The organism is Cellvibrio sp. PSBB006, assembly GCF_002162135.1.
Lineage (GTDB): Bacteria > Pseudomonadota > Gammaproteobacteria > Pseudomonadales > Cellvibrionaceae > Cellvibrio.
In genome coordinates this window covers 1038086-1153428 of sequence record NZ_CP021382.1, presented here as the reverse complement: position 1 = coordinate 1153428, position 115343 = coordinate 1038086, and the positions used below count along the sequence as shown (strand labels likewise).

94 protein-coding genes, 4 tRNA genes and 1 pseudogene (2 of these 99 running past the window's edge) are annotated in these 115343 nt (G+C 50.4%); 75 read left to right on the top strand and 24 right to left on the bottom strand.

Annotated features, from left to right (window positions below):
• Positions 1 to 178: the 3' portion of a cold-shock protein gene (locus CBR65_RS04755; RefSeq protein WP_087465791.1), read on the top strand. It extends 38 nt beyond the left edge of the window; the window shows 178 of its 216 coding nt (coding positions 39–216); its start codon lies beyond the left edge, outside the window; it ends in the stop codon at positions 176 to 178.
• 96 nt (positions 179 to 274) lie between these two features.
• Here the strand turns inward: CBR65_RS04755 and CBR65_RS04750 are convergent, their stop codons facing one another.
• Together CBR65_RS04750 and mfd are read right to left on the bottom strand one after the other, a co-directional pair.
• Positions 275 to 1177, bottom strand: a complete 903-nt coding sequence (locus CBR65_RS04750) for a CsiV family protein (protein WP_087465790.1) — start codon at positions 1175 to 1177, stop codon at positions 275 to 277.
• Positions 1174 to 4698 (bottom strand): transcription-repair coupling factor, encoded by a 3525-nt coding sequence (gene mfd, locus CBR65_RS04745; protein WP_087468925.1) that lies wholly within the window; start codon positions 4696 to 4698, stop codon positions 1174 to 1176. The genes CBR65_RS04750 and mfd overlap by 4 nt, the downstream gene beginning before the upstream one ends.
• A 499-nt stretch (positions 4699 to 5197) precedes the next feature.
• On the opposite strand from mfd, the gene CBR65_RS04740 reads away from it, so the two are divergent.
• From CBR65_RS04740 to sthA, 9 genes are read left to right on the top strand one after another with little or no spacing between them, the layout of a single operon-like run.
• Positions 5198 to 6541: a Na(+)-translocating NADH-quinone reductase subunit A gene (locus CBR65_RS04740; protein WP_087465789.1), complete on the top strand. Its 1344-nt coding sequence runs from the start codon at positions 5198 to 5200 to the stop codon at positions 6539 to 6541.
• A gap of 3 nt (positions 6542 to 6544) precedes the next feature.
• Positions 6545 to 7750: an NADH:ubiquinone reductase (Na(+)-transporting) subunit B gene (locus tag CBR65_RS04735; RefSeq protein ID WP_087465788.1), complete on the top strand. Its 1206-nt coding sequence runs from the start codon at positions 6545 to 6547 to the stop codon at positions 7748 to 7750.
• Entirely contained in the window at positions 7743 to 8519 is a 777-nt protein-coding gene (locus CBR65_RS04730) for a Na(+)-translocating NADH-quinone reductase subunit C (protein WP_087465787.1), read from the top strand. Before CBR65_RS04735 ends, CBR65_RS04730 begins: the two co-directional genes overlap by 8 nt.
• A gap of 3 nt (positions 8520 to 8522) precedes the next feature.
• Positions 8523 to 9179, top strand: a complete 657-nt coding sequence (locus CBR65_RS04725; protein WP_087465786.1) for an NADH:ubiquinone reductase (Na(+)-transporting) subunit D — start codon at positions 8523 to 8525, stop codon at positions 9177 to 9179.
• A 2-nt stretch (positions 9180 to 9181) separates the two neighbouring features.
• Positions 9182 to 9790, top strand: coding sequence for an NADH:ubiquinone reductase (Na(+)-transporting) subunit E (gene nqrE / locus CBR65_RS04720; RefSeq protein WP_087465785.1), 609 nt, complete (start codon positions 9182 to 9184; stop codon positions 9788 to 9790).
• A 20-nt stretch (positions 9791 to 9810) separates the two neighbouring features.
• Positions 9811 to 11034: an NADH:ubiquinone reductase (Na(+)-transporting) subunit F gene (gene nqrF, locus CBR65_RS04715; protein ID WP_087465784.1), complete on the top strand. Its 1224-nt coding sequence runs from the start codon at positions 9811 to 9813 to the stop codon at positions 11032 to 11034.
• Positions 11035 to 11083: 49 nt separating this feature from the next.
• Entirely contained in the window at positions 11084 to 12088 is a 1005-nt protein-coding gene (locus CBR65_RS04710) for an FAD:protein FMN transferase (RefSeq protein WP_232461354.1), read from the top strand.
• Positions 12089 to 12106: 18 nt separating this feature from the next.
• A complete protein-coding gene (gene nqrM, locus CBR65_RS04705) occupies positions 12107 to 12349 on the top strand; it encodes a (Na+)-NQR maturation NqrM (protein WP_087465782.1) in 243 nt (80 codons plus the stop codon).
• A 56-nt stretch (positions 12350 to 12405) separates the two neighbouring features.
• Complete coding sequence (sthA, locus tag CBR65_RS04700) at positions 12406 to 13803, top strand: Si-specific NAD(P)(+) transhydrogenase (protein WP_087465781.1); 1398 nt, start codon at positions 12406 to 12408, stop codon at positions 13801 to 13803.
• A 63-nt stretch (positions 13804 to 13866) separates the two neighbouring features.
• Here the strand turns inward: sthA and CBR65_RS04695 are convergent, their stop codons facing one another.
• Positions 13867 to 14154, bottom strand: coding sequence for a hypothetical protein (locus CBR65_RS04695; protein ID WP_087465780.1), 288 nt, complete (start codon positions 14152 to 14154; stop codon positions 13867 to 13869).
• Between the two features lie 17 nt (positions 14155 to 14171).
• Positions 14172 to 14738: a PilZ domain-containing protein gene (locus tag CBR65_RS04690; protein WP_087465779.1), complete on the bottom strand. Its 567-nt coding sequence runs from the start codon at positions 14736 to 14738 to the stop codon at positions 14172 to 14174.
• 114 nt (positions 14739 to 14852) lie between these two features.
• Between CBR65_RS04690 and CBR65_RS04685 the strand changes: the two genes are divergently transcribed.
• From CBR65_RS04685 to CBR65_RS04675, 3 genes are read left to right on the top strand one after another with little or no spacing between them, the layout of a single operon-like run.
• The gene (locus CBR65_RS04685) at positions 14853 to 16091 is read left to right on the top strand and encodes a lipoprotein-releasing ABC transporter permease subunit (RefSeq protein ID WP_087465778.1); all 1239 of its coding nucleotides are present in this window, start codon (positions 14853 to 14855) and stop codon (positions 16089 to 16091) included.
• Entirely contained in the window at positions 16084 to 16764 is a 681-nt protein-coding gene (gene lolD, locus CBR65_RS04680) for a lipoprotein-releasing ABC transporter ATP-binding protein LolD (RefSeq protein ID WP_087465777.1), read from the top strand. Before CBR65_RS04685 ends, lolD begins: the two co-directional genes overlap by 8 nt.
• Before the next feature lie 2 nt (positions 16765 to 16766).
• Positions 16767 to 18002: a lipoprotein-releasing ABC transporter permease subunit gene (locus CBR65_RS04675; RefSeq protein WP_087465776.1), complete on the top strand. Its 1236-nt coding sequence runs from the start codon at positions 16767 to 16769 to the stop codon at positions 18000 to 18002.
• Positions 18003 to 18006: 4 nt separating this feature from the next.
• Here the strand turns inward: CBR65_RS04675 and CBR65_RS04670 are convergent, their stop codons facing one another.
• Positions 18007 to 18552: a DUF2062 domain-containing protein gene (locus CBR65_RS04670; protein ID WP_087468924.1), complete on the bottom strand. Its 546-nt coding sequence runs from the start codon at positions 18550 to 18552 to the stop codon at positions 18007 to 18009.
• 233 nt (positions 18553 to 18785) lie between these two features.
• On the opposite strand from CBR65_RS04670, the gene CBR65_RS04665 reads away from it, so the two are divergent.
• From CBR65_RS04665 to CBR65_RS04605, 13 genes are all read left to right on the top strand, one after another.
• Positions 18786 to 21122, top strand: a complete 2337-nt coding sequence (locus CBR65_RS04665) for a DNA internalization-related competence protein ComEC/Rec2 (protein WP_087465775.1) — start codon at positions 18786 to 18788, stop codon at positions 21120 to 21122.
• A 139-nt stretch (positions 21123 to 21261) separates the two neighbouring features.
• Complete coding sequence (locus CBR65_RS04660; protein ID WP_087468923.1) at positions 21262 to 21888, top strand: MotA/TolQ/ExbB proton channel family protein; 627 nt, start codon at positions 21262 to 21264, stop codon at positions 21886 to 21888.
• Positions 21889 to 21920: 32 nt separating this feature from the next.
• Entirely contained in the window at positions 21921 to 22346 is a 426-nt protein-coding gene (locus CBR65_RS04655; protein WP_087465774.1) for a biopolymer transporter ExbD, read from the top strand.
• A 24-nt stretch (positions 22347 to 22370) separates the two neighbouring features.
• Complete coding sequence (lpxK, locus tag CBR65_RS04650; protein WP_087465773.1) at positions 22371 to 23387, top strand: tetraacyldisaccharide 4'-kinase; 1017 nt, start codon at positions 22371 to 22373, stop codon at positions 23385 to 23387.
• A 13-nt stretch (positions 23388 to 23400) separates the two neighbouring features.
• Positions 23401 to 24162 carry a 3-deoxy-manno-octulosonate cytidylyltransferase gene (gene kdsB / locus CBR65_RS04645; RefSeq protein ID WP_087465772.1) on the top strand — a complete coding sequence of 254 codons (762 nt, stop codon included), beginning with the start codon at positions 23401 to 23403 and terminating at the stop codon, positions 24160 to 24162.
• Between the two features lie 4 nt (positions 24163 to 24166).
• On the top strand, positions 24167 to 24646 hold the full coding sequence (locus CBR65_RS04640; protein WP_087465771.1) for a low molecular weight protein-tyrosine-phosphatase: 480 nt from the start codon (positions 24167 to 24169) through the stop codon (positions 24644 to 24646).
• On the top strand, positions 24597 to 25679 hold the full coding sequence (murB, locus tag CBR65_RS04635) for a UDP-N-acetylmuramate dehydrogenase (RefSeq protein WP_087465770.1): 1083 nt from the start codon (positions 24597 to 24599) through the stop codon (positions 25677 to 25679). Before CBR65_RS04640 ends, murB begins: the two co-directional genes overlap by 50 nt.
• A 93-nt stretch (positions 25680 to 25772) precedes the next feature.
• Positions 25773 to 26399: an alpha-ketoglutarate-dependent dioxygenase AlkB gene (locus tag CBR65_RS04630; protein ID WP_087465769.1), complete on the top strand. Its 627-nt coding sequence runs from the start codon at positions 25773 to 25775 to the stop codon at positions 26397 to 26399.
• Between the two features lie 189 nt (positions 26400 to 26588).
• Positions 26589 to 27242: a response regulator gene (locus tag CBR65_RS04625; protein ID WP_087468922.1), complete on the top strand. Its 654-nt coding sequence runs from the start codon at positions 26589 to 26591 to the stop codon at positions 27240 to 27242.
• Positions 27243 to 27312: 70 nt separating this feature from the next.
• Complete coding sequence (uvrC, locus tag CBR65_RS04620) at positions 27313 to 29166, top strand: excinuclease ABC subunit UvrC (RefSeq protein ID WP_087465768.1); 1854 nt, start codon at positions 27313 to 27315, stop codon at positions 29164 to 29166.
• Positions 29167 to 29271: 105 nt separating this feature from the next.
• Positions 29272 to 29826 (top strand): CDP-diacylglycerol--glycerol-3-phosphate 3-phosphatidyltransferase, encoded by a 555-nt coding sequence (gene pgsA / locus CBR65_RS04615; protein ID WP_087465767.1) that lies wholly within the window; start codon positions 29272 to 29274, stop codon positions 29824 to 29826.
• A 118-nt stretch (positions 29827 to 29944) separates the two neighbouring features.
• Positions 29945 to 30018, top strand: a tRNA-Cys gene (locus CBR65_RS04610).
• A gap of 33 nt (positions 30019 to 30051) precedes the next feature.
• Positions 30052 to 30138, top strand: a tRNA-Leu gene (locus CBR65_RS04605).
• Positions 30139 to 30248: 110 nt separating this feature from the next.
• Here CBR65_RS04605 and CBR65_RS04600 read toward each other — a convergent pair.
• Positions 30249 to 30887 (bottom strand): hypothetical protein, encoded by a 639-nt coding sequence (locus CBR65_RS04600; RefSeq protein WP_087465766.1) that lies wholly within the window; start codon positions 30885 to 30887, stop codon positions 30249 to 30251.
• Between the two features lie 218 nt (positions 30888 to 31105).
• On the bottom strand, positions 31106 to 31579 hold the full coding sequence (locus tag CBR65_RS04595; protein WP_087465765.1) for a hypothetical protein: 474 nt from the start codon (positions 31577 to 31579) through the stop codon (positions 31106 to 31108).
• Between the two features lie 224 nt (positions 31580 to 31803).
• Between CBR65_RS04595 and CBR65_RS04590 the strand changes: the two are divergent.
• Positions 31804 to 31991: pseudogene (locus CBR65_RS04590) on the top strand (IS4 family transposase); the annotation flags it as partial.
• Between the two features lie 1146 nt (positions 31992 to 33137).
• On the opposite strand, the gene CBR65_RS22010 reads toward CBR65_RS04590, so the two are convergent.
• Genes CBR65_RS22010 through CBR65_RS04565 form a run of 4 tightly spaced genes read right to left on the bottom strand, consistent with a single transcriptional unit; the run spans position 33138 to position 36480 of the window.
• Complete coding sequence (locus tag CBR65_RS22010; RefSeq protein WP_157671977.1) at positions 33138 to 33287, bottom strand: hypothetical protein; 150 nt, start codon at positions 33285 to 33287, stop codon at positions 33138 to 33140.
• Positions 33288 to 33311: 24 nt separating this feature from the next.
• The gene (locus CBR65_RS04575; protein WP_087465763.1) at positions 33312 to 33866 is read right to left on the bottom strand and encodes a gluconate 2-dehydrogenase subunit 3 family protein; all 555 of its coding nucleotides are present in this window, start codon (positions 33864 to 33866) and stop codon (positions 33312 to 33314) included.
• The gene (locus tag CBR65_RS04570; RefSeq protein WP_087465762.1) at positions 33863 to 35551 is read right to left on the bottom strand and encodes a GMC oxidoreductase; all 1689 of its coding nucleotides are present in this window, start codon (positions 35549 to 35551) and stop codon (positions 33863 to 33865) included. Before CBR65_RS04570 ends, CBR65_RS04575 begins: the two co-directional genes overlap by 4 nt.
• Positions 35552 to 35571: 20 nt before the next feature.
• The gene (locus CBR65_RS04565) at positions 35572 to 36480 is read right to left on the bottom strand and encodes a hydroxypyruvate isomerase family protein (RefSeq protein WP_087465761.1); all 909 of its coding nucleotides are present in this window, start codon (positions 36478 to 36480) and stop codon (positions 35572 to 35574) included.
• Between the two features lie 372 nt (positions 36481 to 36852).
• On the opposite strand from CBR65_RS04565, the gene hemN reads away from it, so the two are divergent.
• From hemN to CBR65_RS04530, 7 genes are all read left to right on the top strand, one after another.
• Entirely contained in the window at positions 36853 to 38256 is a 1404-nt protein-coding gene (hemN, locus tag CBR65_RS04560) for an oxygen-independent coproporphyrinogen III oxidase (protein WP_087465760.1), read from the top strand.
• 130 nt (positions 38257 to 38386) lie between these two features.
• Entirely contained in the window at positions 38387 to 38839 is a 453-nt protein-coding gene (gene azu / locus CBR65_RS04555; protein WP_087465759.1) for an azurin, read from the top strand.
• Positions 38840 to 39090: 251 nt separating this feature from the next.
• The gene (locus CBR65_RS04550) at positions 39091 to 40647 is read left to right on the top strand and encodes a PAS domain-containing methyl-accepting chemotaxis protein (protein ID WP_087465758.1); all 1557 of its coding nucleotides are present in this window, start codon (positions 39091 to 39093) and stop codon (positions 40645 to 40647) included.
• Positions 40648 to 40963: 316 nt separating this feature from the next.
• Positions 40964 to 44260 (top strand): TonB-dependent receptor, encoded by a 3297-nt coding sequence (locus CBR65_RS04545; protein ID WP_087465757.1) that lies wholly within the window; start codon positions 40964 to 40966, stop codon positions 44258 to 44260.
• Between the two features lie 146 nt (positions 44261 to 44406).
• On the top strand, positions 44407 to 48585 hold the full coding sequence (locus CBR65_RS04540; protein ID WP_087465756.1) for a hypothetical protein: 4179 nt from the start codon (positions 44407 to 44409) through the stop codon (positions 48583 to 48585).
• A gap of 567 nt (positions 48586 to 49152) precedes the next feature.
• Positions 49153 to 50442: a hypothetical protein gene (locus tag CBR65_RS04535; protein WP_087465755.1), complete on the top strand. Its 1290-nt coding sequence runs from the start codon at positions 49153 to 49155 to the stop codon at positions 50440 to 50442.
• A 164-nt stretch (positions 50443 to 50606) separates the two neighbouring features.
• Complete coding sequence (locus CBR65_RS04530) at positions 50607 to 53471, top strand: TonB-dependent receptor domain-containing protein (protein WP_087465754.1); 2865 nt, start codon at positions 50607 to 50609, stop codon at positions 53469 to 53471.
• A gap of 28 nt (positions 53472 to 53499) precedes the next feature.
• On the opposite strand, the gene CBR65_RS04525 is transcribed toward CBR65_RS04530, so the two are convergent.
• The gene (locus CBR65_RS04525; protein WP_087465753.1) at positions 53500 to 54477 is read right to left on the bottom strand and encodes a FecR family protein; all 978 of its coding nucleotides are present in this window, start codon (positions 54475 to 54477) and stop codon (positions 53500 to 53502) included.
• A complete protein-coding gene (locus tag CBR65_RS04520) occupies positions 54470 to 55021 on the bottom strand; it encodes an RNA polymerase sigma factor (RefSeq protein WP_157671976.1) in 552 nt (183 codons plus the stop codon). The genes CBR65_RS04525 and CBR65_RS04520 overlap by 8 nt, the downstream gene beginning before the upstream one ends.
• A gap of 345 nt (positions 55022 to 55366) precedes the next feature.
• Here CBR65_RS04520 and CBR65_RS04510 point away from each other — a divergent pair, with 345 nt between their 5' ends.
• Positions 55367 to 58171, top strand: coding sequence for a TonB-dependent receptor (locus tag CBR65_RS04510; RefSeq protein ID WP_232461353.1), 2805 nt, complete (start codon positions 55367 to 55369; stop codon positions 58169 to 58171).
• Positions 58172 to 58240: 69 nt separating this feature from the next.
• Here the strand turns inward: CBR65_RS04510 and CBR65_RS04505 are convergent, their stop codons facing one another.
• The 3 genes from CBR65_RS04505 to CBR65_RS04495 are packed head-to-tail and all read right to left on the bottom strand — an operon-like array spanning position 58241 to position 62457.
• Positions 58241 to 60640 carry a phosphoketolase gene (locus tag CBR65_RS04505; RefSeq protein ID WP_087465749.1) on the bottom strand — a complete coding sequence of 800 codons (2400 nt, stop codon included), beginning with the start codon at positions 60638 to 60640 and terminating at the stop codon, positions 58241 to 58243.
• Between the two features lie 42 nt (positions 60641 to 60682).
• Positions 60683 to 61999 (bottom strand): acetate/propionate family kinase, encoded by a 1317-nt coding sequence (locus tag CBR65_RS04500; RefSeq protein WP_087465748.1) that lies wholly within the window; start codon positions 61997 to 61999, stop codon positions 60683 to 60685.
• An 8-nt stretch (positions 62000 to 62007) separates the two neighbouring features.
• Entirely contained in the window at positions 62008 to 62457 is a 450-nt protein-coding gene (locus CBR65_RS04495) for a universal stress protein (protein ID WP_087465747.1), read from the bottom strand.
• Positions 62458 to 62832: 375 nt separating this feature from the next.
• Here CBR65_RS04495 and CBR65_RS04490 point away from each other — a divergent pair, with 375 nt between their 5' ends.
• The 10 genes from CBR65_RS04490 (at position 62833) to CBR65_RS04445 (ending at position 75916) form a co-directional block, all read left to right on the top strand.
• Positions 62833 to 65037, top strand: coding sequence for a hypothetical protein (locus CBR65_RS04490; protein WP_087465746.1), 2205 nt, complete (start codon positions 62833 to 62835; stop codon positions 65035 to 65037).
• A 235-nt stretch (positions 65038 to 65272) separates the two neighbouring features.
• On the top strand, positions 65273 to 66382 hold the full coding sequence (locus CBR65_RS04485) for an efflux RND transporter periplasmic adaptor subunit (protein WP_087465745.1): 1110 nt from the start codon (positions 65273 to 65275) through the stop codon (positions 66380 to 66382).
• 1 nt (position 66383) lies between these two features.
• On the top strand, positions 66384 to 69434 hold the full coding sequence (locus CBR65_RS04480) for an efflux RND transporter permease subunit (RefSeq protein WP_087465744.1): 3051 nt from the start codon (positions 66384 to 66386) through the stop codon (positions 69432 to 69434).
• 46 nt (positions 69435 to 69480) lie between these two features.
• On the top strand, positions 69481 to 69885 hold the full coding sequence (locus tag CBR65_RS04475) for a thioesterase family protein (protein WP_087465743.1): 405 nt from the start codon (positions 69481 to 69483) through the stop codon (positions 69883 to 69885).
• A gap of 254 nt (positions 69886 to 70139) precedes the next feature.
• Positions 70140 to 70484, top strand: coding sequence for a metalloregulator ArsR/SmtB family transcription factor (locus CBR65_RS04470; RefSeq protein ID WP_087465742.1), 345 nt, complete (start codon positions 70140 to 70142; stop codon positions 70482 to 70484).
• A 53-nt stretch (positions 70485 to 70537) separates the two neighbouring features.
• The gene (gene arsH, locus CBR65_RS04465) at positions 70538 to 71251 is read left to right on the top strand and encodes an arsenical resistance protein ArsH (protein WP_087465741.1); all 714 of its coding nucleotides are present in this window, start codon (positions 70538 to 70540) and stop codon (positions 71249 to 71251) included.
• 16 nt (positions 71252 to 71267) lie between these two features.
• Complete coding sequence (gene arsB / locus CBR65_RS04460; RefSeq protein ID WP_087465740.1) at positions 71268 to 72323, top strand: ACR3 family arsenite efflux transporter; 1056 nt, start codon at positions 71268 to 71270, stop codon at positions 72321 to 72323.
• Positions 72320 to 73327, top strand: a complete 1008-nt coding sequence (locus tag CBR65_RS04455) for an ArsJ-associated glyceraldehyde-3-phosphate dehydrogenase (protein ID WP_198300875.1) — start codon at positions 72320 to 72322, stop codon at positions 73325 to 73327. The genes arsB and CBR65_RS04455 overlap by 4 nt, the downstream gene beginning before the upstream one ends.
• A 10-nt stretch (positions 73328 to 73337) precedes the next feature.
• Positions 73338 to 74561, top strand: a complete 1224-nt coding sequence (gene arsJ / locus CBR65_RS04450; RefSeq protein WP_087465739.1) for an organoarsenical effux MFS transporter ArsJ — start codon at positions 73338 to 73340, stop codon at positions 74559 to 74561.
• 110 nt (positions 74562 to 74671) lie between these two features.
• Positions 74672 to 75916 (top strand): serine protease, encoded by a 1245-nt coding sequence (locus CBR65_RS04445; protein ID WP_087465738.1) that lies wholly within the window; start codon positions 74672 to 74674, stop codon positions 75914 to 75916.
• Between the two features lie 75 nt (positions 75917 to 75991).
• On the opposite strand, the gene CBR65_RS04440 is transcribed toward CBR65_RS04445, so the two are convergent.
• The 3 genes from CBR65_RS04440 to CBR65_RS04430 form a co-directional block, all read right to left on the bottom strand.
• Positions 75992 to 76783, bottom strand: a complete 792-nt coding sequence (locus tag CBR65_RS04440; RefSeq protein WP_157671975.1) for a hypothetical protein — start codon at positions 76781 to 76783, stop codon at positions 75992 to 75994.
• 249 nt (positions 76784 to 77032) lie between these two features.
• Positions 77033 to 79780: a TonB-dependent receptor domain-containing protein gene (locus tag CBR65_RS04435; RefSeq protein ID WP_087465736.1), complete on the bottom strand. Its 2748-nt coding sequence runs from the start codon at positions 79778 to 79780 to the stop codon at positions 77033 to 77035.
• Between the two features lie 106 nt (positions 79781 to 79886).
• Positions 79887 to 81569, bottom strand: coding sequence for a serine/threonine protein kinase (locus CBR65_RS04430; RefSeq protein WP_087465735.1), 1683 nt, complete (start codon positions 81567 to 81569; stop codon positions 79887 to 79889).
• Between the two features lie 475 nt (positions 81570 to 82044).
• Between CBR65_RS04430 and CBR65_RS04425 the strand changes: the two genes are divergently transcribed.
• From CBR65_RS04425 to CBR65_RS04370, 12 genes are all read left to right on the top strand, one after another.
• Positions 82045 to 82950: a 5'-nucleotidase gene (locus CBR65_RS04425; protein ID WP_087465734.1), complete on the top strand. Its 906-nt coding sequence runs from the start codon at positions 82045 to 82047 to the stop codon at positions 82948 to 82950.
• Positions 82951 to 83192: 242 nt separating this feature from the next.
• Positions 83193 to 84167, top strand: a complete 975-nt coding sequence (gene cysB, locus CBR65_RS04420) for an HTH-type transcriptional regulator CysB (protein WP_087465733.1) — start codon at positions 83193 to 83195, stop codon at positions 84165 to 84167.
• A gap of 203 nt (positions 84168 to 84370) precedes the next feature.
• A complete protein-coding gene (locus CBR65_RS04415) occupies positions 84371 to 85330 on the top strand; it encodes a DUF523 and DUF1722 domain-containing protein (protein ID WP_232461352.1) in 960 nt (319 codons plus the stop codon).
• Between the two features lie 12 nt (positions 85331 to 85342).
• A complete protein-coding gene (locus CBR65_RS04410) occupies positions 85343 to 86263 on the top strand; it encodes a MerR family transcriptional regulator (RefSeq protein ID WP_087465731.1) in 921 nt (306 codons plus the stop codon).
• Position 86264: 1 nt separating this feature from the next.
• Complete coding sequence (locus CBR65_RS04405; RefSeq protein ID WP_087465730.1) at positions 86265 to 86711, top strand: nuclear transport factor 2 family protein; 447 nt, start codon at positions 86265 to 86267, stop codon at positions 86709 to 86711.
• 1 nt (position 86712) lies between these two features.
• The gene (gene phrB / locus CBR65_RS04400; RefSeq protein ID WP_087465729.1) at positions 86713 to 88119 is read left to right on the top strand and encodes a deoxyribodipyrimidine photo-lyase; all 1407 of its coding nucleotides are present in this window, start codon (positions 86713 to 86715) and stop codon (positions 88117 to 88119) included.
• 12 nt (positions 88120 to 88131) lie between these two features.
• A complete protein-coding gene (locus CBR65_RS04395; protein ID WP_157671974.1) occupies positions 88132 to 88902 on the top strand; it encodes an SDR family oxidoreductase in 771 nt (256 codons plus the stop codon).
• Positions 88903 to 88910: 8 nt separating this feature from the next.
• Positions 88911 to 90194, top strand: a complete 1284-nt coding sequence (locus tag CBR65_RS04390) for an NAD(P)/FAD-dependent oxidoreductase (RefSeq protein ID WP_087465727.1) — start codon at positions 88911 to 88913, stop codon at positions 90192 to 90194.
• A complete protein-coding gene (locus tag CBR65_RS04385) occupies positions 90195 to 90986 on the top strand; it encodes a DUF1365 domain-containing protein (protein WP_087465726.1) in 792 nt (263 codons plus the stop codon). It abuts the gene before it with no gap.
• Between the two features lie 25 nt (positions 90987 to 91011).
• The gene (locus CBR65_RS04380) at positions 91012 to 92283 is read left to right on the top strand and encodes a cyclopropane-fatty-acyl-phospholipid synthase family protein (RefSeq protein ID WP_232461351.1); all 1272 of its coding nucleotides are present in this window, start codon (positions 91012 to 91014) and stop codon (positions 92281 to 92283) included.
• A complete protein-coding gene (locus CBR65_RS04375; protein ID WP_087465724.1) occupies positions 92280 to 92798 on the top strand; it encodes a DUF2878 domain-containing protein in 519 nt (172 codons plus the stop codon). Before CBR65_RS04380 ends, CBR65_RS04375 begins: the two co-directional genes overlap by 4 nt.
• A gap of 15 nt (positions 92799 to 92813) precedes the next feature.
• Entirely contained in the window at positions 92814 to 93542 is a 729-nt protein-coding gene (locus CBR65_RS04370; RefSeq protein WP_232461350.1) for a hypothetical protein, read from the top strand.
• Between the two features lie 73 nt (positions 93543 to 93615).
• Here CBR65_RS04370 and CBR65_RS04365 read toward each other — a convergent pair whose 3' ends face one another.
• The 3 genes from CBR65_RS04365 to CBR65_RS04355 form a co-directional block, all read right to left on the bottom strand.
• Positions 93616 to 94422 (bottom strand): sulfurtransferase, encoded by an 807-nt coding sequence (locus CBR65_RS04365; protein ID WP_087465723.1) that lies wholly within the window; start codon positions 94420 to 94422, stop codon positions 93616 to 93618.
• A gap of 119 nt (positions 94423 to 94541) precedes the next feature.
• Positions 94542 to 94862: an EscU/YscU/HrcU family type III secretion system export apparatus switch protein gene (locus CBR65_RS04360; protein WP_087465722.1), complete on the bottom strand. Its 321-nt coding sequence runs from the start codon at positions 94860 to 94862 to the stop codon at positions 94542 to 94544.
• 10 nt (positions 94863 to 94872) lie between these two features.
• Positions 94873 to 96498 carry a flagellar hook-length control protein FliK gene (locus CBR65_RS04355; protein WP_157671973.1) on the bottom strand — a complete coding sequence of 542 codons (1626 nt, stop codon included), beginning with the start codon at positions 96496 to 96498 and terminating at the stop codon, positions 94873 to 94875.
• A gap of 174 nt (positions 96499 to 96672) precedes the next feature.
• On the opposite strand from CBR65_RS04355, the gene ccmA reads away from it, so the two are divergent.
• The 8 genes from ccmA to CBR65_RS04315 all read left to right on the top strand — a co-directional run bounded on the left by ccmA (position 96673) and on the right by CBR65_RS04315 (position 102306).
• On the top strand, positions 96673 to 97371 hold the full coding sequence (ccmA, locus tag CBR65_RS04350) for a cytochrome c biogenesis heme-transporting ATPase CcmA (RefSeq protein ID WP_232461349.1): 699 nt from the start codon (positions 96673 to 96675) through the stop codon (positions 97369 to 97371).
• Positions 97364 to 98062 carry a heme exporter protein CcmB gene (ccmB, locus tag CBR65_RS04345; RefSeq protein ID WP_087465720.1) on the top strand — a complete coding sequence of 233 codons (699 nt, stop codon included), beginning with the start codon at positions 97364 to 97366 and terminating at the stop codon, positions 98060 to 98062. The genes ccmA and ccmB overlap by 8 nt, the downstream gene beginning before the upstream one ends.
• Positions 98063 to 98092: 30 nt before the next feature.
• Positions 98093 to 98881, top strand: coding sequence for a heme ABC transporter permease (locus CBR65_RS04340; RefSeq protein ID WP_087468918.1), 789 nt, complete (start codon positions 98093 to 98095; stop codon positions 98879 to 98881).
• Positions 98878 to 99063, top strand: a complete 186-nt coding sequence (gene ccmD, locus CBR65_RS04335) for a heme exporter protein CcmD (protein WP_087465719.1) — start codon at positions 98878 to 98880, stop codon at positions 99061 to 99063. Before CBR65_RS04340 ends, ccmD begins: the two co-directional genes overlap by 4 nt.
• Before the next feature lie 23 nt (positions 99064 to 99086).
• Positions 99087 to 99551, top strand: a complete 465-nt coding sequence (gene ccmE, locus CBR65_RS04330; protein WP_087465718.1) for a cytochrome c maturation protein CcmE — start codon at positions 99087 to 99089, stop codon at positions 99549 to 99551.
• Positions 99541 to 101535 (top strand): heme lyase CcmF/NrfE family subunit, encoded by a 1995-nt coding sequence (locus CBR65_RS04325; RefSeq protein WP_087465717.1) that lies wholly within the window; start codon positions 99541 to 99543, stop codon positions 101533 to 101535. The genes ccmE and CBR65_RS04325 overlap by 11 nt, the downstream gene beginning before the upstream one ends.
• On the top strand, positions 101536 to 102066 hold the full coding sequence (locus CBR65_RS04320) for a DsbE family thiol:disulfide interchange protein (protein WP_087465716.1): 531 nt from the start codon (positions 101536 to 101538) through the stop codon (positions 102064 to 102066). It begins immediately after the preceding gene.
• Positions 102067 to 102156: 90 nt separating this feature from the next.
• On the top strand, positions 102157 to 102306 hold the full coding sequence (locus CBR65_RS04315) for a DUF3149 domain-containing protein (RefSeq protein ID WP_087465715.1): 150 nt from the start codon (positions 102157 to 102159) through the stop codon (positions 102304 to 102306).
• An 84-nt stretch (positions 102307 to 102390) separates the two neighbouring features.
• Here CBR65_RS04315 and CBR65_RS04310 read toward each other — a convergent pair.
• Positions 102391 to 102467: transfer RNA gene (locus tag CBR65_RS04310), tRNA-Asp, on the bottom strand.
• 35 nt (positions 102468 to 102502) lie between these two features.
• Positions 102503 to 102578, bottom strand: a tRNA-Val gene (locus tag CBR65_RS04305).
• A gap of 202 nt (positions 102579 to 102780) precedes the next feature.
• Between CBR65_RS04305 and CBR65_RS04300 the strand changes: the two genes are divergently transcribed.
• The 10 genes from CBR65_RS04300 to CBR65_RS04255 all read left to right on the top strand — a co-directional run.
• A complete protein-coding gene (locus tag CBR65_RS04300) occupies positions 102781 to 103323 on the top strand; it encodes a cytochrome c-type biogenesis protein (RefSeq protein ID WP_087465714.1) in 543 nt (180 codons plus the stop codon).
• A complete protein-coding gene (gene ccmI, locus CBR65_RS04295) occupies positions 103320 to 104594 on the top strand; it encodes a c-type cytochrome biogenesis protein CcmI (protein ID WP_087465713.1) in 1275 nt (424 codons plus the stop codon). Before CBR65_RS04300 ends, ccmI begins: the two co-directional genes overlap by 4 nt.
• A 323-nt stretch (positions 104595 to 104917) precedes the next feature.
• The gene (gene smc, locus CBR65_RS04290) at positions 104918 to 108427 is read left to right on the top strand and encodes a chromosome segregation protein SMC (protein WP_087465712.1); all 3510 of its coding nucleotides are present in this window, start codon (positions 104918 to 104920) and stop codon (positions 108425 to 108427) included.
• Between the two features lie 67 nt (positions 108428 to 108494).
• A complete protein-coding gene (gene zipA / locus CBR65_RS04285; protein ID WP_087465711.1) occupies positions 108495 to 109700 on the top strand; it encodes a cell division protein ZipA in 1206 nt (401 codons plus the stop codon).
• Between the two features lie 69 nt (positions 109701 to 109769).
• A complete protein-coding gene (gene ligA / locus CBR65_RS04280) occupies positions 109770 to 111821 on the top strand; it encodes an NAD-dependent DNA ligase LigA (protein WP_087465710.1) in 2052 nt (683 codons plus the stop codon).
• On the top strand, positions 111821 to 112435 hold the full coding sequence (locus CBR65_RS04275) for a transglycosylase SLT domain-containing protein (RefSeq protein WP_087465709.1): 615 nt from the start codon (positions 111821 to 111823) through the stop codon (positions 112433 to 112435). The genes ligA and CBR65_RS04275 overlap by 1 nt, the downstream gene beginning before the upstream one ends.
• A 48-nt stretch (positions 112436 to 112483) precedes the next feature.
• A complete protein-coding gene (locus CBR65_RS04270; protein ID WP_087465708.1) occupies positions 112484 to 112909 on the top strand; it encodes a hypothetical protein in 426 nt (141 codons plus the stop codon).
• An 18-nt stretch (positions 112910 to 112927) separates the two neighbouring features.
• Positions 112928 to 113923: a porphobilinogen synthase gene (gene hemB / locus CBR65_RS04265; RefSeq protein WP_087465707.1), complete on the top strand. Its 996-nt coding sequence runs from the start codon at positions 112928 to 112930 to the stop codon at positions 113921 to 113923.
• Position 113924: 1 nt separating this feature from the next.
• Complete coding sequence (locus CBR65_RS04260) at positions 113925 to 114281, top strand: DUF3012 domain-containing protein (protein ID WP_087465706.1); 357 nt, start codon at positions 113925 to 113927, stop codon at positions 114279 to 114281.
• 9 nt (positions 114282 to 114290) lie between these two features.
• Positions 114291 to 115343 carry the 5' portion of a Wadjet anti-phage system protein JetA family protein gene (locus CBR65_RS04255; RefSeq protein WP_087465705.1) on the top strand. Its footprint extends 444 nt past the window's final position, so the window shows 1053 of its 1497 coding nt (coding positions 1–1053); its start codon is at positions 114291 to 114293; its stop codon lies beyond the right edge, outside the window.

The following is a 115343-nucleotide window of genomic DNA, read 5'->3' as shown; positions in this document are numbered from 1 at the left end:
CAACGCACGCGGTTATGGGTTTATCACCCGTGGCGAAGGTAGCGACGATATTTTTGTTCACTACCGTAATATTCGTGCAGATGGCTATCGTTCGCTCACTGAGGGTCAAGCTGTTGAATTTGAGCTGATGCAAGGTGAAAAAGGTTTACAAGCGGAAGATGTTGTTCCGCTTGTTTGATGGTAGTGATTGGTTGATCTGACAATCGAACCACCAGAAAAAACACCGGCAAATGCCGGTGTTTTTTCTGGTGGTTATGTTTTAATTCTACTTTGCTTATGGCGCCGTAACGTCTCCGCTTTGCGCGGGAGGGCTGTACGGCGTGATCTGGATAATCAGGCCGAATAACGGATGATCCAGATAATGCATCTCACTGCTGCGCATGCGGCGTTCCTGCTCCATCAATACAACTCTTTTCGTCAGATACGGCTCACTGAGATTCGATAGTGTTGTCTCGGTAGTCGGTGTATTCAGGTTTGTCCATTGGTCAAAGTCCGACATGTCATTGGTGGGCTCTGTGCGATCAGCGGCCAGTATTTCTGCGCGTAGTTGGCTCGGTGATGGTGGGAGTTGCGGCCATTCGCCGGGTGCCTGTCCATAATTGATTTCAAATTCGCTGAACCACAAATTGGTGCGCAGTTGCAGGTACTGCGCAACACTTAAGGTGATGCTGCCTTCCAGTTCATGGTGATTGCCAAATGCATTGCCGCCTTTGATCAAAATAGCCGGTGCACGTTTTTCACCGCCGATAAATTGCCGCCAGGCTTGATGGGCCAGGATGCGATAGCGCGGATCTCGCTGCAAAGCAGCGGCATGATTGCGTAATTTTTTATCGCTGCCGGGAAGCAAATAAAAAGGATCGCGCAGCAGGTCCACGGCGGCTTGCTGGGCAGAGTCGGCTGGCGTAAGTGAATCGGTTGCGTTGGCAGGGCTGTCCGGATCTTTCAATTCCACCCAGTTCAAGGGATAACCCAATTTGATATTGGTGGGCCAATGCTCCTGGGAATCCGGATTCTGCCGGGCGAACGCAACAATCTCTACCTGATACCAGCGCTGGTTATTGGATTGGGCTTGGCTTAAGGGGCTCAGGCTACTGATAACGGCTATGCCCAATAAGACAAATTGACGCAGTGAGTTGAATGCGATGGGAAACAGATTGTTGGCGCTATCGTTGATCATTTCTTTGCGGTTTCCTTGAGAGGTTTTGTCTTGGGCGTCGTGTCTTGTGCAGTATCCTTTGGCGTTAATCGATCCAATAATTCGTCCACCGTTTGCAGGCGCTTTTCAGTGCTTTCCATATCCAGTGTGAATTTCAGGAAGTTGGCGCCTTCCAGTTTATAAATATGCGGTTGCCTTTGTACCAGTTGGACAATCGTGTAAGGGTCGACATGGGTTTCGCTGGAGAATTCAATGCGTCCGCCACGCGCGCTGGCCTCCAGTTTGGTAATGCCGATATGTTGTGCCTTGATCTTGATCTGCGTTACGCGGAATAGATTCTTCGTTTGTTCTGGCAGAAGGCCGAATCGATCGATCATCTCTACTTGCAGCTCGCGCAAGTTTTCTTCTGTTTCAGCACCAGCCAAACGTTTATACATCACTAACCGCGTGTGTACATCGGGCAGGTAATCGCCCGGGATCAGCGCGGGGATACGCAGGTTTACGTCAATCACATCGTCCGACATATTGAGGCTCGGCTCTTTGCCTTGGCGAATGGCTTTTACAGCGCGATCCAGCATATCCATATAAAGCGAAAAACCAACGGTCTGGATCTGGCCGGACTGTTCTTCGCCCAGTAATTCCCCGGTACCGCGAATTTCCATATCGTAAGTGGCCAGCGTAAATCCTGCGCCGAGATCTTCCGCACTGGCAATGGCTTCCAGGCGTTTAATCGCATCGGCGGTCATGGAGCGTTTATCGGGCGTGAGTAAATATGCATAAGCCTGGTGGTGCGACCGGCCGACGCGACCTCGCAATTGGTGTAACTGCGCAAGGCCGAATTTGTCCGCACGATCAATAACAATGGTGTTGGCGCTGGGTACGTCGATACCGGTTTCGATAATGGTCGTACACAACAGGATGTTAAAGCGTTTGTGGTAGAAGTCCGACATCACCCGTTCCAGGTCGCGTTCACGCATCTGGCCGTGACCGATGCCGATGCGCGCTTCCGGAATGAGCGCTTGTAAATCCCGCGCGACCTTTTCAATGGTTTTTACTTCATTGTGCAGGTAATACACCTGACCGCCGCGCAGAATTTCCCGCAAAATCGCTTCTTTAATGGTGACTTCATCGTATTGCCGCACAAAGGTTTTCACCGACAGCCGGCGCGCTGGCGGTGTGGCAATAATGGATAAATCACGGATGCCGGCCATGGACATATTTAATGTTCGCGGGATCGGTGTGGCGGTCAAGGTGAGAATATCAACTTCAGCACGCAATGCTTTCAGTTGTTCTTTCTGGCGTACCCCGAAACGGTGTTCTTCGTCGATGATCAAGAGCCCGAGGTTTTTGTATTTGATATCTGGCTGTAGCAGTTTATGTGTGCCCACCACAATATCAATCTTGCCTTCAGCCAGACGCTCCTGAACCTCTTCCACTTCTTTGTTGGTGCGAAAGCGCGACAGTACTTCAATGGTAATCGGCCAATCGGCGAAGCGGTCTTTCAATGATTCGTAATGTTGTTGTGCCAGCAGCGTGGTGGGCGCAAGGATAACGACTTGCTTGCCACTGTGAGCGGCAATGAATGCTGCGCGCATAGCGACTTCGGTTTTACCAAACCCGACATCGCCGCATACCAAACGGTCCATAGGCTTGGGCGATAGCATATCGGCAATGACGGCCTCAATGGCACGCTGTTGATCCGGTGTTTCTTCAAAGGGAAAAGCACTGGCAAAGTTATCGTAAGCTATCTTCGGGTCTTCAAACGCGTGGCCCTTGCGTGCGGCGCGGCGCGCGTAAATATCCAGTAATTCAGCAGCGGTATCGCGAATTTGTTCGGCGGCTTTGCGTTTCGCTTTTTGCCAGGTTTCGCTGCCGAGTTTGTGTAGCGGCGCGAGTTCTTCATCGGAGCCACTGTAGCGGCTGATCAAATGAAGGTTGGTGACCGGCACATAGAGTTTTGCTTCGTCGGCATATTCCAGCGTTAAGAATTCATGGGTTTGATCATCGACGGTAATGGTTTCCAAACCGCGATAACGGCCTACGCCATGATCGATATGCACAACCGGCGCACCGGGTTTTAATTCGGTCAGGTTCTTGACGATGAGATCAGCGTTGTCCTGTACCTGCTTACGGCGTCGTTGTTGTTGTACTCGCTCGCCAAATAATTGCGACTCAGAGATCAACGCCAGCGCGGCCTGTGATCCCTGTGCGGTTTGCAATAAGCCCTGTTCGAGCGGTGCAACGGTGATCGCAAGCGTATCGGTTGCGGTGACAAATTCATGCCAGTTGTCGACCACCTTGGGGAGTTTGCGTATCCGCCCCAGTAGTTCCAATAAGGTTTCGCGTCGGCCGGCGGAATCGGCACAGAATAAAACGCGGCCATCAAACTCCATCAGGAAGGCTTGCACGGCGGCCAGCGGATTATCGGATTGCGCGCGAATGGGCAGGCTGGGCGGCAGATTGGTCGAAAAATTGTAGCGGCCTGCCTTCGCTTCTACCGGGGCGGCATCAACAAAAATACGGGAGAAGGGTTTCAATTGCGCAAACAGTTCTTCCATCGGAAGGTAGATATCGCGCGGTGGTAGTATCGGGCGCTGCGGGTCAACGCGGCGGCTTTCGTAACGGCGATACAGCTCAAGCCAAAAGTTTTCTGCGGCTTTCTCAATATCGCCCAAGGCGTAAATACAAGTGGATTCGGGCAGATACTCAAACAGTGTGCTGCATGTATTGAAGAACAGCGGCAAATAATATTCGATACCGGGCGGAGAAATACCCGCATTCACATCCTGATAAACCGGGCAGTCCTTGGAGTTAACGTCGAAGCGTTCATGCCATTGTTGGCGGAAAAACTGGATGCCGTTTTTATCGAGCGGGTATTCCTTGGCAGGCAATAGCTGGATGGTATCGACTTGCTGGATGGTCAGCTGTGTTTCCGGGTCGAAGGTGCGCAAGGTTTCGATTTCATCATCGAACAAGTCAATGCGATAGGGCAGGTCGCTGCCCATGGGATAGATATCAATCAGCGAGCCACGCACGGCAAACTCACCGTGTTCGAAAACTGTGTCAACGCAGTGATAGCCGGCTTTTTCGAGATTGCGGCGCAAGCTGCTGATATCAATTTTCTCGCCGCAGCTGACCATCAGGCTGTTGCCCATCAGGTAATCCTGGGGCATCAACCGTTGGAGCAGGGTGGTGATGGGTGTGACCAGAATCCCTTGTGTTACGCCGGGCAATTTGTACAGCGTGCTTAAACGTTCGGAGATGATGTCCTGGTGCGGTGAGATGGTGTCGTAGGGCAGGGTTTCCCAATCAGCCAGGTGCAGTACCGGTAAGGCGTGCTCGGCACTGGTAAAAAAACGTAATTCATTTTCAATGCGAATGGCGCTGCTGGTGTCAGCCGTCACGACCAGACTCAATCCGGCAAATTGACGTGCGGCGTTGGCAATTGCCAGGGTTTGAGCGCTGCCGTGAAGCTGTCCCCAGAAGTGTCGGTCACCGGGTTTGGCCTGGGGTGGGAGGGCATCGGGCTGGTATAAAGTCATAGTCAACAACGCAAAAATCTGAAAGGCGGCATTGTACCCGTCTTTGTTCGGAGCCTGTACCCGTCCGTGGGGCTGGATGCTGGAATTGAGGAATCTTGCCCGTTCAACAACAGTGAAGGTTCCTGTTGATGAACCTTTTGTGCATAAAAAGGGAGCATCGCTCTGGTCTTTGCCGGTTACGGTCTTTATAATTGCCGCGTTTTTATGGGCCACTAGCTTGTCAGTATGCGGTGTATGCTGGGGGTCACCTTGTGCAGCTCCGGGTCGGTTTAACCGACATTGACATCCTTGGCCTTGTGCCGGCGTATAAGACAGCAGGGTTTTATACCGCCAACCAGGGGACTAACGCGCAGCTTCCGATATCTTCCTAACTCAATCGGGTTCCAGCATTGTTGATGATGTTGGTTGAGCACATGCCGCGCGTTCAATATTCCTCACTATTAAGAGGCTCAGGCTTCGCTGAGCTAACGTTATCCAACGAGTGATTAGGCAGAGTCGTATGATAAAGATCCGTCGGGGATTGGATTTACCTATATCCGGTACGCCCGAGCAGACCATCGTTGATGGTCCCAAGGTCCGCTCTGTTGCTGTTATCGGCTTCGATTACCACGGTATGAAGCCCACTATGGCAGTACAGGCAGGGGACAAGGTCAAGCTCGGACAGCTACTATTTACTGACAAGAAAACAGAAGGTATCAGATACACCGCCCCGGCTGCGGGCACCGTATCGGCCATCAATCGTGGCGAAGGACGTGTGCTGCAATCAGTCGTTATCGATGTTGAAGGTGACGATGCTGAAGCTTTCCCAAGCTACAGTGCTGCTGAGCTGATGAGCTTGTCCGCCGAAACCGTGCGCGACAACCTGAATAACGCAGGATTGTGGGCAGCGCTTCGCACACGCCCGTTCAGCAAAGTTCCCGCGCTCGACAGCAAACCCCATTCCCTCTTTATTACCGCTACTGATACTAATCCCCTTGCAGCGCAGCCGGATCTCATTATCCGGGAGCACGCGGAAGATTTTGTTCACGGTATTACGGTGCTTGCTCACCTCACTGAAGGTAAGGTGTTCCTGTGCAAGGCACCGGGCGCTGATATTCCTGCGCCGAACAACGAGCGGGTGGTAGTGAAAGAGTTTGGTGGTATTCATCCGGCGGGTAATGCCGGCACGCATATTCATTACCTCGATCCGGTCAGCGCCACCAAGACGGTGTGGACTATTGGTTATCAGGACGTTATTGCCGTTGGTAAGTTATTTACGACGGGCAAACTGTTTACTGACCGCGTGGTGTCTTTGGCTGGTCCGCAAGTTGAACAGCCACGTTTGGTGCGTACCCGTTTAGGAGCCAGTCTGGAAGAATTGACCGCCGGACAATTGAAAGCCGGTGTCAGCCGCATCATCTCCGGTTCAGTTTTCGGTGGTCGCACCGCGCGCGGTGCCTTTGCCTTTTTAGGCCGTTACCACAATCAGGTCTCGGTATTGCTGGAAGGTAATGATCGTCCGATGCTGCACTACCTGCGTCCCGGTTTTGGTTTCTTCTCTACCTTGCGCATCTACACCTCAGGTCTGATCAAAGGTAAGAAATTCGGCTTCACCACCACGACCAACGGCAGTGAACGCGCGATGGTGCCGGTGGGCACTTACGAAAAGATCATGCCTCTCGACATCCTGCCGACTCAACTGTTGCGCTCTCTGATCGTCGGTGACACCGAAACGGCTCAGAAACTCGGTGCGCTGGAGTTGGATGAGGAAGATCTGGCGTTGTGTACCTTTGTGTGCCCCGGTAAATATGAATACGGCCCGATCTTGCGTGACAACCTCACCCTTATCGAGAAGGAGGGTTAATAGATGAATTTCCTGCGTAATTTTCTTGATAAGATCGAGCCAAACTTTCACAAAGGCGGCAAACACGAAAAATGGTATGCGCTCTACGAAGCGGTAGATACCATTTTTTATCGCCCTGCGGATGTAACCAAGACCACCTCTCATGTGCGTGATGGTATCGACCTGAAGCGCATCATGATCACCGTTTGGTTGTGTACTTTTCCTGCCATGCTCTACGGCATGTACAACGTTGGCTTCCAGGCCAACACCATTATGGCTGACATGGGCCTGACTGCCGTCGAAGGTTGGCGCGGTGCGTTTATCGGCTTGTTTGCTGGCTATGATGCGCAAAGCATCTGGGATTGCTTCTGGCATGGTGCTGCTTACTTCGTTCCTATTTACTTTGTGGTGTTCGTGGTAGGTGGTTTCTGGGAAGTGCTTTTCGCGATGATCCGTGGCCACGAAGTTAACGAAGGTTTCTTTGTGACCTCTGTGCTTTTCGCCCTGATTTGTCCGCCGGATGTTCCCTTGTGGCAGGCTGCCCTGGGTATCAGCTTCGGCGTGGTGATCGGCAAAGAAGTGTTTGGCGGGACCGGTAAAAACTTCCTTAACCCGGCATTGGCAGGACGTGCATTTCTCTTCTTTGCCTATCCGGCCGAAATGTCCGGTGATGCCGTATGGACTGCCGTAGATGGCTATACCGGTGCAACTGCGCTCTCAATTGCGGCGCAAGACGGTATGGAGGCGCTGAAAGGCGGCCTGACGTGGATGGATGCATTCTTCGGCAACATGCACGGCTCCATCGGTGAAACCTCGACCCTGGCTATCTTTATCGGTGGCGCTGTGTTGTTGTTCATGGGAATTGCTTCCTGGCGCATCGTGTTGGGTGTGATGGTCGGTATGGCGGGCACCGCTCTGTTGTTCAATCTTGTCGGCAACCCGGACACCAATTCAATGATGGCCATGCCCTGGTACTGGCACATGGTGGTTGGTGGTTTCGCGTTCGGCATGATCTTTATGGCGACTGACCCGGTATCGGCTTCAATGACCAACGTGGGCAAACTCTGGTTTGGTGCGCTGATTGGTTTTATGGTGGTCATTATTCGTGTGGTAAACCCGGCCTTCCCGGAAGGTATGATGTTGGCCATTCTGTTTGCCAACCTCTTTGCCCCGCTGATTGACCATTTTGTTGTACAGGCGAACGTTAAGCGGAGATTGGCACGTGTCTAATAATGATTCCATTAAAAAGACGATCATAGTTACCGTACTGCTGTGTATCGTTTGTTCTGTGATTGTGTCTGCTGCTGCCGTTCTGTTACGTCCGGCGCAGGTGGCCAATAAGTCTCTGGATTTCAAACGCAATATTTTATCTGCGGCCGGTTTGCTGGAAGCTGGCAAGAACGTTGACGCTATCTTCAGTGAGCGTGTCGTCACACGTGTTGTCGATTTGAAAACCGGTAAATTTACTGATGCGGTTGATCCTGCGTCTTACGACCAGCGTCGCGCGAGCAAGGACCCAAGTCTTTCGACCAATCTCAGTGCTGATGAGGACATCGCCAAGATTTCCCGTCGCGAAGATTATTCTGTGGTTTATCTGATTCAGGATGAGAATGAGCAACTGCAAAAGATCATCCTGCCGGTAAAAGGTTACGGTTTGTGGTCGACACTTTACGGTTTCCTGGCGCTGGAAGCTGATGCCAATACCGTCGTCGGTCTGGTGTTTTACGAGCACGCTGAAACACCGGGACTGGGTGGTGAAGTAGACAACCCGGTATGGAAAGCGAAATGGGTCGGCAAGGAAGTTTACGATGAAGGTGATGTTGCCATCTCCATTATCAAAGGCTCTGTTGATCCTTCGTCCAGCAATGCTGTACATCAGGTGGATGGTTTGTCAGGTGCAACCCTGACCAGCCGCGGTGTCCATAACTTGTTACATTTCTGGTTGGGTGACAATGGCTACAAGCCTTTCCTGACCAATCTTAAAAACGGGGAGGCTTAAGAGATGAAACTGAAAGAGCTTCTGTTTGATCCGGTATTTAAAAACAATCCGATCGCTTTACAAATTCTGGGTATCTGCTCCGCATTAGCAGTGACCAGTAGTATGAAAGTGACCCTGGTAATGTGTATTGCATTAACCACGGTAACGGCTTTTTCAAACTTCTTTGTATCGTTGGTACGTAACCATGCGCCCAGCAGCATCCGTATCATCGTTCAAATGGTCATCATTGCCTCTCTGGTTATCGTGGTTGACCAGATCCTCAAGGCGGTTGCTTATGATGTTAGTAAGCAGTTGTCAGTGTTCGTGGGTTTGATCATCACCAACTGTATCGTGATGGGCCGTGCAGAAGCATTTGCCATGAAGAACCCGCCGATTCCGAGCTTCTTTGACGGTATCGGTAACGGTTTGGGTTATAGCGCCATGCTGATCGCGCTCGCTGTGGTTCGTGAACTCTTTGGTTCAGGCAAGTTACTGGGCTACGAAATCCTGTCTGTCACCACAGACGGCGGTTGGTACGTCCCCAACGGCTTGCTGTTGCTGCCACCGAGTGCGTTCTTCCTGATTGGTTTATTCATCTGGGCTTTGCGTTCCTGGAAGAAAAATCAGGTTGAAGCCAGCGAGTTCAAAATCGCTCCCAATACCAAACCTCAGGAGGCTTGATCGTGGAATATTATTTAAGCCTTTTTATTCGGGCAGTTTTTATCGAAAACATGGCGTTGGCCTTCTTCCTGGGGATGTGTACTTTTATCGCTATCTCCAAAAAAATCGGCGCTGCTATCGGTTTGGGTATTGCGGTTATCGTTGTACAGACGCTGACCGTACCGCTTAACAATTTGATCTACACCTATGTGCTGGCTAACGGTGCCCTGAGCTGGGCCGGTCTGCCTAACGTGGATTTGAGCTTCCTCGGCCTGATCACCTACATTGGTGTGATTGCGGCGGTAGTACAAATCATGGAGATGGTGTTGGATAAATACGTTCCCGCACTCTACAACGCACTGGGTGTATTTCTGCCGTTGATTACGGTGAACTGCGCCATCATGGGCGGCTCTCTGTTTATGGTGGAACGCGACTACAATTTCGGCGAGAGCATTGTTTATGGTGCAGGCTCTGGCGCCGGTTGGGCTTTGGCCATCGTGGTATTGGCCGGCGTGCGTGAGAAATTGAAATATAGCGATGTGCCGGAAGGTTTGCGTGGCCTGGGTATCACCTTCATTACTGTGGGTTTGATGTCTCTGGGCTTTATGTCATTCGGCGGCATCGATCTGTAATCAGCGGGGTATAACCACACATGAACATAGAAATTACATTGGGTGTTGTCATGTTCACGGTCATCGTGCTCGCGCTGGTGGCCGTTATCCTGATTGCACGATCCAAATTGGTCAGCAGTGGCGATGTCACTATTGATATCAATGGCGAGAAAACCTTGACCGTACCGGCGGGTGGCAAATTATTGCAAACTTTGTCCGGTGCCGGTTTGTTCCTGCCGTCTGCCTGTGGTGGTGGCGGTACTTGTGCGCAGTGTAAATGTATTGTGGTGTCTGGCGGTGGCTCTATGCTGCCGACCGAAGAAAGCCACTTTACCAAACGCGATGCGCGCGAAGGTTGGCGCTTGTCCTGCCAAACGCCTGTTAAACAGGATATGGTTATTGAAGTACCGGAAGACGTCTTTGGTGTAAAACAATGGGAGTGTACCGTTGAGTCCAATCCCAATGTGGCAACCTTCATTAAAGAACTGACTTTGCGTCTGCCGGAAGGTGAGAACGTTGACTTCCGCGCGGGTGGTTATGTGCAGTTGGAGTGTCCACCGCACCATGTGAAATATTCTGATTTCTCTATCGAATCGCAATTCCGTGGTGACTGGGAGCGTTTTGGTTTCTTTAACCTGGAATCAAAAGTGACTGAGCCGGTGATCCGCGCCTACTCGATGGCGAACTATCCGGATGAGAAGGGTATTGTAAAATTCAATATCCGTATTGCAACGCCGCCGCCCAAGTCACAAGGCATTCCGCCAGGCATCATGTCTTCTTATGTGTTCAGCTTGAAGCCAGGCGACAAGATCAGAGTATACGGTCCCTTCGGTGAGTTCTTCGCCAAGGACACAGACAATGAAATGGTCTTTATTGGTGGTGGTGCCGGTATGGCGCCTATGCGCTCGCACATTTTTGATCAGCTGCGTCGTATCAAGACCAAGCGTAAGATGACCTTCTGGTACGGTGCTCGTTCTCTGCGCGAACTCTTCTACAAAGAAGAGTACGATCAGTTGCAAGAAGAGAATGAAAACTTCAACTGGTATGTGGCCTTGTCTGACCCACAACCGGAAGATAACTGGAGTGGATTAACAGGTTTTATTCACAACGTACTTTATGAAAATTACCTGAAGGACCATCCGGCACCGGAAGATTGTGAGTTCTACATGTGTGGCCCACCAATGATGAACGCCGCGGTGATCAAGCTCTTGAAGAGCCTGGGTGTAGAAGACGAAAACATTATGTTGGATGACTTTGGTGGTTAAGATCAGTTTGTTTAAGTTCTTTTTGCCAAACTGCGAAACGAGGTCAGCATTGCTGACCTCGTTTTTGTTTTTTGGTGTGGTGTTATTAAGCGGTTGTGGTCAGGCAGAAAGGGATTCGCTACGTTTTGCCGGCGAAACCATGGGGACCACCTATCACATTACGCTGGTTGCTGATGAAGATGGAGTACTTCCGATAGACGCGGCAAGCATACAAAAAGCGGTTGACCTTGAACTGCAAAAAATTAATCAGCACATGTCCACTTACATCCCTGATTCCGAGTTAATGTTATTTAATTCGGCCAGCGCGGGTGAGTGGTACACATTATCGAAGCCGCTGGAAGATGTGCTGCGGTTGAGCCAGCAAATCAGTGAGCGCAGTGACGGTGCGTTTGATATTACGGTCGGGCCCTTGGTGAACCTGTGGGGGTTCGGTCCGGGCAAGCATGAAGATGATGTCCCGGATGCGGCAGCCATAACTGAGGCCAAGGCTGTAATGGGGTATCACCAGCTTGAATTAACTGATGGACAAGCGCGTAAGTTGACCGATATCAAGCTGGACCTGTCAGCCATCGCAAAAGGCTATGGTGTCGACTGGATTGCCGATTACATCGCACGCCAGGGCATCAAGCATTACATGGTTGAGATTGGTGGTGAAATTCGGGTCAAGGGTACAAATCCCAAAGGGTTGCCATGGCGTATTGCGATAGAGCAGCCGTCCATGATGCAGCAGAGCGTGCACAAAGCGATTTCATTGACCGATGCTGGTATGGCAACCTCGGGTGACTATCGCAATTATTTTGAGCAGGATGGCAAACGCTACTCGCATACCATCGATCCGCAAACCGGCTACCCCATTACGCATCGCTTGGCGTCTGTAACGGTTATCGCCGATACTTCAGCAGAAGCGGACGGCTGGGCTACAGCGATTAACGTGCTCGGTCCGGAGCGCGGCATGGAGGTGGCCAATCGCGAGAAATTAGCGGTTTATATGATTGTCAAAGAGGATGAGGGTTTTAGTGACCGTTATTCGACGGCTTTTGAACCTTATCGATGAATTACCGAGGTAAAGATTATGGGTACATTATTAGTAACGCTGGTATTCATGTTGGTTGTCGTTGCCCTGATGTCCGTGGGCGTTATCTTCGGTCGTAAGCCGATCACCGGCTCCTGTGGCGGCGTGGGCAAGGCCTTGGGCGAAAAAGAATATGTATGTGATATTTGCGGTGGCGATGAAAGCAAATGTGAAGAAAAACAACAGACCGCTGGTAATACAGAAAAGTCCTTGGCTTACGAAGTGACAACTGGCAAAAAATAATCATAAGTCGGTGCTTGGGGTGATTAGTCGGTTATTCGGTTCAAGAGGAAATTAAAGTGGCTGACCATGTTTACGATGTCTTGGTAATCGGTTCGGGGCCCTCGGGCGAAAGTGCAGCAATCACCGCGGCCAAAGCCGGTAAGCGTGTGGGTGTGGTAGAAAATCGGCCGGTGGTGGGTGGAAATTGCGCTCATAAAGGCACGATTCCTTCAAAATCCCTGCGTCACGTTGTCAAACAAATTATTCATTACAAATCCAGTAATCTCTTTCGCGAAATTGGTGATAGCCGTCGTCTGACCTATCCGCGTATTCTGCAATCCGCCCGGCAAGTGATTCCCAAGCAAGTCGAATTACACACGAATTTTTATGTGCGTAATCGGGTGACTTTACACATGGGTCGCGCCGCTTTTGTCGATAACCATACCGTCACGGTTGATCTGCTGGACGGTGCACGCGAAACCATCACTGCCGGCAGTGTGGTGATTGCGACTGGCTCGCGTCCCTATCGTCCGGCGGATATCAACTTTGATCATCCGCGTGTTTATGACAGCGATACGATTCTCGAAATGCAACACACGCCACGGCATCTGATTATTTATGGTGCTGGTGTCATCGGGTGCGAATACGCCTCGATATTTTCCGGTATGGGTGTGCGGGTTGACCTGATTAATAACCGTGATCGTTTGTTGTCATTTCTTGACGATGAAATCTCCGATGCCTTGAGTTATCACTTGCGCGACAGCGGTGTGACCGTGCGTCACAGCGAAGAATATGAAGCGATTGATGCGCGCGATAGCAGCGTCACATTGCATTTGAAATCCGGCAAACGTTTAAAAGCGGATGCGATTCTCTGGTGTAACGGCCGCAGCGGTAATACCGATAACCTGAATCTCGCGGCTGTCGGTTTGCAGGCGGATCATCGCGGCAATCTGAAGGTTGACGACTGCTATCGCACCGCAGTTGACAATATTTATGCGGTGGGAGATGTCATTGGCTGGCCCAGCCTGGCCAGTGCATCTTTCGGGCAAGGCCGATCAGTATCCGGCGGCATTATCGGTGGAGATTGTCCTCTGGTTGAAGATGTACCCACGGGTATTTATACCTTGCCTGAGATTAGCTCGGTAGGTAAAACCGAAACGGAATTAACTGCCGCAAGAGTGCCTTATGAAGTCGGGCGAGCGTTATTCAAAAATACCGCACGCGGCCAGATCAGTGGTGAAGATGTGGGCATGCTCAAGTTGCTATTCCACGTCGATACCATGGAAATTTTAGGTGTGCATTGTTTTGGGGCCGAGGCTGCCGAGATTGTTCATATCGGTCAGGCGATCATGCGGCAGAAAGGCGAGGGCAACAGCATCCGTTATTTCCTCAATACCACCTTTAATTACCCGACCATGGCGGAGGCTTATCGTATTGCGGCATTGGATGGTATCAACCGAATCAATCGTCGCTAATCGATAATCCGGAATAGAAAAAGCCGCGCAGGCATTCAACCGCGCGGCTTTTTTATTTGGGGATCAATTTCCTTGCGGGCGGTGTTTGGCCACGCTGTGGATCACATGGTCATACTCGAAGTACACCACAAAATCCGCATACTCCCAGGACGTAATCGGTGGATCGCCGACCGGACCTTGCTTGCTGATCGGCTCACCGAATTGTGCTTCAACGCTGGCTTTGTTGATCCCGGTACGCGGTTTGCTGATGTCGGCCTGCTGGCCTATGGGCACGCGCACAGTCTCGGCAAAGGTTGGCAGGGTGATCAGGGCCGAGCAAGAGAGGAGGATGATCAGTAATGTTTTTTTCATGGGCTTATCCTGCTAGATCAGTATTGTTGTTTAAGTCGGCGCTCGGCCATTTGGGCGCGCATGATCTGTTGGCCGATCAATTGTTGTTGTGAATCGTTGATCCGGTGAAATTTTGCCGCAATTTGGTAGTCGCCAGCGCTACTCAGTTCACAGCGTATCACTTTGGCAAATAAAATCAGCCCGGCATAAGAGGGTAAAAACGTAAGCCGCATCGCGATAAAACCCTGTTGCGGAATCGGTTGTTCGCACCCGAAAGCAATGCCGCCTTCACTCAGGTTGACCTGCCGTGTAATGCGGGTCAGGGCGGCGGGTTTGTGTTCCGCCATCAGGCGTTGGGTGAGCAGTTCGATCTTGCGGTTGATGTTATGCAGGTATTCGCCGAGCGCGCGATTACTGTCCTTGATCTGGTACAAGAGTTGCGCTGCGTCACTGTCGATCTTTTTCAGTTCTGCGTACAACTTGATGTCGGCGGCATCCTGATAAAGACTTTCCGGCTCACTGGTATTAGCGGTTTTTTCATCCACTTCTTTATATTCCAGTGCAATGCTTTCATCGATGCGAAAAAAACTGCGGCGTTCAGACATATTCATGATCCCGGTAACCAGCTTTCAATAAGATAGCACATCAACCCGCCGCTGCCGTGGTGATTGTGTGTCGGCCGCTTGTGCTCCCTCGGGCATTAGGTTTAAATGCGCTCCATGCTGAAAAACATCCCTTTCTATATTGGTTTACGTTATACCCGCGCAAAACGTCGCAACCAATTCATTTCCTTTGTCAGCGCCTTTTCGCTCCTGGGTATGGCCCTGGGTGTGATGGCATTGATTATTGTACTGTCGGTCATGAACGGTTTTGATCGCGAGATGAAGCAGCGTATCCTCAGTGTCATCCCCCACGGTTTTATTGATCAGCAACCGCAGATGCAGGATTGGCAAGCAGTGGCCCGGCAGGTTGAGCAGCATCCCGAGGTGGTGGCGACCGCGCCTTATATCGGCGGCTTTGCCCTGATCAGTTATGACCGGGGCGTTGAGAGCATTCAACTACAGGGTATATTGCCGGAAGCGGAAAACCGCGTCTCTGTTCTTGAACAACATATGATTGTCGGTTCGAGTACGGACTTGCGACCCGGTGAGTTCGGTATTGTCATGGGCCGTTTGCTGGCGCGCTCTTTGGGCATTGCGCCCGGTGACAAGGTGAACCTCACGTTATCGGATATCAACATTACACCAGCCGGTGTATTTCCACGCACGCGACCCTTTACCCTGGTGGGCGTGTTTGAAGTGGGAGCCCAGGTAGACCAGACCCTGGCGATGATCCATATCGACGATGCCAAGCGGTTGTTTCGCTATCAGGGCGTGCAAGGCTTGCATGTGAAGGTGACTGATATCTATCGCGCTGGTCCGGTGATGGGTGAACTGGCCGGTGACTTTGGGGACAGCTATACCGTCAAAGATTGGAGCCAGACCCAGGGCAGCCTGTTCCAGGCGGTGAAGATGGAAAAGATCGTCATCGCCGCTTTGCTGTGCATCATCATTGCTGTGGCGGCGTTTAATATTGTGTCCAGTCTGGTGTTGATGGTAGCCGACAAGCGTTCAGATATTGCGGTCTTGCGCACGCTCGGACTGAATGCCCGTCAGGTGATGGCCATCTTCGTGGTGCAGGGCAGTGCGGTGGGTGTGGCGGGTACGCTCATTGGTGCGCTCATTGGCTGCGTGGTGGCCCAAACGCTCAACCGCATCATGAACTTCTTCGAAGCCCTGTTTGGCTGGCAAATCTTTAATCCTGAGGTATTTTTTATCACCCAGCTTCCCTCGGTATTGATGTGGCAGGACGTAGCCTTTATCTGCGGTCTGGCATTGACCCTGAGTGTGGTTGCGACCTTGTATCCCGCGTATCGCGCCGCGAAGATCGAACCGGCAGAGGCCTTGCGTTATGAGTAATGAACAGGCGGTCTTGACCTGCTATCAGGTCCACAAGAATTATTCCCAGGGACCACAACAGGTGAGTGTGCTCAATGGGGTAAACCTGCAAATTCATGCTGGTGAACGGGTGGCGATTGTCGGCGCATCCGGCTCGGGCAAATCCACGCTGTTGAATATCCTCGGCGGACTCGATGTACCGGACGAGGGTGAGGTCACGGTTGCCGGTGAGCAGCTGTCGCGGATGAGTGCCGATCAACGGGGGCGCCTGCGTAATCGCGCCCTCGGCTTTGTGTACCAGTTTCATCACCTGCTGCCGGAGTTTACCGCGCTGGAAAATGTGGCTATGCCCTTGTTTATCGGCAGGCAAGCCACAGTGGTAGCCAAAGAGCGCGCAGCGGCCATGTTGGCGCGAGTCGGATTGGCCCAGCGGGTTCAGCACAAACCCTCGGAATTATCCGGCGGTGAACGTCAGCGGGTGGCTATCGCGCGCGCGCTGGTAACCAATCCGGCCTGTGTACTGATGGATGAGCCCACCGGCAATCTGGATTCCCATGCGGCCGACAGCATCCAGCAATTGATGTTGGAGCTGAACCAGACGATCGGCACCAGCTTTGTGGTGGTGACTCACGACCAGCGTCTGGCGGCACGTATGGATCGTACCCTGACGCTTTCCGACGGCATGCTGGTGTAACCGTGCTGAATAAACTCACTTTCCTTGTCGGTGCGCGCTACGGTATTTCTCGCCGTCACAGCCAGTTGGTTTCGTTTATCTCTTCGTTGTCCATCGCCAGCCTGGTGATTGGGGTGGCCTTGCTGGTGCTGGTCATGTCGATCATGAACGGTTTTGATCGCGAGTTGCGCGAGCGCATTCTGGGCATCATGCCCCAGGCGACCATCTACCAACATTACGGGATTCAAGACCCCCAGCCACTGATTGAGGAATTGGTAGCGCATCCGCAGGTAAGAGCGGCGGCGCCTTTTGTACAATTGCAGGGGCTTCTTGCCCATCAAAAACGTGTATCGCCGGTCAACCTGTTTGGTATTGATCCGCAGCAAGAGGCGCAGTTGTCGTCGTTGAAGGATTACCTGCCTGAACAGGGTTTTGACCAACTCACTGAGTCCGACCAAGGCATACTGATTGGTCGCGGCATCGCCGATAAATTGCAGGTACAACCGGGCGACTCCGTGAGCTTGATCATTCCGCGTACCGGGAGCGGCAATCCCACGCCCAATATTCGTATGCTGAAAGTATTGGCGGTGTTCGACAGCGGTACTGAGATTGACCATGGACTGGCATTGATGGGGCTGGAGCAGGCGTCGGCCTTGTCCGAATTTCCCGGTGCAGTGACCGGCATCCGCCTGCAAGTGGATGATTTATTCGATGCGCCGCGCGTGGTGCGCCAATTGGTTAACGACTTGCCGCCCGGTTTTTATGGTTCCGACTGGACCCGCACCCAGGGCAATCTCTACGAAGCGATTCATATGTCGAAGAATCTGGTGGAGATGTTGCTGTTTCTGATCATCGCCATTGCGGCCTTTAATCTGGTTTCGACGCTGATCATGGTGGTGGTGGATAAACAGGGTGATATCGCCATCCTGAGAACGCTGGGCGCGTCTACGGGCGAGATCATCGGCATTTTTATGGTGCAGGGCGGTTTGATCGGTTTGATCGGTACATCGCTGGGGGTTGCGCTGGGTGTGTTGCTGTCACTGTGTGTGACGGACGTGGTGCAATGGCTTGAGCGGGTCTTTAATGTTCGCTTCCTGGAGTCTGATGTCTATCCCATCAGTTATTTGCCGTCGGACCTGCAATGGCCGGATGTGGCCCGGATTGCGTTTACGGCCTTGGTAATCAGTTTCTTTGCCGCGCTTTACCCCGCCTGGCGTGCCAGCCGCATACAGCCCGCCGAAGCCCTGCGTTACGAATAAACGTTTATTCCTTCTCCAGCGCCTCAGGTGATACAGCTTTGGGGCGCTTCTTCCGCTTGTTCCAGCCTTTCACCACATGCCAGCGCCAGAAAATCTGGATAGCGATATAGCCCAGGGCGCCGAAGATCAAACCGCACAGCAGCGATCCCACGATCAAGGGTTTCCAGATAAAGACAAATTCATTGGCGAGCCACTCCCAGGATAACTCCAGCGAAACAGAGATCGGCGGCACACCCAGCAGCCAGCGCCCCAGTTGGTAGGTGGCGAAGAAAATCGCCGGCATGGTGAGCGGATTGGTCAGCCACACCAGAGCCACCGAGATCGGCAGGTTGCACCGCATCAACAGTGCCGCCAGGGCTGCCACCGGCATCTGGCCGGGGATGGGAATAAAGGCAATGAAGATACCGACAAAAAAAGCCACGGATACAGAATGGCGATTCAAGTGAAACAGGTTAGGGTCGTGTAACAGGTCACCCAGAAAATGCAGCGACGGGTTATCTTTAACCTTGGCGGCAGAGGGAAGGTAACGTCTGAATAACTTACGTGCCATTGGCGCCTGTTGTGTTAGTTGCGGGGCAAGGCTGCGTGACAGCCGATTGAGGCGCGCATTATGCATTGAAACTCTGACAGACACTATGCACACACGTCGCTCTGAAAGCTGAATCGATCCAAGGTTCCGCCTGTGGCGTCCCGTTCATTATTGTCGTGGATACCTGCTTGCCATCAGTAGTGTGTAGTGCATAATCACGCCGTCGCACGGATTTTGTTTTTCAAGGATGTTTCATGCCCGTTTATCTCCTCGCCCTTGTCGGCGGTGTTCTCAGTGTTGGTTTTCTGCCCCGGTTACCGCCGCTTCCTTGGCTGTTCCTTATCCTGCCGTTAGTGCTCGTCGCACTTCGTTTTTCCACATTCAGGGTTATCCTGGCTGTCGCGCTCGGTGGTGCATGGGGTGTTATCTACGGTCACGGCATACTCGCCAATCAATTGTCCGAAGATCTGGTGAGCAGAGATGTGGTGGTGTCCGGACGGGTGGTGGATTTACCGGTGAGCGATGATCGTCGCCAACGGTTCATCCTGAACGTTGATACCGCACATTTTGCCGATGACATACACAGTGACATCGAGAACTTTCCGCGCAATATCCAACTGAGCTGGTATGCAAAAGAGCCCGTTGCGGTGCGCAGTGGTGAGCGCTGGCAATGGCAGGTCCGCCTGAAACGGCCGCGCGGCTTTGTTAACCCCGGTGGGTTTGATTATCAGGTCTGGCTGATGCGCCGGGGCATAGGTGGCGTAGGTTACGTTCGCGAAAGTGATTTCACACAGCGGTTAGCACCTCCGGATAGTTGGGATATTGGTGCCCGCCGACAGGATTTGCGCGACTGGTTATTGATGAGTTCCGATAGTCCCCAGCGGGCGGTCCTTCTGGCACTTCTGATTGGCGACCGATCAATGATGGACGCCGAACAATGGCGCCAGATGCAATTGACCGGTGTAAACCACCTGGTCGCCATTTCCGGCTTGCATGTGGGCTTCCTGGCGGTGGTCGGCTTTTTTCTCGGCAGCCTGGTAGGGCGGTGCATTAATCTGGTTTACCACCCTTGTCCGGCCTTTGTGCCAGGTTATCTCGGCGCAATGGCGTTGGCGCTAATCTACAGCGCACTGGCCGGTTTTACCCTGCCGACACAACGCGCATTGATCATGATTCTGTTGGTGCAGCTGGTTTTTCTGTGGCGGCGTTCTTACCGAATCAGCCATGTCTTCAGTCTTGCCTTGCTGGGCGTAGTGATCAGTGATCCTTTAGCTGCCTATGACATGGGGTTCTGGTTATCTTTTGGCGCGGTGGCCGTACTGTTGTTTTGTTTCGCTGGTCGTACTGGCAGGCAAGACGCCGCATCCTTCATCGCCTGGGCAAAAGGGCTTATTCGCAGTCAATGGGTGATCTTTATCGGCCTGTTTTTGCCCTTGGGGATTTTGCTTAACAGCGTTTCTCTCCTGGCACCGGTAGCGAATCTGATTGCCATCCCCTTGGTAACCACAGCGGTAGTGCCGACCTTGCTGCTGGCTGCGGTTGTCCATAACGTGTCTCCCGCGTTAAGCCAGTTGTTGCTGTATGTGGCGGATTATGGATTGCGCGGTTTGGACAAATGGCTGCAAACCCTGCTTGATATCGCCGGCACGCGCTTGAATCCCGTGATCAGTCTCGACGGATGGGCATTGGTAATTGCGATTATCGGTGTCGTCTTGCTCTTGTTGCCGCGCGGGATTGCCGGCCGTTGGCTGGGTTTTCCCGCATTATTAACGGCACTGATATTGCCGATAAAAACACCGCCGCCACTGACAGTTACCGTTCTGGATGTCGGCCAAGGCTTGGCGGTGGTCGTGGAGACACCGGATCGCCGCCTGATCTACGACGCAGGCCCGGCTTACAGTGACAAGTTCGAAGCGGGCGGGGCGATTGTGGTGCCTTACCTTCGCCAGCGCGGTATTTCCCAAGTCGACAAATTGATCGTCAGCCATCACGACATGGATCACTCCGGCGGCGTGCAAGGCATTATGAAAAATTTGGCGATACAAGAAGTCGTGGCGGGAGAGCCGATAAAAGCAAAGGCCTTGCTGAACAACCATGTGCCGATCCATAACTGTCACGGGTATGAGAACTGGCAATGGAATCAGGTGCGCTTCAGCTTTTTGCCGACCGCAGAGATCTTTCGTGGGGCGTCAGGTAACGCGAATAATCACTCCTGTGTATTGTTGATTGAGTACGCTGGACAAAGGATTTTATTCCCCGGTGATATTGAAGGTCGGGTTGAAAATCAATTGGTTAATCACGGCCATTTGCCGGAGGCACTTACACTGGTGGTTGCATCCCACCACGGCAGCCGCAGTTCATCCACCTCGCTGTTCGTCCGTCATGCTCGGCCCAAGTTTGTGGTCTACAGCGCGGGCTATCGCAGTCAGCATGGGCATCCCCACAAGGAGGTCGTTGCGCGCTATGCGGCTCAAGGCAGTCGCGCCTTCAATACTGCCGAGGGGGGCGCTCTGGTATTTTCCTGGCATGAGGGGATGCTTCAACCCGTACGGCAACAGCGTCGTTATCAGCCGCGTTATTGGTTTGATTAAGCTTTGTTCAACCGCCTGATCGGCCGCACGCGAAAGTCGTGAAAAAAGAACCCCGGCATGGTTTTCTTCGTTGCTTATGGTAATGTACCGCCCCGAAAAACCTGCATTGGGTGTAGCCCTGCTCGAAGAGGAAGATGACGTGTTAGAAATCATTATGTCTGGCGGTTGGTTGATGATCCCCATCATTATTTGCTCAGTTGCTGTCATTGCCATTTGCATTGAACGCTACTGGACATTGAATCCGGCCAAGATTGCACCGCGTCATTTACTCGCCCAGGTGTGGAGTTGGATCAAGAACAACCAGGTCGATGCAACGAAATTGCGCGAACTGAAACAATCGTCCATGTTGGGTCAGATTTTGGCGGCAGGTCTGAGTAACTCGCGCCACGGCCGTGAAGTGATGAAAGACAGTATTCAGGAAGCCGCCACCCAGGTTGTACACGAACTGGAGCGTTATATCAGCGTGCTTGGTACCATCGCCAATATCGCGCCCTTATTAGGATTGCTCGGTACCGTTATCGGCATGATCCAGGTGTTCAATGCCATCATGATCCAGGGCACCGGTAACACCGAAGTGCTGGCCGGTGGTATTTCCGTTGCGTTGGTTACTACTGCCGCCGGTTTGATCGTGGCGATTCCGGCCATGATTTTTCATCGTTTCTTTTTGCGTCGCATCGATTCCATCGTGGTCACCATGGAAGAGGAAGCCATCAAACTGGTGGATGCCTTGCACAGCGACCGTCGTGTTGACGTTAAAGTGGTTTAATCCTTGAATCCATTGAGCCCGAGGATGACGCCATGAAATTCCGTCGCCAGCCGAGAGAAGAAGAGGGTGTTAATCTCACGCCCTTGATTGATGTGGTCTTTATTTTGTTGTTGTTTTTTATGGTATCGACCACCTTTACCAAAGAAACCCATTTGAGTGTGGATTTGCCGGAAGCCGTGGGTGAGGCCAGCACCGAAACCCAGGAGCAGCTTGATGTTGTCATCAGTGCGCAAGGGCATTTTTCCGTGAACGGCCACAGTCTGGTTAATAATAAAGTTGAAACCCTGAAGTCCGCGCTGGAAAAATTATCCCAGGGCAACACCAAGCTGCCATTGAGTATTACAGCCGACGCTAACACGCCGCATCAGTTTGTGGTAACCGCGATGGACGCCGCCGGACAAATGGGGTTTGTTCATCTCAGTATTACGTCGCGTCAACCCGACCCGGAGACGGAATAGTTTTTTTGCCGCACAGGTAATCACGTGTCTCAACGATCACACAACCTTTGGCTTGATGCCTGGTACGGCAAGCGCACATGGATCTTTGTGCTCTTGCCCTTGATGTGGTTGTTTCGTCTTGTCGCCAGCCTTCGCCGTTTTTATCTCCGCCGCTTTGCTCAACAAACTCTATCCGTTCCGGTCATTGTCGTCGGCAATATTTCGGTGGGTGGTACCGGCAAAACGCCTTTGCTAATCGCTTTGGTAAAACACCTGCAACGTCAGGGATTTACTCCCGGCGTTGTCAGCCGTGGCTATGGCGGGCAAGCCACACGTTATCCATTGCTGTTAAATGCAGATACACGGGTTGAAGAAAGTGGCGATGAGCCGCTGAGTATTTTTCAACAAACCGGTTGCGCCGTTTGTGTAGATGCGGATCGCGTCAGCGGCGCGCGTGAACTTGAACGCATCGGTTGTGACATTGTGTTGAGTGACGATGGTCTGCAACATTACCGTTTGGGTCGTGCGATGGAAATTGTTGTCGTTGATGGTCAACGCGGCCTCGGCAATGGTTTTTGTCTGCCGGTCGGCCCCTTGCGCGAACCAGCCTCTCGGTTACGCTCGGCGGACTTTGTGGTGGTCAACAGTGCAGTGCAATCGCTGTCATTGCCGGTCGCGAAAACCTACGCTATGCAGATTATTCCGCAAGCGTGGCACGCGTTAGCAGATAATCAAACTTATCCGGCAGATCATTTTCCTGCGTACACTTCCCATGAAAAACGCGTAAATGCCGTGGCGGGAATTGGTAATCCCCGGCGCTTTTATCGAACATTAATGGAGTTGGGTTTACAACCCGTTGAGCACGACTTTCCCGATCATCATGCGTACCAAAAAAGCAACTTCGCTTTTGCAGAACCGTTGCCAGTTGTGATGACTGCCAAAGATGCCGTGAAGTGTCAGCACTTTGCCGAAAGCGATTGGTTTTACCTCGCCGTTGGTGCGGAATTAACGGACTGTTTCTGGCATGATTTTGACGTTAAGATGGCGGCATTAAAGCCCTAACCAGGATTTTTCCATGAGTTTTTATGTTGTGATTCCCGCACGCTATGCGTCGACGCGCTTGCCAGCTAAGCCGCTCAAAGAAATAGCCGGTAAACCGATGATTCAACACGTTTATGAACGCGCCTGTGAAAGCGCCGCGCGTGAAGTGATTATCGCCACCGATGACGTGCGTATAGAAGCAGCGGTTAAAGCATTTGGCGCACGCGTATGCATGACATCTCCAGCACATAATTCCGGTACTGATCGTTTGCAGGAAGTGACACAACAACTCGCATTGCGCGATGACGATATCGTGGTGAATGTACAGGGTGATGAGCCATTGATTCCGCCAGCAGTGATCAATCAGGTTGCCGCCAACCTGGCGAACTCACCCAATGCCAGCGTTGCCACGTTAAGTGAGCCGATTCATTCGCTGGAGGATTTCCGTAATTCCAATATTGTAAAAGTGGTGGCGGATAAAACCGGCCGGGCATTGTATTTCAGTCGCGCTTCTATCCCTTGGCCGCGCGATCATTTTGCTACCCCTGATGTTAAAGGGTTACCCGATAATTTTCCTTGCCAGCGTCATATCGGTATTTACGCGTATCGCGTGGCGCTGCTCAACCGTTTTGTCGGTTGGCCGCAAGCACCGTTGGAACACATAGAATCACTGGAGCAATTGCGTGTATTGTGGCAAGGCGAAACAATTCACGTCGCTGAAGCCTGCGCGGCAGTGCCGGGTGGCGTGGATACCGAAGCGGACTTGCAACGGGTCAAACAATTGCTGGAGTCCTGAAGTCATGAATACCAAAGTGCTTTTCGTTTGCCTGGGTAACATCTGCCGCTCGCCGACAGCAGAAGGCATATTCAGAAAGGTGATTACCGATGCCGGTATGCACGATCACATTGTGATTGATTCAGCTGGCACCGGCGGTTGGCATATCGGTAAAGCACCGGATGCTCGCGCCATCAGTGCCGCAAAAAATCGCGGTTACAATTTGTCGAGCCTGCGTGCGCGTCAGGTTTGTATTGCTGATTTTGACGAGTTCGATTTTATTCTCGCCATGGATCACGCCAACCTCAGCGATCTGAAAGTCATGGTGCCGCATCACTATCAAGGTCACCTGGGGTTGTTTCTGGATTTTGCGCAAAATTTCCAGCACCGCGAAGTGCCCGATCCTTATTACGGAGAAGCCGCCGGTTTTGATCTGGTGCTGGATTTAATCGAAGATGCCTCCGCCGGTTTATTACACCAACTGCAACAGCGCCGCCGCGCCTGACGGGATACCTGTGCCGCTTTTTCTACCGAATTTTGATTTGCAGCATCTCAACACACTGGGCGTCCCGGTGAAGGCGCAATTTTATGTCAGCGTTACGAGTGAAGAAGAATTACTCGAAGCTCTGCGCTATGCCAGAAACGAAAAGCTGCCGCTGTTTATACTCGGCGGTGGCAGTAATATTGTGTTATGCGATGACCTTCCCGGGTTGGTTGTTCATATTCGCTTGCAAGGCAAAACCCTGGTGGCGGAAGACAATGAATTTGTTTGGTTGCGCGTAGCCGCCGGCGAAAATTGGCATGAATTGGTGGAATACTGCCTGGATTTTCATTATTGGGGTTTGGAGAATTTATCGCTGATTCCCGGCAGTGTGGGCGCAGCGCCGATTCAGAATATCGGTGCGTATGGTGTTGAGCTGAAAGATGTCTTTGAAGAATTAACAGCAATTGATATCCGTTCCGGCCTGCCGGTAACCTTTACCAGGGATTCCTGCGAATTCGGTTATCGCGACAGTATTTTCAAAGGTCGATTGCGTGATCAATATCTTATAACGGCTGTGACCTTCAAGTTGCACAAGCAACCGCACCTGGTGTTGTCCTATCCCGCTTTACGCGAAGCTTTGGCTGCACATGCTGATGACGCAATTACGCCTCGGCAAGTTAGCCAGGTAATCTGTGAGATCCGTCGTAATAAATTGCCTGACCCGGCGCAGATACCCAATGTAGGAAGTTTTTTTAAGAACCCTGTTATTCCCGCAACACAATATGAATCGCTGCGTGCGAACCACCCACAACTGGTGGCGTATCCAGTGGATGACCAACAGGTGAAACTGGCGGCAGCCTGGCTTATTGATAACGCCGGTTGGCGCGGTCAGGTATGCGGGCCGGTAGCGGTACATGGGCAGCAGGCATTGGTGTTAACCAACCCCGGCCATGCAAAAGGGCATGAAGTAGTGGCCCTGGCGGAAAAAATTCAACTATCGGTGTTTGAAAAATACGGTGTGGCCCTGGAGCCGGAACCGCGTTTTTATCCCTGATGTTAAAGTTCACATGCAGTGATAACCATCGCCGCCAACACCCAATAATAAAAATTCATTGCGTGCGCTATATCGACAAGCGCCTAATAGCTTATGACTTCAGCTCGGCAAACATCATTATTTGACTCCGCGCCTCGGGAACAACTGCTATCGCTCGATGGAGATGTCTACCTGTTTACGCAATGGTTACCCGCGACACTGGCTGACGCTTACTTCCATGAGCTGCTGGAAACTCTTGCATGGCAGCAGTCACGCATTCACATCCACGGTCAAGAGCATGCCATTCCACGGCTTAACGCCTGGTATGGCGATCCCGGATGTCGTTATGGTTATTCCGGTACCCGGTTTGAGCCATTGCCCTGGACGGAAACGCTGACCCATATCAAGGAGAGATTGACCGCCACTTTGGGGGTCGCTTTCAACAGTATGCTCGCCAATCGCTATCGCGGTGGACGGGACAGCGTGGCCTGGCACAGTGATGATGAGCCGGAACTGGGGCGCAACCCGGTGATAGCCTCAGTCAGCTTGGGGGCGACGCGACGCTTTACCCTCAAGCACAAGTCGCGCAGAGATATCCGCCCCCTGGCGGTGGACTTGACCCATGGTTCTCTATTAGTGATGAGCGGGCCGACCCAACATCATTGGCTACACCAGGTTGCGAAAACAACCCGGATTGTTGGTGAACGAATTAACTTAACTTTTCGATATATTTATCAATAAGTTGCCATTGGTTTTTCATCTGAAATATTCAATATGCACCCCGGTAATTTCGGCAGGGCGCATGGGATAGTGCTACTTTATTGACAGGTAGTGGCGCTTTGCGATGGCAGACTCTACAATCTGCCGCAAGCTGTCTTTACGTTTAATAACAAAGGTGTAACTCCGGTTCGACCGGATTGGGGGTTTGGTTTGACAAAGATACTTGTTGTCGATGATCACGATTTAGTGCGGATGGGAATTGTGCGCATGCTGGCAGACGTGAATGGATATCAAGTAGTCGGAGAGGCCAAAAGTGGGGAAGAGGCAGTTGCCAAAGCGCGGACATTAGTGCCGGACGTGGTATTGATGGACGTTAAGATGCCCGGCATGGGCGGTCTGGAAGCAACGAAAAAGTTATTGGCGATTAACCCCGGTATGAAGATCATTGCCGTCACTGCCTGTGATGACAATCTTTATCCGACACGTCTGATGCAGGCGGGAGCTGTGGGTTATGTCACCAAGGGTGCTGAATTTACCGAGATAACCGACGCCATCAACAAGGTGATTCGCGGCGATCTTTACATGAGCAACAGCATAGCCCAGCAGCTGGCGCTCAAAAATTTCAGCGGCAACAACAGCCAGGAATCGCCCTTCGAAAAACTGTCCCAACGCGAACTGCAAACGGCGATGCTCATTGCCAATGGTCAGAAAGTAAATGATATCGCGACCACGTTTTGTGTCAGTCCCAAAACCGTTAACAGCTATCGTTATCGGATCTTTGAGAAACTGAATATCAACAGCGATGTCGAATTGACGCTCCTGGCGGTCAAGCACAACTTTCTCGACCCTGAAGCCGTGGTGTAATCGGCCGATTCTATTGTCTGGTGGGCAATCGCAACATTGCCCACGTTAATTATTTGTCTCCAAAAACTGCATGGTTACTGACAGCAATAACGCAGCGCCCGCTGAAACCTTTGATTCCGCTCGCTTCCTCGCCAACGTCACCCAACAGCCCGGTATTTACCAGATGTTTGGTGAAGATGGGGCTATCCTGTATGTCGGTAAAGCCAAGAATCTCAAAGCACGCCTCGCCAGCTACTTCCGCAAATCCGGCTTGAGTGTGAAAACCCTCGCGCTGGTGGCGAAGATTCGCCATATCGAAGTTACCGTGACCGCCAGTGAAACCGAAGCCCTGATTCTCGAACAAAACCTCATCAAGTCTAATCGGCCGCCCTATAACATCCTGCTGCGAGACGATAAATCCTATCCGTATATTTTTATCTCCAGCGGCGAAGATTTTCCACGAATCAGTTTCCATCGCGGTGCCAAGAAAAAGCGCGGTGAGTACTTTGGGCCTTATCCCAATGTTGGCGCCGTGCGCGACAGCCTGAATTTTTTGCAAAAAACCTTTCGCGTGCGCCAGTGCGAAGACAGTGTCTTTAGAAATCGCTCACGACCGTGCCTTCAATATCAGATCAAACGTTGTACGGCTCCCTGTGTAGACTTCATCAACCCCGACGAATACGCCAACGATTTACGTCACACGCGCATGTTCCTGACGGGCAACAGCGATAAGCTGATGCGCGAATTGGCGGATCAAATGGACGCGGCGTCGCAAGGGTTGGAATTTGAAAAAGCCGCGAATTTCCGCGACCAGATCATGGCGTTGCGCAACATCCAGACCCAGCAAGTCATGGAAGAAGGCAAGGGCGATGTCGATGTGATTGCGGCGGAGATGCAAGGGCTGGTGATCTGCGTACACGTATTATTCATTCGCCAGGGGCGGATTCTGGGCAGCCGCAGTTTTTATCCGCAAGCCGGGTTGACCGAATCGCCGGCGGAAGTCCTCACGCAATTTTTACCGCAGTTTTATCTCGCCAGTGAAGGGCGTGAGATTCCGCGTGAAATTATCACGAGTCACGCGATTGAGGAGGCTGACTTGCTGTGCTCCGCCTTGCAGCAAGCCACGGGTCGGCAGGTATTGTTGACCAGCAGCGTGCGCAGCCACCGCGCCCAATGGCTACAAATGGCAGCCACCGCCGCGCAGCAAAACCTGACCAGTCATCTCAACAGCAAAAAGAATTCCCAGGACCGTTTTCTGGCATTACAGGACGCCTTGGAGCTGGACGAAATGCCCCAGCGCCTGGAGTGTTTCGACATCAGCCACAGCAGCGGCGAATTGACCGTTGCCTCCTGCGTTGTGTTTGATACCAACGGACCGCTGAAGTCGGACTATCGTCGTTTTAACATCGACGGTATTACACCCGGCGATGACTATGCGGCAATGGAGCAGGCGCTACAGCGGCGTTATACACGCCTACAGAAAGGCGAGGGCAAGCTGCCCGACATTCTGCTGATTGACGGCGGTAAAGGACAGCTCGCCAAAGCCGTGGCCGTGCTCGCGGAGCTTGGCGTGAATGACGTATTGATGATCGGCGTTGCCAAAGGCACAACCCGTAAGGCCGGTTTTGAAACCTTATTCAATGCTCGGACCGGCGCCGAGATTGTCATGCCCGGCGATTCGCCGGCGCTGCATCTGATCCAGCATATCCGCGATGAAGCGCACCGGTTTGCCATCACTGGCCACAAGCAACGGCGCGACAAAAAGCGCAAAACCTCCACCCTGGAGGATGTGCCGGGTATTGGGGCGGGGCGGCGGCGCGAGCTGCTGCGGCATTTTGGTGGCCTACCTGAAATTCGCAAGGCCAGTGTCAGCGATCTGGCCAAGGTGCAAGGCATCAGCCAGCGCCTGGCGGAAGAGATTTACTCCTTTTTCCATAATGACTAGCCATGTAGTATGATCGCCACCTTGTATTGATCGGCGCCGCCAGCGCGCCGGCCAGTTGCGGTAAGGCAAATCGGCATTGCCTATTTTGAGAGAAGTGTTCATTACATGACCCTGGCTAACCAACTCACACTCCTGCGTATTGTCCTGATTCCCCTGTTTGTTGTGGTTTTTTATCTGCCCTTCAAATGGGCGCATTTTGCTTCTGCCATGATCTTCAGCGTCGCTGCGATCACGGATTGGCTGGATGGTTACGTGGCCCGCAAGTACAACCAAAGCACCCCGTTCGGCGCCTTTCTCGACCCGGTTGCCGATAAGCTGATGGTGGCCATTGCGTTGCTGTTATTGGTAGGGCTGCATCACGAATCCGCCTGGTTTGCAGCGGCAGCAGCGGTGATTGTGGGGCGTGAGATCGTTATCTCGGCCTTGCGCGAATGGATGGCAGAACTGGGCCAGCGTGCCAGTGTAGCCGTCTCTTATATCGGCAAGATCAAGACCACCTTGCAGATGACGGCGATTATCGTCCTGTTGATGGACCTGCCGTTCCTGATGCTGATTGGGTATGTTGCACTGGCAGGTGCCGCCGTCCTGACGCTCTGGTCGATGGTGCTCTACCTGCGTGCAGCCTGGCCGTTTTTGTTGCCGGGTGTGAATAACAAGTAAAACCAGAGATGCTGTAAGAGGGGCGTTTAATTACTAGCCAGCCGCAAGAATCTCGCGTTAAGCCCCAGAAAACACTAGGATTTTTAAAACGATTCCGCTAGAATTCCGGCCCTCAATCGGCGCGATAGCAAAGCGGTTATGCTCTGGATTGCAAATCCAGCTAGTCCGGTTCGACTCCGGATCGCGCCTCCACTTTTCTTTTACCCGCCGAGGTAAAAGCACTCTGCCCGAGTGGTGAAATCGGTAGACACAACAGATTTAAAATCTGTCGATCGCAAGGTCGTGCCGGTTCAAGTCCGGCCTCGGGCACCATGTTCAAATTCCACACCATCCCAAAACGTCCAGAACTCGCTAAAATGCGGGTTTTTTATGCTTTTTGGTCTATGGGGTCCATGGGCCACTGTTATCCTTAACTAACGTATTCATTTGCCGAGTGAATTTTCACGAATATCAGCTAGTCCCTCTACTTCCAATTCTTTTTCAAAAATTAATTCCAATAAAAGCGAGTTTGGATGCCGCCGTAGGGTTAGGTCTTCTGGCTGTTCACCCTGGCTTCTGGCGGCATTTTCGTACGCCGTAACAGCTGATTCGCGCTGGCCTGCATAACGATTTGATTGTCGTTCTTCGGGCGAAAGTGAATCTAGATATTCAACGTACTTTAAATAGTACATTTTTAAGTCGGGAGGGGATTGTTTTGCATATTTAGTAAATGCAGCGAACTCACGTTCGGTGATGGCATTTTGAATGGTGCCACTTTCTTCTGGAGAGAGTGAATCATCTTCCAGTTTGGAAGCTAAATTCTCCGGAAACTCAACAGTGTTTTTAAATACTTGTTCAAATAGCTGCTGTCCCTTCGATCTTACGAAATCGGCTGTCGCGGTCATAGCTTGCTCTGCTTTCAGCGCGTCTCTTGCCTCCTGAGACAGATAGACATAATCCGCTTTGGCGCTGTTGATGGTTGCTGAGGTTTCATCGGATTCGGCCGTCTTTGATGTTACAGGTAGGCCTGCCTTCTGTGTGTAAAGGTGAACGGGTAGGGCTGTTTGAAGGTTTTTAATCATAACGGTGTCCTGCTATGCGTAGAGCGATGATTTGGTTGATACAAATTGTGTCTTGAATAAGCATCGTGTAGCTGCTGTCCTGGTATGTACATATATAGACTACCGCCAGTGTTGACATCATCAGGTAACAGTACCGATGACTGGCCGCGTCATGTATCTTGAAAAACTTGGCTCTTGAGCGATCAGTTTAACTGCGAGGTTGCGGCCATTTTTATAAGCTACGCATAAGTATCTAACTTTATCAAACCAGATTTGATCTGGTAATCCATGGGTAACGAGTGGTTAAATTCCATTATGGCTTTAAATATTTCTGCGTCTGTAGAGCCCTGAAATTTCATATCCTTATATATACCCACTCTCTGCTCTGTTACTTTCGCGGCGTCGCTATCAAACTGAGTTGATTGGCTGGTCCAGGCGCGCCAAGCTTCTGCATCGTTGAGTGGCGGAGCATCATTCAGATTTACCAGGAGCTTATCTGGAATAAATGCGGCATCTTTTGCCATGGTTGTTGCGAATGCCGGATCAGTCTCAACATCTGGAATGAAATGATCCCAACCATGACGCTGAGTGATGCTAGTAGCGCTGCTGTTGGCGGTTGCTTGGTTTGTAGAGCTGAGGGTGCTCGCATTTGTGGTGGGCTTAAACTGCAACGCGGTAACAATCATATTGGTTGCGCTGGTAATGTCGGACATATACACCTCCGTTATGTGTCTTTATGGAAATGCAGGGAATATGCCATCGTTAATTCGATTAGATTTAGATGGAATGTGTGTCAGAGGAAGGCGAGATCTAGCCGCTGAGGCGGCAAATTCCTGCCGTCTCGGCGGTCGCTAGCCGTTGGTGCGAACATAAAGAAAATTGCCTACACAGTTTTCAACACTACAAAGGCGGCCAATTGGCCATTGCTGTCCCATAGTTTATCGTGATGGTTACGTATTTATTATTGGTGTTTGCCCATCACAGCGCTAAAGCTGGATGGGCAGTTCAACGGATCATGAGGGTAATTCAGTTAAATTTATTTGAGCGTAGGAGTGTAAAAAGCATCCTGTTGCCGGACCCTTCGAATTATAAAAAAGCGAGCCTCAAATGAGGCTCGCCTTATGATTAAAACTATGGGACAGCATGGCCTCCAGATTCATTTTCCGGCGTTTGCTTGAGTGTGGCGGCGGTGAGCCACTGAATAATTGCATCTATCTTTAGGCGGAATTGTCTGATTGGAAAGCTAAGGTAATTCGGGCGATCCGAGATGCTGTATCCTGTAACGTCCTCAACAAGCGGCGTGACTGCCGAAGGAAACAAAGATGCAAACTATCGATCTGCAATACCAATTGGTAAATCAATCTGACACCGAATATGATTTGTTTGTGTCGTATATCTTCGGGGGATGGATTTACCGATTGGTTTTTAAGAATCACCCCAGTAAATGTATTAGATATTCCCAAACGCCAACCGCAAACAAAGATGGTGCAATAGCGAAGGGAAACCGGGTTGCTGCCAGTATTATGGAGACGGGTGTGCATGGAAGTCGAAGGGTGTTCTGTTAACATCACGCCACCATTTGTTGCTGATTAATGCTGTAGTTTTCCCGCACGATGGCCTCTGCCAACGGTGGGCAAACGCTATTGCCGCAAAGCGCGACTTGTTTGTATTTGGGTATTGGGTTGCCTTAAGCGTCGCGATCAATTATGTAGTCGCGCGGGAAGCCTTGGGCGGCGAACAATTCGTGTGGCTCAGACATGCCATTCTGTTATCGACGATTTGATATTGCTGCCCATACACTGTTATCAAACCGATCTTGCGCAGTAAAGGTGTGCAAAGGTTCGTGCAAAAAGTCGTCGAGTGCTTCGTTTGGAGTTTGGGGTCGTAATACTTCGTTAGGTGTGGCATCACCACGCAAAACTCTATTTTTGTCGTGATGAGTGGTCGGCCCCGTCACCACCATAGTCTTGCTGGCCAATCCGGACGATAAAAGGCTTAGGGTTATCAATGATGAATCGCTGAATGGCTCGCACAATTCTGCGCTACAACAGGGGTAGATTTCTTAAGTATCTTTTTAAACTTTGTTTTAATGAATTCAATTTCTCTTTGAGCTTGCGTTTCCTTTTTAAACTGATTTGATAAATCATTGCACACAACCGAAACGAACGACAGTAGCGCGTCCTCAGTAAAATCATTTTTCCATGCATCGAAGTAGACGGTAGGGTAGTTATATTTAAGCTGCTCACAAAATCTTTTCAAGAACCACGTTTTTCAATGTCCCCATTCGGAATTGATATTCAATACAAAAGAGGTATCTTTAGCGACGGATCGATATACATTTTCAATATACCGTTGAAGGAAAATAGCTTCTTCTTTTCTGCTAAGAAGGTCGCCCTCCCAGACGTCATCGATTTCTTTCATTGTTTATTCCTTTAACCATTCTTTCTACCGTGTCGCCCAGGCACGATCACCCGGTTTGTAAGCGAGCGCACCGTCATACCGGCCGGGAATAGGGACGTGACGCAAAACCTGGGTGCCGCCGACTTCGGAGGTGAAGAAGCCGAACAGGGTGAGTTGTTTGATCATGGTGAAGTAGTGAATGCCGCCGTTAAGAACGGTCGCGCGCGCGTCCTGGTCAAGTTGGTTGATATAGGCGGTGCGCTCTGCCGGTGTTAACGCCATAAAGCTGCGACCATAGGTTTTGCGGCAGTCCGCTTCCAGCGTGAGCAAACCTTTGTGAAAGATGGCGCGCTCGTCGAGCGTGTAACAGTCGGTCACGTATACATTCATGAATTCGCCAACTTTTGCATCTTTGGCGCCCGGGGTGTCGGTGCGCGGCAAGATGGTTTCCGCAATTTCGTCCAGCAACGCAATATTTTCCCTGGAAAAATTGGCCGGTGCTGGCGCGGTGGTGGCGCAGCCGCTGAGGAGTGCGGTGCTGCCGATCATGGCGGTGCCCGTGGCGGCGGTAATCAGGGCAAGGAGTTCGCGGCGGTTCATTTCAGATTCCCCTTTTTCAATTCTTTCACGGCGTGATCTGCTGCGCGTGCGGTGAGTGCCATGTAGGTCAGTGATGGGTTCACACAGGATGCGGAGGTCATGGCCGCGCCGTCGGTAACAAACACGTTGGGTGCGTCCCACACCTGGTTAAAGCCATTGAGTACGGAGGTTTTGGGATCGCGTCCCATGCGTGCGGTGCCCATTTCGTGAATGCCCATACCTGGGGCGTAGCCCCAGTCGCTGCCGCCTACGTTTTTGACGCCCGCTGCTTCAAGCATGTCTACCGCGTCTTGCAGCATGTCTTTGCGCATGGCCAGTTCGTTTTCACGGATTTCCACATCCATCGCCAATACGGGTAGCCCCCATTTATCTTTAACGCTTCGATCCAGGTAGATGCGGTTGTCGTGGTGCGGCAGCATTTCACCGAAGGCCGTCATGCCGATGGTCCAGGCGCCCGGTTCAGCGAGGGCATTTTTCAGGTTGGCGCCTATGCCCAACTCGGCGATATTGCGATCCCAGCCTTCGCGGCTTGCGGCACCCTGGTAACCAAAGCCGCGCAGGTAGTTGCGCTTTTCATCACCCAGATTACGGAAGCGGGGGATGTAGAAACCAGCCGGGCGACGGCCGTAGTAGTACTTGTCGTCAAAGCCTTCCACTACACCGCCTGCGCCGACGCGGAAGTGGTGATCCATGACGTTGTGGCCCAGTTCACCGCTGCTGCTGCCCAAACCATTGGGCCAGATATCGGTGGCGGAATTCATCAGAATCCAGGTGGAGTTAAAGCTGGAGGCGTTGAGGAAAATTACATTGGCGGTAAATTCATAAGTTTGGTTCGTTTCCGCATCGATCACCTCTACGCCGCGTGCACGCTTTTTGTCTTTGTCGTAAAGCACCTGACTGACAATAGAAAAGGGACGCAAGGTGAGGTTGCCGGTTTTCATGGCGGCGGGCAGGGTGGATGACTGGGTACTGAAGTAGGCGCCAAAGGGGCAGCCGAGCCAGCACTTGTTGCGATATTGGCAGTTCACCCGCCCTTGCTCCGGCTTGGGTTCGGTGATGTTGGCCGTGCGGCTGTTGATCATTAATCGCTTGCCGCCATAGACCTTTTTAATTCTGGCAGCGACATCTTTTTCCACGATGTTGAGTTCAATGGGCGGTAAAAACTGGCCGTCAGGCAAGTGGTCCAGGCCTTCGCGCGTGCCCGCAATACCGGCATAGCGCTCTACATAGTCGTACCAGGGCGCCATGTCGTCGTAGCGAATTGGCCAGTCAACAGCGATGCCTTCGCGCAGGTTGGCTTCAAAATCCCGCTGGCTTAAACGGTAGCTTTGGCGGCCCCATAACAATGAACGGCCACCCACATGGTAGCCGCGGTACCAGTCAAAGCGTTTTTTCTCGACGTAGGGGTTTTCCTGCTCGTTGGCCCACATGCCCTGGGTTTCTTCATTGAGCACGAAGTCGCGTTGCAGTACGGGGTGCTTTTCTTTCATTTCCTGGGTGGGGCGACCGCGGTGCTCATAATCCCAGGGTTCTTTGGTGGCGTTTACATAGTCCTTGATGTGCTCAATATTGCGGCCTCGTTCGAGCAGCAGGACTTTCAGCCCTTTTTCGGTGAGTTCTTTAGCGGCCCAGCCGCCACTGATGCCGGAGCCAACGACGATGGCGTCAAAATGTTGTGTAGACATGGCAATACTCTTCAAGTGGATCAAACATCGCAAATGCGAATAGCGGCCTGCAAGGATTCAATTTTCTCTGCCGTGGTAGCGCGGTTGGGCATGAATTCCTGCGCGACATAACCGGTAAAACCTGTTGCCTGAATGGCGCGTGCTATGGCCGGGTAGTACAGCTCCTGGGTGTCATCTATCTCGTTGCGTCCTGGCACACCGGCGGTGTGGTAGTGACCAAAATATTGATGATGATTCTGAATAGTGCGAATGATGTCGCCTTCGCTGATCTGCATGTGGTAGATGTCGTACAGCAGCTTGAAATTGGGCGAGTCCAGGCGTTTGCACAGTTCAATACCCCAAGCGGAGTTATCGGCAAAATAATCGGGATGATCGACCTTACTGTTGAACAGTTCCATCTGTAACACCACACCGCGCTTTTCAGCTTGCGCGAGGATTTTTTTCAGCCCTTTGGTGGCCTGTTTCAGGCCCGCTTCCGGATCTGTACCGCGCTTGTTGCCACTAAAACAAATCAGGTTTTTGTAACCCGCATCGGCGACCAGATCGATGTGTTCGCGATAGCGCTCAACGAGGGGTTGATGAAAGCGGCTATCGCCCCAGCCATCCTCCAGATTCAGCTCGGCGCCATTACACATAGAGGAATCCACACCGTGCTGTTTGAGGATATGCCACTCTTTGGGGCCGACCAGGTCAATGGCGGAAAAGCCCAGGCGCTGGACGACCAGAGAAAGCTCTTCCAATGTCAGGAAATTGAAGGTCCAGCGCGCGACCGAGTGGCGAATATTGCCTTTCAGAGCTGCGTCACTCGCATTCCCGGTGGTTGGGTTGGTTGATGGCACTTCTGCACCCAGTGCCGCAAGGCTGGACAGCCCCAATGCACCGGCAACAGCGCCGCGCAACAGGGCACGGCGGTCTACTGAATCACTCATGGTTGTTGGCCTTACGTTGTTGTTATTGGATGTTGTTACAGACGCTCTCCGCCGTTGAGGCTAAAGATTAGCGTGCTACCTATTACTTGGCCACGAGATCTACGGATCTTTACAAGTTTTTAACAACGTCTACAGTTCTTATTAGATGCCTGAAAAATTTGATTCATTCGCGGGATTCATAGTTAGCATTTCTTTTTCCGATTTGAACCGGCACGCCTGAATCTTCGATTGGGCGGATTAATTAAATCAGGATTCTCATGGTGATGATGAATTGATCCAGATCAATTCACATCGCCTGCAATTTGTTAGCCTGTGAGAAGCAATCGGTTTGATATCGATGGACAAACCCATTAATTCCCGCGTGAAGCTACTATGCCACCCTCCATATCGCACGTTAATCTGCCCCTGATCTGGAATCCTGATGTGATCAGCCACTATGATTTGGCGGGTCCACGTTACACTTCATATCCGACAGCGCCTCAATTCAACGATACATTTTCCACGACGGATCTTGCTGCTGCAGTGGACCGCAGTAATGCCAGCCAACGGCCGCTGTCGCTTTATGTTCACATTCCCTTTTGTGACACCCTCTGTTTCTACTGCGGATGTAATAAGGTGGTGACTCACAACAAAAGTCGTGCTGAACCTTATTTGCAGCGTGTCGAAAAAGAAATGGCCATGCAGGCGCAGTGGTTCGATACGGAGCGTCGGGTAAAACAATTGCATTGGGGTGGTGGTACGCCGACATTTATCAGCGATGAAGAGATGACCTGGTTGATGGCCGCCACGCGCCGCTATTTTAAACTTGCTGATGATGACTCTGGTGAATACGCCATTGAAATCCATCCCGGTCGTGTTAGTGCGAATACCATGGATCATCTGCGTAAACTGGGCTTCAATCGCGTCAGTATGGGCGTGCAGGATTTTGATGTTCGGGTGCAAAAAGCAGTGAATCGGTATAACACTGTGGAAGATGTAAGCGCGCTGGTCGACGCGTTACGCGCGCAGCAATATCACTCCATCAGTATGGATTTGATCTACGGTTTGCCTTTGCAAACAGAACAAAGTTTTTCAACAACCTTGAACAAGGTCATTGATTTATCCCCGGACCGTTTATCCTTATTTAATTATGCCCATCTGCCGCATTTATTCAAAAGCCAGGCGTTAATTCGAGAGGCAGAGCTGCCTTCGCCACAACAAAAACTCGATATTTTGCAGATGTCCATTGAACGATTACAGAACGCTGGTTATGTGTATGTGGGAATGGATCATTTTGCCAAGCCGGATGATAGTCTGGTTCGGGCTCAGCGGGCAGGGGCGTTGCAGCGTAATTTCCAGGGCTATTCCACGCACGGTGAGTGTGATCTTTTGGCTTTTGGCGTGTCGTCGATCAGTGCGTTCGGTGGTGTGTATGTGCAAAATGCCAAGCTGGTTGAGTTGTACCAGCAATTAATTGATGCGGGAAAACCTGCTTCTGTGCGTGGCTTTGTCCTGAGTGATGAGGATCATTTGCGGCAGTTCGTGATTAACCAACTGATCTGTCATTTCCATCTTGAGTTTGCCGATGTTCAACAACGTTTTCATATTAATCCGGTAAACCATTTTGCCGACGAACTGGCAGAACTTTCACCGATGGTGGAAGATGGTTTGTTGAGCATAAGCAGTGAAGGTATTCAGGTGCACAACTCGGGGCGGTTGCTGATTCGTCGAGTCTGTATGGTATTTGACGAATATCTGAAGAAAAATACCGAGATACGTTACTCCAGGGTTATCTGATGTGGCCAGCAAAAATTTACAGTTGTTTACCCTTTTGTGGAACTCTACTGATTGCCAACTGATCGTATTTAGGGAATCCTCACGGGCGAAATTCCCCTCTCGTTTGTGTAACCTCAGCGGAGATTAATCCATGAAGATGAAATACCTGATGACCCCTGTTTTACTCACTGTCCTGGCCATGCAGGCTGCAGCTGATGATTGCAGTGTAACTATCGATAGCACTGACACCATGAAATTCGATCAAAGCGAGATCGTGATTGATAAATCCTGTAAGGAGTTCACCGTCAACCTTACGCATTCCGGCAAACTGGCAAAAAATATCATGGGGCACAATGTCGTGATCACCAAAACGGCTGATGCGCGCGCGGTGGCCAGCGATGCTATCGGAGCGGGTTTGGAGAACAACTACGTAAAACCCGGCGATGAGCGCGTTATTGCGTTTACCGACATCATCGGCGGCGGTGAAAAGACCTCAATGACCTTCAGCGTGAATAAATTGCAGGCAGGTGAAGACTACACTTTCTTCTGCTCCTTTCCAGGTCATATCAGTTTGATGCAAGGCTCGGTGTCATTGGGTTCCTGATTGTTTTCAGACGCTAACGGGCCGGCGGTTCTTGCTGCTGGCTTTGTTATAAGTATGAGGTATGAGATATCGCGCAAGGAATTTTGGCGCGATACTCCGCTTGAATAGGGTTTGGCGGCTATTTGAATAAATAGTTAGTTGAAAATTGAAGCATTCCAAAAGTCCTGAACTATCCTGTAACTGAGGTACCAAGCTGTCATTGACAGTTCGGTATCGGTGCATGGATTTTTACCACCACAGGGCTTTATCGGATGAGAAAGAACCTCCCCATAACGGCTAATGAGCGCCGTTTCCCTTCTCACGTCAAATTGATCTCCGTCACGGATACCCAAGGCACGATCCTGGACTGCAACCGGGAGTTTGTTGAGGTGAGCGGTTTCAGTCGCGAAGAACTTATAGGACAGCCCCATAACATTGTCCGGCACCCTGAAATGCCGCCGGATGCATTCAAGATCATGTGGGAGCATTTAAAAGCCGGCAAACCCTGGATGGGTTTGGTAAAAAACCGCTGCAAGAACGGGGATTATTATTGGGTGGATGCCTATGTGACTCCCGTTACCCAGAATGGAAAAGTTGTAGGCTACGAATCAGTTCGTTCCTGCCCGAAAGCAGAGGACGTCGCGCGGGCGTCAAAACTTTACCCTTCGCTGCTGGAGGGTAAAGGCTATTCTGTGGGCCCTAAAATATCTGCTGAAAATATCCTGCTGGTTGCGGGCTTTCTCGTTTCACTGATTGCCTTTATTGTCGGATACCGAAGCTTGGCTGGTATTGTGTTGGTGGCTACTACCATTGCGTATGCCGTATGGAGTTCGATCAGCAGGAAACAGATGTTTGCTTCGCTGAACGAGATGCTGTCCAAAGCCTTTTCTCACGATTTGGCTACCGTGACCTATACCGACTCCACTGGTGTTCTGGGTAAGGTCAAGGTTGCTATCCTCAGTCAGGAAGCGCATTTGGGTGCAGTCATTACCCGCATCGAGCACGCGGCATCGGCCGTATCAGTTGAGTCTGACAAGGGCGAAGCGCTGACGACCCTGATGGTGGAAAAAGTAGAGCGCCAGCAAGCGGAAACTATTCAGGTTTCGGCAGCGATGAACCAGATGACTACTACCATCAGTGAGGTATCCCGGCACGTTTCGGATACTGCCCAGCATGCTGATGAGGCCAGCCAACTTGCCAATCACGGTAATCAATTGGCGTTAAGTGCGAGTATGTCTATTGATGAGCTGCGCAAAACCGTTCATCGCATCAGTGAGTCGGTGACTGGTGTTGCGCAGCAAACGCAAAATATTTCCCAGGCTGCACAAATCATTGAACAGATTGCAGACCAGACGAATTTACTAGCGCTTAATGCGGCAATCGAAGCAGCACGAGCTGGTGATCAAGGGCGCGGGTTTGCCGTAGTCGCCGACGAAGTCAGACATTTAGCCCGTCGCACCCAGGACTCTACCAAAGAAATTTACAACATCGTTTCAGCACTCAAGACTGAGGCTTCATCAGCAGTCCAGGTAGCGGAAAAAGGGCTGGAAGATGCAGAGCAGGGCGCCGTTAAGGTAAGTGAGAGTACTAAAGCTCTGAACGGTATTAATGAAGCTGTTAATCAAATTGCCCAGATGTCGACCCAAATGGCGACTGCTGTCGATCAACAGGCTCATGTTGTGGAAGACGTAAACCGGCAAATCAGTAATATCTCTGATCTTGTGAATGAAAGCGAAGATGCAGTCAACAACACCGCAATGTCCATCAGTCAATTAAAGTCTGTGTCCAATGAACTGCATGAGTTAGTGGTTCGATTTAAGCGTAAATAATGGGGTGCCTGAGTTCATGACAAGGAAGTTGATGTGCTCAGCGTTCAAGCCAATCTCTAGCACTTTAACTACTCCATATTAAAGTAATATTTCAATTCCCCTGTCCGCCAGATAATTTTTAAAAAAATCCAATACTTCCTGAAAATAATTCAATTCCTCAAAAATTAATGTCGCCAAGGCATTCGTTTCACGTCATTGCATAGGTTGTCGTTTTATTTATCCATCGGTACATCACCTGCGTGGACTTACTCTTTGTTAGCTGAAGAGGCAGCGACGGCTTCACTCCATTTTAAATTAAAGCGTTCTGGGGATTACGATGCTAAACGTAAAACGAAAGTTATTGGGGAGCCTGATAGGTGCTCTCATGGTGACGCAGGCCAATGCTGCGGCGATAAAGCTGGATATTCTTGTGGATGGTAAACCTGCAGAAAATGTCCGTGTTCTGCTTGACGGGCGTGAGGTAGGACATCTTGCTGTAAAAGAGGGTATTTGGCTTGAGAATATTGGGAGTGGTGTTCATCAACTGGAAATCGGTCTTGGGAGTGAGACGATTCCAGTAAATTTTTCTGTGGATGAGACTGAAGCGGCTTTTATTGCGGTTGTGAGCGATTCCAATCAAGCAAAACCCTTTACCTCCGTACAACATGTAGCGCTTGAAGATGTTCAGGTTGAGCAGCAAGTTAATGGAAAAAAAGTTGCCACCATAAAAACAGGAGCCTCCCCCGATCTGGCGACAGGCCTTATCAAAGGTATGCTCACCAGTAATAACAAACGGATGCCTGTCCGCAATGCGAATATAACGATTGTGGAGACTGGCGATACTGTTCGCTCGGATCGCTATGGCACCTTTGAGTTGGATTTAATGCCCGGTGTCTATCAATTGCGGATTGAACATCCGGACTTTCAAAGCCGATTGCTCGGTGGCGTGCGGGTGCTACCTAAATTAGAACTTGCTGTGGATGTAGATCTCTCCGCGAACAAAATTGATGGGGTTGAAAATACCACGATCAACACCGGCCCTGTGCTCGAAGAAATGCTTATCGTTGCAACCTATCGGCCCAATAATCCGATTGATTTTGAACGAATGTCTTCGTCGGTGTTAGACAGTATCGACTTCGCCCAGAGCGCTCGCTTTGATGACAGCATGATCAGCGGTGCAATCAAGCGCGTCGTGGGTGTGAGTCTGGAAGACGACCGCTACGCCATTGTGCGCGGTATGAAAAGCCGCTACCAGTCAACCTATTTTGATGGTGTGATCCTGCCAAGCACTGATCCAGGGCGTCGTGATCTGCCGTTGGATATTTTTCCTGCAACTATCATGAAAGGCTTGTCCTTGCAAAAAACCGCATCGGCTGATGTTCCCGGCAATGCAACAGCAGGCCATATTGATATGAGCACCAAGGAAGTTCCGGATGAGCCGTTCTTCAAAATATCTTATTCATTTGGCTATGGTGATGCACATACCGATGACGCCATTATGGTGGATGGTGGTAACAGGGATTTTCTGGGTTATGACGATGGCTTTCGCGATCTGCCCGATGAAGCAAAGGCGATGAAAGATTTTTATCTAATAAGTACCGGTGATCAGGTATCACCTGAGCAAAAAGAATCACTTGGTGAATCTTTTAACCATTATGGGATTTATAAAGGCGAGCCATTGGGTGATGTATCTTTCAGTCTAAGCGGAGGGCAGTCTTGGGATGTAGGATCTCAGAAAGTCGGTGTAATTGGTGCCTTTCGCTATGGTAATAAGTGGAGTAACAATGAAAAAACACAATACCATTTTAATCTGGTTACCCCTCCCAGTGGTGATGGAGTAATAAGTGATGAGAAAGAGGTGTACCTGGACTCAGGAAACGTTACTCATGATACCGACAATGTCGTTGATGTAAGTGGCATGTTAAATATGGTTTGGGAGCTGAATGAGGATCATTCATTCGGGTTGAATAATATCCTCATGCGGCACACCACAAATTCTGCTGAATCGAGGTATTCGTATCTTGTAAGAAGGAATGTAGATGAAGATGGTATGCCTGCTGGTACACCAGACACCTGGGATTATATCGAGCGATCCAAATCTGATTTTATTGATTGGATCGAAGAGGAGTTAATCAGTAATCAGGTATGGGGTAAGGATCGTTTTGATTTATTCGATAATCAGGGAAGTTCTGCCTTTTTTGGTGATCTGGACGTTGATTGGCGAATTATGCAGGCACAATCAGAGTATGACCGGCCGGACGCTAAAATGTATTCCTGGGTGGGCAACAGGGACTATGACAGTTTGGAGTTTCAAGCGTCGACAAGCGGTACAAACTATTCTCTTTGGGAAAACATGGAAGAAGAAAACTCCGGGTATCGTCTGGATTTAAGTTTGCCGATTAGCGAAAGCAATCCAATATCTGCCGTGTTGAAATCCGGTTTATATATATTAGAACGTGAGCGTAATGGTTATAGGTATAACTGGCGTTACACTGGGGGCGAAAATTTACCGCAGGAAGTGTTGGAGAGTCCAGACCCAGCAATCGTTCTTTCTCCAGAATATATCGTCGGTGGATTGTCGCAAAATGGTTTTACCATCTCGTCGGGAGGAATTGCGCCAGAAGATGATTTTGGCATTGACCGTGGTTCTCACTACCTTGTTGAGCAAAACTCGGACGCGTATTATTTTCTGGCAGATATAAACATCAAGGAAAAAATGAGGATCAATATCGGTGCTCGTTATGAAGCACTTGATATTAGCGCAGACCAATACACTTATAGTCCAGAGCCTTTATTCGATTTACTGGATGAAGACAAAGTTCTCCCTTCGATAACACTGACGTATCTATTTAATGATGCCTGGCAGCTTCGAGCGGCTTATTCACAGACGGTTAGTTGGCCGGAAGTTTTTGAAGTCTTGCCTCGCCGATTTCGTGATATTGAGAACTTAACCACTTATCTCGGAAATCCTGATCTTAGACCGGCTGATATTGATAATTATGATTTCAGGTTGGAGTGGTACCCCTCCGATACAGAGTCGGTGACGTTTGCTCTTTTCCATAAAGAGCTTAAGGATGCGATCGAAAATGTATTTGATAGCTTAGGTGACGATTATGATTACTACACATTCAGTAATGTTGAGTCTGCTGAAGTAAGTGGTTGGGAAGTTGATATGCGTAGGGAGTTTACTTTTGGGCAAGATGACGACCATGGATTATTTGTTCAGTTTAACTATACCGACATTGTGTCTGAAGTTAATCTGCCAGAAGACAATAAAGAATATGATCGCAATCGTCCGCTGCAAGGGCAGCCGGATTATATCGTTAACCTCCAGATAGGTTACGACCATATTGATACCAATCAAGAATTAACCTTAGTGTTCAATCGTAAAGGTGAAGAGTTGACAGTGGTGACACCCGCTGTGGGTCAAAATGTCAGTAACGTATACGCCGAACCATTTGATGATCTCAAACTAATTTATACCAAAAGATTTCTTAATGATCTGTCTTTTTCCTTATCCGCTGAAAATATTCTGGATGATAAAAAATCGCAAGTATTTGAATTTGAAGACGTTCCTTTTTTGAGCTACGAACCAGGTATGCGGTTCAAGCTAACGGCAGATTACCGATTTTAAATAGCACGGCATTAAACCTTTGGCGCATACAAGTGCCGCTGACATTTATCAATTGTAAAGGTGTGACTATGAACATCCCAAAATCTTGTATGGCTTCGGAGTTATACATGGGCAAGTCTTTCAAACGGAACCTACTGGGGCTAAGTATGACGCTGCTGTTGGCAGCATGTGGCGGGGGTGATGTTTCCAATGAGCTGGCGCAAGACCCGCCTTTCGATGTTTCGTTAGAGCAGTGCGAATTGCCTACCGTTGGAGTTGTTGGAACGCCGACGGAAGCTGTGATAATCAACGGTGTTGAAACCCAGGCTTGCCTTCTTGACACAGAACTTCCCGAGAACGTTTTGGATATCCGTTTGAAGACATCCCATCAATACCAACCTCTGGCCTGGGTGCTGGATGGCACATACGAAATAGGCGAAAGCAAACGCTACGCGACATTGGCTGAACTTGAAGAGGAGCCAGTTACTCGCCTCGGCGGCGACAACGTAAACTTATATGCCCGAGAAAATACCTTGGTCATCGTTCACCGCAACGGTGTCGTCAATTCCAATACCACTATCCGCTCAATTGATGATGATCAAGTCGGTGGTGGAGAGTGGGGTGGCGTTGTTGTGAATGCCTGGGGCTACCACCCGGACTGCCCGGCCGATACAAGCGCCGATAAGTTATGCAATATTGAAGGTCCTTGGGGTTATTACGGTGGTTTATCGAAAGAGGAAAGCGAAAACTACCTGCTGGAATCAACGCGTAGCCCAATGGGCTTCCAAGGCGCTGTCGCCGAAGCGGGTGGGACTGTCTCAGGCAAGCCTCAACCAGAGGCTGCCGTTGTGATCAATGCGCCTCTACAATCGCAAATCAATTTCCCCAGTGGGGTCTTCTATAGCGGAACCCATGGTCTTGAGTTGAATGGTGGTAATGGCCGTGTGTCCAGTGTGGCGATGGAGAATGCTGGTCACGCTATGGTCTGGAAAAATGGGTTTAGTGGTTCTATTGCCGACAGCATTATTTTTCATTCCAGTGCAGATTACGCGGCGCTTAAAGGTGAACTTGGCGATGCGGATTCGAACGTAATTGAGCTTACAAATATCACACTGGTTGATAAAGGCTTAACGGCGGGTACGGCCATTGAATTGTCAGGTGGCCATCAGCTTTCTAATGTCGTGATTCAGGGATTTAACTCGTGCTTGCAAGCTGACGCTTCGGCTACTGATACACAAATCAGCAACAGTGTCTTTTTCTGTGGGCAATCGGGAGCGCCGGCTGCAGATGGTATTAATTACGCGGCCCAGATTATTGCAAGCGCCACCAATTATTATGAAGATGATCCTGATTTAACGCCCATGCTAGCGCTCGGAGATCCATCCATTGTATTGACCGACGGTTTTCCTGGTGGTGCGTCAGGTAATGTGAGAGTCGTGGCGGGATACGAATTCGGGCTTTATTACGATGCCTGTTTTGGTGTGGGCACACTGCTGGATGAAACCGTCCAATTCGGTTCGGCAACCTACCAGATTTGTGAATTGGGCGGTGTGATCACTAACAATTTTACCTTTGATGATGATATTAACGATGTGCTTATCGCATGGGCGCTTAAAGGTAACGTCACCTTTGGAGAAAGTTTTTCTGGCTTAAGCCAGGAGCAGCAACTGGAACAGTTAAGTTCACCACAAAAACTGGTCATAAATGGCCAATCAAAAATTGTTGCGCGGGAAGGTGCATCACTAGTGGTAAATCCCGGTGTGACGTTGCGCGTACGCGGCTCGCGTAATTCCCCAGCCACTATTTCCTCGATAGATACAGGATTGGATGGTGCTGGCGAATGGGGCGGAATTACCATTAACGGCATCGCGGACACCTGTAACACATCAGCATTGTGCGAGTTAGCGCAACAGTCGTTGGTAGACGTCAGTTATCTACGCATAATGGAAGCTGGAGCAAACTCACCAGCGTTGACACTCAATCAGGTGAATGCAGCCAGTCAAATAAATCATCTGGATATTACCGGCTCTGCGGCGGGCGGTTTAGCGATTACCGGCGGTGCCATTAATATAAAAAATCTGGTTATGGCCGATGTTGTCGGGGACCAGATCAATTGGAGTCAAGGCTACACCGGCACGCTTCAGTATGCGGTCTTGCAAGCAAGTGATAACAGCAAAGGGCACGCCCTGCGCGGCCAGAACAATACTGCAGATCATGATGCCAGCCCACGCTCGCGTCCGGTATTTGCAAATATCACCATGGTGGGCGGTGATGAAAGTCAAAGCGCTATCTTACTGGAGCAAGGTTCGGGACTGTTGCTTTATAACTCAGTAGTGACTGGCTTTCCCTCTTGTCTTGACATTGACGACCCCGCAACTGCCGCATTGCAATCCAGTGCGCCGCAAGGTATTCATTTCGGCAATGTTGTGCTTGATTGCGCGGCGACACTCGCCAGTGATGCAGAAGATGCCGGTGAGGATTATGGCTTTTACACCCAACAATCCAGCGGGGTTTATGAAGTACCAGCGGTACTGGATAGCCAATTCATTGCAGCGGGAGGAGATGTACCCGCAGGCATTATTATTGATGCCGCGTTGTTAGGCCAGGCTGCATCATATTTGGAATTAACCAGTGATTATATGGGTGCGGTTAGAGATTCCAACGATACCTGGTTCGCCGGGTGGAGTGATTCTGTCTTTGTAGAATTGGCAGCAGAATGTGATTACAAAGGTGTGTTGGAAGATACCGCAGATTTTTCTTTTACCTATACTCAATTTTCCAATGAGTTGGGTGGCAACATTACGTTGCATCACAAGGTGTGCAGTTTGCGCGGCACGGTGACGGAAGATTTTCATTTAACGAATTACACCGGAACAGATCGCGAGGCTATTGAAGCTGGACGTCGCAAGGCGGGGGCTTATAACAATACACTTACCACGGAAGAAAATCTGCTCACGCCACTCCCGACAGTTTGGTTGCTTAACGGCATGGTACACATCGGTGAAGGCCACCTGGAATTGACCGATCTGGCGCAAGTGCAAGCCATGAAAGATGATCCGGTGGTGTTGACAATTGACCCCGCCACCATTGTGATGTCTACCGCCAACGGCGGTTTACATATCACGCGAGGTGGAGCGCTCGATTTGCAAGGTGGACCGCATTATGCCGCCTTGCGTGATCTCAACGAGACTGGCCCGGTCAACTTTATCGGCCGGCAGGGCGGCTCCCTTTTTTCTCAGCATTCTTTAGATGTCATCGGCTCTACGGCGGTCGCACCGATTACCTCCGCAGGTCAAGATTGGGTGGGGCTGATTGTTGATGGCTTTGGGCGTAACAACCAATGCCCTGAGGCGGACACCGCTGAAGCTGGCAGCCAGATCTGTAATATCAAAGGTGAGTACGGCTATCACGGTGGTTACGACAACAGTCACGCCAACCTTTTAATAAAGCACTTAAATATGGGCGGTGGCAGACTCGAACTCAACAGTGTGGGGCAGGGCGGCTCGATAGAGTTTATGAAGTTCTTCACGAGCAATGGTACTGTGCAGTATGAGAAAGTTCGATTCGATGGTGGCGCAGTGAATATTGGTCACATGCAGTTGTTAAACACAGAACCAACAGCTGAAGGCGCTGTAATTTCCTGGAACCACGGTTATCAAGGTACGCTTCACCACTTGTTCATACAAGGTTTTATGTCCATTGAGCCTGACTCGGCCCCGTTGATTGCTGGCTATAACGGGGCATCAGGAGAAGAAGACCGCTTGCCTCGCTCCAAGCCCACTTTGTCGAACATTTCGATAGACTACACAGATTTTGTTACATGGGGCATGGGGCAAGTGGAACGAGCAGCGATACAGCTCGTCGATGGCTCAGGCCTATATTTATACAACTCTGTCATTGGAGCCAGTACGAGTTATACCCAATGGGGTGCGTACTCTCCTTTCTATTGTTTCACCACGGATGAGACCAGTGCAGCTTTGGTGGGGACCGATATCGTCTTTGGACAGGTGGCTAGCTCTTGTACTCACCTTGCAGATGACCTGGAATTTGATGCTGCCGTCGCGTTGGACGAAAAATCTTCCATACTCACCTTTGCTGATTATGTTTTTTCGTCAACTAGTTATCAAGTATTCCCCAGTTTATATCAGGACATAGAAGCACTGAAAATTATTACTGGTTGGGGAGCTGCGTTTATGCCTCGCGAAGCTATTGCGTCTGTAGGTGGAAAACCTTTAGATTATTCGTCCTCCACTACTGTCGATGCTGATTTTATTCAGCAAACTGATTATTTGGGTAGTCAGGATTACTTGTTGCTGCAGGAGCATGGAGGTGTCATTAGCGATTAACTCGCTATATATAAAGATTACTTTTTGATAGCGCGCTGATTAAAATCCAGCTAGTGAAAGCTAGCTGGATTTTTTTATAAGTATAGAAATTACAATGAAAAATAAACCGAAATAAGTTCGTATAGTAATATCCTACACAATATCATTTTTATCCCAGTAACCATTGGATCATTCCAAAAATGATTAAATACTTATTCTATTGTTCATAAATCGTAAAACACGATGAATTTTTTGAAACGATTTTTTTAGTATGACCGTTAGATTAATTATTAATCGTTTCTGTTTTGGTTGTAAGTCTTTCGCTCGCCATAAGAGTCTAAGCCCAGCGGGCCTTTGAAGCGAATTTGTCATACACCAAGGTCAGTATAAATTTGTCTGGTCAAGGCCGGATGCAGCAGCTTGGTTTTTGTGTTGATTTACTAATTAATATTCGAACTCGCTGCTGATAAATGTTGTTAACTTATCGCCCGGAATAATCAGGTTACGATCGTCAAAAAAAAATAAATTGGCTGAACGTAATCTGGTTGTTAATACACCGGGATTCCTGTTTAACGAATGGAGTTTGTTATGAAAAAGTTAATGTTATCTGCTGGTTTTTTAGCTATGGCTCTGGGTGCTTCATTTTCTAATGCAGCTGTGGTTACTCTGGGGTTGCATCCTGCTTGTAATGGAAACGGAACGTTGATTAATCCTGCGTATCCTTGGAATGGTAGTACCTACCGTTATTGCCAATTGCCTAGCAATATTGCGGTGGGTAATAATACCATTGAGCTGCCTGTAACTGTGCCCTTCGCTGGTTCAACCACGCCCATCTTGTGGGTACTTCCTCAGGTTGTTACAGTTGGTAATGGACAATCAGCTACAGCTACTCCTGCCGGCGTAGACAAAACAGAAATCGTGATCGGAGCTGGCGCAAAGGTTGCTGGTGCAATCGAAAACTCTGCTTTGGTAATGACGCGCGGAACTAAATTGACTGCAAACGGTTGGGATGAGGTAGAGCAAGTTATCAAGCCAATTATTTTCTCATCTTTAGATAACGGCTTTTCCGGTCAAGGTGAATGGGGTGGTGTAATTCTGTCTGGCTTCGGTGTCAGCAACCAGTGTAACAGTGGTTATGTAAGTGCTAATTGCACCATGGAAGGCATCAGTGCTGGTACCTACTACTTTGGCGGTGGTGCTGATACCAACATGAGTAGTGGTACTTTGAATTATGTGGTTATCACCGAAGGTGGCAGTGTGGTTGATGTGGACACCGATGGTGATCCGGACCCAAACAGCAACAGCGGCGACGAAATTAACGGTTTGACTCTCTATGCCGTTAACGATACTACCTCCATCAACAATGTTCACATCCATGACAATCTGGATGATGGTATTGAATTCTTTGGTGGCGATGTCGATGTCAGTAACTTGTGGCTAACCTGCCATAAAGATGACAGCGTTGACTGGGATCATGGCTATACCGGTAATCTCCAAAATGTTCAAATTATCCAGAAGAGTGGTGCAGACCATGCCTTTGAGCTGGCTAGCAACCCGAATGATCCGGATGCACCACCGCGTGCACATGGTACCGTTACCAATGCATCGGTAACCTTGCTTTCCGGTACAGCCGACTCTCCCTTTAGCTTTAAAGAAGGTACAGATGCAAGTCTGAGCAATGTGGTTATCTCCGGTTACAGTGGTATTGCCTGTAACGTTGCCGGTACTTACCATCAAGTAACGACATCTGATTTTTCTCTGATTGAGTATGGCTGCTCCAACTCTACCGGTTTGCTTCCTGCGTCTAATACCTCAGCTACCGGTTTCACATCAGCGTCATTCTGGACCACAGCTCAAGGCAACCCAGGTTGTAATTAATTTATAGCCCTGGAATATAAGATAACGGAATTCACACGGTGGTAGTTTTGCGCAGGCCGAGCCTGCGCTTTTTATTTCTAGCGACACATATCTGTAACCTTGTGTTGAGAAGATGTTAGCTTCGTAATTTTCGAATGTTTTAGCGCGATCGGATTGATGTGATCATGTATCGAAATATCCGTTTTCGCTGGCTGCTATTACTCGTGCTAATCATCGGTGGTGAAGCTGTCAGCGCCGAACCCTGTGTCCCTCCCGCAAAATCCATGTCTTTTCCTGCAAGTGATCTTGTGAAAGCACTTGAGCAGCTTTCCGATACATTTTCTTATCATCTTGTCATTGATCCCACGCAGGTGGAGCCGTCTCGAATCGCCGCTTTGGCAGGTTGTGAAACACTTGATTTATGGATCAAGGCTTTGCTTGCAAATACGGGGTTATCGTACCGGCTTATCGGGGATACGCTGGTGGTCTTCAAGCCTCGCTCTATCGTTGCGCCCATGCCGCTAATTCCACACTCGGATTCTGTAAACACAATGTCGCAAAGTGATTCAGAAGTTCTCGTGTATGGCCATATGCGTCAATCAGAGCAAGCGGCTTCTCCGCAAAACCATTATCGCGGCGAGCCTGACGTGGTGATCAAATACGATGATGTTGTCATGATGGGGATTACTGATCTTGCGTCTGCATTGGAGATGGCCTCTGGCGTAAAGTTGGAGCAGGAACGTTACATGATTATTCGCGGCATGAAAGGGCGCTATCAGGCGGTCAGGATTAATGGTGGTGTTATTCCCGGGCTGGGGCCATCGCATACCAGTGTGCCGATGGATATATTTCCCGTCAGTATTTTAAATCATGTTGACCTGCGTAAATCGGTTTATGCGGATGCGCCAGGAAACTCAACGGCGGGCATGGTTAATATTGAGACTCTGCGAATACCGGATCGGAGTTTTGCAAACGCGATGATCGGGGTTGGCTATCACGAAGGCGTCACACGGCAGGACAGCATCAGGAGCTACCAAGGTGATTCAGATTGGCTGGGGCGTGACGATGGTGCGAGAGCGTTGCCGGATATTCTGCGGGAAAGCGCCACGCAAGGTGGAGTGTCATCCCTTGCGGCTCATAGGCGTAAAGCGGCGGGTGAGTCAGTCCCCGGTCTCTTTGGCATTTACAAGGGGGAAACGGGAGACAATCTTTTTTTAAATCTGAATGGCGCGCACTCATGGCAGGCTGATGATATTAAGTGGGGAGTTACGGGATCAATAGGGTATAAGAACATGTGGCAAAACCTTGATCTGGATTCCCAACTCTATGGGCGCAGTCTGGATGAAGAGCAGCCGATTCTTTATCCCTCTCGGACATCGAAACATGAACGGGTAGAAAATACGATTGATGTGAATGCTCTGGTTGCTGGCGGTTTGAGTGTTTTGGATACCCATCATCTGGGAACGAATATTTTATGGCTGCGCCAGTCGACAAGCTACACCGAACGGATTGAGTCAGCGCTACTGAATACACTTGGGAGTGAATCCGGGCAGTATCAACAACGAAGCTTATTCCATTGGACCGAACTCGAATTATTATTTCAACAGGTTTATGGAAAGCATGAAATATCCTACTTCGATGAGCTTTCTTTTCTATGGCAATTATCATCCGCACAATCTGAATTTTATCAACCCTATAACATGTCTTATCGCTACAATCGATTGGAGTCTCGGTCCTATCAAGCCGGACTGGGTTTTGATCAGTTACAGATAAAATGGCTCGATATGAGAGAAGATAGCCTGAATAGCAGTGGCCAATTTATAAAACATTTTGACAATCAATATGGAGCGGGTGAGGTAAAGCTGGGTTTTGAGCAGCTGCGCAGTTTGCGGGATGGTAGTAATTTGCTGTTTTCTTTTGAAGAAGTTGGAAATATCACCGATAACCGAGCGCTGCTGGAGCAGCCCGATCCTTCGGTCATATTTTCTCCTTCGTATATCGTGGGAGATGTGTTATCAGATGGTTTCCTATTGGTTGATCAAGTTTTGCCGCAGGAGAGTGATCAGGGGTTAAGTGGTCGTTTCTATGCAGCACGCAATAAAAATAAAGCGCTTTATTTTTTGAGTGACATCACATTGTGGGGCAGATTACAACTTGTTCAAGGTATAAGGCAGGAATACAACAAGGTAGAAGCGGATTTGTGGGATTATGCACCGGAATCCAAGGTTAGCCTGCATGACGAACACCGTCTTCTGCCGTCCTTTTCTGCGGAGTACAGTATAGGGAAACGACAAGCTATTCGCATCGGATATAGCAAAACGGTGGCGTGGCCAGGCATGAGCGAGCTGCTTCCCTTGCACTATGAAGAGATAGACACGCGTATATTGATCCGGGGCAATGAAACGCTAGAACCCTCCGATATTAGTAACATCGATATGCATTGGTCATACAGTGAGGAAGGTTTGCTTAACCTGCATGTATTGCTGTTTCATAAAGACATTGAGAATGCGATTGAAGGTGTTTTTCTGGACCCTGGTGTGCCGGGGGCAACATTTAACAGTTACACATTTAAAAATGCTCCTCAGGCCAGAGTGTTTGGTTATGAGATTGAAATGGATATCAATGTTCTGGAAATGAGCGCTCATGAACTAAACGTTAGCGGTAGCTATGCCCGTTTGTACTCTCGTGTTTCTGTGGATAGTTTTGCTGATAATGAAAAGCGGGCTCTACAGGGACAGCCAAGCTACATCACGGGGCTGGGGCTGCGTTACCAAAACGGAGAGAAGGATGTTGGTGCATCGCTTTTTTATAAACGTTCAGGTGAAGAACTTTACATTGTGAGTGGCACACTGGATGTGCCATCTGTGTATCAGACGCCGATAGATAGCCTGCATCTTTCTGTTCATAGGAAAATTTTTGAGAATGCTTCCGTTACCTTTTCGGTGGATAATCTTCTTGGCAAAGATTATCGCTACCGTCAAGGAAGCAGCACCTATTTGAATTATCATAAGGAGCCGGAATTTGCTCTTCGTTTATCAGCGACTTTCTAGGCTATTCATATTCGCAGTAGCAGTGTTATTAATAAGCGCTTTTTAAGACGATGTGATTATTGTTATGCGTAATCGTCAGACCGTGAAGAGCCTCCAGAATCTGGATATTTTTTTCCATTTCCTTCAGCTCAAAGCTTCCTGTAACCAACAATTTTCCGGTAGTGAGATCACCACTTTTTAATTCTGTTTGTGAGAACCGATTGAGTTTAACAAGCAGTTCAGATAACGGCATTTTCTCCACCGAAATCCAGCCATCCTTCCAGCCTTTGTAACTGTCAGGGTCAAATGTAGTGACGTCGCTGCTGAGTCCTGCCGCCACTGTTACGCGCTCTCCAGCGGATATAATCCTTTGTTGCTGTAGATCTTTCAGTGGGCTTATGGCTACTTTCCCTTCAAAGACGGAAAGCTCTGTAATATCTCCGCGTTGGTCAACATTAAAGATGGTTCCGAGGGCTTCCATCCTGGCTTGGCTGGTTTCTACCACAAAGGGACGATGGATATCTTTTTTCACAGAAAACTGGGCTTCACCCTGCCGTAGTTGGAGGCGCCGCTCTTTCTCGGAAAAATGAACATCAAGCCTGGTTCTAGCGCTCAAGTCAGCAATGCTGCCGTCAAAAAGCTGCTTATGTTGTACTTCGTGCACAGCAGTTTCAAATACTTGTGTATCAATACTGGCTTCCTGGGTAGATGAAAATCGTATGACGCCGATTACAAGAAAGCAAACAAGAATACATGCGGCCGAAAGTGAATAAGATAAACGCAATGTTAATGATGGGCCAGATGCTTTATCTTCTTTATGATCAGACTCGTTTTCAACCATTGTTAATGCTTTTGTGAATTGTGGGTCATTCCAGATGCCTCTAACGAACGCATCTTTCTCTCGACGATTAGCATTTTCCGAAAGCCAGCGATCATAATTGCCGTTCGGCAAATGACTGTCTATGCGAAGCACATCTTCATAGATACGTTTTTCTTCGCTGGGAGTAAGATTGTTGTGGTTAGGCATGGCTTTTTTTCTCGGAGCGTATATAGGCTGTATGCTTGTGTTTTTCCATCATGTCTTCGAGTGTGCGAAGTATGCGATTCAATTGCTTTTCGACAGCTTTGGGAGTCATATTCAGTTCATTGGCTATTTCTGAGTAAGATTTTGCATGTAATTTACGCATGATGACAATCTTACGCGTAACTGCGGGTAAGCTATTCAGGCATTCGATAAATAATGCCAGGCGTTGTTGGGCCTCGACATGTTCATCGGGGAGCGGACGGTGGCACAGTAGGTCTTCTGAAAGAGGCTCAGATACATCACCTTTTCGTTGGCCTCGGTATATGTCATTAATAATATTTGATGTCGTGCGATACAGATATCCAACAGGGTCGGTTAATGTATTCCCTGAACGCAACTGTTTGGTTGTTCTTGTGATAGCTTCTTGATAGATATCTTCAATGTCACCGTTGTCGTTTATTCTTTTTTTGATGTAGCCCAACAACTTTGGTTTCTCATCGCAAAGTCGTTGAAATGTGTACTCTAATGCGGGTTCATGAGAGTTCATTCTATGCACCGACCTCTGATAGGTATATAGCGAGCGAGGCACGGAAGCTACTACATTTTTAATGACATTTTCTACCTTCCTGGCCATTATTTCTGATGTTTTCTGCGGGTTAAAAATTAATCACGTCATGGGAAAAGTTCCATTGTCATAAAAATTTCATCAAAATGACAAATCAAGCGCAACAAAAATGAAACGAACGCCGTTTACCTTGCCGTTGCGTTTCTATTTCCAGTCAGGAACCTGGATATTAACAGGCACTGGGAAGGAGTCTTCTCTTGTTTAACAAGAAGTAGAAATAGCTGAGCATTCATTTTTACTAACTGCGATGAATAAGAGGTAGGCAAGTTGAAAATCAACACCACAAATACCATCAAGTTAAACAAGAATAACTTGAGTCTGGCAATCGGCAGAACAATCATGGGCGCCGCATTGGCGACTGGTTCCTTCCAGGTCATGGCACAGGCACCGAGCGAGTCTCAACCATTCCTTGAGGAAATCGTTGTTACCGGTGGCTACGCAAAAAGTCTTGAGCAAGCTATCGACATTAAGCGTTCTTCCGTTGGGTTTTCTGATTCAATCGTTGCTACCGACATCGCTGACTTCCCCGAACAAAACCTGGCAGAAGCTCTGCAACGTATGCCGGGCGTTACCATTGAGCGTAATAAAGGTTTGGGCAGCCGCGTTAATGTGCGCAGTTTGCCAAGCGAATTCACCCATGTGTCTATCAACGATCTGGCGACGGCGTCAGGCAGTGGCGGTCGCGATGTTGAGTTCGATATTTTCGCCTCTGAAATTATTCAAAGTGTAACCGTACAAAAATCCCCTACCGCCGCCGATGAAGAAGGTGGGATCGCGGGTTCGGTTCTGATTTCTACGGCACGCCCGTTTGATTACAACGAGCCAAAGTTTGTGGTGTCTGCCGAGGCTGCACATAATTCAATCTCCGAAGAGGTTGATCCGAAAGTGTCTTTCCTGGCCAGCAATACCTTTGGTAACTGGGGTGCGCTGGTGTCTTTCTCGGCGTCTGAGCGTACTAACAGAACCGATTCGAATTCCGGTATTAACTTCCGTCCGCTGTCACGTTGGACTGAAAAAACCGGTTCATCACAATGGCAATCTGATCAAACCATTGAAGTACTCGAACGCGATACCGGTGTGGTGATTACCGATCCGTTTGATACAGAACAAACTAACCGGGTGGTATTCCACGATAAAGTGGGTGACCGTGCTTATTTGAATGAGCAGGAAAAATGGGGAGCGACGACCTCATTACAATTTCAACCCAGCGGCAGTTTCAGCCTGACCTTCGATGCCATGCTCGGTGGCTACGACAATACCGAAGACGAATACGATGCGGCGGCTTACACAGCATCCAGTATTAGCGCGTTGGAAACCGTGCATGAATTCGACAGCACAACGTTGGCTGAGCACGGTATTGTTGTACTGCGCGATGTGTCTTATGCGGCCACTCAACACGAATTTCTGAGCAAAGAAAACGTCCATAAAACCGACTACACCCAGTACAGCTTGAGCATGGATTGGGAAATTGCCGGCTGGATTATTGAAGGCTTGGTCGGCTACTCAGGCGCAGAAAAAACTTCCGATACCAGCAACCTGAAGCATGTTGCATTTGCACCTTCGCGCTCACGTTTTACGTCAACCGGTGGTGTAACCGTCGTTAGCGACAATCCGGACAGTATCGACATGTATAACTCGCCCGAGAGTTATCTGTTCGATTCGTATGAAGTAAACCTGGAGGAGATCCAGGACGATAAATCGGCAGCACAGCTGGATTTCATCAAGCCGCTGCAACTGGATTTCCTGCCGGTATTAGACCAGGTGCAATTCGGTGTGCGCTACACGGATAAATCCAAAGAGCGTAATCGTGGAACAACCAATGTAAGGGGCCCGGAGGAAGGTGATACTTCCTGGCGCAATGAGCGCACCTTGCAGGACAGCGAATTAACACCGATTTCCGATCTGGTTCCCGGTGGTGAATATTTGTCTGAGTCATCAAACAGCCCGAGCTGGTCGCAAGTTTCCAACAACTACGCGCGCAACGAATTCCGTTACGATGGTTTCGGTGTGGATTTTGCGGATAGCGAATACTATCGTGTCGACGAAGAAGTGGTGAGCCTTTACGCCATGGCCGATTTCAAATTTGATATCGCCGACATGCCAGTGTTGATCAATGCAGGTGTGCGTTCAGTAGATACATCGGTACTGTCTTTCGGTTATCACCAGGTGCAGAATTCAGACGGTTCTACCGGTTATACACCGACACCAATCTCCAAAGAAGGTAGTTATACCGACGTGTTGCCCAGCCTCAATATGACCATGGAGCTGACCGATACGCTGTTGCTCCGTGCTGCGGCATCCGAGACATTAATGCGCCCGGCCTTGGGTGATATCGCCTATAAGCGCACCGTCAGCGTCAACGATTTCAAATACTACGATGGCAACCCGGATCTGAAACCCACCTACGCTGATCAGTGGGAAATCGGCCTGGAATGGTACATGGATGAAGGCGTGCTCTTTGCCGCATCGTATTTTGAAAAAGAAATTGAAGGTGTTGTGCGTGAGTCACTGACTGGTATCGTCGAAGACGTGATCAAATACAATGCCAACGGCACCGTTGATGGTACCTATGATTTCGAGATCTATCAGAAGGTTAATGCGGAAGGTGCCTACGATGTGTCCGGTGTTGAATTGATCGCGCAATTCCCCTTGAACATCATTCACGAGTCTCTGGAAGGTTTTGGTATCAATGCTAACCTCACCATGCTGGACAATTCACTGACCGGTGAATCTGATCTGGATATTCCGGCACCACCGGAAGGTTTGGCTGATGAAACCTATAACCTGACAGCCTACTACGAGAACGAGAAGTTCGACGCACGTGTTTCCTATAACTACAAAGACAAGTATGTGGAATATATCGCGAGCGATATGTATCCGGTCTACCGTGATGCTTATGGTCAGTTTGATATGGCTTTGGGGTATCAGGTTACTGACAACGTGAAGGTAACCTTGGAAGGTATCAATATCACGGATGAAGAAACTTCTGCTTACACGATTGATCCGTCTTTCCCGAGTATGTACGAGTTCTCCGGTCGTCGTATCAGCCTCGGTGTAAGAGCTGATTTCTAATATCTTCCGTAGTTTCCAGGCAATAGACAGGATGCCCGCAATGGGCATCCTTGTTTAGCTCAGCGACCACTATTTGTGTAATTCACGCCACTTCCACTCGCGAATATCCGGCATATCTTCTCCGTGTTCTTCAATATAACGCTTATGTTCCCTAAGCTTGTCGTTGATCATTTTCCTGACGCTGTCTATATCGTAACCATAATGTGATATGCGCTCTATGACTGCGCGTAGCAGGTGAAAACGATCCAGTTTATTCATCACCACCATATCAAAGGGCGTGGTAGTGGTACCTTCTTCCTGAAAGCCATGAACATGAAAATTCTGGTGATTGTTCCGGCGATAAGTCAGCCGATGAATAAGGGCAGGGTAGCCATGGTAAGCGAAGATGACCGGTTTATTGCGCGTAAAAAAGTAATCGAAATCTTCGTTGCTCAAGCCGTGGGGATGCTCACTTGGTGACTGAAGTTTCATCAGATCCACGACATTAATCAGGCGCACCTTTATATGGGGCAAATGGGTGTGAAGTAGCTGCACCGTAGCCAATGCTTCTATTGTGGGCACATCGCCGGCGCAAGCAATAACCACGTCCGGCTCCTGATCACCATCGGTGCTGGCCCATTTCCAGACGCCGATACCGGCCGCGCAGTGATCAATAGCCGCATCAATGTCAAGCCATTGCGGCTGTAAATTTTTGCCGGCGACAATAACGTTGATGTAATTGCGGCTGCGTAAGCAATGGTCGGTAACAGAGAGCAATGTGTTGGCATCCGGCGGCAAATAGATGCGAATAACTTCGGCTTTTTTGTTAACAACATGGTCAATAAACCCCGGGTCTTGGTGGCTGGTACCATTGTGATCTTGTCGCCAGACATGGGAAGACAATAAGTAATTTAATGAGGCCACCGAGCGGCGCCAGGAAAGATGATTGGCGACTTTTAACCACTTGGCATGTTGATTGACCATAGAGTCGACAATATGAATAAAGGCTTCATAGCAGGATAAAAACCCGTGGCGGCCGGTGAGGAGGTATCCTTCAAGCCAGCCCTGGCATTGATGCTCACTTAACACCTCCATCACGCGCCCATCGGTAGCGAGTTTATCATCGCCGCTAATGGTTTCTGCCATCCAGGTGCGCGCCGTAACGTCCAACACATCCTGCCAGCGATTTGAATTATTTTCGTCGGGGCTGAAAAGTCTAAAATTTTTAGTCGGCAGGTTCCGGGTCATCACATCAGCTAAAAATTTTCCCATAACGCGCGTTGCTTCGGCATCGACTGCGCCAGGTGCAGTGATGCTCAACGCATGCTGTCGATAATCCGGCATGACTAAATCCTGTAACAGAATGCCGCCGTTAGCATGAGGGTTTGCTCCCATGCGTCGGTTACCGGAAGGCGCCAGCTCGGCTAATTCCGGAACCAGTTTTCCATCCGCATCAAACAATTCGTCCGGACGGTAACTTTGCAACCAGCGATCAAGAATTGCCAAATGTTCCGGGTTATCCATATGGCTCACAGGCACTTGATGAGAACGAAAGGTGTCTTCAACCGGCTTTCCATCCACCTGATCAGGTCCGGTCCAGCCTTTGGGCGAGCGCAGGATAATCATGGGCCAACACGGTCTTTTGGTGACGCCTTGTATACGCGCGTTGTGCTGAATCTGGTGTATTTCTTTCACCACACGATCCAGTGTCGCCGCCATTTTTTGATGCATGGTCTCTGGTTCGTCACCCTCGACAAAGTAGGGTTTGTAACCGTAACCGACAAAGAGTGCTGTCAATTCATCGTGGGGAATTCGCGCGAGAAATGTGGGATTGGCAATTTTATAGCCATTCAAATGCAGGATAGGTAAAACAGCTCCATCTTTTGCCGGATTAAGAAATTTATTGGAGTGCCAGCTGGTTGCCAATGGTCCTGTCTCCGCTTCGCCATCGCCCACGACACAGGTCACAATTAAATCCGGATTATCAAAGGCGGCCCCGAACGCATGGGATAACGAATAACCTAATTCACCGCCTTCGTGAATGGAGCCGGGAATATCCGGCGCAACATGGCTGGGAATACCGCCGGGAAATGAAAACTGTTTGAATAGGCGCTGCAGTCCAGCTTCGTCCTGGGTAACGTGTGGATACATTTCACTGTAGGTGCCCTCAAGGTAGGTGTTAGCGGCTAACGCTGGCCCACCATGACCGGGCCCGGTGATAAAAATCATGTTGAGGTCGTGTTGTATGATGATGCGATTTACATGGACATAAATAAAATTCAATCCGGGCGTTGTGCCCCAGTGACCCAGCAGCCTGGGTTTAACATCTGCTGATGAAAGTGGTTTTTTTAACAAGGGATTTTCATAAAGATAAATTTGCCCGACAGATAAATAATTCGCTGCCCGCCAGTAGGCGTTCATCTTGTCCAGCAAATCAGCGTTTAATGGATGTCTATTTTCAATGGTGACTTCAGCTGCATTGGAATGCATCGCGATGATTCCTTTTTCAGTGATGGTTGTCGGTAATGGGTGTCAGTGATGCGCCCGTCGAACGTGAGGCATTGATATACCGTGTGGTGTTCCTGGGGCGGCCAACTCAATTTTTTCAAGCACTTGATAAACGTATTGAGCTATAACCTGTTCTTCATTCGTCGGTATCACCATAATAAGCACCCGGCTTTCGGCTTCCGAAATTACCGCTGCATTGTTGTTGTTTTTACGTGGGTCCAGTCTTATGCCCATAAATTCAAGCCCGACACAGACCCGCGCACGTATCGTCGGCAAATTCTCACCGATACCGCCGGTAAAAATCAGGGTATCCACGCCCCCCAATGCACCAGCCATGGCACAAATCCATTTTTTTGTTTGATAGCAAAATAGCTCTACGGCTTCAGCTGCACGGTGATCGTCATGCTCGGATTTCAACAGTTCACTGATATCTGCACTGGTTTCGGAAATGCCCAGCAAACCGGATTCCCGGTTGACCATGTGCTGAAATTCCCGGGCGCTCATCTGTTCTGTCTGCGCGAGGTAAGCGTATAGTCCCGGATCAAGATCGCCTGAACGACTGCTCATGGGAATGCCAGCGGTGGGTGTGAGCCCCATACTGGTATCCACACTTTTACCCTGATATGTTGCCGCCAGGCTGGCACCATTGCCCAGGTGCGCCATAACAACTCGACCCCTCGCACGCCCTGATCCCTCAAGATGGCGCAACTCTTCCAACACAAAGGTGTAAGACAGGCCATGAAAGCCATAACGACGAATGCCTTTCGTGAAGTAACGGCGTGGAATGGCTAACAGGCGTGCAACAGGCGGCAGGTGACGATGAAAATCCGTATCAAAACAGGCAATGTGTTGCACGCTCGGCAAGGCTTTTATAAAGGCCTTAATGAGCGCAATTTCTTGCGGTAAATGTTCTGGATCAATCGCAGTCCATTGCTCCAGTGTTGCCAGCATGGCCGGAGTAATTATCTGTGGCGTACCATAGGTCGGCCCGCCGTGCACCACGCGGTGCCCCACCGCAAGCAGCAGGTCGGTATCAATATGCGTGGTGATCCAATTCAGCAGCAGGGTAACAGCGGATGCGTTAGATCGTTCAGCCACTGAATAATCCTGATCGTCCAGGGAAGCGCGTTTGAAGATGCCACTCGTTTCCAGCTTTTCGAGGTCGCTGCGTTGAAGCCGGGCATTAATATGCAGTCTGGACGAACCGATGCCAGTCATTTTTCCTTTAATCAAACAATTAACCGGCGGCTCATGTGCCGACTGTGGGGCACTAAAGAGCGCGAACTTGATGCTCGATGAACCACCGTTGATCGTCAGGACAAAAGATGGGTTGGTTGGCATAAACGTTGTCACCGTAAAACAAGTACTGGCACTTTGGTATTGGCAAGCACTTTTTGGGTTTCGCTACCGACGAATAATTTGTTGAGACCTTTTCTGCCGTGAGACGCCATGAAGATCACATCACAATCAAACTTTTCAGCGGCGGCCAGGATTTCTTCGTAAGGGTTGAAATTGATGGCCGTCGTTTTCTTGCAGGTAACACCGGCGGCATGAGCGGCATCGTAAACGCGTTGCACGTAGTCATGAGCCAGCTTGAACATCTGTTCATCGTGCAGGTGCTGCCACTCTTCCATATAAAGTGGGTCTGGCATCATACCGTCATGTAAAGGCAAATAAGGTTCTGCAACGGATAGGGCTACCAGTTTGGCATCCGCGTCTTTGGCAAAATCCACGGCATATTTAATGACTTTGTCCGATAACGGAGAACCGTCGGTGGGCACGAGAATATTTTTGAACATGATGGAAGCCTCCCGGTGAGTGGGTTAAAACGGCGAATTTCCTGCTCATTATCAACCTATTACTCAGCGGCGTTATGATCTACATCAACAGTTTTGACCTTACAAACCTGCGCATAAAGCTTTCGACGCCATAATGCAAACAAAGCGAAATAAACATAAAAAAATTCGACTATCAAGTTTTTGAATATATCCCTATAGATGCAAGCGAGGCGGTTGGAATTATTAATATTCCTATATCGTCTTAACCGGATGTTACGCACAGACTGAAGGGAAAATGCCATGGCGTAAATTTGTAATTTTGTGAGCCAGTGTCTACTTTAAAAAGGTTATCCATTTGCAAATGCGGGAAAACTTTCTTAGGGCAGGACACATCACATGGCTACAAAAACTCCGCGCACGACTGATCAGGACGAGGTTATTAGTAACGAAAAATCCCCGGCGGTCATCAAGAAGACTGTTAAACGTAATGCCTCGGCGGGGGGTAACGCCTTTACGGGTGATAGCTACATGTATTTTACCGAGAGCGATATCAATAAAATTCTGGTTAATCTCGACCAGCTCCGCAGCAGTGTCTTTCCCAATATTAACCCCGACATTGAAGACAGCCTTAAAAAACAACAAGACTTCCCGTCGGTTTGCCTGATCGGGTTAGGGCGGTGTGGGTCCAATATTGCGTTGGACGTTGCCTCCCTGGTGTACAGCGCGCGCAGTTTTTATTTAAATGAATTCAATAATGAAGAACGCCAGCATCGTGAACAGGAACGGCCGATCAGTTGGATCAAACGCAGTTTGAGCTTATCGAATACCGCGGCCACCAAACCGGTATTCCTGATTGAGCCTTTGGTGATGCTGGGAGATCTGGATAAAGATATAGAAGGGCGTATTCGCTTTTCCAGTAAGGGTGAAAAGAGCGGGTTTTTATACGATTACACCAAGATGAAGATCATGGACCTTTCTGAGGTGCATGCCGGTGGCGCGGGTAATGCGCCGATCCTGGGTCAGTATCTGGCCAAGATCATCCTGAATAAAGACACACAACGTTTTTCCAATGCAGACTGGAAATTTATTCATTCCTACCTGATTGATTCCTGCGGCATTAAAGCCAATCAATCGCGCCTGTATTTTTATATCTTCAGTGCGGGTGGTGGTACCGGCTCGGGTATGGCATCCGAGTTTGGCCTGGCTCAACAATACGCCTACATGAGCAAAACCTTCGACACCCGCTCCCCCAATGAAGACGAAGAGAATCGTGGCCATTCGTTTGTGTTCGAGCCAATCTTCACCAGTGGTATCTGCATCCTGCCGAATATTTCCGACCACGGCGGCGAAATGTCGGAAGCGCTGCACATCAATGCCGGCCGTTTGTTGTGTAAATACCTGGCGGAGGAGTGGGATTTTTCCTACAACTTCGACAATGAAGACAGCAACGATGCCAGCGTGATGCACCGCATCCGCCCGTGGAACGCGATGATGCTGATCTCCAATGACATTATGCGTTACGCCGAAGAAACCGATGATGGTGACATCCAGTACATTGATGTCAACGCCATGGAAAAATACGCAAACCAGTATATTTCCCAGCAAATCTTCAACATCCTGACCGCCCAGGCGGTAACCACGGATTACGACGAGAATTATTTTCGCCGTGCGGGGATTGATATTGGCGAAACCATTCGCCTCGACGCCAACGACCTGTTTATGAGCCTCGCCGGCCCGGTTGCCGTCGCTTACGCCGAGTCGGTGATCCCCGATGCCGCGCTGAATACCGAAAAATTGAAAGTCATCGATAAAACCAATGATGATCTGGATATTGATGATCTGTTCTTCCGTTCTATTGACCTGCCGCACTTCAATAAAGTGACCCAGGCCATTGAAGGTATCAGCCTGCTGCCGATTGAATCAGGCCGCTATCGCGAAGCGCTGCAAAACTACATTGACAATGATTACAACCCTGAGGAATTGAAAGACCTGCATTTCTTTAAAAACTGTTCCTCTGTAGTTTCGATTGTGTCCTTACCCAAAGATTACAAACTGTCCTACATGGATTTGAATAAACTCAAATCGCATTTGAACAACTTGTTTCCCAACACAACACTGAAACGCTATGCCTTGGTGATCGGTGCATCGGCCAATATTTCATTGACAACACTCATCGCGAAAAGCCCTTGTTTGAGCGATGACTTCCTGACCTTGATCGTTGCCTACATCAAACGTTGCTTCGCGCGCGACGACTACCGCTTTGATGACAAGATCGACATGTCCATGCTCGACTTCATCCGCTCCGACAAGTTCGATGAAACCCTGATCGATGACATGCTGAACGAACACGAAAACCCGGCCAAGATCCTCGATACCAACTGGTACGCGATCAAACCCATGTACGAGAAAAAATACCGCGAATTGATCAACAACAACGATAAATTCGTGTCCATCAATGACATTCGTCTATCGCGTGACAGTGTGAAGAAAGCGATTAAATATCTGCGCGAAATTTATCGTCACAAGATCAGTAAGACGCGGGTGATTTCGTTGAATGATCAGGGGGCTGAGGTTAAGGCCACGCGCAAGAAAAATAGTTAAGTGAGGTTTATGTTACCCGCTGTTAACAGCGGGTGATGTCTTTGCAATTCAATCAATGTGATGGTTCGCACAGACTTAACTGCGAACTATCACTGACCATGCGGCATGATCTGCCGCCCATTTCTTATTGACGCAATTCAGCCAAGGTGATGGCAGGAGCGTGTCAATTTTTTGTATTCCTCGCACATGACCCCGGCGGCAATTTCAAAAACACTATCAGGACCAGGTGAGTTTGATGTCGTTTTCCCCAGCATTTCGTGAACGCTTACAGCGCCTTCAGCGCAATCATCTCCTTATCGCTTTAGTGCTGGCTGGCTTGTTGATTATCTGGCTGGCCAGTGGCGATTTCTTGCGTGCTAAAGACGAACCGCCTGAGGAACAGCCCACGCCAGAAGAGGCAGAGGCGTTTCGGGTGGAGACATCGGTGTTGCAAGCTGAGCCGCATTCCCCGGTGCAGGTTGTGCAGGGTGAATTGCTGCCAATGCGTGAGGTGGAGATTCTCAGTCAAATCAATGCGCATCTCACCGGGCGGGTGGTGGATTGGGGCGATGTTGTTGCTGAGGATGAGATCCTGTTTCGTCTTGACCCGGAAACACGCGCGGCGGAGCTGGCGCGAGCGGAGGCAGCGCTGGCATTAAGCCGTGCGGAGTTGGAGGGTGGCGAGGTTCTGTATCGCAAAAAATTGTTATCTGAAACGGAATTTTTGCGTTTGAAATCGGCGGCCGCGTCTGCGTATGCCGAGCGTCAATTGAGTGCACAACAGTTGCGTTATGCAGAAATCAAGGCGCCTTTCGATGGTGTTGTGGATCGCTTGCCGGTGGAGGAGGGTGATTATGTGCAGGTTGGCGACGCGCTGGCCACGTTGGTGGATATTGCGGTGCTGCGTCTGATTGCTTATGTACCACAACAACAAGTCTATGCGTTGCGTCCTGGGCTTTCGGTGGAGGCGACATTACTCGATGGATCGACCTTGCCCGGTACCCTGACGTTTGTCGCCAGCCGCGCGGAAAGCAGTACGCGCAGTTTTCGCATTGAAGCGCAACTTGATAACCCGGAGCGTCGTCGTATAGCCGGGTCGAGCGCCACACTCAGCGTGCGTCTCTCGGACCAGAAAGCACATCGGCTTTCACCCGCGTTGTTGTCATTGGGAGAGGATGGTCAATTAGGCGTTAAATCCATTGATGCCGAGCGTAAAGTGACGTTTCTGCCGGTAGAGATTCTCAGCTTTGATCCGGAGGGGGTTTGGGTTGGTGGCCTGCCCGAGGAGGTTGAAATTATTACGCTCGGCGCCGGGTTTGTGACTGCTGGCGATCCGGTTAATCCGGTAAAAACGGAGCAGCGCTGAGATGGAAACCTTGATCCGTGCTGCCCTGGATCGCAGCCGTGCCACCTTGCTGATGTTTTTATGTTTGGTAGTTGCGGGGCTTGGGGCTTATGTGGCGATTCCCAAAGAAGCCAACCCCGATGTTGCCATTCCCATGATGTATGTCTCCGTGACGCTGGATGGTATCAGCCCGGAAGACGCCGATCGGTTGCTGGTCAGGCCCCTGGAGCAGGAGCTGCGTTCGCTGGAAGGCGTGAAGGAAATGGTATCCATCTCCAGCGAAGGTCATGCGTCAGTCATGCTGGAATTCGATGCCGGTTTTGATGCGCGCCGCGCGCTCCAGGATGTGCGTGAACGCGTCGACGCAGCGCGTTCGTTTTTTCCCACCGAAGCCGATGAGCCACGCGTTCACGAAGTGAATGTTGCATTATTTCCCGTCTTGTCTGTGGCCTTGTCCGGCCCGATTCCTGAAGCTGAATTAATTTATATCGCGCGACGCATCAAACAGGAATTGGAAGCAATTCCCGAAGTGCTTGAAGTTGATGTCGGCGGTGACCGCGAAGATCTGCTGGAGATTGTGGTTCAGCCGCAAGTGCTCGACAGTTATCAGATTGATTACAACCAATTATTTGATCTGGTTTCGCGCAATAATCGTTTGATTGCGGCAGGCAGCCTCGACACCGGCGCCGGTGCCATGCCGTTAAAAGTCCCTGGCGTTATTGAAACCATTGAAGATGTGTATTCCATTCCGGTGAAAGTGGATGGCGACAGCGTGGTGACCTTCGGTGATATCGCGCTCCTGCGGCGCACCTTTAAAGACCCGACCGGCTTTGCGCGAATCAATGGCCAGCCCGGCATTGTGTTAGAGGTGAGCAAACGGTCCGGTGCCAATATCATCGAAACCATCGAAAAAGTGAAAGCCACCATGGAGCAAGCGGGCAATGTGTTGCCCGAGGGCATCGAAGTCAATTACATCATGGACCAATCCAAAGAAGTGGAAATGATGTTATCGGACTTGCTCAATAATGTGCTCACGGCGGTAGTGCTTGTGTTGATTTTAATTATTGCCACCATGGGCCTGCGTTCAGCGGTGTTGGTTGGCCTGGCAATTCCCGGTGCGTTTTTAACGGGCATTTTATTGATCTGGGCGGTGGGCTACACCATGAATATCATCGTGCTGTTTGCGCTGATTCTGGTGGCTGGCATGTTGGTGGATGGTGCGATTGTCGTCAGTGAGTTGGCGGACCGCCATCTTCACGAAGGGCAGAATCCGAAAGAGGCGTGGATCAATGCCGCATCGCGCATGAGCTGGCCGGTGATCGCCTCCACCGCAACCACCTTGTCCGTGTTTTTCCCGTTATTATTCTGGCCCGGCGTTGTGGGCGAATTTATGAAATACCTGCCGGCTACGGTTATTTTGTGTTTGCTGGCGTCGCTGTTGATGGCCTTGATTTTTTTACCGACCATGGGAGCCGTGAGTACCAAAAAGCCCGCGCAGGAAGAGCCGGTCAGCGGCAAGTTTATGGATAACTATCGCCACGCGCTGGCGACGTTGCTGCGTTACCCCGGTTACACCTTTTTGGGTACCCTGGGTTTGATCGTTGTTATTTACGTGGCGTATATGCAGTTTAATCACGGCGTGGAGTTCTTCCCGGACATTGAACCCGAGACGGTGCAGCTTCATGTGCGAGCCCGCGGTGACCTTTCAATTTACGAAAAAGACCGTGTACTCAAACGCATTGAAGAACGCCTTGAAAATTATTCCGAAGTTGAAGCCGTCTACGCGCGCAGTTTTGCCATGCCGGATCAGCAAATGGGTACAGATGTTATTGGGGTTTTGCAATTCCAATTAATTGATTGGCATGAGCGCCGCCGCGCGCAGGAAATTACAGACTCGATGTATGAATCCGTTGATGATATTCCCGGCATCGTATTGGAGTTTCGCGAGCAGGAACAGGGGCCGGGGCAGGGGAAACCGGTTCAATTACGCGTGAGTGCGACTGATCCTGCTTTAATGGATGAAGGCGTGACGCAGGTGCGCAATCTGATGGAGGAAATTGGTGGCTTTGTTGATATTGAAGATGACCGCACCTTGCCCGGTATTGAATGGCGGGTTGAAGTGGACCGCGAAGCGGCGGCGCGGCTCGGTGCTGATGTGCTTACCGTCGGTAATGCGGTGCAACTGGTTACCAACGGCTTGTTGCTGGCGACCTATCGCCCGGAAGATGCAACGGATGAAGTGGATATTCGTGTACGCCTGCCAGGCGACTGGCGCTCCATTGACCAGCTCTCGCGCATGACGGTGAATACCACGCGAGGACAAGTAGCTTTACCCTATTTTGTCGACGTATTGCCCGCACAAAAAACTGGCACCGTGCGGCGCGTTGACAGTATGCGCACGACCACCATCCAGGCAGATATTGCACCGGGAGAACGGCTGGATGCTTTGTTAGATCAGTTGCGAGAAAAATACGACCAATTGCCGGATGGTGTGGAGATAAGAATTGACGGTGAAGACGCTGATCAACGTGAAGCCGCACAATTTTTAATGTCGGCATTTCTCATTGCCATTTTTCTGATGGCGTTGATCCTGATTATCCAATTCAACAGTGTTTATCAAACCATGCTGGTGCTGTCCGCGATTGTATTTTCAACCGCAGGTGTGTTGCTTGGCCTGCTGGTAAATGGCCAGTCCTTCGGTATTGTTATGGTCGGTATGGGTGTTATTGCGCTGGCGGGTATTGTGGTCAATAACAATATTATCTTGATCGACACCTACAATATTTTGCGTCGTGATGGCATGGAGCCTTTTGAGGCCGCACTGGAAACCGGTTGTCTTCGGCTTCGCCCGGTATTGCTTACGGCGGTCACCACCATTCTTGGGCTAATGCCCATGGTGCTGGGTGTCAATGTGAACTTGATAGAGCCCAGTCTTGGCATGGGAGCACCTTCGACGCAATGGTGGACACAACTCTCCAGCGCGATTGCCGGTGGTCTGACCTTTGCGACCCTGCTCACGCTTCTGCTGACGCCGTGTATGTTAATTCTGGGTGCGCGGTTCTTTAAGCGTTGATATCATGCCGGTTCTTTTTTAACGATATTCAATGGATAGAGCAAACATGGCAAGCTTCACACTCGATTTTAAAGTCCGTGATTATGAATGTGATATTCAGGGGATTGTAAACAACGGTGTTTACCAAAATTACCTTGAGCATGCACGTCACGAATTCCTGTTAGGGCGCGGCGTTAATTTCGCCGAGTTGGCAGCGCAGGGCATTAACCTGGTGGTCCTGCGTGCGGAGTTGGATTACAAATGGCCATTAAAAAGTGGCGATGAATTTTATGTGGATGTAGTGGTGGAGCAATCCTCGCGCGTCAAGTTTGATTTTGTGCAGAATATCTATCGCAAGGCGGATAACAAACTGTGCCTGAGTGCACGAATTACCGGCACCTCGCTTAATGAACGCGGGCGGCCTTTTGTGCCTGACGCGGTTGCCGCCTTGTTTGACGCGGCAAGTACCTGAATGTTGCCGGGGTGATTGTCCTCCCTGCTTTCATTTTTTATCCCCATCGGTTTTCATTCAGCCCTGATCCACTGGAAGGTAGCCTGTTTCTGGTGGATTTCGAGTATTTTTCTCGTATCCTCATCTTAATTCATTGAAGATCAGCAACAGGAACTGTTGAAATTGATCTTTTTGCCCGTTATGCTTCATTAATATATATGGATATTCGAATATGTATATATTTAGATGTAACTGAAAACCACAGTGAAGGGCCTATGAATATTCTATCCCCCGACCAATTTGGAAAGTGCCTTGCTGACGAAACGCGCGCCCGTATCGCGCTGTTAGTCTCAGGTGAGAAAGAATTATGCGTATGCGAACTCACCTGCGCGCTGGATGTAACCCAGCCAAAAATTTCCCGTCACTTGGCGCAGTTACGTAACTGCGGTCTTCTGGCAGATCGGCGACAAGGGCAGTGGGTTTATTATCGTTTGCATCCGGATTTGCCTGTTTGGGCAAAAAAAACCTTGAAATTGATGCGCGAAGCCCATGCTGAATGGCTGAACGATAACGTCCAACGTTTAAATGCCATGCATGACCGCCCACAGCGCTGCTGTTGATATGGTTCATTCCAGTTTTGTTATCCAGGCTCACTGATATAAAGGCAATTACAATGGATATTTCACTTCCCAATACTGACCTCGATTTATTGGATGTGCCCTCGGCGGATCAATTAACTCCGAAGGCTCCTTCATCCCACAAACCAAGAATACTACTGCTCTATGGATCAACCCGCCCTCGCTCATTCAGCCGTTTACTGGTGGAAGAGGCCGAGCGCTTGCTACAGCACTTTGGTGCAGAAACTCGCGTATTTAATCCCTCAGGCTTGCCTTTGCCTGATGATGCACCTGACACCCATCCCAAAGTGCAGGAACTGCGCGAGTTAGTGTTGTGGTCCGAAGGGCAGGTGTGGTGTTCGCCAGAGCGACACGGCTCAATGAGTGCCGTATTCAAAGCCCAAATTGATTGGGTTCCGTTGGCAATGGGCGCAATTCGTCCGACCCAGGGCAAGACACTGGCCGTGATGCAAGTCTGTGGCGGTTCGCAATCGTTTAATGTCGTCAATCAGTTGCGTGTATTGGGGCGTTGGATGCGTATGTTCACCATTCCCAATCAATCCTCTGTTCCAAAAGCGTTTCAGGAGTTTGACGAAGAGAGCCGCATGAAGCCATCGTCTTATTACGACCGTGTGGTGGATGTGATGGAGGAGTTGGTGAAGTTTACCTTGCTTTTGCGTGATCGCAGTGACTATCTGGTAGATCGTTATTCAGAACGCGTTGAAACTGCTGAGGCAGTGAGCCGGCGAGTTAACCAATCTTCTATTTGATTTCGAGCGAATCGATATGGGTTTATTTGAGCGGTACTTGTCACTCTGGGTGGCGTTAGCCATTGTTATTGGTGTGAGCCTGGGTAATGTTATTCCAGCGGTGTTTACTCACATTGCCGCCCTGGAATTTGCGCACGTTAATCTCGTCGTTGCGGTGCTTATTTGGGTGATGATCTATCCGATGATGGTACAGATTGATTTTGCTGCGATTAAAAATATCGGCCAGCGTCCGCAGGGATTAGTGTTGACATTGGTGGTGAATTGGCTGATCAAACCCTTCACCATGGCAGCATTAGGTTGGTTGTTTTTCAAGGTTCTGTTTGCCGATTGGGTTGACCCGCAAACCGCACAGGAATATATCGCGGGCATGATTTTACTCGGTGTTGCGCCGTGTACCGCGATGGTGTTTGTCTGGAGTCAACTGACCAAAGGCGATCCGAATTACACCTTGGTTCAAGTGTCAGTCAACGATGTCATCATGGTCTTTGCCTTCGCGCCGATTTGTGCTTTTTTGCTTGGTGTCAGTGATATTCAGGTGCCCTGGATGACACTGCTGATTTCTGTGGTGCTGTATGTTGTCCTGCCATTAGTTGCCGGTGTGGCAACGCGGCATTGGCTGGAGCAGCGCGCCGCTAACAATAGAACACAGCATGTCAGTAGCTTTTTGGCAGTTTGTAAACCTTGGTCGGTATTAGGTTTGTTGCTGACGGTGGTGTTGCTGTTTGGATTTCAGGCGCAGACCATCCTGGTGAAACCCCAGGCGATTTTACTCATTGCCATCCCGTTATTGATTCAAACCTACGGCATCTTTGCCATCAGTTTTATTGCCGCGCGCGCCATTAAATTACCCTATAACATTGCTGCACCGGCTTGTATGATCGGCACCTCAAACTTTTTTGAATTAGCGGTTGCAGTAGCGATTTCCCTGTTCGGCTTACATTCTGGTGCTGCACTGGCAACGGTGGTTGGTGTGTTGGTTGAAGTGCCGGTGATGTTGTCGCTGGTGGCGTTTTGTAATCGAACCCAACATTGGTTCCGAATTATTCCCCTAGACGAAGGAGTAAGTAAGTGAAAAAAATTAAAATTGGTATTAATGGATTCGGCCGTATTGGCCGTTTGGCGTTGCGCGCCTCCTGGCATTGGCCGGAGTTTGAATTTGTGCAGATTAATGATCCGGCGGCTGATGCGGCTACTTATGCACACTTGCTGAAATTCGATTCGGTGCAGGGAATCTGGCCGGAAGATGTGCAGGCAAATGACGGCCATATTGTTGTCAATGGTCAGTCGATAAAAGTGACAACTCAAAAAGCCATTGCAGATACTGACTGGTCCGGCTGCGATGTGGTGATTGAATCCAGCGGTAAGATGAAGTCAGTGGCGGTCTTGCAAGCCTATCTGGATCAAGGTGTGAAACGTGTTGTGGTAAGCGCGCCGGTGAAAGAGCAGGGCGCTTTGAATATTGTGATGGGTGTTAATCATCACTGGTTTAAACCTGCCGAGCATCGTATTGTTACAGCGGCATCCTGCACAACCAATTGCCTGGCTCCTGTCGTTAAAGTGATTCATGAAAAGCTGGGGATACGTCATGGCTCGATTACGACCATTCACGATTTAACGAATACACAATCCATTCTTGATCAGCCACATAAAGATTTGCGTCGCGCACGTGCGTCTGGCTCAAATTTAATTCCTACCACTACCGGGTCTGCAACGGCCATCGCGGAAATTTTTCCGGAACTGCGTGGGCGTTTGAATGGCCATGCCGTTCGGGTACCACTGGCTAATGCATCCTTAACCGATTGTGTCTTTGAAGTTGAGCGTGCAACCAATGTAGAAGAGGTTAATGGTTTTCTGAAAGCAGCAAGTCAGGCCGAACTTAAAGATATTCTGGGTTATGAAGAGCGCCCGCTGGTTTCTACCGATTATTGTGGTGATCCGCGTTCATCTATTGTTGATGCCTTGTCGACATTGGTCATTAATAATACCCAGGTAAAAATCTATGCCTGGTATGACAACGAATGGGGTTATGCCAATCGCACAGTGGAGCTTGCACGCATGGTCGGCCTAGCCAGTTGAGGATTATTCTATGACAACCACAGCAGGTAAGCCGCTGAGTGCCGAGATAAAGCAATATCTGGTGGTCACCGGTAATTACTGGGCGTTTACCCTGACCGATGGCGCCTTGCGCATGTTGGTAGTGTTGCATTTTCACCAGTTGGGCTATAGCCCTTTGCAAATTGCAGCTTTATTTTTGTTTTATGAAATCTTTGGTGTAATTACCAGTTTAATCGGGGGCTACCTCGGCGCACGCATCGGTTTGAACCGCACCATGAATATCGGTTTAGCGTTGCAAGTTGTCGCCTTGTTGATGCTCGCTGTACCTACTACGATGTTGACTGTGGTGTGGGTGATGGCAGCCCAGGCATTATCCGGTATCGCTAAAGACCTCAACAAGATGAGCGCAAAAAGCTCGATTAAATTGTTGGTGCCCGGTGATCAGCAAGGCCAGCTGTTCAAGTGGGTGGCCTTATTAACGGGTTCTAAAAACGCGTTAAAGGGTGTGGGCTTTTTCCTTGGTGGCGCTCTGCTGGCGTTAATCGGTTTTACCGGTGCTGTTGTGGCAATGGCTGCGGTGTTGCTGATTATCTGGCTGGCCAGTTTGATTTTATTGAAAAAAGACTTGGGTAAAGCAAAAGCGAAACCCAAGTTCAGTGCGTTATTTTCCAAAAGCCGCGCTATTAATGTCTTGTCGGCAGCTCGGTTATTCTTATTTGGCGCGCGGGATGTCTGGTTTGTTATTGCCTTGCCTGTATTTCTGAGCAGCCAGCTGGGGTGGGATTTTTGGTGGGTAGGTGGCTTCCTGGCGGCGTGGGTGATTGGCTACGGTATAGTGCAATCGGTTGCGCCATTGCTAATCAAACGATCGCTATCTGCATCACCTGGCGGATCTGAAGCCTTGTTATGGGCAATCGCGCTCACCATTATTCCAGCGGCAATTGCATTAGGGCTGCAAGCGGACCTGCCCACGACAAGTGTATTAATTGGTGGGTTGTTGGCATTTGGTGTGGTCTTTGCGATTAACTCATCGCTGCACAGTTATCTGATTGTCAGTTATGCAAAAGAGGACGGTGTATCGCTGGACGTGGGGTTTTACTACATGGCTAATGCGGCAGGGCGCTTGTTGGGGACGTTGTTATCGGGATGGGTTTATCAGGCGGCCGGTCTTGCAGCGTGTTTATGGGTTTCGTCGTTATTGATTGGCCTGGCTGCGGCGATATCTATCTTGTTGCCCAAGCATCATATCGAATGAAAATATATCAAGCTGCTGATTTATGCTTGGTGCCTTTGAGTGATCCGTAACAAATGTGCAATTAAAATTGCGTATTTTGGTTTCTCCGTAATTACTTAAAGGACAATGGAATGAAAAAGTTAGTAATTTTAATTGGTTTTATGGCGACATTTTGTCATCTGGTCTCAGCTTCTGAAAATCCACTCTTTATTTCAAAGTTAAGTAACCCTTCTGTATATTCTGCCCCGGTCACGCTGAATCAACCTGAGTCAATATGCGGCAATAATGATCTACAGCAGATTGAAGCTTACAACGGCAGCGATGCAGGCCTTGGCTTCGATGTTAACTTTGTTAGCAATGCCGGGCGTTCGGTGGGAGCAATTAAAACCTCTGCTTCCGCCAGTTTAACCGGGTACTGTAGCGGAACACTGGTTGGGAATAATTTATTTCTCACGGCAAGTCATTGTGTCGGTAATGGTACCGTCGGTGATTTTGTGGCTTTTGATTATCAACGTATAGGTGGTACCGGCAGTTATCGTCCGCAACAATTCTTTCAAATTACAGGCGTTGTGGAAGATGGTGTGAGCGCGGGGTTGGATTACGCAGTGTTGTCGCTAAGTGGTAACCCTGGCACTGCGCTTAACTGGCAAGGTTCAGCGTTTGGATGGAAATCGGTTACCCATATCGCGGCAAATAATCTGTTGATTGTGCAGCACCCCAGTGGCGAAGCAAAGCAGGTGGATGCGGGTAGTAACCCGCAATATACCTATAATCGCGTATCTTATTCGAATATCGATACCCGACCGGGATCATCTGGCTCCGGTATTGTGGATAACCATGGACGATTGGTTGGTGTTCATACCCATGGTGGATGCACCGCCTCCAGCGGATCTAATTCCGGCGTAAATATGCAGGCCATTCTCGACGTATCCAACGTTCTGACGGCGGGCTTGCCTCCTGTAGCGTCTTTAACAATTGACTACAACAATGTTCCATTGTATGCGTCTGAGCAGACAGTTTATTTCCGTAACTATAACCTCGACAACGGACCTCATGAGTATTTAGGTTGGAGTATGCTTTCCGGGGCATCCACCCGTATTGAGTACAAGATTGATTTTGGGACTGCGGTAAATGAGCCCGACGTCAATTGGACGTTGTATCAGCATTATGGTGTCAACGTTACAACAGGAAGCCTTGATTTTGCGGTAGGCCCGATCTCTACATCCAACGTTCCCTACCATAACTGCGGGTCTACGTCGCGCTTTTACAGAGTTGATAGAGAGGTGAAGTTGTACCTGCGGGCCAGACATGAAGCAGGTGGTCAAGTGAGTGACTGGCGTTATAGTAGAGCAATTTGTATTCACTATATGCCGTAATATTGCTTCAATGTAAAAATAAGGGGCAGTGATCTGATCACTGCCCCTTATTTTTTAATAGTAGTTAAATAATCATCATTCTGCGCGATAGTGCAAAACAGCGACGTACTGCATGCGCTCTGCTTTTCCTCTTGAGAAGCCCGGGATAAAGCTGGATTTCTTTACCACTTTTTCAACTTCCACAACATCGCGCTTGTTAGTCTTTTGCGCTTCAAGACGTCTGGCGCTGATGACTTTGCCGTTTTCGTCAATCATGGCTAGCACGCGTGTCATGTTTTCTTCGCGGCTGAAAAACGGTAAACCCTCGGCCCAATCATTGCGTTTATAAAGTTCATACCATTGTGGTTGATCCAGGCGTTCTTGCGGGTCAGTGTAGTCATGGCCGTATTTACTCTGCATATAACCCAGGTTGGGCAGCAGCATAATAGGCGGTTGACCGTCCAGCTTGGCGTAGATCACCCGGAATTGCATACGAACGGGGACTTTCTTGTTATCAACCTGTGCCGGAGTAAATTGTCTACCGTTGACGGCTTCGGTGGTTTGATCTCTTAATGAGTCAAAACCTTCTTTCTCAAAACAGACCGCGTTGCTGGTGATGCCGTTTGCATCGACATCCGCCTGGCAATAAACCGCAACGACGGGTTGGTCCGCGGTCAGTTCCGGCATGGTTATCGTTTGTTCGATATAGTTGAGTGTATTGCCAAACTGTGCCGGGACATAAGTTTGCGCGGAGGCGAAATGGGTAAATACCAAAGGCAAGCCTATAATTAAGCTTGTCAGTCCACGGGTAATTTTACGGGCAGTTAATGACTTCATTGCTTTTTCCTCTGATGCATTAGGCATTTTTATATGTTTTGAAAGCGCCAAATCGGGATTAAAGCCGGTAATTTGTGCGTTCTTGTTATAAAGATTAGCATCCGGCCTAGCATGAAAATGTTAATTTATTATGACAAAAAGCCTATTAATGCATTTTTCTATCAATTTTAAGCAAGATTTACAGGCTTTTGCTAAGTGAAATGATGCTTGAGATGTAGATAAGTGCAGGGGGGCTGCGACAACGAGGCAAAAAAAAGCCGCTCGGGGAGCGGCTAACAAGCGGAATTACTTAATCAGCTGTTAAAACTTGTATTGAACGCTAAGGCTCAGATCCTGGCCGCGTTTGGCGTTGTAGATTTCGACCGTTTGCGCATTGCCACTTTCCTCATTGCGCGCTTCGATACTTAAGTCTTGGTCCAGAAGGTTTTTGGCTTTAAATTTCACAGTCAAACTATCGAGTGGATAGAATGAGTAGGTGAAATCCAGCGAGTGGAATGGTTGCTCATAACTGTCCGGTGCGCCATTACGGCCCGCGAAAAACAACCGCTCACTGAACACATTGTATGAGAGGGTTGCCGCATGCATACCGTCCGGTGAGTCGAAACCGAAGATCAAGTTGGTAACTTGGTCAGACGCGCCTTGTAAGGGACGTATTTCATTGGTTGGTGCATCAGCGTTATCCCCGGCAACAAGTTCCTGATCCAGGAATGTGAAGTTACCCTGGATAAAGAAAGGGTCCAGCACTTCAGCGACATCACCCAGGTTCTTCAGGAACTCCAGCTCAACACCGGCAACCTCGGCACTTTCGGCATTGTGGATTTCAGCGGTAATGTTGTCGTCCGTAGCGGCACCTTCGAACAATTCAATCGGATTCACAATATCTTTGTAGAAAAGTGAGACGGTGAAGTTGTCGCCATTGGAAAAAAACCACTCGGCACGCAAGTCGTAGTTATCCATTTGGGAAGGCAGTACATCGCTGTTGCCGTCTACAGCGATGTCAGTAATGGGATCGAAGTAACTGGAGTCAGATATTTCCCGCAAGTCAGGGCGTACTGTGGTTTCGCCAAAGCTCGCGCGCAATTGGAAGTCTTCTGCCCAAAAATCCTGGACCATCCATGTTACGGCGATAGAGTTGTAAAAGTCATCGTCGGTATAGGTGGCGTTCAGGAAATAATCCGCGACCTCATCGGGATCATTGCTGTCGGCACCAGGGAATTGGCTACCGTCATATTTAATGGGGTCCCAAGGCAGGTTTAGTTGCTGATAATCCTCCCAGCGTGAACCGACCACAACACGAAGTGTTTCCTTCCAAGTGACATCAAGGTTACCGAAGGCAGCATTGACTTTGTTGGCCGCAATGTAACTGTTTGCGTTGCCTCCGTTGGTGGCAATCAAGAAACCATTGTCCGCGTTGGCTATATTTTCGTCAGAAAATACATCGCCCAATGGGCCATCGTATATAGATGGGTTGGCACCTGTTGTACTGCCGAGGAAAAATTCCAGCTGCTCGTAAGTACGTGCTTTTTGCCAATAATCGGTACCACCTTGCACTTTGATGCTGAAGTCCGCGAGTTCAAACGGCATGGTCACAGAAATGCCACGGCTTTCTACATTATCGCGCAAGTGAGTGAAACGGAAAGAGCCTGCCGAATTATTACTGGTTTCAACACGACTACTTAATGCTTCACCTGTAGCCGGGTCGGCAACGATACGACTCTTGATGCGAACTTCATTTGGGACTTCAGTGGTGGCTTCACTGTCAGAAATATACCAGTTGACTGACAAACCTTCGAGGAAAGACAGCTTCTCCAGTCCTAAACTGTCAATGGTGTCCCAGCCGAACTCGTGTTCGCCGTGCAATTGGTGAATTTCCATTTCGCGTTGCTCATAGCGGATATCGCTATTACGGTTACCGTCACCGTCAGAAAGAAGGTTATTCGCACTGAAGTAATCCGCAACAGAAACCTCATCGTCCGTGTTGCGTAAAAAGATACTAGTGGTCTCGATTTTGTTTTCAGAGTTCAGTACCAGCCCTAAGCTGAAGTTTCCAGTTAGGTCCACTGAATAAACACTTTCGTCCTCAAACAGTACTTGCTCTTCCGGGTTACCCAATTTGCGCTGGGTAATTTCACTGCTACGCCACTTGCTGTCATAGGCAACGCCTGCAAGAAAACCAATTTCCATTTCGTTGGGCAGATAGTATTTGTTGCCGATATTGATCTCACCTTCAATGTCCGGCTCGCCATTGGTTTCGCGCAGAGAGATTTCACGGTTTAAATCCAACGCTAGATTGCGGTTGATTTCGCTTGCATCCGCTATCGAGCCCAAGCCTCCGATCGTATTGATGTTTGCGGGCGTAAAATCACCCCGATAGGTATCCAGCGCATTTTCAATAGTGGGTGAAAGTTCACGGGAGCCATCATCTTTACCCCAGCGATCATCTGAACCGCCCTTATAAGTCAAAAACTCCGAGGACTCGGTATTCATCCCTGTACCGACTTCAACGGTAAATACAAATTCGTTAGGAATACCCTTAGTTCGAATATCAACGCTACCGCCACCAAAGGCTGCAGGCTTGTTGGCAGAAGGCGCCTTTTGAATTGAGAGGGATTCGACGATAGACGTAGGGAATATATCTAACGGTAGAACGTTGCGTGAAAGATCCGGTGAGGGGACCATTGCACCATTCAGACTGGTACTTGAATAACGCTCACCCAAACCGCGCACGAAAACAAATTTATCGTCAACCAAGGTGACGCCGGGGACGCGGGTTAAAGCGATTGCAACTGTTGAGTCACCTACGCGACCAATCTGTTCAGAGCCGATAAGATCTGCAGCGACGGCTTCTTGCATCCGCTCCATCACAACGCTCTGAGCACCGGTTTGCAGACGTCCCTGAACGATCATTTCTTCAAGTATCGGCGGCGCGACTATGCTTGGCGCAGCGTTATCATCCTGTGCATGCACCACGGAACTGATGGTCATGCTGAGTAGGCTCACCGTGAACCCGGTGAGGAGCGGGTGATTGCTATAACGTTTTGTGTTCATCTGACTGACCTGTTTTGTCAACTTAACGAGCTGCCTAACAGAAAGGGCGCCGTAAGGCGCCCTTCTGATTACGGCAATCGAATGCTACTCAATGGGTTGGCCGAAATTATTCAGCTTCAAACCACAGCGGTTGGCCACGATTTTCCGGGTGCAAGCCGTAGGTCCAGCCAGCGGTCCAATCGTCGTCTGCAGTTACTGCACCTACAAAAGCGCGGCTGTCAGTTGGTACTACGGTGGTGGGCGCGCTGTTTACCAGAGTGTCGCCCAGCGCCAGAGAGTAGAAACCATCCAGGATAACCAGAGCCGGGTTGCTAGCAGCTGTCGGATCTTCACCGGCTTCAGCGGTTTGCATTACATCATTGCTCGCTTGCAGGAATGCCAGGGTAGTAGTGGTATCTGGTAACGGGCCACCAGCAGTCAGGTCTTGACAGGCAATAATGGATTCTTCGATCACCAGGTCACCATCTTGTGCAGCTTGCAGGCCTTGGGTTGATTCAATGCGCACGCAATAGTTTGCAGCATCGGCAGCGCCGTCAGCTTTGTAAGCAGTAGTCAGAATGGTGTTTTGGATAGTCGGGAAATGTGCTTCACGAATCCGCCAGCCATGGCCTGCGTCGTGAGTACCCATTTCGTTTGGTGACACAATACAAGTCAGGTTTTTGATGGTGGCACGGCTGTTCAGACCGCGAGCAACCAAATCATTTTGCGCGTCTGAAGAGATGTCGCCATAGCTGCCGATACCATCAGATTCGATGCAGTGGTCACCATCTTCTTCGCCTTGAATAACCAGTGCGTAATCGATAGTACCTACGTAACCTTCGTCGATATCGATGGAGTCATCGCGAACGTATAACGCAACAAAGTGGTTGATATCAACTGCGCCACCAAAGAACTCGATACCATCATCGTAGGTTGAATAAACTTGCAGGTAATTAACTTCAGTGCCTGAGCCAACGGCGTTGAAAGAAATACCGTTTAGGTCGTTACCCGGAGCAACCTGGGCACCGGTATGTTTGACGATGAAGTAATTCAGTGAGCCTGAGCTGTCTTCATTATTATCGCCGCCGTATTGAGTCTGGCCGGCGCCGGACTTACCTTCGGCGTCAACGTGACAGTCAGAAGTGGCGAGGTCGCCATCCATCATGGTGCCAGTGTATGAGCACTTGTTGGTTACACCGAATCCGTTGATGATCATGCCGCCCCACTGTTGAACGTCTTCAGCACCAACGGTGCCATCAACAGCATCGCTGTCGGAAGTAACAATAACAGGTGCATCAACAGTACCTTCGGCATAAATTTGTGAGCCGCGGTTGATAACCATGTAGTCATCGTTGGAGCGGAATGCCAGGATGGCACCGGCTTCCAGACGTAATACGGAACCGTCGCCGCCTTGGGCGATTCCAGCAGCAGTCATATCTGCATCGTTGCTGTAATTGCGGCCGATAACCAGACTGTCGTTAAAAACATGCGCGCCGTCATTTTCAAGTGCGGCGAAAACAAGTTCTTCTTCACCGGTATAAGGCTTGGTCAAACTAACGAAAGTTGTGCCATAAACACAATTAGGTGCGTCGTAGGAGCCGCGAAAGGTAACGCCTTCAGCATCAACATAAGAAGCGCAAGGATTCGTTGTGCCGCCTGGGTTGCCGCCGCCAGAGTTATTGTTACTGTTGTCACCAACAGAGTTGTCTGTGTTGGATTGATTGCGTGCATCAACCTCAATATCTCCACCACCACAGGCGGTCAGTAAAACGGCGAGGGCAGTTGCGCTCACAATATGCGTCATCTTCATAGGTCTAACACTCCTGATAGAGGGGTCACAAAAATTTTTAAGCTTCGTAAGAAGCCGGCGTTATGTGTACTGCGTGCTCCGCACGTTTTTTAGTATCGGGAGAATGTGCGAAACATCTCATTTCGATGGCGCCTATGATCGTTATCGTTTATGACTTTTAGGCGACAGTTTTATGAAGGTTTTGTTAAAGTCGATTTTTTGCGAAGGCAATTCCTTCGTACAAAATGGGATGAGTTGAATGCTTATCGAGCGACTATTTATGCAGAGAAGGGAAGCTTGATAATTTGGGAGCTTTATCGATATCTACCAACGTCGCGGGTTATGCAGGCTCAATTTACCCTGCGGTATCGGGCAGGAAGCGGCGCTGGCCAAATCCTGCGGTCGCACGGAGGCCATCCTGTACCGCGAGCAAGACATTGCAGCGCGCGACCAATCGTGTATAACTGCGCCTATCAACAAACAAATTGGACCCACTATGCCCTCAGGTTTTGGTAACAAGCTGGTGATCGCGATCTCATCGCGCGCGTTGTTTAATCTGGACGACAGTCATCAGGTCTATATAAAGGAAGGATTGGAAGCCTACGCCCGCCACCAGATCGAGCACGAAGATGATGTTCTGCTGCCCGGTGATGCCTTTCCCATGGTGAAAAAGCTTTTGCGCGTAAATGAGCGCCTGGGTGGCGATCCGCGCGTTGAAATTATTCTGTTGTCTCGCAACAGTGCGGATACTGGCCTGCGGGTCTTCAACTCCATCGAACACTACGGGTTAACCATCACCCGCGCCGCCTTTTGCGGTGGTGTGTCGCCTTACCGTTATGCTTCTGCCTTTGGTTGTCATCTATTCCTTTCTACCGACGGTGAGGACGTGCGCCAGGCGTTGAACCACGGTATGGCGGCAGCAACCTTGATTGCATCCAAGAATAAAGCCGAACACGATGAATTGCGTTTTGCTTTCGATGGCGATGCGGTTCTCTTCTCGGATGAGGCGGAACAAATTTTTAAAAAACAGGGACTTAGCGCATTTACTGAAAGTGAAAAGTTATCTGCAAAACAACCGCTGAGCGGGGGGCCTTTCAAGGAATTCCTGACGGCCTTGCAAGGCCTGCAGGCTGAATTCAGTGGTGACATCTGCCCGATCCGCACAGCGCTGGTCACCGCCCGGTCCGCCCCGGCGCATGAAAGGGTGATTCGTACCTTGCGTGCCTGGAACATTCGTATTGATGAATCGCTCTTTCTGGGCGGGTTGGCCAAGGGGCCGTTCCTCAAAGCCTACGGAGCCGATGTGTTCTTTGACGATCAACGCATGCATTGCGACTCAGCCAGCGAACATGTGGCTACTGGTCACGTTCCCCACGGAATTGCTAACGAACCGCTGCAATAAACGGTAAATCGAGACCTGTTCTACAAAAACTATTAAATTTCTGGATATAGTCTAAAGTTATAGAAAGTCGACTGTGTTAGCCGTCAATTGGCAAAGTGTAAAATGCCAACTATTCTGTAGACGAATAATGTATTTAATTTTTATAACACGAGTCCTTTTGTTTAACTGCACCGTTACTCGCGGCGCGGTGACAAGAACTACCCACAACATCTAACTAAGAAGAGGGGCCATCTGGAGGGCTTATGAAGCTTCAACAACTCCGTTATATATGGGAAGTAGCCCATCACGACCTGAATGTGTCAGCTACGGCCCAGAGCCTGTATACATCCCAGCCAGGGATCAGCAAGCAGATACGCTTGCTGGAGGATGAGCTGGGTGTAGAGATATTTTCTCGTAGCGGTAAACACCTGACCCGGATTACCCCGGCAGGTGAGGCCATCCTCAAGACAGCCGGGGAAATTCTGCGCAAGGTTGAAAGCATCAAGCAGGTTGCCCAGGAGTTCAGCAACGAGCGCAAGGGCAGCTTGTCCATCGCCACCACCCACACCCAGGCCCGTTACGCCTTGCCACCGGTGATTGGTGGGTTTATTCGCCAATACCCGGAAGTGTCACTGCATATGCATCAGGGCACGCCCATGCAGATTTCCGAGATGGCAGCCGATGGCACCGTTGATTTTGCTATTGCGACAGAAGCCATGGAGCTGTTCAGCGATCTGATCATGATGCCTTGCTACCGCTGGAATCGCTGCATTGTGGTCCCACGAAATCACCCGCTGACCCAGATATCTCACCTCACCCTGGAAGATGTAGCCAAGCACCCGATTGTGACTTACGTGTTCGGCTTTACCGGTCGCTCCAAGCTGGATGAAGCCTTTATCAACCGCGGCTTGGCGCCCAAGGTGGTATTCACAGCGGCGGATGCGGACGTAATCAAGACTTATGTGCGCCTTGGCTTGGGTATCGGGATCATCGCCAAGATGGCTTACAACGAGTCGGTGGATTCTGATTTAGTGGCGCTGGATGCCAGTCACTTGTTCCAGAGCAGCGTGACCAAGCTGGGCTTCCGTCGCGGCACCTTCCTGCGCGGGTTCATGTATGACTTCATTGAGAAGTTTGCCCCGCACCTTACCAAAGACATCGTCAACGAAGCCTTTAATCGTCATTCCAAAGCTGAGTTGGATGAATTGTTCGAAGATATTGAGTTGCCGTCTTACTAAATCCTTGGTGGATTTAGCTCCTTTTTAAGCCGGACGATGTCCGGCTTTTTCTTTTATATCAAGTGGTTGGGTAATTTTCCTCAAGCCTTTTGTTAGGCTTTCTCCTTGCCAATATTGTAAAAATACTTATACAAACTTGTTGCGTTGTACAACATTTAGGTTTAAAACTTATACATCGAACTTAATCTTGTATAGGTTTTATGATGGACAAGATTCTTGTAGGAGTCAGTGAATGCCTGTTGGGCGAACCAGTCAGGTTTGACGGCGGGCACAAGCACAATCGCTATCTCACCGAAGTACTCGGGCAGTACATGGCGTTTCATCCGGTGTGTCCGGAGGTTGCCATTGGTCTGGGCATCCCGCGCAAACCGATTCGCATTGTGGCAACCGATCGGGGTTCACGTATCCAGGGAGTCACCAATCCCGACCTGGATGTGACCGAGGCCCTGGCCGCCCAGGCTGATTTGGCGGTTGCGGCTATGCCGCACATCTGCGGTTATGTATTTATGCAGAATTCACCGAGCTGTGGCGTATTTGATATGAAACGTTACGGTACCAACGGCCACCCACTGGATAACAAAGGGCGGGGCGCCTATGCCGCGCGTCTGATGGAATTGATGCCGTTGCTGCCGGTTGAGGAAGCCGGACGCCTGAACGATCCAGGCTTGCGTGACAATTTCATCACGCGGGTCTTTGCGCTTCATGACTGGAAGCGCTCAGTCGCTGCCGACCCAACACCGAAAAAACTGATCGACTTTTACTCCCGCTATAAATATCAGGTGATGGCGCACCATGTGGCCAGCTACACCGCGCTTGGCAAGCTGTTATCCGATTTATCCGGGACAGATATTCGCCTGGTATGCGACGAGTTTATCGTCATGTTTATGACTGCCTTGGGCCACATCGCCAATCGTAAAGGCAATACCAACACCATGATGCACCTGCGTGGATACCTGAAGGGATTATTGAAACCGGAGGAAAACGCGGAGCTGGACCGGTTGATCAAGGCATACCAGCAGGGCGAGGTGCCTTTGGTCGTGCCGCTGACAATACTCAAACACCACCTGATGAAGGTGGATAACCCCTACCTCAAACAACAAACTTTCTGGTCACCGCATCCCGAAAAACTCGGCTTGCGCAATGCCATCGTCAACAATTTGTAATCGAAGACCGTTATGAACATGCAGGAAAACGAAACGCCATTACTCTTGCCGATCCGCGACATTTCGCGTTTGACGGGCGTCAACACCGTAACCCTGCGTGCCTGGGAGCGGCGCTACGGGTTATTAACGCCGACCCGTACAGAAAAGGGCCATCGCCTGTACAGCCAGGAAGACGTAGAGCGTGTGAAAGCGATTCAGGCCTGGCTGGTACGCGGACTCGCGATCAGTAAGGTTAAGGGCATCCTTGCCAACGAGACACCGGTTGATGCCGAAGCCGGCATCGACAGCGTCTGGGTTGATTACACGGCGCGTATCGAGACAGCGCTCAACCAATTAAACCGTGCTGCCCTGACTGGATTGCTGAATGAATTAATCTCACTGTACCCCGCTGAGCTGATTGCTGATCAATTGCTCGCCAATGTACTGGAGCAGTTGCAGATCAAACCGGAATACGGCACTAAAACGAAACTGGCCTTTCTGCACAGTGTGGTGCTGGAGCATTTCTACTTCGGTCATTACCGGCAACGGCAAACAGCAAAAGGAAAACGCTTACTCGTGGTAAACCTTAACCCGGACGATGGCGATATATTGCCGCTGATCCTGAATTACAGTTTGCTCGTAAATACTTTCCAGGCCGAGTACATCGGCTATTTACCGTTACCGGAATTGGTTTTTGCCGTTGAACAATTGGGGGCCGAGGGTTTGGTTTTGTATGGCGATTCGGCGATGCATCTCACCAATCTGTCGCACCAGGTTCTGGACTGGCAACAAATATTGGCGATTCCGGTTTTTTTAGCCGGCAAGATTACCCGTATGTTCATCGGCGACCACGATGCAATAGAGCACTTGCTGGCGGGCGACAGTTTGCAGGGTATCCTCGCCACCCTTATCCGGGAATTCACAGAGCGCAACACGTTAGATCGGGACCTTTGATATGAACAGTCGTATCGTTCAACAAGTGCAGGAACTCTATAGTCGATTTGATGAAAGCATCATTCCTGCCATGGCGGATGTGTATCGTGCAGATATTATTTTTCAGGACCCATTGCAGCGCGTTGAAGGTTTGGGTGAGGTCGCGCGTTATTTTGCGGGCACGATGAAAAACTTGCAGGAATGCCGCTTTGAATTTGGCCAGGTAATTGAATCGTCATCGCAGCAATCGGCAGGTGTACATCAAGCTGTGCTCTTCTGGCATATGCACTATCGTCATCCAAAGCTGGCTAACGGAAAATTGCTGACGATCAGTGGCAACAGCCATATCAAGTTTCAGGATAAGGTGTTTTATCACCGTGATTATTACGATGCGGGCGCTATGCTGTATGAGCATTTGCCCGTGATGGGTTGGGTCATCCAGCGCATAAAAAAACGCATGGAGGCTTGAGATGAAAACCCTTGTTTGGCTGCGTCACGATCTCCGCCTGGAAGACAATCCTGCCCTCTATCGCGCCGGTGAATTGGCTGAGGGTGTCGTTGCGGTCTACCAGTTATGTACAGAATATATTGAGCGTCACACCATCGCGCCCGCCAGGTTGGATTTTATTCGCCGTCATTTGCAGATTCTGGCTCCGCAATTAGCCAAGCGGAATATACCTTTGGTGGTTGCGCGGGTTGATCATGCAGCGGATATTCCGCAGCAATTATTGCAAATTGCGCAGCAGCATGCCTGCACGCAATTATTTTTTAATGCGGAGTATCCGTTTGATGAATTACAGCGTGATCGCGCGGTAGCCGAGGTTTGCCGTGAGCAAGGCATGATCGTTAAACGCTTCCATGATCGCGTCATTGTGCCGCCGGGTATGTTACGCAACGGCCAGGGCGAACCCTATAAAGTCTTTACCGCTTTCAAAAAGAAATGGTTGCAAACCGTTATGCCATTACGTTTGCACCCCCTGTCTGCACCGCTCAAACAACCCGCCGGTGATGCCATCGAGTCGCCGGATATTGATGCGGTTTTTAAACCCTTTCCCCAACGGGATTTACACCAACAATGGCCGGCCGGTGAGGTGGAAGCGCGTCGACGCCTGCAACGGTTTATTGAGCAGGATTTACACGATTATCAAACCGAGCGGGATTTTCCGGCGCAGGAGGGTACTTCGACGCTTTCGCCTTATCTCGCGGTGGGAGCCATCTCGCCGCGCCAATGTGCCGCTGCTGTCCTGGCGGCAAATAATGGTGAATGGGACACCGGCAGTGACGGTGTTCGTTGCTGGCTAGGCGAAATTATCTGGCGGGAATTCTATCAACATGTGGTGGTGGATTATCCCTGGGTATGCAAACACCAGGCATTGCAGCGCCACACAGAAGCCTTTCCCTGGAGCAAGGATCACGAGGCGTTTCAGGCGTGGTGTGATGGGCGAACGGGTATCCCCCTTGTCGATGCCGCAATGCTGCAATTAAAAGCTACTGGCTGGATGCATAACCGTTTGCGGATGGTGGTGGCCATGTTCCTCACCAAAAACCTGCAGATCGATTGGCGGCTCGGCGAACGCTATTTTATGTCGCAGCTCATTGATGGCGATTTTGCAGCGAACAACGGTGGCTGGCAGTGGAGCGCATCTACCGGTACGGATGCAGCGCCTTACTTCCGTATTTTTAATCCTGTCAGTCAGTCAGAGCGCTTTGATCCCGATGGCGAGTTTATTCGTACTTATTTGCCGATACTGAAACATTTATCCAATAAACAGATTCACAGGCCACCGCCGACACAAGGTTATCCATTGCCTATCGTTGATCTGGCGGAAAGTCGTAAAAACACCATAGCATTGTTCAGCAATCTTGGTGCAGCGTAGATGGAGCAGGGTATGGCTGTCGCAGAATTGCCGTTGAAAATCTGGATTACCGGCGCATCAACCGGTATCGGTGCTGCCCTGGCCCATAAGCTTTTGCTTGAGGGGAATGAGGTTGTCGTGTCCGCGCGTAATCTCGCCAACCTGCAGCCCTTGCTAAAGGAATTTCCTGAGCGGTGTAAAGCGGTGGTGGTGGATCTGAGTGATAAGGACGCTTTGCTGACAGCGGAAAAAGCCTTGCACGATCATGTGGGTTATCTCGATGTTTTGATCATCAATGCCGGTACTTGCGAATACATTGATGTGAAGCATTTCGTCAGTGAATCCTTCGCGACCGTGATGGATATTAACTTTACCGGTGCTGTTCACACGCTTGAACTGGCGTTGCCATTTCTGCGTCGCTCACCCAATCGAGCTTACATCCTGGGGGTATCGAGCATGGCGACTTTGTTGCCTATGCCGCGCAGTGAAGCCTACGGAGCATCCAAAGCGGCGCTGGAATATTTGCTTGACTCATTGCGTGTAGATCTGGCGGCGGAGGGCATTGATATTTCGGTGGTGCGGCCGGGTTTTGTCAAAACACCACTGACAGATCGCAATGACTTTGCCATGCCTTTTATTCAAACGCCGCAAGAGGCGGCAGACGAAATTGTCTACGGTATGGCGCGGCGTAAGTGGATCATTCAGTTTCCCTGGCAGCTGGTGACTATCATGACCTTGTGCAGTTGGCTGCCGTTGAGTTGGCAAACTGCACTCCTGAAAAAAATGTCCCGTAATAAGGTATAAACGCGTTCATGCAAACAGCCGCAGGCCATTCAGTTTCGAAAAATATTGCCGTGATCGGCTCCGGCATTAGCGGATTATTTTGTGCGTATTTGCTAAGTCGCCATCACAAGGTAACTGTCTTTGAAGCAGAAGCTGACATTGGCGGCCATACCGCAACGCGCACGGTCACCGTTAGGGGGAAAAGTTATGACGTGGACACCGGTTTTATTGTGTTCAATGATCGCACCTATCCCAATTTTATTAAATTAATGTCTCGCCTTGGTGTTGTGAGTCAGCCCACCGAGATGGGGTTCAGTGTCAGTTGCCAGATCAGCGGCTTTGAATACAGTGGTACGTCATTGAATGGTGTGTTTGCCCAGCGGCGCAACCTGTTGAATCCTGATCATTGGCGCATGTTGCAGGAGATCTTACGTTTTAATCGCGAGTGCATACAGCTGCATGACACCGGCGGGATTGAGCCTGACAAAACCCTGGGTGATTTTTTACGCTCCGGCGGTTACAGCGATTTTTTTCAACGCTATTACATCTTGCCCATGGTTTCTGCCATATGGTCCTCCGGCCTCGATACAGCGTCGGCTATGCCTTTGTTGTTTTTCATCCGTTTTTTTCACAACCACGGACTCTTGACCGTCACGCAACAGCCCCAGTGGTACACCATCAAAGGTGGATCAAAAACTTACCTTGGGCCACTCACAAAAGCCTTTAAAGGCGCTATTCGCGTGAGCACACCCGTGCAATGGGTAAAGCGTCATGAAGACGGTGTTACGTTATTCACCGCTGCCCATGGCCAACAACATTTCGATGAGGTTATCTTTGCCTGTCACAGCGATCAGGCGCTGGCGATTCTGTTAGATCCAACGACGGAAGAGTCCGATATTCTGGCAGCGATTCCTTACAAGATGAATGATGTATGCCTGCATACTGACACGCGGTTGCTTCCTGTCGCTCGGCGAGCTTGGGCCAGCTGGAATTATTTGTTGCTGAATAGTGAGGACGCTGATGCAGCAGCCTTGACCTATAACATGAATATCCTGCAACGCCTCGACAGCACGACCACCTTTTGTGTGAGTGTAAATGCTAACGCGGCGATCGATCCTGAAAAAGTCCTGGGGCAATATCGTTACAGTCATCCGGTGTTCACGCTTGCCAGCGTTGCGGCGCAACAGCGTTGGGGTGAGATCAGCGGGAAAAACCATACGCATTATTGCGGTGCCTATTGGCGCAACGGATTCCATGAAGACGGTGTCGTTTCTGCCGTGAATGTGGCGCGCATGCTGGGTGAGGAATGGTAAATGTTCAGTGCTATTTACCAAGGTGAATTACGGCATCGTCGCTTCCATCCGAAAGCGCATGCGTTTAGCTATGACTCGACATTATTTTATCTTGACCTGGATGAATTGCCACACTTGTTCAAGGGTGTAAAAGGCTGGTCCCTCAATGGGAAAGCGCGCGGACAATTCTGTCGGAGTGATTACCTGGGTGATCCGCACACTGAACTGAAAGAGGCCGTGCGCGCTGAAGTTGTGCGTCAATTGGGCCGCTGTCCGCAGGGCGCGGTGCGCATGTTAACCAATTTGCGGATGTGGGGTTTCTGCTTCAATCCTGTCACGCTCTATTATCTGTTTGAACCCAACTCAGAAAAGCCGGCCCTGATTCTGGCCCAGGTCAACAACACGCCCTGGAACGAACGCCACAGCTATGTGGTGCCTTGCGATTGCAATGGTAAAACCCGCACCGAATTCCCGAAACAATTCCATGTGTCGCCCTTCAATCCGCTGGATATGCACTATCACTGGGTGAGTACAGCGCCCGATGAACACTTGCTGGTGCATATGGAAAATCATCGCGATGGAATCTGCCACATGGATGCCACGCTGACACTTGAACGTCAGGCATGGTCAGCAGAACAACTGCAACGCATCTTGTGGCGGCAGCCCTGGCTGACACTCAAGGTGCCGGTGATGATTTATTGGCAAGCGTTGAAATTATTTCTGAAAGGTGTGCCATTTTATCCGCATCGCTCTTTGCGAGATGAAGAAAAACACAATCCACCATTACCCGCTGTTGCCCAGCGCGATGACTAACCGTTAACACAGAGGCGAAAAGAAGGTGAATAACTCACACATCCGCATCACACAATTACGTCCACACCGGTTGAATTCACTCAACTGGAACCAGGCGTTGGCAAAGAAGATGTTGTTTGCGTTGTTGACGCAACTGGAAACTGGTTGTCTGCGGATACACGAAGGCGAGGAATGTATTGAATTCGGTCAGCATGTCAATGAAGCGGATATGGTTGCCGACTTGCACGTTCATAACCCGCAATTGTATGCAGAGGTTGTCTTTGGCGGTTCGATCGGTGCGGGCGAGGCTTACATGAGTGGTTACTGGTCGAGCCCGAACCTGACGAATGTCACACGTCTGTTTGTGCGCAACATGGAAGCACTGGATGCGATGGATTCGCGCCAGTCCCGTATTGGCAAAGGGCTGCTCAAAGTATTTCACTGGTTTAATCGCAACACGCGCGAGGGTTCACGTAAAAATATCTCGGCGCATTACGACCTGGGTAATGATTTTTTTCATTTGTTTCTTGACGCTGGCATGATGTATTCCTCGGCAATTTATCCAACGGCGGAGGCCACACTTGAACAGGCATCGGTTCATAAATTAGCGGTGGTTTGCGAAAAATTGCGGCTGACAGCCGAAGATCATTTGTTGGAGATCGGTACCGGTTGGGGCGGCATGGCGATTTATGCCGCCCGCCATTACGGTTGCCGCGTCACCACCACGACCATCTCCAAAGAGCAACACGATTATGCGCTGATGCAGGTTAAAGCAGCGGGCCTGGAGGATCGTATTCAGGTGCGCTTTGATGACTACCGCGATCTACAGGGGCAATACACCAAGCTGGTATCCATTGAGATGATTGAAGCGGTCGGTCATGAAAACTATGCCGAATATTTCGCGATGTGCTCGCGTTTATTGAAAGACGACGGCCTGATGTTATTGCAGGCGATTACCATCGCAGACCAACGCTACGCGCAAGCACGGCGGTCGGTGGATTTTATTCAGCGCTATATTTTTCCCGGCGGTTCATTGCCTTCCATCACGGTCATCAGCGATCTTGTCACCCGCGCAACCAATATGAATATTCTCCACATGGAAGATATTGGAGAGCATTACGCGCGCACCCTGCGCGATTGGCGTAATGGCTTCCTGGCGCATCTGGAACAGGTCAGACAGCAGGGCTTTGATGAACGCTTTATCCGTATGTGGGAATTTTATTTGTGTTACTGCGAAGGCGGATTTATGGAACGCAGTATCGGCACGGCCCAGATTTTGTTGGCCAAACCACAGTTTCGGCAGAATTTCTTCGCATGAATGAAACTCCTGCCAAAAAGATCTTTCAAAATCCTCGCAATCGATGGATTGCCAATGCACTGATCTTCCAACTGGGTTGGTTTGTATGCGTGTTAGGCGGGAACCTCTGGGCTGCGCTGTTTACCGCAGTGGCACTGGTTGTCCACGTTTGGCTGTATGGCCATTCGGATAAAACCACCCTTGCTGTATGTCTGGTTCTTGGTTGGGTTCACGACAACCTCCTGGCAGGCGCCGGTGTCTTTATTTTTGCCGGGCAGGGGATGTCGCCCGTGTGGCTGTGGTGCCTGTGGATTTTGATGGGAACCACGCTGAACCATTCCTTATCGTGGATCTATCAGCGCCCATGGATCAGTGCTATATCCGGTGCAGTAGCTGGCCCTCTGGCCTATGCCGGCGGCATAGCATTATCGGATGCGCAATGGGGCGTGCCATTGACTCAGGCTTTTGCCATAATGGCCGTCATCTGGCTGTTGGTACTGCCGTTAATCCGATTTCTCGTAAACAGGTTCTTGTAAAAGGATAGATTCATTATGTCGTTGACCATGTCTTTCCCCGGTAAATTATGTGCTGCTGGTGCATTTTTTCTTGTTGCCAGTGCCGCTTTCGCAAACGAAAACTATGCCGTTACCGGCAATGCCTACAACGTCAATAATAACTTGCTGGTGTACAGCGAGTATTACACCGATATGAATCACAATCGTGAAGTCACCGTCAATTACACCAAGCCGGACGGTAACATTTTCGCAACCAAAACGCTGTTCTACACCGGTGAAGTCACCCAGCCGGAATTTGAATTACACGATAAACGGGATGATGAGAAAGTCTCTGCGCGTTTTGTTGACGGTCGTCTGGTGTTGTCACACAGTCTGAATTATTCGACCAATGAAAAAACAATCATGAACAACGCCTCCATGGTGATTGACGCCGGGTTTGATGCGTTTATTCAACAAAATTGGGGAAAATTAACGACCGGCAAAAAAGTCAATTTCATGTTTGCCTTGCCGACCCGTGTGGATACAGTGCGTTTGCAAGTGCGTGAAGTTGCCACGGATAAAACACCGCTTGCGGCTAACGACAATCCTGCTGATTGGCGTTATTTTGTTATTACGCCGGCCAATCGTTTTGCGTCGATATTTGCCGATCCGATTTATCTGGCTTACTCACCGGAAAAATACCTGATGCGTTATCAGGGCCGTTCCAATCTGGACGATGACAAAGGTGGCGCATGGGATGTAAGAATCGAATACCAATATCGTTAAAAGAACGAACTTAAAAAAACGGGCCAGTGCAAAATGCATGGCCCGTTTTTTTTATTGTAAAAATATCGGTCTCTTAATGTGTTTGATAAGAGCACCAATCGCTCCAACTGCCGGGATACAGCCGCGCTTCAATACCACTCAAATACAACGATAATAAATTTACGCAGGCTGTCACACCGGAACCGCAATAGACTACCAGGTTATGTTTATCCGGCAGGCTTTGCCAGCGCTGCTGGTGCCAATCCGCTGGTTTGATATAACCCTGTTCATTGGTAACCTCCTGCCAGGGATAATTCAGCGCGTCCGGAATATGGCCGGCGATGGGATCAATCGGTTCTTCCAGACCCGCAAAGCGCCGGGCTTCGCGAGAATCGATCAACGTCATGGAGGACTTTTGTTCCTGAATATCGTTATAGCTAACGACGTCCCGAGTAGTAAAATTCGCGCGAAAATTTCCTGCGCGTGGCGCCGGTTCCCGTCGATCCTGCATGCCCCCCAGAGCGCACCAGGCTTGATAGCCGCCATCAAGTATTGCCACATGCTCGTGACCCAGATGACGAATCAACCACCAGGCGCGTGCGGCAAAAGCCATTCGGGAATCATCGTAAACCACAATCGGTGTTTGTTGGTTCACGCCGGCACGGCGTAATTTATCGGCCAGAATGTCTGCGCCCGGTAATGGATGACGGCCACCATGCTCAGCAACCGGTGCAGATAGATCGTGTTCCAGATGAAAATACCAAGCACCGGGAATATGTCCCGCACGGTATTGTTGGTAGCCCTGGTTTTTATCCATTAAGTTAAAACGGCAATCAATAACCACCACGCCTTTGCCTATTTGTGCCTGCAATTGTTCGGCGGTAATCAGGGGTGTATTCATAAGCCTGGGTTCTGTTGATGGGAAGATAAATTTATCTTGTCACTTATGTGACCAACAGTGAAGGGCATTTATTGCACGAAAAGGTTATTTTTTGTATTGAGTGAAAGGGTTACCAATTTTTACGGTGTGGGATTGCTCCCTTGCCAACCCTCCGGTTGTTTGCCTTCGAGGTCATAGGCAAACGCGATGATGTAGGCCACCGCGATGTAAAGCGATGTGGGGATCTCATCGCCCAGCTCAAGGTTGACCAACAAATCGACCAATGCGCTGTTATCGCACAAGGGGACATTGTGCTCATTCGCAATATCAATAATCTGCTGTGCAATCGCACCGGTTCCTTTGGCACTGACATGCGGTGCATTTTTTCCATCGTAAAAAAGTGCAACGGCCTTTTGTACCTGGTCGCGGGAAAATACGTCGTCAGGATGTCGGTCGGTCATGGTTTAGCTCTCACGTTTGAATATCCACCAACGCATAGTTCAATGAGACAGAACGGCTGGGTGGCGGCCCGGTGACACATTGCAGTTGTTTCACATCCACACCCTGGGACTGTAGTTGTTGGCGCAGGCTGTCCAGGCTCGCTTGGGCCTGGGCAAGAGTCGAGGCTTGCTCTGCCCAGAGTTTGGCTGACACTGCATCATCAAGAATGGTCAGTTGGGCATAGAGACCGCCCAGGCGTGGCAGGTTGAAACTGAGCATGACCGACCATTGCTTGACCTTGTCCCGCGGATTCTCTTCATTTTTCTCGTCGTTTACCCACTCCTGATCGATGCGGATCTCCAACGGGTGTACGTCTTGCCCATAGCGCACCGGGATGTCAAACAGCCAGGACTGGGTCGGTTGTGGGCTGTCTACCTGGCTTTGTTGATGGTTCAGCGTGTGCAGTTGTTGTAACTGCACCTTCGCCAGACTGGTCAATGTGTGCTGATGTAGCAGCAGCATCAGTTGCGTGCGCAACACTTTATCACTCAGATCCAGGTTGGGACGGGCCGCCAGGTGCTGGAGCAATTGCAACGCCGTGGGAAATTGCAGCGGTGTCGGTAACGCAAACCCCGTGGATTGCAACGGACTGAATGGCAGGGGCGTGGTGGATGAGGTAGCCGACGGCGTGCTTGTAAGCGGTGTCGATGGTACTTCATTCATCGGTGGAGCCGCTTTGCCCAAGGCTTGGCCAAGTTGATTGAGCAGATGCAGCAGGGCGCCTTTGTAATCCTGGCTGATCAAGCGTTGGCTAATCGGGTTGGTTGGGATTGAGACGGGATTTTTCGTTGCCACAGATGATTCCGGGGCAGGGGAGAGGTTAGCGGCAAGCTTCTGTTCAAATTGCACACCACTGTTCTTCAACACCATGGGAAGCAGTTTGGGATTGGTCAGTTGCGGCATGGAGCGCAGTTGATCAGCCACACTGCGCAAGGCTTGTTGCACCGTGGTGGGCAGCAGTTGATCTCGCTGTTTAATAGGGAGCTGCTGCAATGGCGCCAGCGCAGCCAACAACTCCTGGGGCTTTTCCTTTTGCGGTAATAACGTGCGCAACGCCTCGGCCAGTGCGCTCTGAGCTTTTGCTTGAGCCGCCGTGTGAACTACAGATTGTTGCGCCTTGGTTATGGCGGCGAGATCGGGTTCTCCCTCTTTGGTCGTTAACGGGGAGGTGCCAGCACTGAGAGCGCTTAACAACTGCACCAGGCGTTGCTGGGTATCCAGCTTGACCGGGATCTGCTGGCCCACTTGTACCGGCTGGTCGGTATAGGTCAGCAGGGGGCGGTTGTTCAATTGTAATTGCACCAGCTTCAATGGCGGGGAAGCCAACAGTTGTTGCTGTTCCAGCAGGGTGGCGATCTGGAGTTTGATGGCCGGTGTGGCCGGCTTCTGTTGCAGCTGTGCCAGGAGTTGCTGGCTTTGCGCCAATAGCAGGTCGCGTTGTGACTGGGTGGCTGGAGCTATCTGTTCCACCACAGCCATGACCGTGCTGCCAACACTCAATCCCGTTATTTTGCTCAGGCTGGCTAATTGCTCACTCCGCATCTGTTGCATGCTGCTAAGCAGATTCTGGGTAATTGGTGGCAAATTGCTGGGCATATGTGATGGCTGCGTCAGGGTTGCGGGTAAATAAACGTGAAATCTCCGGCGGATGCTCGCTATAATCGCTCGCCTGTTTTCACCACTGAACTTGCTTGAGCTGGCTCCGAGTATAACGGCAGCAATTGCCAAATACTGAGCTTCATTCGTTGATAGACCACGAGAACGATAATTTTGACCGAGTCGCCCCTGACTTTGCCGGAAGCTTTCTCTCCGCCGTCCACGCCACTGCTGGAGTTGCGCCAGGTCTCCTGTGAACGCGATGAACGCCAGTTGTTCTCCCATCTGAGCCTGCTCGCTTACCCCGGTGAGATTATCCAGATTGTCGGCCCTAATGGCAGCGGCAAAACGACCTTGTTGCGTGCCCTGGCAGGCATCAATAACGACTATACCGGCGCGGTGTTGTGGAATGGTCAGCCGGTGTCGGATGTGGGTTGGGACTATAGCCGTAAACTGCTGTATATCGGGCACCTGCCGGGCGTCAAAAAAGCGCTGAGTCCGCTGGAAAACCTGCGCTGGTATGCCGCTATCAGCGGCATTGAATCCCGCTCCGCCATCTACACCGCCCTGGAAGCGGTGGGTCTGTATGGTTACGAAGAAACCCCGTGCTACCAGCTCTCAGCGGGTCAATTGCGCCGGGTGGCCCTGGCCCGCTTGTATCTCAGCCCGGCGCGCCTGTGGATACTCGATGAACCCTTTACGGCCATAGACAAACGCGGTGCAGCCGAACTGGAGACGCTTTTTGCCAGCCATGCAGAGCAGGGCGGTTTGATTCTCCTGACCTCCCACCAGGATCTTGCGCTGCCATCGCTCAAGCATCTGAACCTGCTGGATTTTCAGCCGGCCGGGCAACCTGGAGCCGGTGATGACTGAAGCGACCCTACAAACGGGCACCTTTGCCGTCTTCTGGGCTACCCTGCGGCGTGACCTCTTGCTGGCTGTGCGTCATCGCGCCGAGATGGTTAACCCTCTGGTGTTCTTCCTCATTGCCATTACCTTAATTCCTTTGGGCGTTAGTCCGGAAAGTAAAACCCTCGCCGCTATCGCGCCGGGTCTGATTTGGGTGATGGCGTTGCTGGCAACCTTATTATCCCTGGATGGTCTGTTCCGCAGTGACTTTGAAGACGGCTCCCTGGAGCAGATGCTCATCGGCCCACAGCCACTTTATTTCACCGTGTTAGCTAAAGTAATGGTGCATTGGCTGGTCACCGGTTTACCCTTGACCTTGATGTCCCCGCTATTGGGGGTTATGTTGGCTTTGCCGTCAGGGGGTTACGGCCCGCTATGCATAACCCTTTTACTGGGTACGGCCAGCATGAGCCTAATCGGCGCCGTCGGTGCTGCATTAACCGTGGCATTGCGTAAAGGTGGTCTGTTGTTGTCGTTAATTGTGATGCCGTTATATGTTCCGGTGCTGATCTTTGGCGCCAGTGCAGTGCACAATGCGGTGCTGGGCAGTGTCATCAACAGCCAGTTGGCTGTGTTGGGCGCATTCCTGGCGCTGGCCGTGGTGCTGGCTCCCTTGGCCGCTGCTGGCGCGTTACGCGTATCCAGTGATGGTTGATCAACAATAATAATGAGTGAGGTGAAAAACGTGGCGTGGCAATGGTTTCATCGATTGGGTTCCCCCCGCTGGTTTTACGAAAAGACCCAGGCTTGGTTGCCCTGGCTAACGGTTGTTACGCTGACGTTACTGATTGTCGGCACTGTGTGGGGTTTGGCTTTCGCCCCGGTTGATGCCAAGCAGGGCAATAGCTACCGCATTATCTATATTCACGTTCCCGCTGCCTTTCTGGCGCTGGCGGGTTATTACATCATGGCCATCAGCGGCGCTGTCGGTCTGATCTGGAAGATGAAGCTGCCCTACATGGTCATGAAATCTGCCGCACCTATCGGTGCCGCCTTGACCTTTATCTCATTGGTAACCGGCTCGATCTGGGGAAAACCTACCTGGGGAACCTGGTGGGAGTGGGATGCGCGCATTACTTCCATGCTGATTCTGTTTTTCCTCTATCTCGGCATCATGGCGTTGCAGCAGGCGTTTCATAGCCGGGATACCGGTGACAAAGCCGGCGCTATCCTGGCCCTGGTGGGTACGGTCAATATCCCCATCATCTATAAGTCAGTGGACTGGTGGTATACCTTGCATCAACCGGCGTCGATCAAATTTGTTGGTGAGTCGACCATTCACGCCAGCATGTTGTATCCACTGCTGGCTATGGTGATTGCTTTTTACTGTTTCTATGCGCTGGTGTTGTTGCTTTACACGCGCGCTGAAATCCTGCGCCGGGAAAGTCGCACCCAATGGGTGAGTGATCTGGTGGCGCAACAGGTTTCATCAGATAACAAAGACATCCCGGTCAAAGGGGGCAGCACAATATGACCTTTCAATTCGACTCCTTCGCCAGCTTTATGGTCATGAATGGTCATGGCCCGTTCGTCTGGGCGGCCTACGGTATTACCTTTGCAGTACTGGTTTATTTGCTGGTCAGCCCCTTGTTGCAGCGCAGGCAATTCCTGCGTCAACAGGCTCGACAGCAACGTGCTGCGAATAGAAATGTGTAGTTAATTTACTAAGTGGAATCGCCATGCATCCTGTGCGCAAGCAGCGTTTGATTATCGTGCTCTTTATTATTGTTTTCTCCAGTCTCGCCATCGGTTTGATGACCTATGCCCTGCGGGAAAACATTAATCTTTTCTATCCTCCCAGCAAGATCGCCGCCGGTGATGTTCCGCACAACACGCGTATTCGCGCCGGCGGTTGTGTCAAGCCGGGCAGTGTTGCCCGTGCATCGGATACTCTGTTGGTCAATTTTGTAATTACCGATGGTAGTGCCGATGTGCCGGTGACCTACAGCGGTATCCTGCCGGATCTGTTTGCCGAGGGCGAAGCAGCGGTGGTTAATGGTGTGGTCAATATGGCTGGCGTCTTTGAGGCTACCGAGGTATTGGCCAAGCACGATGAAAACTACACGCCGCCGGAAGTCGCCGAAGCCATGAAAGGTAAGGGTGAACACCAGGCAACCTGCAAGGGGATGAAATATGATTCCTGAAGTAGGCCAGTTTTCCCTCATCCTCGCCCTGTTTGTGGTATTGGCGTTGACCGTGCTGCCGTTGCTCGGCGCGCAATCGGGTAATCAATTGTTGATGTTGACCGGTCGCTCATTGGCAACCGGCTTCTTCGTGCTCATTGCCATCGCGTTTATTTGCCTGGTTTATGCCTTCGTTCACGACGACTTCTCCGTTGCCTATGTCTCCTCCAATTCCAATAGTCTGCTGCCGGTGTACTACAAGATCAGCGCCGTCTGGGGTGGCCATGAGGGTTCATTGCTGCTCTGGGTGTTGATGCTCGCCGGCTGGACACTGGCGATTGCAACCTTCAGCAAAAGCCTGCCGCTGGATATGCAGGCCCGCGTGCTGTCGGTAATGGGTTTTGTGGCGGTAGGTTTCCTGTTGTTCATGATCTTTACCTCTAATCCCTTTGAGCGCATCTTGCCGCTGGCACCGCAAGAGGGTAGTGATCTCAATCCCTTGTTGCAGGACATTGGCTTGATTATCCACCCGCCGGTGCTTTACATGGGCTATGTCGGTTTCAGCGCGACTTTTGCCTTTGCTATTGCGGCCTTGATGGCCGGTCGGCTCGACAGCGCCTGGGCGCGGTGGTCTCGGCCTTGGGCGAATATGGCTTGGGGCTTCCTGACAGTCGGTATTGCTCTGGGGAGTTGGTGGGCCTATTACGAATTGGGTTGGGGTGGCTGGTGGTTCTGGGATCCGGTGGAAAATGCATCCTTTTTGCCCTGGCTGGTGGGCACCGCTTTGATTCATTCGCTCGCCGTTACCGAAAAGCGCGGCATGTTTAAAAGCTGGACGATCTTGCTGGCCATCTTCACCTTTTCCTTGAGTCTATTGGGTACCTTTCTGGTTCGCTCCGGCGTGCTGACATCGGTTCACGCCTTTGCCAATGATCCCGAGCGCGGTGTGTTTATCCTGATATTTTTGCTGCTGGTGGTTGGCGGCTCGTTGACGTTGTATGCCTTGCGTGCGCCGGTTGTTAAAAGTCTCCCCGGCTTTAATTGGTTGTCCCGCGAGACGTTGTTGTTGGGTAACAACATCCTGCTGACCATTACCATGACAACGGTTTTACTGGGGACTCTCTATCCGCTGATCGCTGACGCCTTGGGGTGGGGCAAGATCTCGGTGGGGCCACCGTACTTTAATTTCTTCTTCCTGCCGCTGATGGGTGTGTTGTGCCTGTTGATGGCCTTGGGGCCGCTGGCGAACTGGAAGCGAACGACCGTCAGACACCTGGCACAATGGTTATGGCGGCCCTGGGTTATCAGCATGGCCATCGGGCTGATCGTTCCCTATTTCTATAACGATAATTATTCCTGGCTTGCCGCGCTCTCGGTGTTCCTCGGCAGCTGGATCTTCACAGCGCTAATCGCTGATGTCTGGCACAAGTTGCGTAACAGCAGCAATCGTTTGTCCGGCTTGAAAAAGCTCAGCCTGAGTTATCACGGGATGATCATCGCTCATGCGGGAATCGCGGTAACCCTGCTGGGTGTAACCCTGACCAGTATTTATAGTGAGCAACGCGATGTGCGCATGGCGGTTAATGAATCCCTGGCGGTCGATGATTTTGTGTTTGTCCTGCAAGAAGTGCGCAAATTTGAAGGGCCAAACTACATCGCCGATGAAGCCATTATCAGCGTGACAGAAGACGGCAAACCTATACCGGATATGAGACCGCAAAAACGTCGTTACCTAGCCGGTGGTAATGTGATGACCGAGGTGGCGCTTGAGGTTGGCTTTTTCCGGGATCTCTATGTCGCCATGGGTGAACCATTGAACGATGGTGCCTGGGCGATGCGCGTGCATTTCAAACCCTTTGTGCGCTGGATCTGGTTGGGTGCGTTGATGATGGCCTTCGGGGCAACGCTATCTGTGGCCGATAAACGCTACCGCAAAAGGCAGGCCGCTAACACATCACAACCCGTGTCGATACCGCAGGATCTTGAAACAGGAGTTGCCCGTTAAATGTTGCCGCAACGCCTCAAACTGTTTATTCCGCTGATTGTTTTTGTCGTGCTGGCAATATTGTTCTGGCGCGGACTGTCGCTGGACCCGAACGCTATGCCCTCGGCGTTGATTGATAAACCGGTACCAGCGTTTAATCTGCCGATGCTCGAAAACACTGACCGAATGGTTGACCAGGATATCTTCAAAGGCAAAGTCAGTCTGTTGAATGTCTGGGCCACCTGGTGCCCGACCTGTTATGCCGAGCACGACTTTCTGGTTACCCTGGCAGAGAAGGGCGTACCTATCTACGGTGTGAATTACAAAGACGATGTGCCGGCTGCGCAGAAGTGGTTAAAAGAATTGCACAATCCCTACGTCCTCAGTGTGGTAGACGCGGACGGCCGCCTGGGTGTGAACCTCGGCGTTTTTGGTGCGCCGGAAACCTATGTGATCGATAAGGAAGGCATTATTCGTTACAAACACATTGGTGTGGTGGATGAAAAAGTCTGGACGCAAACCCTGCTACCCTTTATGGCGCAATATGAGTAAGCAAAACAAAGCCGACTTGATTCGCATCAAACTCCGGGCAGCGAACTTGCCATAAGCTGTAAGCATCTGCCATAACCAACAGGTGCTGTCATGTATATGGATTGGGTAATCGTGTCGAGTTTGATTGTCGTTGCTTTGACCTGTGCAATTGTGGTCTATATCAGCGTGTATGCGCTGAAGAAGATTCGCAAGGAAATTGAGCGCACCACCGCCGAACTTGAGATAAACGGCAAAAAATAGTCAGGGCAGAATACAAAACAGACAGGCATAAAAAAGCCCCGGATGACGGGGCTTTTTTATTGGTTCGTTAAAAACCAGGAATAGTGGCGGACCGGACGGGACTCGAACCCGCGACCTCCGGCGTGACAGGCCGGCATTCTAACCGACTGAACTACCGGTCCGCAGAAAAAACACTTTTTACCTTGTGAGTAACAAGTGGTGGGCGGTACAAGACTCGAACTTGTGACCCATGCCTTGTAAGGGCATTGCTCTACCAACTGAGCTAACCGCCCGTTCAGGTGGTGCGTATTCTAACGATAAGAATACAAGGGTCAATCATTTTTTCATGCGGATTAAAAAATTTATGCTTGCGTTTCAGTGGCTTGATGAAAATTTGTTCGTTATCTTCGGCTTTTGATCAACCGACGTGCATGCTCGCCACTGGCAAACCCAGCTTGTATACTCCGCCCTTTATCTTGCTATGAGGCAGCCACCATGTCGGGGCGTTGGATTCTTTTGTTTACCTTGTTGTTAACAGCCGGCGCAGCTGTTGCTGCGATTGATGTCCACGAATTTGATAATGATGTCGAGCGTCAGCGCTATCAGAGTTTTATCGACGAAATGCGCTGCCCCAAATGTCAGAACCAGAATTTATCCGGTTCTGATTCGCCGATTGCCGAAGATTTACGGCGCGAACTCTACGCGATGATCCAGGACGGTCGTTCCGATAAAGAGATCGTGGATTTTATGGTGGAGCGCTACGGCGATTACATTCTGTATCGTCCGCGCTTAACACCGGCCACCGTGATGTTATGGGTGGGGCCTGCCGTATTATTTCTGGCGGGTTTGATCATTCTGATTGTGATTGTGCGGCAGCGTCGGCGCGACGTGTTGCTGAAGGGTCCGGTAGCCCTCGATTCAGAAGAGCAATCTCGCCTGGCTGCCTTGCTGCGCGACTCGGAGCTCCACACCAGTGAAACCAATAACAATAAACCTTCTGACTCATCAGAACCTTCTAATAAGGAATCCCGCTCATGATGCCATTGTGGTCCGCCATGGCGGCGCTCTCCCTGCTGGCTGCTGTCTTTATTCTCTGGCCATTGTGGCGTCACCGGAAGCAGTTGCAGACTAACAGCGCGTCTGACTCAGCCGCTGCTCGTCTTCAGGAAAATATTGCGTTATTTCGTGAGCATATGCGCGATCTGGACAACGCGCTTGCAGAAGGGCGTATCGACGCGGAACAGTATGCCCAACTGAAGTTGGAGCAGGAGCGCACATTGCTGGACGATGAGGCGAGTGCCCGCGCTGCCGCGAGCCAATTTAATCTGGGGTTCGGTAACAGAAGTCTGGTATTTATCGCGGTGCTGATCATTGCTTGCGGCTTTTTGTTGTATCGCGAACTGGGTAGCAGTGCGGATGTGCATATTCAACAATTGCAGGTGGAGAAGTCGCGCCTGGATTATCAGGATCTGCTGCATAACCGCAACCCGGACCCGGCTCGCACGAGGGCGTTCATTCAGGAATTGGAAGAGCGGGTGGAGCAAGAGCCGGATAATCTTCAATACTGGTTTTTGCTCGCGCGCAATGCGCTTGAGGTTGCCGATTACGCCAAGGCTGTCACCGCTTACCAACGCACTCTCGCGCTTGATCCTGGCGCAGCGATCGTGATGGCTGAACTGGCCCAGGCCATGTTCCTGCGTGACCAGAATCAGATGAGCCCGGCGATTGCAGAGCTAGCCCAAAAAGCCTTACAGGCTGATGCCCGAAACACAACCGCCCTGGGATTGGCGGGTATCAATGCTTTCCAGCAAGAAGATTTTCGCGCTGCTGCCCGTTATTGGCAGCAGGCCGTCGATATCATGGGACCGGACGCGCCGGGTGCCCGTGCACTGCAAGGCGGTGTCGCGCGAGCGCAGCAAGAAGCTGCAAACCAATCGGGAGGCAGTGAACCGGCAGCCTCGGGAAAATCTATCAGCCTCAAAGTCAGCTTGGCTGAGGGCGTTAATGCGGCAGCGGATCAATTGGTTTACGTCTATGCGAGAGCCTGGCAAGGTTCGCGGATGCCGCTGGCGATTACCCGCATCAAAGTCGTTGATTTGCCAGCAACAATTATCCTTGATGAAACTATGGCCATGTCAACAATGGCGTCGCTTGCTCAGGCAGATCGTGTAGAAGTCGTGGCAAGAATCTCGGAGGATGGCAGTGCAACAGCAAAAGCTGGCGACTGGCAGGTAAGTGCAGGGCCTCTGGAAATGGAAGCTTTGCCCGAGGTTACCGAGCTGGTAATTGCTGAGAAATTAACCGAATAATAAAAAGAGTGGTGTCCTCCATCTCTGCCGGCAGCGGCTGTATAAACCTCCGTACGCGCTGTCGGGCAGAAAATCCTGCGAAAAACACGTTTTGTCTGTGAAACAACCCCGAAGGCGGGGTGTAAAGCGCAGTGCAAGTGTGTAGAATTCTGGCCTTTATGCGGTTGTTGGACTGATCCTTTAGACTGCTCAAAAAATATAACGAAATCAAATAGCTAGCTCGTTGCTTTCACACGGCGATGAAGATCTACCGAGGTTTCGTCAAGTTTGGCTGTTAGCGCCATTTTTTTAAGCAAATTTGATTACAAGAGCGACACGGACATATGCGGCTAAAGTGCATCAAGCTGGCAGGCTTTAAATCCTTCGTTGACCCGACGACGGTTAACTTTCCCAGCAATCTTTGCGCGGTGGTAGGCCCTAACGGTTGTGGCAAATCCAATATTATCGACGCCGTGCGTTGGGTAATGGGTGAATCTTCCGCGAAGAATCTGCGCGGCGAAAACATGACCGACGTTATCTTCAATGGGTCCAGTGGTCGCAAGCCCATCGGCCAGGCCTCCATTGAATTGGTGTTTGACAATAGCGACGGGACTCTCCTCGGCGAATACGCCAGCTTCACCGAAATATCGATCAAACGTAAAGTGACCCGCGACGGGCAAAACCTTTACTATCTCAACGGCGCCAAATGCCGCCGCCGCGATATCACCGACATCTTCCTCGGCACCGGTCTCGGTCCGCGCAGTTACGCCATCATCGAACAGGGCATGATCTCTCGCTTGATTGAAGCCAAGCCGGAAGATCTGCGGGTTTACATCGAAGAAGCGGCAGGCATCTCCAAATACAAGGAGCGTCGCCGTGATACGGAAAACCGTATTCGCCGAACCATGGAAAACCTTGAGCGCCTGACGGACATTCGCGATGAGTTGGAGCGGCAATTGTCCCGCCTGCAGCGTCAGGCCCAGGCGGCTGAAAAATATACTGAATACAAAAAAGAAGAGCGCTTGCTGAAAGCCCAGGTCCAGGCGCTTAAATACCAGCAGCTGGATCAGCAGGCCAAGGTCAAGCAAGAAGCTATCCGGGATCTGGAACTGCGTATGGAGTCGTTCATCACCAATCAGGTGAATAAAGATACCCAGATCGAAAAATATCGCGCGCAGTACACGGAGCTGGGCGACAAATTCAATGAAGTCCAGGGCCGCTACTATGCTATCGGCGCGGACATCGCACGACTGGAGCAAAGCATTCAGCATGCCCAGGAGCGTTCCCGCCAACTGCAAACTGACCTCGACCAGACCAACCGCGACTGTAAGGAAGCGGAAGAAAGTCTGCTGATCGATGCGCAAAAGGCGGAAGCCTGGGAAGCTGAACTGCTGGAACTGGAGCCGGAACTGGAACTGGTCAAGGCCGCTGAAGAAAGCTCCGGCGATGTACTTTTGGCTTCCGAAGAGGCCATGCAGCGCTGGCAAAACGAGTGGGATGCATTCAACCAGCGCGCGGCCGAGCCGCGTCAGAAAGCGGAAGTGCAGCAATCCCGCATTCAACACCTGGAGCAGGTGCAACAGCGCCTGTTGCAGCGCATTGAAAAGCTCAAAGACGAAAAAGCCAATCTGGTCGATGGCTCTGAGGATGACGAGATCGGTCAACTGACTGAGCAATTGGCAGAGTTGGACCTGGCTGCCGATGAGAAACGCAGCCGTGTTGATGCCCTGACCGAGCAACTCGATCAGCAGCGTAACGACAATAATCGCTTTACTAATGAACTCGATCAGGTGCGCAGCAAACTGCAAAGCATGCGCGGCCGCCATGCTTCGTTAGAAGCGCTGCAACAGGCAGCGCTCGGTGAGAAAAACAAAGCCGTTACCCAATGGCTGGAGACCCAACAGCTACTGAACCAGCCGCGCCTTGCCGAAACCCTCAAGGTAGCTGATGGCTGGGATACTGCCCTGGAAACGGTATTGGGCAATACCTTGCAAGCGGTATGTGTCGACAACCTGGATGCGGTCAAGGATGTGCTGGGTAATCTTACCCAGGGCGAACTTGTGCTGTTTGATACCCAGGCCAGCGTCGCCAGCAGCAACGCAAGCAAGGGTAATTTATTGAGCGCCAAGGTCACAGCACCCTGGGATGTGGCCGGTCTGCTGGATGGCATCTATGCGGCGGACGACCTCGTCGCTGCCTTGCAATTGCGTTCGCAACTGTCCGCCCACGAGTCCGTCATCACCAAAGATGGCATCTGGCTCGGTCCACATTGGTTGCGTGTCGCGCGCGACAGTGATGCCAGCTCCGGTGTCATTGCCCGGCGTCAGGAGCTGGAAGAGTTAAACGCGGCCATTGCGGAGGCGGAGGAGCAGGTTGACTCCCTCAGTCAACAATTGGAGCAGGGTCGCGAGTCGCTCAAGCACATTGAACAACAACGGGAAACCCTGCGTCGCGAAGCAGAAGAGCAGGGCCGTCGCTATGGTGAAGTGCGTTCGCAATTGAGTGCCAAGCAAGTGCGCCTGGAGCAGATCAACATGCGGCGCGAGCGTGCCGAGGCGGAAATCCGCGAAGCGCGCGAGCAAATGGAACAGGAAGCCGAACATTTATCCGAAGCGCGGATGATCCTCAGCGAAGCCATCGAGATGATGGAGCAGGACACGGATCAGCGCGAGAAATTGCTGCAAGAGCGCGATAATATTCGTAGCGGTCTGGATCAGGCGCGGCAGCGTGCCCGTCACGACAAAGACAAAGCCCATGAGCTGGCCATGCGCTATCAGTCGGTAAAAACCCAACTCGATAGCATTCGCTTGGGTATTGGTCGCCTGCGTGAGCAGACAGCGCGGTTGCAGGAACGGCGCGAGCAACTCACCTTATCCCTGAGCGATAACCGCGATCCTATCGAAGAATACAAACTTGAGTTGGAGGCTTGTCTCTCCAAACGTTTGTCAGTGGAAGCGGCATTGACAGAAGCGCGCCGCGAACTGGAGACGGTTGAGCATGAGCTGCGCAATGTTGAACAGGCGCGCAACCGGGCAGAGCAGGAAGTACAGGCTGTGCGTTCGCACCTGGAGCAGGAGCGTCTTGCTGCACAAATGTTTGAGGTTCAGCGTGCGGGTATTGCCCAACAACTGGAAGAAGATAATCTCGACCTCCAACAACTTCTAGCAGAGATGCCTGAAGGTTCCGAGATCAAACCACTGGAAGAAGAACTTGAAAGTGTTGCGGGCAGAATCAATCGTCTGGGCCCGATTAATCTTGCGGCTATCGACGAATACAAAACGGAATCCGAGCGTAAGAATTATCTGGATGCACAGAATGCCGATTTGATGGAGGCACTGGAAACTCTGGAAAACGCGATCAAACGTATTGATCGTGAAACCCGCACCCGCTTCAAGGAAACCTTTGACCAGGTCAACAAAAGTTTGCAGGAACTGTTTCCCAAAGTGTTCGGCGGCGGCCATGCCTACCTGGAACTTACCGGAGAGGATTTACTCGATACCGGTATTGCGATCATGGCGCGCCCGCCAGGCAAACGTAATAGCACCATTCATTTGCTTTCCGGTGGAGAAAAAGCACTCACGGCTATTGCGCTGGTTTTCTCCATCTTCCGCCTGAACCCGGCACCTTTCTGTATGCTGGACGAAGTGGACGCACCTCTGGATGACGCCAACGTCGGTCGCTACGCGCGTATGGTTGAAGAGATGTCTGAACACGTGCAATTTATTTACATCACGCATAACAAGATTGCGATGGAGATGGCCCACCAGCTGATGGGTGTCACCATGCATGAACCCGGTGTTTCGCGTCTGGTTACCGTGGACGTTGACGAGGCGGCAGAACTGGCAGCTATATAACAGCTGCCGGGATTCCACCAGAACCAGTTGCGATTTTATAGATTGAATCTTATCAACGGATAACATCATGCAAGAATGGGTAACCGTCATCATTGTGCTTCTCATCCTCGCGATTTTGCTGGATGGTGTACGGCGCATGCGAATCAATCAGCGGGATAAAATTCGTATGTCCCGCTCCATCCACAAACAGGGCGGCGCTGAAGCAACCAAAGAATACACCAGTGAATTGCCTAACGGCGGTGCCCGTGTTGTGGGTTATCGTGAAGTACCGCAAGGCTCTACTGTTCGCCCACCGCGCAAGCCAGCTGTCCCCGCTAATGCGACGCGTGAGCAACGTCGCGCGCCGGAACAAACCCGACTGAATCTTGATGAAGCTGTGCCCTTGCTGATGGAATCCGTATCCGAAGATGTCCTGATGCGCGATCAAAAAGACGAGCAGGATGCGGTTGCGAAAGTACGTTCAGATAATCAGCGCATCAGTGATCAGCAGCGTATCGAGCCAACATTTTCCGCGCTCGATGGCGAAGAACCCTATGGCAGTGCCACTAATAGCAACTCTCGCACCGCGCAATCTCATCACGATGACGATCATGACGATTATCACTTTGCCGAACGCGGTAGCGAAAGCGATGAACTGGACTACATTGAAACAGATAATCGCGAAGATGACGAATATCCCGACGAGCATGATGCTGAAACAGATGATGTCGATGATGATTACGCCGATGACTACGACGGCGAAGATTATGATGGCGAAGACTACGACGATGACGACGATTATGATGAGGACTACGATGAGTCTGAGGAGGCCCCGGTTTCAACCCAGCCTCCTCAAGAACCGGAAGAAGTCCTGATCATCAATGTGATGTCGATGAAAGGCGAGTTTTTTAATGGTGCGGCACTGTTGGACATCATCCTTAAATGCGGCATGCGCTATGGCGATATGAATATTTTCCATCGCTACAGTGACAATAAAGGCGAGGGCGCCTTGTTATTCAGCATGGCGAATATGGTCAAACCCGGCACCTTCGATCTTGATGCGATGGACAACTTTGAAACACCGGGAGTCAGTCTATTCATGACCTTGCCGATCAATGCCGACAGCATGGCATCTTTTGATTTAATGGCGGATACGGCGCGCGCTATCGCCGAAACCCTCGGCGGTGAACTTAAAGATGAACAGCGCAGTGTTATGACACGGCAAACTATCGAACACTGCCGGCAACGCATTCGCGATTATGAACTGAAAAAACTGTCGCGCAGTCGCCACTAAGCCGACAGCTTTTATTGCACAAGGATGTGTGAAAAACCTTTTGTACAGCCTCTCGGAAGCGCACTACCCATGTCGACACCCGCTCCCAATATTGTCACTGAAGCCGAGCAATTGCGCGCAGAGATTCACGACCACAATTATCGCTACTACGCCCTTGATGAGCCGCAAGTGCCGGATGCGGAATATGACCGCCTGATGCTGCGCCTGCGTGAAATCGAAAGCCAATACCCACAACTGATTACGCCAGATTCACCCACACAACGGGTTGGGGCGGCGCCACTCAGTGCCTTCGCGACTGTACAGCATGAAATGCCCATGTTGTCTCTCGATAACGCGTTCAGTGATGAAGAACTCATCAACTTTAATCGCCGGATTCAGGAGCGGTTAAAGCATACCGATCACATCGAATTTGCCTGTGAAGTCAAGCTGGATGGCATTGCCGTCAGCCTGTTGTATCGCGATGGCATCCTCGTGCGCGGCGCAACGCGCGGCGATGGCGCACGCGGCGAAGACATTACCCAGAATGTGCGTACGATTGATTCCATTCCGCTACGGTTACGCGGCACAGGTTTTCCTTCAGTACTGGAAGTGCGCGGCGAGATTTACATGCCCAAATCCGGTTTTGAAAAAATGAACAACCAGGCGCGGGAGAAAGGTGAAAAACTTTTTGTGAATCCGCGCAATGCCGCAGCGGGAAGCCTGCGTCAATTGGACCCGCGTATTACGGCATCCCGCCCGCTGGAAATGTGTGCCTACAGCGTCGGACTTGTCGACGGCGTGCCGGCTGAACATCCCTGGCCAACCCGCCACAGCGATATTCTTTATGCGTTACGCGACTGGGGTTTCCTGATCAACCGTGAAATGGTCGTGGCAAAAGATATCGATGAATGTATTGCGTATTACCGCAAGATTCAGGATAAACGCATGTCGTTGACCTACGACATTGACGGTATTGTCTTTAAAGTTAATCAGCGTGAGCTGCAAGAAAAATTAGGTTTTATCTCCCGCGCGCCGCGCTGGGCCATTGCCTATAAATTTCCTGCCCAGGAAGAAATGACCCAGTTGCTTGATGTGGAATTCCAGGTAGGGCGCACCGGGGCAGTGACACCTGTAGCCCGCTTGCAACCCGTGTTTGTCGGTGGCGTAACCGTATCCAATGCGACCTTGCACAATCGTGATGAGATCCAGCGACTGGGTTTGAAGATCGGTGATACGGTGATTGTGCGCCGTGCCGGTGATGTGATTCCGCAAATCGTCGGTATTGTCGACACCAAACGTCCCGAAAACGCGCGCGACGTTGTCTTTCCAGACCATTGCCCGGTGTGTGGCTCGCCGGTTGAAACGGTGCCTGGCGAAGCTGTGGCTCGTTGTGATGGTGGTTTGATTTGTCCGGCACAACGCAAAGAAGCGATCAAGCATTTTGCTTCGCGCAAAGCCATGGATGTCGAAGGGCTGGGCGACAAACTGGTCGAGCAATTGGTGGATCAGGGCTATATCAAAGCGGTTGCGGACCTGTATCAGCTGACGCGCGAGCAACTCGCTGGCCTGGAGCGGATGGGTGAAAAATCAGCCGATAATTTATTAAATGCATTGGAAAAAAGTAAGCAAACCACGCTGGAAAAATTTATCTATGCGTTGGGCATTCGTGAAGTCGGTGAAGCAACCGCACGTAATCTCGCGTTACATTTTGGCAACTACGCTGCTTTATCAAATGCCACGGAAGATGCTCTGCAAGAAGTGGCGGATGTCGGCCCGGTGGTTGCTCATTTTGTGGCAGAATTTTTCCAGCAGGAACACAACCGTGAGGCCGTTACTGCTCTAAAAGCGGCGGGTGTAACCTGGGAAGATCGCGATCAGCCGGTGAATACCGCTGATTTGCCACTGAAAGGTTTAACCTACGTATTGACCGGTACCTTGGAAGCCATGAGTCGCGATGATGCAAAGGCACATCTGTTGGCATTGGGAGCCAAGGTCGCGGGCAGCGTATCGGCGAAAACAGATTACGTGGTGGCGGGGCCCGGCGCTGGCTCCAAATTGCAAAAAGCAGAAGAATTGAATATCCCGGTACTGGACGAGGCGGGTTTACTCGCCCTATTACAACAACACCAACGGGCGGTCTGATGCATATCAAAACGATTTTGGTTGGGCTCTTGGTTATCAGCGGCTTTTTACTGGGCGGTTGCGCTAACGTGCCGCCGGCAAAACCCAATAATATTTGCGATATCTTTGACGATAAGTCGGATTGGTACAAATACGCACGCAAGTCGGAAAAACGCTGGGGCTCCACCATTCCGGTGATGATGGCCATCATGTATCAGGAATCGCAGTTTGTGCACAATGCGCGGACTAAACGCACGAAAATCCTGTGGGTGATTCCTGGGCCACGTAAAAGCAGTGCCTTCGGTTATGCGCAGGTGAAAAACGAAACCTGGTACGAATACCAAAAAAGCAGCGGCAATAACTGGTCGCGCCGCGATCGCTATCAGGATGCTGTTGATTTTATCGGCTGGTACAACGCGCAAAGTCAAAAACGCAGCAAAATCCGTTTGAATGACGCTTACAATCTTTATCTGGCGTATCACGAAGGGCACGGCGGTTTTAATCGCGGAACCTACAAGAAAAAAACCTGGTTACGTAACACCGCCCAGCAAGTCGCCAATCGCGCCGCCATGTACTCGCGTCAATTACCGCAGTGTGAGGGTCGCTTGAAGGGCCCCTGGTGGTGGCCGTTTTAACGTTGTTAATAGATAGATGTTCGTTGATAGCACTTCATTGGAGCTTCTATGGATCAAGAGTCAATTGTGTATGGTTGTATCAAAGACGGTTCACCTTTGATGGGTAATGCTGAGCGCATTCGCATTAATCGTGAGGCCATGTTGTCCTTACCTCATGCGGATGAATGGCCATTTTTATCGCAGGAAATGTTTTCCATTCCACAGATCGAAATGCCGACCAGCAGTTATCAAACGGAGGTCATGCATTTCGGTGCTTCCTATAAAGCGGTGGAGTATGAGTGGGATCAGTGGATCGCTCAATTTGAATCCCTGCTGAGCAGGATGTACTGGGTGTCTGCCACGGTGCATCTGGAAACCGAATTGTCGGGCACCCATACCTTTACCTGGGAATCGCAAAGCAGTTATCACAAACCCGGCTCCGGCGATATGCGGGTACGCTGTGAATGGAGCCACGAGGGTTCGTTAAGTTTTTAATTTTAGGTAGAACGCATCATGACTGAAAAAAACCGGTTCACGCCCGAATTTCGTTTTCGTCGTTTACGCCAGTCGACCGCTGTGCGGCAACTGGTGCGTGAAACGCAGTTGACGATGAACGACTTTATCCTGCCGATATTTGTGGAGGAGGGCATTAGTGAACCGGTGGCTATCTCCAGTATGCCGGGCGTGGTGCGTTACCCCGAAGCGCAATTGGCGAGTGTGATACAACGCGCCTGGAGCAAAGGTATTCGCGCGATCATTTTGTTTGGCGTTTCCACTCATAAAGATGATGCAGGTACCGATACCTGGAATGATCAAGGGTTACTGGCGCGCATGATTCGCGCGGCAAAAGCGGCGCAGCCGGAGATGTTAATCATCAGCGACAATTGCTTTTGCGAATACACCACCCATGGACACTGCGGTGTCGTGCATGAGTGTGGGAATCACCAGGATGTCGATAATGATCAAACCTTGGTAAATCTACAGAAACAAGCTGTGACGGCGGCGCGCGCCGGCGTCGATATGATCGCACCCTCCGGTATGCAAGATGGCATGATCGCGGCAATCCGTCAGGGACTGGACGAGGCTGGTTTTCATCACATCCCGATCATGTCTTACTCAACCAAGTTTGCGTCTGCATTTTACGGACCTTTTCGCGACGCTGTGGACAGCACGTTTAAAGGCACCCGCAGTACCTATCAAATGGACCCCGCCAACGGCCGTGAAGCCCTGGCAGAATCCCTGCAAGACGAATTGGAAGGTGCGGACATTTTGATGGTTAAACCCGGTATCGCGTACCTGGATGTGTTGGCCAATATCCGCGCACATTCAGCGCGTCCCTTAGCGGTTTATCACGTAAGCGGTGAGTACGCGATGATTAAAGCCGGCGCAGCGGCCGGTGTGATTGATGAAAAAGCCATTGTGCTGGAAACCATGATCGCCTTTAAACGGGCCGGTGCGGATTTAATTATTACGTATTACGCTGAACAAATGGCCGAGTGGATTTGTTGATATGCCGAGTAAATTTTCCGCACTTTTGCGGAGTAATACATTTTTGTTTGTTGTGTTGGGCTTGAGCGTTTTAATGCTGGTTATCGGGATATTTTTAATTGCCCGTGCGCCAGATATCGCACCGCAGCCGGCGGCGACAGACATGTCTCAGGAAGATGACCTGTCCCTGATTCAATCGCTTGACGATACGGAAGAGATTATCAACAACGCCAGCAGAAATGGCGTTAATCCCTTGCCGGACGATAATCGGCTGGTGCGCGGCAGCGAAGCCTGGTGCGAGAACATGATGGCTAAGCCGGATGCAGAGTGGAACGATGCCGACACCCGCCTGTTTGCCCAAAAATGTCTGAACGACTAACCCCTTTTCATGTTTTTTAACGAACAGCGTCCGCATTTTTTTAATCCCCTGACCGGTAAATACCGCGAAGTGGTGGCGGAATGCCTACGCCTGTTATATCAACGCCTCTACACTGATCTGCGCGATTATGGCCATGCGATGAATCGTGAGCAATTGGTGGATATCTTTAAAGAAGCCATTGCACGCACGCCGGTGTTGGACGAGCAGGACGATCAAAGTGAAAACGAGGGCCGTTTCAAAACACACCGCGAATTAGCCAGTTTTATCATTAACCGTTTATTGGAAAATGGTTGGCTGGAGAAGCAGGTCGACGAAGCCAGCCTGCAAAGCACTTACGGTTTCAGTCGCATGGGGCGCTTATTCACCCAGCCGTTCGCCGACAGCGATAGCAATCACTTCCGCACGCGCAACCGCAACACCCGTAATACGCGCAACAGCTTGCAAGCCTTTTACGATCAAGGCGAAGTTCACGACCTGTTGGATGCCTACGAATATTCCGAACGTATTATCAGCGACTTCACCGACGTGATCTCTGAACTGGAAGAGCGTAAACGTCAACTGGTTCGCGAAGTGGAAGCGCGTCAACTGGTGCAGCAGGCCAGCGATGAATTCTTTGACTTTATGGATAAGGTATTCAAACCGGATCTGGAAGTGCGCTTGTCTGCCGATAGTGTAGAAAAATACCGCGACCAGATTGCCGATATCATCAAAGGCATTCGGCGCAAGCGGAAATATGGTCAGGGTGATCCGGAAACCGCTGCAAAGGATTGGCGGGCGGTGATGGAAATCCGTCTGCGCAAATTGTTGCCGCAACGCGTCGTGCCCCATGTGTCGCTACTGGATACTTTATTGCAGACGATCGAGTCGCGTTTACGCAATGCCTGCGAAGTTATGCTGCCGGCTTTGCGGCGCGCCTTGAACACCTTTACTCAACGTGCGGATATTATTATTCGCCAGTTGAGCTACATTCATGCCCAGGGCAGTGACGACATCGTTGATGTTTGCCGACAGTTGGCGCAGTTAACAGAAGCGCAGCAAAATACCTTGTTTGAACAACACCAG

Excerpts from the sequence above, each read along its gene's own strand:
- ligA (WP_087465710.1), top strand. The coding sequence starts at position 109,770 with ATGTCGACACCCGCTCCCAATATTGTCACTGAAGCCGAGCAATTGCGC.
- CBR65_RS04490 (WP_087465746.1), top strand. The coding sequence starts at position 62,833 with ATGGCTACAAAAACTCCGCGCACGACTGATCAGGACGAGGTTATTAGT.
- ccmD (WP_087465719.1), top strand. The coding sequence starts at position 98,878 with ATGACCTTTCAATTCGACTCCTTCGCCAGCTTTATGGTCATGAATGGT.
- CBR65_RS04445 (WP_087465738.1), top strand. The coding sequence starts at position 74,672 with ATGAAAAAGTTAGTAATTTTAATTGGTTTTATGGCGACATTTTGTCAT.
- CBR65_RS04665 (WP_087465775.1), top strand. The coding sequence starts at position 18,786 with ATGCCCGTTTATCTCCTCGCCCTTGTCGGCGGTGTTCTCAGTGTTGGT.
- CBR65_RS04500 (WP_087465748.1), bottom strand. The coding sequence starts at position 61,999 with ATGCCAACCAACCCATCTTTTGTCCTGACGATCAACGGTGGTTCATCG.
- CBR65_RS04425 (WP_087465734.1), top strand. The coding sequence starts at position 82,045 with ATGCCCTCAGGTTTTGGTAACAAGCTGGTGATCGCGATCTCATCGCGC.
- uvrC (WP_087465768.1), top strand. The coding sequence starts at position 27,313 with ATGGTTACTGACAGCAATAACGCAGCGCCCGCTGAAACCTTTGATTCC.
- CBR65_RS04360 (WP_087465722.1), bottom strand. The coding sequence starts at position 94,862 with ATGACCGACCGACATCCTGACGACGTATTTTCCCGCGACCAGGTACAA.
- CBR65_RS04315 (WP_087465715.1), top strand. The coding sequence starts at position 102,157 with ATGTATATGGATTGGGTAATCGTGTCGAGTTTGATTGTCGTTGCTTTG.
- phrB (WP_087465729.1), top strand. The coding sequence starts at position 86,713 with ATGAAAACCCTTGTTTGGCTGCGTCACGATCTCCGCCTGGAAGACAAT.
- ccmI (WP_087465713.1), top strand. The coding sequence starts at position 103,320 with ATGATGCCATTGTGGTCCGCCATGGCGGCGCTCTCCCTGCTGGCTGCT.
- CBR65_RS04600 (WP_087465766.1), bottom strand. The coding sequence starts at position 30,887 with ATGATTAAAAACCTTCAAACAGCCCTACCCGTTCACCTTTACACACAG.
- CBR65_RS04750 (WP_087465790.1), bottom strand. The coding sequence starts at position 1,177 with ATGATCAACGATAGCGCCAACAATCTGTTTCCCATCGCATTCAACTCA.
- lolD (WP_087465777.1), top strand. The coding sequence starts at position 16,084 with ATGAGTAATGAACAGGCGGTCTTGACCTGCTATCAGGTCCACAAGAAT.
- CBR65_RS04505 (WP_087465749.1), bottom strand. The coding sequence starts at position 60,640 with ATGCATTCCAATGCAGCTGAAGTCACCATTGAAAATAGACATCCATTA.
- CBR65_RS04430 (WP_087465735.1), bottom strand. The coding sequence starts at position 81,569 with ATGAAGATGACGCATATTGTGAGCGCAACTGCCCTCGCCGTTTTACTG.
- CBR65_RS04565 (WP_087465761.1), bottom strand. The coding sequence starts at position 36,480 with ATGAGTGATTCAGTAGACCGCCGTGCCCTGTTGCGCGGCGCTGTTGCC.
- CBR65_RS04695 (WP_087465780.1), bottom strand. The coding sequence starts at position 14,154 with ATGAAAAAAACATTACTGATCATCCTCCTCTCTTGCTCGGCCCTGATC.
- CBR65_RS04405 (WP_087465730.1), top strand. The coding sequence starts at position 86,265 with ATGAACAGTCGTATCGTTCAACAAGTGCAGGAACTCTATAGTCGATTT.
- CBR65_RS04670 (WP_087468924.1), bottom strand. The coding sequence starts at position 18,552 with ATGGCACGTAAGTTATTCAGACGTTACCTTCCCTCTGCCGCCAAGGTT.
- CBR65_RS04385 (WP_087465726.1), top strand. The coding sequence starts at position 90,195 with ATGTTCAGTGCTATTTACCAAGGTGAATTACGGCATCGTCGCTTCCAT.
- zipA (WP_087465711.1), top strand. The coding sequence starts at position 108,495 with ATGCAAGAATGGGTAACCGTCATCATTGTGCTTCTCATCCTCGCGATT.
- nqrM (WP_087465782.1), top strand. The coding sequence starts at position 12,107 with ATGGGTACATTATTAGTAACGCTGGTATTCATGTTGGTTGTCGTTGCC.
- CBR65_RS04525 (WP_087465753.1), bottom strand. The coding sequence starts at position 54,477 with ATGCCTAACCACAACAATCTTACTCCCAGCGAAGAAAAACGTATCTAT.
- ccmE (WP_087465718.1), top strand. The coding sequence starts at position 99,087 with ATGCATCCTGTGCGCAAGCAGCGTTTGATTATCGTGCTCTTTATTATT.
- CBR65_RS04390 (WP_087465727.1), top strand. The coding sequence starts at position 88,911 with ATGCAAACAGCCGCAGGCCATTCAGTTTCGAAAAATATTGCCGTGATC.
- CBR65_RS04530 (WP_087465754.1), top strand. The coding sequence starts at position 50,607 with ATGTATCGAAATATCCGTTTTCGCTGGCTGCTATTACTCGTGCTAATC.
- CBR65_RS04355 (WP_157671973.1), bottom strand. The coding sequence starts at position 96,498 with ATGCCCAGCAATTTGCCACCAATTACCCAGAATCTGCTTAGCAGCATG.
- CBR65_RS04260 (WP_087465706.1), top strand. The coding sequence starts at position 113,925 with ATGCCGAGTAAATTTTCCGCACTTTTGCGGAGTAATACATTTTTGTTT.
- CBR65_RS04475 (WP_087465743.1), top strand. The coding sequence starts at position 69,481 with ATGGCAAGCTTCACACTCGATTTTAAAGTCCGTGATTATGAATGTGAT.
- hemB (WP_087465707.1), top strand. The coding sequence starts at position 112,928 with ATGACTGAAAAAAACCGGTTCACGCCCGAATTTCGTTTTCGTCGTTTA.
- arsH (WP_087465741.1), top strand. The coding sequence starts at position 70,538 with ATGGATATTTCACTTCCCAATACTGACCTCGATTTATTGGATGTGCCC.
- CBR65_RS04435 (WP_087465736.1), bottom strand. The coding sequence starts at position 79,780 with ATGAACACAAAACGTTATAGCAATCACCCGCTCCTCACCGGGTTCACG.
- mfd (WP_087468925.1), bottom strand. The coding sequence starts at position 4,698 with ATGACTTTATACCAGCCCGATGCCCTCCCACCCCAGGCCAAACCCGGT.
- CBR65_RS04470 (WP_087465742.1), top strand. The coding sequence starts at position 70,140 with ATGAATATTCTATCCCCCGACCAATTTGGAAAGTGCCTTGCTGACGAA.
- CBR65_RS04275 (WP_087465709.1), top strand. The coding sequence starts at position 111,821 with ATGCATATCAAAACGATTTTGGTTGGGCTCTTGGTTATCAGCGGCTTT.
- CBR65_RS04725 (WP_087465786.1), top strand. The coding sequence starts at position 8,523 with ATGAAACTGAAAGAGCTTCTGTTTGATCCGGTATTTAAAAACAATCCG.
- CBR65_RS04325 (WP_087465717.1), top strand. The coding sequence starts at position 99,541 with ATGATTCCTGAAGTAGGCCAGTTTTCCCTCATCCTCGCCCTGTTTGTG.
- CBR65_RS04690 (WP_087465779.1), bottom strand. The coding sequence starts at position 14,738 with ATGTCTGAACGCCGCAGTTTTTTTCGCATCGATGAAAGCATTGCACTG.
- CBR65_RS04540 (WP_087465756.1), top strand. The coding sequence starts at position 44,407 with ATGACGCTGCTGTTGGCAGCATGTGGCGGGGGTGATGTTTCCAATGAG.
- CBR65_RS04545 (WP_087465757.1), top strand. The coding sequence starts at position 40,964 with ATGCTAAACGTAAAACGAAAGTTATTGGGGAGCCTGATAGGTGCTCTC.
- CBR65_RS04740 (WP_087465789.1), top strand. The coding sequence starts at position 5,198 with ATGATAAAGATCCGTCGGGGATTGGATTTACCTATATCCGGTACGCCC.
- smc (WP_087465712.1), top strand. The coding sequence starts at position 104,918 with ATGCGGCTAAAGTGCATCAAGCTGGCAGGCTTTAAATCCTTCGTTGAC.
- nqrF (WP_087465784.1), top strand. The coding sequence starts at position 9,811 with ATGAACATAGAAATTACATTGGGTGTTGTCATGTTCACGGTCATCGTG.
- CBR65_RS04575 (WP_087465763.1), bottom strand. The coding sequence starts at position 33,866 with ATGAACCGCCGCGAACTCCTTGCCCTGATTACCGCCGCCACGGGCACC.
- CBR65_RS04630 (WP_087465769.1), top strand. The coding sequence starts at position 25,773 with ATGACTTCAGCTCGGCAAACATCATTATTTGACTCCGCGCCTCGGGAA.
- CBR65_RS04735 (WP_087465788.1), top strand. The coding sequence starts at position 6,545 with ATGAATTTCCTGCGTAATTTTCTTGATAAGATCGAGCCAAACTTTCAC.
- CBR65_RS22010 (WP_157671977.1), bottom strand. The coding sequence starts at position 33,287 with ATGAAAGAAATCGATGACGTCTGGGAGGGCGACCTTCTTAGCAGAAAA.
- kdsB (WP_087465772.1), top strand. The coding sequence starts at position 23,401 with ATGAGTTTTTATGTTGTGATTCCCGCACGCTATGCGTCGACGCGCTTG.
- CBR65_RS04640 (WP_087465771.1), top strand. The coding sequence starts at position 24,167 with ATGAATACCAAAGTGCTTTTCGTTTGCCTGGGTAACATCTGCCGCTCG.
- CBR65_RS04495 (WP_087465747.1), bottom strand. The coding sequence starts at position 62,457 with ATGTTCAAAAATATTCTCGTGCCCACCGACGGTTCTCCGTTATCGGAC.
- CBR65_RS04375 (WP_087465724.1), top strand. The coding sequence starts at position 92,280 with ATGAATGAAACTCCTGCCAAAAAGATCTTTCAAAATCCTCGCAATCGA.
- pgsA (WP_087465767.1), top strand. The coding sequence starts at position 29,272 with ATGACCCTGGCTAACCAACTCACACTCCTGCGTATTGTCCTGATTCCC.
- CBR65_RS04395 (WP_157671974.1), top strand. The coding sequence starts at position 88,132 with ATGGCTGTCGCAGAATTGCCGTTGAAAATCTGGATTACCGGCGCATCA.
- cysB (WP_087465733.1), top strand. The coding sequence starts at position 83,193 with ATGAAGCTTCAACAACTCCGTTATATATGGGAAGTAGCCCATCACGAC.
- CBR65_RS04370 (WP_232461350.1), top strand. The coding sequence starts at position 92,814 with ATGTCGTTGACCATGTCTTTCCCCGGTAAATTATGTGCTGCTGGTGCA.
- CBR65_RS04685 (WP_087465778.1), top strand. The coding sequence starts at position 14,853 with ATGCTGAAAAACATCCCTTTCTATATTGGTTTACGTTATACCCGCGCA.
- CBR65_RS04655 (WP_087465774.1), top strand. The coding sequence starts at position 21,921 with ATGAAATTCCGTCGCCAGCCGAGAGAAGAAGAGGGTGTTAATCTCACG.
- hemN (WP_087465760.1), top strand. The coding sequence starts at position 36,853 with ATGCCACCCTCCATATCGCACGTTAATCTGCCCCTGATCTGGAATCCT.
- murB (WP_087465770.1), top strand. The coding sequence starts at position 24,597 with ATGCCTCCGCCGGTTTATTACACCAACTGCAACAGCGCCGCCGCGCCT.
- CBR65_RS04570 (WP_087465762.1), bottom strand. The coding sequence starts at position 35,551 with ATGTCTACACAACATTTTGACGCCATCGTCGTTGGCTCCGGCATCAGT.
- CBR65_RS04595 (WP_087465765.1), bottom strand. The coding sequence starts at position 31,579 with ATGTCCGACATTACCAGCGCAACCAATATGATTGTTACCGCGTTGCAG.
- CBR65_RS04550 (WP_087465758.1), top strand. The coding sequence starts at position 39,091 with ATGAGAAAGAACCTCCCCATAACGGCTAATGAGCGCCGTTTCCCTTCT.
- CBR65_RS04520 (WP_157671976.1), bottom strand. The coding sequence starts at position 55,021 with ATGAACTCTCATGAACCCGCATTAGAGTACACATTTCAACGACTTTGC.
- CBR65_RS04415 (WP_232461352.1), top strand. The coding sequence starts at position 84,371 with ATGGACAAGATTCTTGTAGGAGTCAGTGAATGCCTGTTGGGCGAACCA.
- ccmB (WP_087465720.1), top strand. The coding sequence starts at position 97,364 with ATGACTGAAGCGACCCTACAAACGGGCACCTTTGCCGTCTTCTGGGCT.
- CBR65_RS04410 (WP_087465731.1), top strand. The coding sequence starts at position 85,343 with ATGAACATGCAGGAAAACGAAACGCCATTACTCTTGCCGATCCGCGAC.
- CBR65_RS04270 (WP_087465708.1), top strand. The coding sequence starts at position 112,484 with ATGGATCAAGAGTCAATTGTGTATGGTTGTATCAAAGACGGTTCACCT.
- CBR65_RS04535 (WP_087465755.1), top strand. The coding sequence starts at position 49,153 with ATGAAAAAGTTAATGTTATCTGCTGGTTTTTTAGCTATGGCTCTGGGT.
- CBR65_RS04480 (WP_087465744.1), top strand. The coding sequence starts at position 66,384 with ATGGAAACCTTGATCCGTGCTGCCCTGGATCGCAGCCGTGCCACCTTG.
- CBR65_RS04365 (WP_087465723.1), bottom strand. The coding sequence starts at position 94,422 with ATGAATACACCCCTGATTACCGCCGAACAATTGCAGGCACAAATAGGC.
- CBR65_RS04485 (WP_087465745.1), top strand. The coding sequence starts at position 65,273 with ATGTCGTTTTCCCCAGCATTTCGTGAACGCTTACAGCGCCTTCAGCGC.
- azu (WP_087465759.1), top strand. The coding sequence starts at position 38,387 with ATGAAGATGAAATACCTGATGACCCCTGTTTTACTCACTGTCCTGGCC.
- arsB (WP_087465740.1), top strand. The coding sequence starts at position 71,268 with ATGGGTTTATTTGAGCGGTACTTGTCACTCTGGGTGGCGTTAGCCATT.
- CBR65_RS04320 (WP_087465716.1), top strand. The coding sequence starts at position 101,536 with ATGTTGCCGCAACGCCTCAAACTGTTTATTCCGCTGATTGTTTTTGTC.
- CBR65_RS04300 (WP_087465714.1), top strand. The coding sequence starts at position 102,781 with ATGTCGGGGCGTTGGATTCTTTTGTTTACCTTGTTGTTAACAGCCGGC.
- arsJ (WP_087465739.1), top strand. The coding sequence starts at position 73,338 with ATGACAACCACAGCAGGTAAGCCGCTGAGTGCCGAGATAAAGCAATAT.